This is a genomic window from Streptomyces albicerus (genome assembly GCF_008905045.1).
Taxonomy (GTDB): domain Bacteria; phylum Actinomycetota; class Actinomycetes; order Streptomycetales; family Streptomycetaceae; genus Streptomyces; species Streptomyces albicerus.
The window spans coordinates 56,896-140,575 of the sequence record NZ_VWMY01000029.1 but is presented as its reverse complement, the minus strand read 5'-3'; the positions used below and the strand labels follow the sequence as shown (position 1 = coordinate 140,575).

Genomic DNA, 83,680 nt, shown 5'->3' with positions numbered 1-83,680 from the left:
TGAGGAGCGGGGGTTCGGGGGCTGGCCCCCGACGGGGTCTGGGGCGGAGCCCCAGAAGGATGGGACGGGTAGGGGCGGCGGGGGCGAGAAAAGATCCTGGACGCGTCAGCCTGTCACGTCAGGAAGTCTCGGCCGATCCGCTCCCCCACGTCCTCCAGGATCGGCCCCGCCTCGGCGATGCAGCGAGCCACATCGGGCTCGATCTCCGTCAGGGCGTAGGCGCGGCGGATGCCGGCCCTGCCGAGGGCCTCCGGAGGAAGCGCGAGACGGCCGCAGACGGCGATGACCTCCTTGTTGGCGGCACGGGCGGCGGCGGCGACGCCGGCGGGGGCCTTGCCGTGGAGGGTCTGCTCGTCGAGGGAGCCTTCGCCGGTGATGACCAACGTCGCGCGTTCGAGGGCGGGGGCGAAACCCAGGACGTCGAGCATGACCTCGATGCCGGGACGGAAGCTCGCGTCCAAGCCCACGAGAGCCCCGTATCCGATACCGCCGGCGGCACCCGCACCGGGCGCGACGGCGTGTTCCGCCGCCCTGTCCCCGATCGCCTTCTCCAGGACGGCGGAGAAATGCGCGAGCCCCGCGTCGAGCACCGCCACATCGTCGGGAGAGGCCCCCTTCTGGGGCCCGTACACCGCCGCCGCCCCCTTGGGCCCGGTCAGCGGATTGTCCACGTCACTCGCGAGGACGACGTCGACGGAGGCGAGCCGGGGGTCGAGACCGGACAGGTCGGCCGTGGAGAGCTCCCCCAGGGAGCCGCCCCCGGGAGGCACCGGCTCCCCGTCCTCGTCGAGGAACCGCGCCCCGAGCGCGGCCAGCATCCCGGCCCCGCCGTCCGTGGTCGCACTGCCGCCGACACCGAACACGATCGTCCGCGCCCCGGCGTCCAGCGCGGCCCGCAGCAGTTCCCCGGACCCGTACGTGGACGACGTGAGCGGCGCGAAGGCCCCGGCCGGCAGCCGTTGCAACCCGCTGGCCTCGGCCATCTCCACCACCGCGGTGTCACCGCGGAGCGCGAACGCGGCGGTGACCTCGTCCCCGAGTGGCCCGGCGACCCGTACCTCACGCCGTTCGAACCCGGCGGCGACCGCCGCGTCGACCGTGCCGTCACCGCCGTCGGCGACCGGCAGCGCCTCGACCTCGACGCGCGGCGCGACCCGGTGCAGTCCGGCCGTCACCCGCTCGGCCACCTGCACGGCCGTGAGGGAGCCCTTGAACTTGTCCGCGGCGATGAGCACCCGCTGGGTCCGGTTCCGGGTCCGATTCACTGCAGCGTCCGCCACCTTGCATTCCCCTTGCTCTTCAGGCCTTGCACACGTCAAGGCAGTCGCGCCGCTGCGACCCTAACCGGAGGAGGGTGCCGCTGCCCAGGGCGGTTCTCACGTCCCGGACAGCGGCGGCCGGACGGCGGCGGGTCAGCCCGCGTCGGCCCCGCGGGAGTCGTACAGCTGGTGCGTCAGCGTCCCGCTGCCCCCGAACGGCACGCTGATGTGCTCCAGCACGTCCTCCAGCGCATCGACATCGCCCGTCCGCACACCCACGTCGCCGGTGCTCACCAGAGGCTCGGCGGGCGCCGCGTGGGCGGGGGCCGCACCGGTGGCCAGCAGGGCGGTGAAGGCGGCGGCCGCCAGGACGGTCGTACGCCGCAACGACCGGCTCAACGACCGGTTCGTCGACCTCGTGGGACTCACAACCCGCTTCATGGGACTCCTTAAGCGCAATACGAATAAAACCTGACGACCGTCTCATGTGGTGCGGTGACGGATGTACGTAAAGCGGGCAGGAACGGCAGGAATTCGGTACACCGGGTGTATGACCCCTGTGGGCGTTGACGACCTTGAGGACCGCGTCCTCGGCGGCTGGCTGGGCCGGATCGCCGGCAACATGCTCGGCAAACCGGTCGAGCAGGGCGACCACTGGACGCGGGACCGCATCGACCGCTACCTGCGGCAGGCCGAAGCGCTGCCGCTCACCGACTACCTGCCGGAGCCGGTCGGCCCGAGTGACGAGTTCGTACTGCGCCCGGAGTGGCGTGAGTGCGTACGCGGCCGGATCCACGGCAGCTGCCGGGACGACGACGTGGATTACGCGATCCTCGGCCTGCATCTCCTGGAGACGCACGGTTTCGACTTCAGTACGGAGCAGGTGGGCGACCTGTGGCTGCTGCGGCTGCCGTATCTGCAGACGTTCACGGCGGAGCGCGCCGCGTACCGGAACCTCGCGAACGGGCTCAAGCCGCCGCTCACGGCGACCTACGACAATCCGTACCAGGAGTGGATCGGCGCCCTCATCCGCGCCGACATCCACGGTTGGACCAGCCCGGGCCTGCCCCGCCGCGCGGCCTCCCTCGCCCGCCGCGACGCCGTGCTGTCGCACACCGGGAACGGGGTGTACGGGGCGATGTGGGCGGCGGCGCTGGTGGCCGCCGCGTTCACCGCGCCGACCGTACGGGACGCCCTGGACACCGCGCTCACCGTGATCCCGGGCAGCAGCCGCCTGGCGCGCACGGTACGTCGGGTACAGACGCTCCACGCGACCCGGCTGAGCTGGGAGGACACACTCAACACAGTCGCGGAGGAGACGGCGGGGCTCGGCTGGATCCACACGATCCCGAACGCCGCCGTCCTCACGGCCGGGCTCCTGTACGGCGACGGCGACTTCACCCGCACCATCACCCTCACGGTCCGCGCCGGCCTGGACACCGACTCGAACGGCGCGACCGCGGGTTCCGTCGCGGGCGTCCTCAACGGAGCCGCCGCGATCCCCCCGCAGTGGAAGGACCCGCTGGAGGACACCGTGCACAGCGCGGTGTTCGGCTTCGACGGGGTACGGATCAGCGAACTGGCCGAGCGCACGGTGCGGTTGGCGGAGCAGGAGGACTCGCGGGCCGGGGCGGTGACCTCGTAAGGATTACTCCCCGGTGACCTTGCCGGGCTGCCCTGCCGGCCTCGTTAGGCTGCCCCAATGACGACTCCTGACTACGCCACGTACATCGCGGGCCTCCCCCGTGTCCTCGTCGGCGCCGCCGCGCTCTTCCGTGACGCCGAGGGCCGGGTGCTGCTCGTCGAGCCCAACTACCGCGAGGGCTGGGCGCTGCCCGGCGGAACTGTCGAGTCCGACGCCGGCGAGACGCCGCGGCAGGGCGCCCACCGGGAGACGCTGGAGGAGATCGGCCTCGACCTGGAGGTCGGCCGGCTGCTCGCGGTGGACTGGGTGCCAGGAGCCGCGCGGCCGCCGATCGTGGCGTACCTGTACGACGGCGGAGTCCTGAAGGAGGAGCAGTTCAAGTCGATCCGCCTCCAGGAGGAGGAACTGCTGTCCTGGCGACTCGTACCGCGCGGGGAACTCACCGAGTACATGTCGGGCTCGCTGTGCCGCCGCGTGCTCGCCGCGCTGGACGTGCTCGCGGAGGGCACGGGGGCGGCGGAGCTGGAGAACGGGCACCGGGCCGGCTGATCCGGCCCCGGACGCGGCGCCCGGCCCGGGCTCGGGCTCGGGCTCGGGCTCCGGATCGGGCTCCGGATCGGGCTCCGGATCGGGCTCCGGATCGCTAACAACCCTGGCCCGCAATATCTGTTCGCCGCTCCACACCCCGCGACCTACCCTCGGGGCATGAACAAGCCCCTCGTCGCCATCCTCAGTGGCGCAGGTATCTCCACCGACTCCGGGATCCCCGACTATCGCGGTCCGAACGGGTTGTGGCGGCGGGATCCTGAAGCGCAGCGGCTCGTGACGTACGAGTTCTACATGAGCGATCCGGAAATCCGGCGCCAGTCCTGGCAGATGCGCCGGAAGAACCGCACGCTCCGGGCGGAGCCGAACGCCGCGCACCGGGCGGTGGCCGAGCTGGAGCGGGCCGGGGTGCCGGTCAGAGTGATCACGCAGAACGTGGACGGGCTGCACCAGCTGGCCGGGCTGTCCGACCGCAAGGTGCTCGAACTGCACGGCAGCGCACGGAGCGTGGTGTGCACGAAGTGCCATGCGCGGGGGCCGATGGAGGACGCCCTCGCCCGGGTCGAGGCCGGGGAGGAGGATCCGCCGTGCCTGGAGTGCGGCGGGATCCTGAAGTCGGCGACCGTCATGTTCGGCGAGCGGCTCGACCCCATGGTGCTCGGCGAGGCGCTCGCGATCACCAAGGCCTGCCAGGTGTTCATCGCCGTCGGCACCAGCCTCCAGGTCCACCCCGCCGCAGGCCTCACCGGGGTCGCCGCCGACCACGGCGCGCGGCTCGTCATCGTCAACGCCGAGCCGACCCCGTACGACGACCGCGCCGACGACATCATCCGGCAGCCCATCGGCACCGCCCTGCCCGAACTGCTGAGCAGACTCGGCAGCGCCCCCTAAGGGGCACGGGGAACTGCGCGCCCAGCCACAACGGACCCGCAGATGACGCCCGCACTGGCCCTCCAGCGGAGCGCGCGGGCGGTCAGCCGTTGACCGCGAAGACCGTGCCGCTGTCGTTGCCCACGTAGACCGTGCCGCCGGTCGCCGCGGGTGAGGAGCGGACGTCCGCGCCGGTCGGATACGTCCACAGCCGTTTGCCCGTGTCCGTGCGTACGGCATAGAGGTTGCCGTTCTTGCTGCCGACGTACACGGCGTCGCCGAGGACGGTCGGGGAGGAGTAGACGACATCGCCGATGGTGAACTTCCACTTCTCCTTCCCGGTCAGGGCGTCGACGGCATACAGATTGCCGTCGTCGCTCCCCACGTAGACGACTCCGCCGGACACCACCGGTGAGGAGCCGACGCCGCCCCGGGTGGCGAAGGTCCAGCGGAGTTCCCCGGTGTCGCAGTTGACGGCGTAGAGGTTGCCGTCGTAGCTGCCCACATAGACGACGCGGTCGGAGATCGCCGGTGAGGACTTGACGTCGCCGTCCGTCTCGAAGGCCCAGCGGCGTTCCCCGGTCGCCACGTCGATGCCGTAGAGCCGGGAGTCCTCGCTGCCCACATAGACCTTGCTCCACGCCACCATCGGCGAGGAGCGGATCCGGCCCTCGGCGGCGAACGTCCACTTCCGGTCGCCGGAACGGGCATCCACGGCGTACAGCCGGCCGTCGTCACTGCCCGCGTAGACCACTCCCCCGGCGACAACCGGCGAGGAGTTGACCTCTCCGCCCGCGCTGAACTGCCACCGCTGCTCGCCGGTCTTCACATCGACGGCATAGAGGTGGTAGTCGGCGCTGCCGAAGTAGGCGATGCCGCCGGCCACGGCCGGACAGGTGTAGACGCCGTTGCCGGTGCCGAACTGCCAGCGCGGCTTTCCGGTCCCGGCGTCCAGGGCGTACATGTTCCCGTCCTTGCTGCCGGCGTACACCAGCCCGCCCGCGGCGAGGAGGGCGGGCGCCACGGGGCCTCCGGTGCTGTAGGTCCATCTCCGGCTTCCCGGGGCCGGGTCGGTGCCCGCCTTCAAAGGGTCGTTGCCCGAGTCCTTGCCGGGGTCCTTGTCGCCGCGGCCCAGCATGTAGGTGCCCACGCCTACGGCGGCGACGGTGCCCGCTCCGGCGAGCGCGATCAGCACCCGGCGACGGGTCGGCGTATCGGCGTCGCGGTCGCCTTCGCCTTCGCCGCCCGGCCCGGAAAGCGTTCCGCTGCCCGAGGGCCCGGGTGACGGATGCGGTCGCAGCTGCGCGTCGGTCAGGGTGCGCGGACCGCCCGGTGGTACGGGTACGGGGCCGGGGGTGCTCGCGCCGGAGTACCGCGGGCCCTCGGGTGCGGCGGCAGTCGGTGACCGAGGCATCTCGCGTGCGGCGGCGGTTTCTCCGAGGGGCTCAGGCCGCGCAGGGAGGCGGGGGTCCACCGCGACGCCGGCTTGCGCGGCCCGCCGGCCCGCCTCCGGCGGCGGGGCTTCGCCGGCCGCCTCGGCGCGCCGCACCGAGGCGGCCACCGGCGCGGGCAGCCAGGCCCCGCCGTGGAAGGCGAGGGTGACCGTGTCCTCGCCGTACGCCGCTCCGGGCGAGGGCAGGATGCGGCCGGCGAACTCGGCGAGCAGCTCCGCGACAGTGGGCCGACGTGCCGGATCCTTGTCGAGACAGCGGGCGAGGAGCGCGCGCAGACCTTCGGGGACGGTGGACAGGCCGGGCTCGTCATGGACCACGCGATAGCCGATGCCGACCGACGCACCGGACCCGAAGGGGCCCTCGCCGGTGGCGGCGAACACGAGTACCCCACCCAGGGCGAACACATCGGCGGGCGCACCGGCACGGCCGCCCGTCAGCTGCTCGGGCGACATGAACGCGGGGGTGCCGACGACGACTCCGCTGCGGGTCAGCGAGCTCGATCCGGCGGTGATCGCGATCCCGAAGTCGATCACCTTGGGTCCGTCGGGAGCCAGCAGCACATTGGAGGGCTTCAGATCCCGGTGGACGAGGCCGGCGGCATGGATGGCCTGGAGTGCCTCGCTCAGGCCGGCGCCCAGGGCGAGCACCGAGGACTCGGGCAGCGGTCCGTGCCGCGCGATGGTGTCGCCGAGCGAGATGCCCGCGACATGGACGGTGGCGAGCCACGGCGGGTCTCCGTACGGATCCGCGTCGACGACCGCGGCCGTGAACGCCCCGCTCACGGAGCGGGCGGCGGCCGCCTCCCGGGCGAACCGCTGCCGGAACTCGGGGTCGTCGGTCAGTTCGGGCCGGATGGTCTTGACCGCGACGGCCCGGCCGCCCGGTGACCGCCCCAGGTAGACGCGTCCCATCCCGCCGGATCCGAGGCGACCCATGATGCGGTACGGCCCCACCTGCCGCGGGTCACTGTTCTCCAACGGCTGTGCCATGGGCTCCCCCTGCCCCCGCCGGAGGGCTCGTCGCTCCCCGGATGCCTGTCCTGCCCCATGATGTCCGCCGGATTCGGAATCCGCACCTCACTGTGCGATCGGACGCAGACTGCGAGGGCGGGGGTTCCCGTCGCTGACCTTCCTAGGGACCGTGCGGCACCGGGCCAGCGCGGCGGTCCCGACGCTCTCGGACGGCGTTCAGCCAGTCGTCCGTCGCCGTTCCCGGCGTACTCAGCTCCACTCCGTTCACCCGACCGTTCCAGACTTCCGCGTCGAACACGCCCTCCTTGACGCCGACTTCGGAAGCGACAAGCACCGGCAGTGCCAGAGCTACCGCCATCCCGGCCTCCAACTGCAGCCAGGGAGAAGTCCACCAACTGGACGAGAGCGCCTCCTCCTTGGTGTCCGGCCGCCAGACGGCGTTTCGTGCGTCAAGTTGCCTGAATCCGAGCAGCACGACACCGTCGACATGCGAAAGCAGTTGGGGCAGTGTGTGCCATGGATCTTCACCATGGCCGTCCCGCCCCAAACGGATGACCTGGAACGATTGTCCCTCAAGCCAGACCACCCATTGCTCCAGCTTCGTCTGCTGATCCAGGGTGAGGATGGACGGTGCCCCGAGGAAGATGCGGGAGAGGTCTGTCTCGTTCATTTTCATTCGGGTTCTTCGCTAACTACTATTCCACTCGAGTCCAACACTCCGGCTATGTTCTCGGGAACGTCGGAGGCCCCCGAAAAAAGGGCGCCGCCGAGTTGGGCGCCATCGAAGTTGGCGCCGGCTAATTGCGCCTCTCGAAAATCGGCACCGGTCAGGACGGCATTGGCCAGGACGGCGTTCACGAGCTTCGCGCGATAGAAGACTGCACCAGATGCGGTGACTCCCCGCAAAGAGGCGCCCGTGAGATCGGCTTCGAAGAGATCGGCATTCGTGAGATCGACAATCTTTTTGTCGCCCTCCCTGTGTCCAAGGTAGGCGCGCGTCAAGTTGCATCCTTGCAAGTCGGCTCGAGAGAGGGACGGCGCATATCGTAAGCCGTCGGCGAGCACCTTCTGGATCTGACCCGATTCAGAATCCCGGAGCAGTCCGGCAATCACGGCGACTGCCTCATTCGCGTAGGGCGTCCGACCCGCGCCCTGCTCAGAATTATTGTCGAAGAATCGACGCATCAGGATTGCCGCGGCCATCTGTTGGGTCTTGTTGTCCGACGCCAGAGATTCCACCACTTCTCTGAACGCCGTCCCGACCGCTGCGGACCTGTCCCGTTTCCGCTGGAAGTTCAGCACCCCGAGAACACTGACGCCAACGGTGGCGAAAGTTCCGACGATTCCGGTCCAGACCTGCACGTCACTTGCCGCCATATCACCCCTATTGTCAAATTCGTGTTCCGCCAGACATCTCGAAAGAATACCGACTCCTCGAGGCGGTAGCATAGGCGAGTCCTGTGCGGCGCTGAAAGCAGCAGGCAAATGCGCCCGGCCCCCTGCCTTCCCGGTGTCCGCCCCGGTAGCTTGATCGCGACCCGAGGTCGTGGTCAGAACAGCGCCGCTCCCCGCTCTCCCCGCTCGAAGTCCAGCAGTCGCTGCTTGCGCTCGAGGCCGCCGCCGTAGCCCGTCAGGCTGCCGTCCGCGCCGACCACTCGGTGGCAGGGCACGATGATCCCCAGTGGGTTCTTGCCGTTGGCGAGGCCCACCGCGCGGGACGCCTTGGGATTGCCGAGGGCGTCGGCGAGTTCGCCGTACGAACGGGTCTCGCCGTACGGGATCTTGCGGAGCTGTTCCCAGACGGAGCGCTGGAACGGGGTGCCGTCCAGCCGAAGTCGGACGGAGAACTCCTTCAACTCGCCTGCGAAATAGGCTCGTAGCTCTTCGATCGCCTCGCCGAAGGGCGTGTCGTCCGGTTCGCCGAACGTCTCCTCGGGTGGGCGATGGCGCTGGTCGGTCATGTAGAGCCCGGACAGCACGCCGTCGGTGGCGACGAGGGTGAGCGGGCCGTACGGGCTGTCGATGACGGTGTGCTGCTTCGGGGTGGTCAACGGGGCTCCTCTGGAAGGAAGTTGATCGGGTGGTCGCCTGTCGCCCACAGGTACTGGACGGCGTACGCGCGCCAGGGCCGCCAGTCCGCCGCGCGTGCCGTGAGTGCGGCGGGCGTGGACGGCAGGCCCAGCTCCCGGGCTGCGTACCGCACTCCGAGGTCGGTGGGCAGGAAGGCGTCGGGGTCGCCGAGGGCGCGCATGGCGATGGCCTCGACGGTCCACGGCCCGAACCCGGGGAGTGCGAGGAGCCGGGCCCGGCTCTCCGCCCAGTCGCTCTCGACGCCCAAGTGGAGGGTGCCGTCGGCGAGTTGGCGTACGAGCGTGGTGAGGGTGGTGCGGCGGGTGGCCGGCATGGCGAGAGCCTCGGGGTCGAGTGCGGCCAGTGCCTCGGCGGACGGGAAGAGGTGCGTGAGGCCGCCCTCGGGGTCGTCGACCGCCTCGCCGTGCGCGGTGACCAGGCGCGCCGCGTGCGTGCGGGCCGCGGCCGTGGACACCTGCTGGCCCAGCACGGCCCGTACGGCGAACTCGGCCTCGTCGACCGTGCGCGGCACCCGGCGGCCCGGTGCCTTGTCGACGAGCGGGGCCAGCAGCGGGTCCGTGCGCAGCTGGTCGTCGACCGCGACCGGGTCGGCGTCCAGGTCGAGCATGCGGCGGCAGCGGCTGATGGCGACGGTCAGGTCACGCATGTCGCTGAGAGTGAGCCGGCAGCCGATGTGGTCGGACGTCGGGGTGAGCGCGACGACGCCGTGGCCATAGGGCAGGCGCAGGGTGCGCCGGTACGCGCCGCCGCGCCACTCCTCCACACCGGGTACGGCGGTGGCGACGAGGTGACCGAAGAGATTGTCGGGGTTCAGCGGGGCCCGGAAGGGCAGTCGGAGGTTCAACACCCCTGGTGTGCCTGACGAGTTGGCCCGGTTCCTGGGCACCCGGGTGCGCAGTTCGCTCGGCGAGAGGGCGAAGACCTCGCGGACGGTGTCGTTGAACGTGCGGATGGAGGAGAAGCCCGCCGCGAAGGCGATCTCGGCCATCGGGATCGGAGTCGTCTCGATGAGGAGGCGGGCGGTCTGGGCGCGCTGGGCGCGGGCCAGGGCGAGCGGTCCGGCGCCCAGTTCGGCGAAGAGCTGGCGTTCGATCTGCCGGGTGCTGTAGCCGAGGCGCGTCGCGAGCCCGGACACGCCCTCGCGGTCCACGATGCCGTCGCTGATCAGCCGCATCGCGCGGGCCACGAGGTCGGCGCGCTGGTTCCACTCGGGCGAGCCCGGGCTGGTGTCGGGGCGGCAGCGCTTGCAGGCCCGGAATCCGGCCTGCTGGCAGGCGGCGGCGCTCGGGTAGAACGTCATGTTCTCCGGCTTCGGCGGCACGACGGGGCAGCTCGGCCTGCAGTAGATCCGCGTGGTCAGGACCGCCGTGAAGAACCATCCGTCGAATCGGGCGTCCTTCGACTGGACGGCGCGCACGCAGCGCTCGGTGTCGGTGTGCATCCCGTTCTGCATGCCTTCCAGCATCGGCCATGGTCATGGCGGTGGCTGGCGAGAATCCGACATCTACCTGAGCGCTCCGCTGGAAGAACGCCGATGCACCTGCGGGCCGGTGGGGGCTGATCGCGCAGTTCCCCGCGCCCCTTACGGGGCGCGGTACCGCCCCGGACTTCACCAAGGGCCGTTCAGGGCCCGTCTCCCGGCCTGCTGCTACGTTCCGGATCGTGACCGGTGGGACTTCGGAAGAGCCGGACCGCCGCCCGGCGCCCGGGCCGCCGGACGGGCCGGGCCGCCACGCGTGGCCCCTGTACGCGGCCGGGTTCACCACCGCGTTCGGCGCGCACGGCATCGCCGCCAACCTGGGCGGTTACAGCGACGACGCGGTGACCTCGCTGCTGGTCCTGGGCGGGCTGCTCGCCCTCTACGACGGCGCGGAGGTGCTGCTGAAGCCGGTGTTCGGCACCCTCGCCGACCGGATCGGGGCACGGCCGGTGATGATCGGCGGGCTGGTCGGCTTCGCGCTCGCCTCGGCCGCGTACGTCGCCGCCGACAGCCCGGGCTGGCTGTGGGCCGCCCGCCTCGGCCAGGGCGCCGCCGCCTCGGCCTTCTCCCCCGCCGCGTCCGCGCTGGTGGCCCGGCTCCATCCGGCGGCGAAGCACGGCCGGGCCTTCGGCAGCTACGGCTTCCACAAGTCCCTCGGCTACACGCTCGGCCCGCTGCTCGGCGGCCTGCTGGTGTGGCTGGGCGGGCTGCGGCTGCTGTTCGCCGTGCTGGCGGTACTCGGGGCGGCCGTCGCGTGCTGGGCACTGGCCGCCGTGCCACGCGTACCGCCGCTGCCGCGCGACCGGCAGACGGTCCTGGACCTGGCCCGCCGGCTGACCGACCCCGCGTTCCTTCGTCCGACCGGAGCCCTGGCCGCAGCCACCGCCGCGCTCTCCGTCGGTGTCGGTTTCCTGCCCGTCTCCGGTGCGGCGGCCGGGCTCGGCACGGTGGCGACCGGGGCCGCGGTGTCGGTGCTCGCGCTGTGCGCGGCTCTCGTCCAGCCGCGGGCCGGGCGGGCGCTCGATTCCGGGCGCCTGACCGCGCGTACCGGAATCGCCGCCGGACTGGCCACCACGGCCGTCGGGCTGGCCTGCGCGATGCTGCCCGGCCTGCTCGGGGTGCTGCTCGGCGCGGCCCTGATCGGGGTCGGCACGGGCCTGATCACCCCGCTCGGCTTCGCCGCCCTCGCCGCGTCGACGCCCCGGGAGCGGCTCGGCCAGACCATGGGCGCGGCCGAGGTGGGCCGCGAACTAGGCGACGCGGGCGGCCCGTTGCTCGTCGGCGCGGTGGCGACGGCGGCCACGCTCACGTACGGGTACGGGGTGCTGGCCGTGCTCCTGGCCGTCGCCGTGGTGGCGACGGGCGGACGGCAGACCCCTGCGCGCGCCGAGCCGGGCGCCTGAGGCCTTGCCGACCGACCGGCCGGAAGTTCGGGCGAGAGGCATCACCGGCCGTGCTCCACCCGGTCCAGGGTGCCGATCCACTCGCGAACCGCGGACGCCGTCGTACGGGCGTGCTCCTGGAGGAGGGTCAGATGGTTGCCCGGGACGTCCACGAACTCGTGCGGCAGCGGCCAGGAGGTCCGCCAGTCGGCCGCTTCCGGGTACGGGTACGGGTACGGATCCGGGCCCGCCGCCGTCCGGGCCATCTCCGGGATCGGTTGCTCGGCTCGGCTGCTGGCCGCGGCCGCGGCCAGACGAGGTCGACGTGGTCACGTTCACCGTTGAATTCGGTCAGCTCGGCGCCGAAGTCCGTGCACACGTCCCGCATGATCTCCTCGCAGCGGACCAGGATCTGGTCGGTGAAGGGGCCGCGCCGGCATTTCGGGGTGAAGACCAAGTGGGCCTGAAGGGTGTAGACAACTGTTCTCCCCCTCCTCAGATCGGGGTTTGGTCCGAGGGCGCGCAGCCGTACGACGACCGGATGCTGTCCTGGCAGCACGATCGGCTCCGGGTCTCGATCTGGACGGTGGCAGGACGCGTCAAGGACGTGGCGTTCACCGCCTCCCCCGAGCAGCTGACCTTCCTGTCCCGGTACCGGCAGGGCGAGTCCGACCTGCTCTGCCGCGACGGCATGTGGTTTCTGCTGGCCACCTGCGAGGTCCCCGAAGTGCCGCTGAACACCGATCCGGTGGACTTCCTCGGCATTGATCTCGGCATCGTGAACATCGCCACCACCTCGGACGGCGAGATCATGGCCGGACGCGAACTCAACCGCGTCCGCGTCCGGGAACGCAGGCTCCGGGCCAAGCTGCAGAAGAAGAACACCCCGTCCGCCAAGCGCCGATTGAAGAAACGGCGCCGCAAGGAAGCCCGTAGGACCAAGGACATCAACCACAAGATCGCGAAACATGTGGTGGCCGAGGCAGAACGCACCGGTCGCGGAATCGCCCTGGAGGATCTGACAGGCATCCGCGAGCGGGTACGGCTTCACAAGCCCCAACGGGCCACCCTGCACTCTTGGGCGTTCCACCAGCTCGGAGAGTTCATCGCGTACAAGGCCCGCAAGGCAGGGGTAGCGGTGGTGCACGTCGATCCGGCGTACACGTCCCGCACCTGCGCCGAATGCGGGCACGCAGACAAGGCGAACCGGGTCTCCCAGGCCCGGTTCGCATGCCGGACCTGCGGATTCGTTGATCACACAGACCGGAACGGCTCCCGTAACATCCGGGCTCGCGCCTGGGAGTTGTGGCGACGCGGGGCTCGGTCAACGGCCCCTGCCCCGCCCCGGCAGCACCGCCGGAGTGGGTCTGGACGCAAACGCAGCGTCACCGCCACTGACGCCCGTTGTGCAAGCCCGGCGTTAGCACCGGGTAGTTGACCAACTCCGACAGCGGCCGGATCAGTTCGTCGTCGTGCACCATGCCCCTCACCCGTACGGTCCCCAAGCCGCTTGTCCCGCAGCTGAGTTGAGACTATGCCGACCCGAACACGGGATCGAACGGATCGGGGACCGGACGGTGGGTGTGTCGCTGCTACCCGGAGAACTCCCCTGCCGTGGGCCGGCGTGAGGCCGCCATCGCCTTGTCGACGTCGGTCAGGGGGCGGAGCCGGTAGGTGTAGGAGTAGTCGCGGTCGGCGAACAGCTTGAACTCGTCGTGCGTGTGCGCGCCCCAGCTGTTGTCGCCGCCCACGCCCATCTGCCGGTGGTTCAGCCTCAGTACGACCTCGTCGCGCGGAGTGAGCTGGTAGTCGTGGCGCGCCCCGACCGACAGGTCCTCGGGTGTGAAGTGCGAGGCGCTGACCTCGAGGAGCGGCTCACCGGAGACGAGCAGTCCGGCACCGCCGCGGTCGGTCAGGGCGGCCCAGCGGACGTCGGTCTTGTTGCCGTTCTCCTGCGGGCGGATGTAGGGGGTCCACTGCCCGGAGACGGTTCCGGAGTACCGGCCGACATCGGTGCCGCTGTTGCGGTCCCAGTGGTTCTCCTCTGGGCCCCGGCCGTAGTAGTGCAGGCGCTCCAGACGGCCCGGCAGGAACAGCAGGGTGCCGACCTCCGGGATGTAGGGCAGGGTCGCCGCGCCCGGGTGCAGGGTGTTGTCGACCTTGATCTCGCCGTTGCCGAAGACCGTGTACGTGGTGGTGTACGTCGACTCGACGGTGGTGGGCAGCGTGCCGCTGACCTTGATCTCGACGGCCCTGTCGCGCAGGGTGCGCACGGCCACGTCCGTCACCTTGCGGCGGGCACCGGCGTCGCGCCAGGTCTGGTTGCGGATGTGCTGACTGTTGCCCCTGTCGTTGTCGGTGGGCGCGCGCCAGAAGTTCGGTGCGGGTCCTGAGGTGATGAGCCGGGTGCCGCGGGACTCGTACGACGTGATGACGCCGCTGTCCTTGGCGATGGTCACGGAGAAGCCCCTGCCCTTCACCGTGACGGACTTGTCGCCGACGTCGTGGCGCAGCGTCGGGACGCTCTCCAGCGGTACGGGTTTCACGGCCGGGCTGATCGCGTCGACGGCGAGCTGCTGCTTGGCCACCTCGAAGCCGGCCTTCGCCCACTTCGTGGGTTCCTTTGTGGTGAAGGACAGGTGCAGGAAGTACTCCGTGCCGGGCGCCGGGTCGCCCGGCAGCTTGACGGGCACGGTGACGTCCTTGCTGCTGAGCGGTGGAACGTCCAGCTGGGCGCGGCTCAGCTTCCCTCGCCGCACGACCTCACCGTCGGCGACGAGAGCCCAACTGCCGTCGAAATCACGGAGGTTGGTGAACAGGTACTCGTTGGTGAGGGTGACCGCGGCTCCGGCGGTGAGGGAGTCGCCGGACGCCGGGGCGGCGTTGATCGCCTGGTAGACCTGTTTGACCTCCGCGGCCTTGCCGGTGTGTCCGCGGTCGGCGGTGACGATGCCGTCCGCGACGAAGTTCCCGTCGTTGGGGTTGTCGCCCCAGTCGCCGCCGTACGCGAAGAACGTGCGCTCCTTGGGCCGTTTCTCGGTGACCTTGACGGTGGCCGCGTCGAACCAGAACCGCACTCCGTCGTCGCCGGGGCCGCGCCCGTCCGACGCGAGCTCGGTCGCGGAGAGGGCGCGGGCGTAGACGCGCGCCCGCCGGATCGTGCCGCTGAACTCCCGGGTCGGGTTGTCCACGTCGGTGGCGAGCGCGAGCGGTGCGGTGTTGCTGTCGGGCCGCCGGGTGGTGGTCCGGGTGGCCCTCGCCTCGCCGTCGACGTAGAGCGTCAGCGTGCCGGCCTCCGCGTCGAAGACGCCCGCGATGTGGTGCTCCTTGCCGGTCCAGCCGTCCGGCAGCGCCCAGGTCGCGGTGACCCACTGGCCGCCGCCGTGGATGAAGAACTCCAGGTTCTTGTTGGTCTGCTTCAGGGCGTACTGGGTGTCGCCCTTGGCGATGAGGGGCTGGTGGTAGCCGGTCACGCGCGGGGTGACCCAGGCCTCCAGCGTCAGGGAGCCGGTGATGTCGAGGCCGGCGTCGCGGGCGAAGACGGTGCTGCCGGACACGCCCTTCTCTCGGTCGAAGGTCGCGCTGCCCGCCTGGATCTCCCCGCGTACCGAGCCGGGTCCGGCCTCGGTGAACAGCACGCGCTTCGGGGTCTGCTCGCTCAGGGACTGGTCGACGAAGTCCCAGATCCAGCCGCCCTGCAGCACGTCGTGGCGGCGGATGATGTCCCAGTACTTCTTGAAGTTGCCGTTCGAGTTCCCCATCGCGTGGGAGTACTCGATCATGACGTACGGCCGGGTGTCGGCGGTGTCCTTGGCGCGGGCCTCGACGCGCGCGGGAGTCTCGTACATCTCCGAGCGGATGTCGCTGATCCCCGGGCGGTCGTCGCCCTCGTACTGGATGACGCGGGTCGGGTCGTAGGAGCGGATCCAGTCGTGCATGGCGACGAAGGTGCTGCCGCCGCCGGCCTCGTTGCCGAGCGACCAGATGACGACGGAGGCGTGGTTCTTGTCGCGGTGGACCATGTTCTTCGCGCGGGCCACGCACGCCTTGGTCCAGTCGGCGTGGTCGCCCGGGTACTCGTCGCGGATGCCGTGGGTCTCGAGGTTGGTCTCGTCCACGAGGTACAGGCCGTACTCGTCGGCGAGTTCGTACCAGAGCGGGTTGTTGGGGTAGTGCGAGGTGCGGACGGTGTTCATGTTCATCCGCTTGACGATCTCGATGTCCTCGACCATGTCCGCGCGGGTGAGCGCGGTGCCGCGGTCGGGGTGCATCTCGTGCCGGTTCGTGCCGCGGAAGGACACGGGCTTTCCGTTGATGCGCATCAGCCCGTCCTTGAGCGCGAACTCCCGGAGACCGACCCGGTGCGAGAGGGTCTCGACGACCTTGCCCGCCGGATCGCGCAGCCGCAGTACGGCCGTGTAGAGGTTCGGGTCCTCGGCCGACCACAGCTTCGGCGCGGGCACGGCCTTGGCGGCCCGCACGGTCACGTCCTCGCCTGCCGGGGCGGAGCCGAGGTCGACGGACTGGTGCAGTGGACGGGACCAGACGGCGTGTCCGCGCGCGTCGTAGAGCTGGGTCTCGACGGAGTACGCCCCTGATCCGCCGCCGCCTTTGCCATCTCTGCCATCTCTGCCACCTCCGTAGTCGCGCACGCTCGCGGTGACCGACAGCTCGGCGGCCGTGTAGCCGTCGCTCAGCGGGGTGTCCAGCTTGAAGTCGCGCAGGTGCACGGCCGGGGTGGAGTACAGATAGACCGGGCGGAAGATGCCGCTCAGCCGGATCATGTCCTGGTCCTCCAGCCAGTCGCCGTCGGAGTAGCGGTACACCTCCACCGCGATCTGGTTGGTGCCGGGCTTGAGGTGCGGGGTGATGTCGTACTCGGCGGGGACGTACGAGTCCTCGTGGTAGCCCGCCAACTCGCCGTTGATCCATACGTAGTGGGCGGACTTCACGCCCTCGAAGTGCAGGAAGGTCCGCCGCCCCGACCAGTTCCGGGGAACCGTGAAGGTCCGTCTGTACTGGCCGACGGGGTTGTACCGGGTCGGCGCGGCCGGGGGCTGCGCCTCCTCCCCCAGGCCGTTGGGACCCCACCACGGGTAGGTGATGTTGATGTAGATCGGGAAGTCGTAGCCGTGCAGCTGCCAGGCCGAGGGGACCGGGATGGTGTCCCAGGAGCTGTCGTCGACGTCGGTGCGGTAGAAGTCGGTGTCCCGGTCGTCGGGGCGGTCGACGTAGGCGAACTTCCACTTCCCGTCGAGGCTCTGTCGGTACGGCGAGCGCGTGCGGTCACCGGCCAGCGCCTGTCTGACGTCGGCGTACGGCATCAGCGTGGTGTGCGGTGGCTCGGTGCCCAGCTGGAAGACGTCGATGGCGCCGTTCCACTCCGGGGAGCCGTCCACCGCCTCGCGCCGGCCGGCCACGAACGCCGCGGCGGGCGGCACGGAGGCGGACAGGGCGAGCGCACCGAGGACGGCGGCGCCGCCTTCAAGAAGTCGACGGCGGCTGACGGGCGACATGTGCGGAAGCGGGTGCGGGTGCGGCATGGCTGTGGCCTTCCTCGGTACGACAGTGGGGTGCACGAACTGAGGGAGCGTCAGATCTTGTCGAATGCTGTTGGCATACGGAAGTTGATGTCAGGCCAGAACACGACTGCTGAGGACAAAGGCACCTACTGAGCCAAAGAAACCCTAGGACCCGAACACAATCGGAGCAATGATGCTGTCGGACTCTGTGTGATCGTGAGGGTGACGGCCTCGCGCAGGTCCCGTCGGTGGACCTGCGCGGCAAACGCCTCGTATCAGCCAACCTGCGCCGTGAGCGCCTCGTATCAGCCGACCTGCTCCACGAGCGCCCCGTATCAGCCGACCTGCGCCGCGAACGCCTCGTACGCCCGCTCGTCGAAGAGGACGAACCTGACCTCGGTGACCGCCGTTTCGGTATCGCGCACCGTCCCGACCGCGATGCGGGCGGCGTCCTCCATCGGCCAGCCGTAGATACCGGCGGAGACGGCCGGGAACGCGACGGTCCGCGCGCCGAGCTCGTCGGCGACTCGCAGTGATTCCCGGTAGCAGGAGGCCAGCAGCTCCGAGCGGTCTTCGCTCTGGCTGAAGACGGGGCCGACGGTGTGGATCACCCAGCGGGCGTCCAGCTTGCCCGCGGTGGTGGCGATGGCCTGACCGGTCGGCAGGCCCTTGCCGTAGTGGGAGGCGCGGAGTTTGCGGCACTCGGCGAGGATCTCGGGACCCCCGCGGCGGTGGATGGCGCCGTCCACGCCTCCGCCGCCCAGCAGGGAGGAGTTCGCGGCGTTGACGATCGCGTCCACGCTCTGCTGTGTGATGTCGCCCTGGACGAGCTCGATGGCCGTCATGACTGGCGCAGCCTCCTCCACACGGCCTTGGCCGCGTTGTGCCCCGACATTCCGTGGACGCCGGGCCCCGGCGGGGTGGCCGAGGAGCAGATGAACACCGCCGGATGCGGGGTGCTGTACGGGAACAGGGACAGCTTGGGCCGCAGCATCAGCTGCAGGCCGGAGGCCGCGCCGCAGGCGATGTCACCGCCCACGTAGTTGGCGTTGCGGACGGCGAGTTCCGGCGGGCCCGCCGTGGCGCGGGCCAGGACGCGGTCCCGGAAACCGGGTGCGAACCGCTCCAGCTGGCGCTCGATGGCGTCCGTGAGATCCCCGGTCCAGCCGTTCGGAACGTGGCCGTACGCCCAGAACACGTGCTTGCCGTCGGGTGCCCGGGTCGGGTCGACGACGCTGGGCTGCACGGTGATCAGGAACGGCGCGTCGGGGGCCCGGCCCTCCCGGGACGCCGCTCGCAGGGCGGTCCCGATTTCCTTGCTGCTGGCGCCGACCTGCACCGTGCCGGCGGTGCGCGGCTCCTTCGCGGTCCACGGCACCGGTCCGTCGAGGGCGTAGTCGATCTTGAAGACGCCTGCCCCGTACCGGTACCGCTCGTAGTACCGCCCGAAGCCCGCGATCCGGCTCAGCGCGGCAGGCGAGGTGTCGAAGACGTACGCGCGCGCGGGCGGCAGGTCGTCGAGACGCTTGACCTCGTAGTCGGTGTGGACGCTGCCGCCTAGGTCCTTGAGGTACGCGGTGAGCGCGTCGGAGATCGACTGGGAGCCGCCGCGGGCGACGGGCCAGCCGCGGGCGTGCGCGGCCAGCGCGAAGACGAGGCCGACGGCACCGGTCGCGAGCCCGCCCAGCGGAGCCATGACGTGCGCGACCAGTCCGGCGAACAGGGCCTTGGCCCGCTCGTCGCGGAACCTGCGCATCAGCCACGTCGAGGGCGGCAGGCCGACCAGTCCGAAGCGGGCGAGGGTGACCGGGTCGCGGGGCAGCGCGGTGAGCGGCAGCGACATGAAGTCCCGCGCCAGGGTGTCCCATTTGTAGGTGAAGGGCTCGACGAGCCTGCGGTACGCGCCCGCGTCGCGCGGTCCGAACGAGGCCGCCGTCTCGGCCACGGAGCGCGACAGCACAGCCGCCGTGCCGTCCAGGAAGGGGTGTGCCATGGGCAGTTCGGGCTGGAGCCACTCCAGGCCGTACCGCCCGAGGGGCATCGCCTTGAACGCGGGTGAGTTGATGCCCAGGGGATGCGCCGCCGAACACGGGTCGTGCCGGAAGCCGGGCAGGGTCAGCTCCTCGGTGCGGGCGCCCCCACCGACCGTGTCGCGCGCCTCGAAGACGGCCACGGAGAAGCCGCGGCGGGCCAGCTCCACGGCAGCCGTCAGTCCGTTCGGCCCCGCACCCACCACGACGGCATCGAGCATCGACGGCACCTTCGGACTCCTTTGTCAGCCGATGGCCACTGGGGATCAGGATATGCCGGGCCTCCTACAGCCCCGCCTCAGCCCCGCCGCGCCACGGGTCAGGCTCCGCCCGACAGCAGTCCCACCACACGGCGGGCCGTGGCCGCGTCCCGCGCCGCCGTGAACGGCAGCGCGTTGCCGCCGGTTATCCGGAACGGCTCTCCGGCGAGCGTCAGATGCGCGCCGCCCGCCTCCTCGACGAGCAGGATCCCCGCCGCGTGGTCCCAGGCTGCTTCCCAGCTGAACGCCGTGGCGTCCAACTCGCCCCGGGCGACGGCAAGATACTCCAGCCCGGCCGAACCGCACGCGCGCGGGCCGACACCCTCGGTCCAAAGGCCGAGGAGCGCGCGCTTCTGGTCGTCCGTCGTGTAGTCAGGGTGCGAGTGGGCCACTTCAAGGTCGCGGCCGGGGGTGGGCGAGCCGGCGCGGAGGGGTTCGCCGTCGAGAAGGGCGCCCCGGCCCCGGACGGCGACGGCGAGTTGGTCACGGGCCGGTGCGTACGTCCATGACGCCAGCAGGACCCCGCCCTGCGCGAGCGCGACCAGTGTGCAGAAGCCGGGGTCGCCGTGGACGAACTGGCGGGTGCCGTCGACCGGGTCGACGATCCAGACCGGCGCCTCGCCCTTGAGCGCCTCGTACGTCACCGGGTTGGCGTGGACCGCCTCCTCGCCCACCACGACCGAGCCGGGCAGCAGCTTGACGAGCGCCTCGGTGAGGTACTCCTCGGCCTTGCGGTCGGCGTCCGTGACCAGGTCGTGCGGGCCGCTCTTCTCGTCGATCTCGTGCGCCGCGAGCTGCCGGAAGCGCGGCATGATCTCGGCGGCGGCCGCCTTGCGGACGGCCTCTTCTACGTCGGTGGTGCGGTGGGCGAGAAACTCGTCGATGGTTTCGATGTCTCCGATCATGACTCCATGAGAGCACGCGCCACTGACAATCCCCACCCGGCCGGTGCATCACGGGTGGAATCACCATGAACAACCGGGGTTCGGAGATCAGCGCCAGGACGTCAGTGCCGCGAGACCGACGCCGAGAGGGCCGACGCCAGGTGGGCACCGGGAGGTCGGCGTCACCGGGTCAGCGCGGCGCGGGCCAGCGGGGCGCGGGTCAGCGCCCGACCGCGTACCCCTGCATTCCGCGCGGATTCGCCGCCGCCGACAGCACGCCGGTCCGCGGGTCGCGCGCCACCGCGCACAGCCGTCCCTCGGACCAGGCCTCGCCGACGATCACGTCGTGGCCTCGGCGGCGCAGTTCCTCGACGACGTCCGGCTCCGTGCGGGACTCGACGGTGACGCTGCCGGGGCGCATGCCGCGCGGGTAGAACGAGCCGGGGAAGCTGTCGTTGTGCCAGTTCGGCGCGTCGATGGCGCCCTGGAGGTCCAGGCCGCCGCGTACCTCCGCGCGCAGGGCGACGGCCAGGAAGAAGTGCAGCTGCCACTGGTCCTGCTGGTCGCCGCCGGGCGTGCCGAACGCCATGACCGGCACGCCGTCCCGCAGCGCGAGCGAGGGTGTGAGCGTCGTACGCGGACGGCGGCCCGGCGTGAGGGAGTTGGGCAGTCCCTCCTCCAGCCAGGCCATCTGGAGCCGGGTGCCGAGCGGGAATCCCAGCTCGGGCACGACCGGGTTGGACTGCAGCCAGCCGCCGCTGGGTGTGGCGGCGACCATGTTGCCCCAGCGGTCGACGATGTCCAGGTGGCAGGTGTCGCCCCGGGTACCGCCGTCCGCCGAGACATCCGGCTCTCCGGGCACGGGGGACGTCGGCCGCTTGGCGACGGTCGGCTCCCCCGCCCCCGGTACCCCGAGCGCGTCGAACCCGGCCTCCCCAGCGGCCACCACGCGCGCGTGCCCGCTGAGCCGCGGGATCCGGCCTCCGGGGCTGCCCGGCCGCAGCTCGTAGGAGGCCTTCTCGCCGACCAGGGCCCGGCGCGCGGCGTTGTACTCCTCCGACAGCAGCTCCCGCAGGGGCACCTCGTCCGCGTCCCCGTACCAGGCCTCCCGGTCGGCCATCGCGAGCTTGCAGCCCTCGATCAGCAGGTGCACGTACTCGGCGGAGCCGTACCGCGGCAGCTCCGGCGGCAGCAGGGCCAGCTGCTGGAGGAGCGCCGGGCCCTGGCTCCAGGGACCGGCCTTGCACAGGGTCCAGCCCCGCCAGTCGTATGTGGCCGGGGCTTCGTAGGACGCGGACCAGGCGGCCAGGTCGGCGGCCGTCAGCGTGCCGGCGTGACGTTCGCCGCTGGTGTCCGTCGTGGGCCGGCCCGCCTGCCGTACCAGTGCCTCGGCGATGAAGCCCTCGCGCCAGATCCGCCGCGCGGCCTCGATCTGCGCGATCCGGTCCTCACCCGCCTGGGCGGCCTCCGAGATCAGCCGCTTCCAGGTCGCGGCCAGCGCGGGATTCCGGAACAGCTCGCCCGGTGTCGGGGGCCGCCCGCCCGGCAGGTACACGTCGGCCGACGACGTCCACTCGGTCTCGAAGAGCTCCCGTACCGTCTCGACGGTCTCGCCGACGCGCACCATGGGCGCGTGCCCGTCCTCGGCGTACCCGATGGCGTACTTCAGGACATCCGCGAGGGACTTCGTGCCGTGGTCGCGCAGGAGCAGCATCCACGCGTCGAAGGCGCCCGGTACGGCGGCCGCGAGGGGCCCGGTACCGGGTACGAGATCCAAACCGAGTGCCCTGTAGTGGGCGATCGTGGCTCCGGCCGGTGCCACGCCCTGCCCGCACAGCACCCGTACCTGCCCGCCCGCGGGGGCGAGGATGATCGGCACCTCGCCGGCGGGCCCGTTGAGGTGCGGCTCAACGACGTGCAGCACGAAACCCGCGGCGACGGCGGCGTCGTACGCGTTGCCGCCGTCCTCCAGCACGGCCATCGCCGACTGCGAGGCGAGCCAGTGCGTGGAGGACACCATCCCGAAGGTGCCCTGGAGAGTGGGGCGGGTCGTGAACACGGGGAACTCCTCACTACGGGGCGGCCGTCGGCCGATCGTACGCAGGCTCCCGCTCTCCCGGCTCCGAGGGCTGCCAGGCCGTCGTCCCCAGGATGTTCTCCGGGCCTATGTCGAGGGGGTGGGGCGGGCGTACCGTCACGGTGTCCTGCCCCTTCTCCGGGGCGACCCGGAGGTACACGCCGTCCTCGGCGTGCATCCGCCAGTACAGGGACGCGTGTGCGGTCTCGCCCGGGTCGAGGGTCAGCGGTCGAGGGCCGGGGTCCTCCGGTGCCATGGACACCTCGTCGGTGCCTTCGACGGTCCGTACGCCCGGGAAGGGGTCGCCCGAAGCGTCGAGGACGGTGATGTCGGGGTAGCCGTTCAACTTGTACGGGCGGTCACCGCAGTTGGTGACGTCGAGCCCCATGGCGCGCAGGCCCATGGCCGCGTCCCCTGCGTCGGCCCGGAAGCGCAGGCCGGACGGCGGGCAGTCCTCGGCCTGCTGGTCGGGTACGGCTGGAGACGGCCTGGGGGTCGCGGACGGGGGCGGGGGCGGCACTATCGCCAGGGTCTGCGTCGGTGTGGGCTTGCGTTCGGGGTTGCTTTCACGGTCCAGTTCGGCGGAGAGCCCGCACCCGCTCGCACCCAGCACGAGCAGCAGCACCAGCGGGCCGGCGAGGGCGGCGCTGCGGACGGGCCTCGGGCGTATCGCGATCACGCGCCGATCATCACACGAGAGCTCGACGGAAGCCGTCACTCCGCCCCACCGCGTGCCGACATTCCGCCACTCTTCGTGCCGTCACTCCGCCCGCTCCCGTGCCGTGACCAGCCCCGACTCGTAAGCGAACACGACCAGTTGGGCACGGTCGCGCGCGGCGAGTTTGGTCATCGCGCGGCTGATGTGGGTCTTGGCCGTGAAGGGGCTGATGACCATGTGGGCGGCGATCTCCTCGTTGGTGAGACCGCGGGCGGCGAGCGCGGTGACCTCGCGCTCGCGGCGGGTGAGGCATTCCAGGCCGGGTGCGCTGGCCCGGTCCGGTGGCCTGGACACGAACTCGCCGATCAGCGTGCGCGTGACGGACGGCGACAGCAGTGCCTCGCCGCGCGCGACGACCTCGATGGCCTGGAGCAGGTCGGCGGGCTCGGTGTCCTTCAGCAGGAACCCGCTGGCACCGGCCCGCAGCGCCTCGAAGACGTACTCGTCCAGGCCGTAGTTGGTCAGAATCACCACGCGCACGCCCGCCAGTTCGGGGTCGGCGGCGATGCGGCGGGTCGCCTCGATGCCTGTCATCACCGGCATCTGGACGTCGACGAGGGCGATGTCCGGGACGTGCGCGCGCACCAGCTCCAGGCCCTGCGCCCCGTCGGCGGCCTCGCCGACCACCTCGATGCCGTCCTCAGCGTCCAGGAGGGCCCGGAACCCGGCGCGCATGAGGGCCTGGTCGTCGATCAGCGCGACCCGGATCACACGTGCTCCAGCGGCAGTCGGGCCCGTACCGAGAAGCCGCCTTCCGCGCGCGGGCCGACGTACAGCGAGCCACCGAGCGCCGTGACGCGTTCGCGCATACCGGTGAGCCCGGTGCCCTCGGCGGTCGGCCGGGACGGGTCGGCGGTGCCGTCGTCGTCCACGCATATCGCCAACTCGCCCTCGCCGTACCGTAGTTGGACCGCCACCTTGGCGGGTCCTGCGTGCCTGGCGGCGTTCGTGAGGGCCTCCTGGACGATGCGGTACGCGGCACGGTCCACGGTCGCCGCCAGCGGACGCTCGTGGCCGGAGACGGTCAGGTCCACCGCGAGGCCTGCCGCGCGGGCGCGCTCCACGAGGAGGGCCGGGGTGCCGGTCGGCTCGTCGGTGCGCAACACCTCCAGGGTGGCGCGCAGTTCGCGCATGGCCTCGCCGCCGGCCTCCTGGATGGCGAGCAGGGCCGGGGGTATCTCCTCGCCGCGCTTGCGCGCGAGGTGGACGGCGACGCCCGCCTGGAGCTTGACGATCGAGATGCTGTGGGTGAGCGAGTCGTGCAACTCCCGCGCGATCCGCAGGCGTTCCTCGCCCGCCCGGCGCAGGGCGGCTTCCTCGCGGGTGCGTTCGGCCTCCAGGGCGCGCTGTTCGGTCTGGCGCAGATACGCCTGCCAGTTGCGTCCGGCGAGGCCGGTGACGACCGCGCACAGGAACCAGCCCGCGAGCAGGGCGGTCCGCTCGACCGTGTCCTGTGTCGTGGGGCCCGTCGCGAGATATCCCCCGAGGAACACGGCACTCGCGACCGCGCCCACGCCTCGATGCCCCGCCTGGGCCGCCGTGTGGACGGCGGCCACCACCGGGAGGGCCGACAAGGGGCTGGGGTGGGCGTGCAGCACATAGCCGGTCAGGGCGGCCGTGGTGACGGCGAGGACCGCGCGGGGTGCCTTGCGGTACGCGGCCAGCGCGAGCGAACCGGCCACCATCAGCACGTAGTCGACCGCCGCGGTGTCCTCGTCGAAGGCCGCCGCGGACACGACGACGGCGCCGATCACGATGGCGAGCGCCGCGTCGGCGAGCCGCCTGAGTGTGGCCTGGTCCCCGTGCATGTCCGTACGGTAGACCGCCGCACCGACAGAGGCGTCAGCCCTGTGGACGGCCCCACGACTACTCCCGGCGCAGTAGTCCGTCGTGCGAGGCGGTCGCGTCGGCGCACCGCCAACTGCCTTCGGCCGTACGACGCCCGGAGGCACCCGCGGGAGCCAGTGTTCTTCTCATGACTTCACCCTTCCGCTACACCGAGCCCATCCCGCCCAAGGCCGCCACCGGCCGCACCGCCGCCGTCTACGCGCAGCTCGCCGAGGACTTCGGCATCGAGGACGCCTCCCCCTTCGTCGCCCTCTCCTCCGCCCCCGAACTCCTCGCCCCCGCCTGGGCCTTGCTGCGTGAGTCCCTGATCGCGGGCGAAGGCAGCCGCACCGGCAAGGAGTTGGCCGCCGTGGGAGTGTCGCGCGCCAACAAATGCCCGTTCTGCGTGGACGCGCACACCATGCTGCTGCACGCCACCGGCGACCACGCCCTCGCGGAACGCCTGGCGCACGGGAAACCCCCGGAGAACGAGGAGCACGCGCGCGTGCTCGCCTGGGGCGAGGCGACCCGCACCCCTGGCAGCGCGGACGTCGCGACGCTCCCCTTCCCAGCCGAGCACACACCCGGGTATGTGGGGACCGCCCTCTCCTTCCACTTCATCAACCGGATCGTCTCGTCCCTCGTGACCGAGAACTTGCTACCGGGCAACGCCCAGCGTTTCAGGGTGGTCCGCAGCCTGGGCGGCCGTTCGCTGGCGAGGACCGTACGCCGCCGCGTCGCCCCGGGCGCGAGCCTCGCCCTCCTCGACGACCCGGGCCGCGGCCCGTCCTGGGCGGCGGGCACGACGGTCGGCCCGGCGTACGCGGCGCTGCGGACGGCGGCCACGGCAGGCGCCGGCCTGCTGACCGACGCCGACCAGGCCCTCGTACGGGAGGTCGTCGCGGCGTGGGACGGCACGCATCAGCCGCTGGTGTGGGACGCCCTGCCGGACCGCGAGGACCGGCCCGGAGCCCGGCTGGCGATGCTGGCCGCGCTGGCTCCGTACCGCATCACGGACGAGGACGTGGCGGCCTGGAAGAAGCCGCCGTACACGGATCACTGTCTGGTGCATCTCATCGCGTACGGCGCGTTCGCCGCCGTCGACCGCATCGAGCGCGCCCTGCCGCTTCGCGTCCACGAGGAGACCGCGTGACCGAGACCGGCAACTCCCGCCAGTCGCAGGCCTGGAACGGCCCCCTCGGCCACCACTGGGCCGCCCACCAGGAGCGCTACGACGCGATGCTGTCCCGCGTCAACGACGCACTGTTCGAGGGTGCGGCGATCAAGCCGGGCGACCGTGTCCTGGACGTCGGCTGCGGCGCCGGCGCGACGACCCGGATCGCGGCCCGGCTGACCGCCCACGGACACGCCGTCGGCGTCGACATCTCGGCGCCGCTCCTCGACAGGGCCCGTGCGAGCACCGCCGCCGAAGGCATCACGAACGCCGCGTACGAACACGCGGACGCGCAGCTGCGCCGCTTCCCGCCCGCCGGATACGACGTGGTCATCAGCCGGGGCGGAGTGATGTTCTTCGCCGACCACACGGCCGCCTTCCGGAATCTCGCGCGGGCGCTGCGCCCCGGGGGACGGCTCGCGTTCATCTGTCCGCAGCCGGCCGGTCCTGACTCCGAGGAGGCGCGGGCGTTCAGCCTCCTCGGCAAGCTCCTCGGGGAGGAGGCACCCGACCCGGACAGGGCCGCCGCCCACATCGCGATGGCCTCTTTGTCCGACCCTGATCGCATTCGTGAAGTGCTCCGGGGCTACGACGACATCGACGTGGCCCCGGTGACCGTCGAGACCGTGTGGGGCCAGGACGCCGCCGACGCCGTCGACTTCATCCTCTCCCGTACGCCGGGGCGTACGGTCTCCGACGCCACGCGGGCGGCGCTGGAGGACACCCTGCGCCCGTACGACACCGGCAGCGGGGTGCGCCTGCGGGCCGGCGTCTGGCGTGTGACGGCGACGCGGCCCTGAGGCTGAGGGGATCACGGGCCGTCAGGAGTGAGTCACTGTCACCGCGCGGGCACGGAGCGAGTTCGCACTTCCGCCCCACAGAGAGTCATGTGACACTGGCGTCCCGTCCGCAGTGCGGACTCCTCCGCACCATCCCCCACGAGAAGTGCGCCAGTGCGTTCCCTTCCTCTCGCTCTCACCGTGCGTCTGCTGCCTGTTGTCGTGCTCGCCTCGGCCGGTTGGGCGCTGTCGTCCGGGCCGTTCGCCGCGACTCCGACCGCGGAGAAGAAACCCGCCGCCGCCGGGGAGTCCCCGTCCGCGCCGTCGACCGCCGCGGCGAGCCGCACGTACCGCAGCGCGCCCGCGCCCTGCGGGGGCGTGACGAAGAAGACGGTGACCTCGCTGGTGCCGGGCGCCAAGACGGCCGGCAAGGAGATCCCCTCGACCGACGAGTCGCTGCGCCGCACCTGCTCCTGGAACGCGCTCAAGGGCTTCGACTACCGCTGGCTCGACGTTTCGTACGAAATCAAGAAATCCGACCAGACGGCCGAAGCCGCCTACAAGCAGCGCACGACGGAGAAGAGCGGCGGAGGGGCAGTGCCCGGTCTCGGGGACGCCGCCTACTCGGTGGTGAACCTCACCACCGAGGACAAGCAGCAGACGCGCGAAGGCTCGGTGTTCGTCCGCGCGTCCAACGCCCTAGTGGTCATCACGTACAACGGCAGTGACTTCGAGTCGAAGAAGGCGCCCAGTACGGACGAGATCAACAAGGGCGCCATCAAGGCCGCCAAGGAGGCGATGGCCGCGCTGGAGGCCGCTCAGTAGAGCCGGCCTCCAGCGCGCCCCGCCGTCGTCAGACGACCGCCTTGTCCGCGGGTTCCTCCCGCACCTCCCGCTCCTGCCGTCCGAGCGGCGCCATCAGGGCGACGTACAGGATGAGCGACGAGGCGAGGCCGATCGCCCATCCGTAGTCGGCGAGGGGCTTGAGGAACGGGATGAGTCCGTCGACCGGGAACGGGCCGAGCTTCTCGCCTTTCGCGTCGACGTTCGAGTACGAGCCGCCGACGGCCAGGACACCGCCGACCGCGAAGGCCAGCACCGCCCGCCAGTTCCAGCCGTTCGTGTACCAGTAGCGTCCGCCGGCCGTGTAGAGGTCGGCGAGGTGCAGGACCGTACGGCGGATGATCCAGTAGTCGGCGATCAGGATGCCCGCGACCGTGCCGAGCAGACCGCCGACCACTCCGAGCCAGGTGAAGATGTAGAACTCGGGGGTGGAGATCAGCTTCCACGGGAAGATCAGGATGCCGATGACACCCGTGATCAGCGCGCCCGTACGGAAGTTGATGAACTTCGGGGCCAGGTTGGACAGGTCGTAGGCCGGGGAGACCACGTTCGCCGCGATGTTCACGGAGACCGTGGCGATCAGCACGATGAAGAGCGCGAAGAGCAGACCGAACGTGTTGTCCGTCTTGGCCGCGAGGGCCACCGGGTCCCAGATCGCCTCGCCGTAGACGACCTCGGAGCCGGAGGTGACCAGCACGGCGAGGACCGCGAAGAGCGTCATCGTCGTGGGCAGGCCCAGGGACTGGCCCCAGGTCTGCGCCTTCTGGCTTGCGCCGAACCGCGTGAAGTCGGGGATGTTGAGGGACAGGGTCGCCCAGAAGCCGATCATGCCCATCAGGGACGGGAAGAAGACCGGCCAGAAGTCGGCGCCCCAGCCGAGCTTCGAGGGCTGGTCGAGCAGCGCGCCGAAGCCGTCAGCCTTGATGGCGATCCAGATGAGCAGCACGAACGCGCCGACGATCACGACGGGCGCGGCCCAGTTCTCGAAGTGCCGCAGGAAGTCCATGCCGCGGTAGATGATCGCGATCTGCAGGGCCCAGAAGAGGATGAAGCAGAGCCACAGCGGCCACGGGTTGCCCGCGATCTTCCCCGCGTTCTCCCACTCGCCGCCGGTCAGTTTGGAGCCCAGGGCGAAGATGCCGCTGCCGCCGATCCAGGTCTGGATGCCGAACCAGCCGCAGGCCACGGCCGCCCGGATCAGCGCCGGGATGTTGGCTCCCCGGAGACCGAAGGAGGCGCGGGCGAGTACGGGGAAGGGGATGCCGTACTTGGGTCCCGCGTGCCCGGTGGCCAGCATCGGCAGCAGCACGATGATGTTGGCCAGCGCGATCGTGAAGACGGCCTGCTTCCAGTCCATGCCGAGGGCGACCAGGCCGGAGGCCAGGGTCCAGCTGGGGATGCAGTGGGCCATGGAGATCCACAGGGCCGCGAAGTTGTACGTCGTCCACTTGCGCTCGGAGACCGGGACGGGACGCAGGTCCTCGTTGGCGAAGGGACTGTCGGCGGGGAAGGCCCCCGGGCTGAGTTCGATCCGGCCGTCGGCGTCGGCGGACTGGGATATCGGCGGCCCCGTGGGGACGGTTTCGGTCATGGGCAGGCCAATCAATGAGGCGGGACGGGAGAGGCCGTGCGGGTGGCGCCGTGGGGGAGGTGGTGCGGTGGTGCGGTCCCCTTCCCGGGGAGGTGGGAAGGGGACGACTTGAGTGGATGAAGCAGATGGAGCAGGTGGAGCGGGTTGATGGATGGGTTGACCATCAACACCTGAAACCGGTCATCAACCGTTGACGGCAGGAATGACCGTTGATCCATACGCTTCGATGACCGCCTCTTGAGCGTCATGCATGTCGTACAGAGCGAACTGGTCGACGCCCAGCGCACGCAGGGCGTTCAACTTCTCGATGTGCTGCTCGACCGTGCCGATCAGGCAGAACCGGTCAACGATCTCGTCGGGCACGAACTGGGTGTCGGGGTTGCCGCTGCGTCCGTGGTGCGAGTAGTCGTAGCCCTCGCGGGCCTTGATGTAGTCGGTGAGCTCGTCGGGCACGGCGGCGGAGTGCTCGCCGTACTTGGAGACGAGGTCGGCGACGTGGTTGCCGACCATGCCGCCGAACCAGCGGCACTGCTCACGCGCGTGGGCGAGCGCCTCGGGCGAGTCGTCCTCGGTGATGTACGCGGGCGCGGCCACGCAGATCTTGACGTCGTCGGGGTCGCGGCCGGCGGCGACGGCCGCGTCCTTCACGGCCTTGACCATGTACTCGGTCAGATACAGATCGGCGAGCTGGAGGATGAAGCCGTCCGCCTCCTCGCCCGTCATCTTCAGGGCCTTGGGACCGTACGCGGCCATCCAGACCGGGAGTTCGGCGCCCGGCTGGATCCACGGGAACTTGATCACCGTACCGCCGAGGTCCGCCTCGTCACCACGCCCCAGCGCGCGGATCACCTTCATGGCCTCGCTGATCCGCGCGAGCGTGTTCGGCTTGCGCCCGGCCACGCGCATCGCCGAGTCGCCGCGCCCGATGCCGCACACCGTGCGGTTGCCGAACATGTCGTTGAGCGTGGCGAAGGTCGAGGCGGTGACCTCCCAGGTGCGGGTGCCCGGGTTGGTGACCATCGGGCCGACCTTCAGCTTCGACGTGTTGGAGAGGATCTGGCTGTAGATCACGAACGGCTCCTGCCAGAGCACGGCGGAGTCGAAGGTCCAGCCGTACGTGAAGCCGTTGCGCTCGGCCCGCTTCATCAGGCTGATGACGCGGGAGGCGGGCGGGTCGGTCTGCAGGACGAGTCCGAAGTCCATGGTGCGCCACTCCTAGTTCAGGTACTGACAGGTGGAGCGGGGGGTGTAGACGCCGTGCCCGGCGCGGCCCGTGAACTCCCGCTCGGTGATGACGGGTTCGCCCCGCGACAGAACCGTCTCGACGCGGCCGGTGGTCCGCTTGCCCTCGTACGCCGAGTAGTCGACGTTCATGTGGTGGGTCTCGGCGGACATGACCTGCTCGGCGCCCGGGTCGTAGATGACGACGTCCGCGTCGGCGCCCGGCGCGATCGTCCCCTTCTTCGGGTACAGGCCGAACATCCGGGCCGGAGTGGCGCAGGCGATCTCGATCCAGCGGCGGCGCGAGATGTGTCCGTCGACGACGGCCTGGTGGAGCAGGTCCATGCGGTTCTCGACGCCCGGCAGACCGTTGGGGATCTTCGAGAAGTCGCCCCGGCCCAGCTCCTTCTGACCGACGAAGCAGAAGGGGCAGTGGTCGGTGGAGACCACCTGGAGGTCGTTGGTGCGCAGGCCACGCCACAGGTACTTCTGGTGTTCCTTCGGGCGAAGTGGCGTACTGCATACGTACTTCGAGCCCTCGAAGTCGGGCTCCGCGAGGTTGTCCGTGGACAGGAACAGATACTGCGGGCAGGTCTCGCCGAAGACGTTCAGGCCCTCGTCGCGCGCCCGTGCCAGCTCGGCGACTGCCTCCTGCGCCGAGACGTGCACGACGTACAGCGGGGCGCCCGCGACCTGGGCGAGCTTGATGGCGCGGTGGGTGGCCTCGGCCTCGAGGAGAGCCTTGCGGACCTCGCCGTGATACCTGGGATCGGTCTCACCGCGGGCCAGTGCCTGCTCCACCAGCACGTCGATCGCGATGCCGTTCTCCGCGTGCATCATGATCAGGCCGCCGTTCTCGGCGGAGCGCTGCATGGCGCGCAGGATCTGGCCGTCGTCGCTGTAGAAGACGCCGGGGTAGGCCATGAACTGCTTGAAGGAGGTGACGCCCTCCTCGACCAGCAGGTCCATCTCCTTGAGCGTGTCCTGGTTGACGTCGGAGACGATCATGTGGAAGGCGTAGTCGATGGCGCACTTGCCGTCGGCCTTGGCGTTCCAGGCGTCGAGCCCCTCGCGCAGGGAGTGGCCGACGCTCTGCACCGCGAAGTCGATGATCGTGGTCGTGCCGCCCCAGGCCGCGGCCCGGGTGCCCGTCTCGAAGGAGTCGGAGGCGAAGGTGCCGCCGAACGGCAGCTCCATATGGGTGTGGGCGTCGACGCCGCCCGGGATCACGTACTTGCCGGTGGCGTCGATGGTCCGCTCGGCCGTCCAGGCCTCGGCGGCGGGGGTGCCGCTCGCGGCGAGGGCGGCGATGCGGCCGTCCTCTACGAGGACGTCCGCGTGGAGTTCGTCGGACGCGGTGATGACTAGGCCACCGCGGATGACGGTACGGCTGCTCATGGTTCCTCTCCTGTCGTGGGCACCCCGGTGGAATGCGGTCCGGAACGTGCGGGTGCGTCGTGGCTGGTCGCGCAGTTCCCCGCGCCCCTTACGGGGCACGGGTCGCCGGTGTCCCCGACTGAGCCCCGATCGGAGCCCCGGTCAGGGAGCCGTCAGCGGCTCGTACGCGTCCGGGCGGCGGTCGCGGTAGAACTGCCAGCGGTCGCGGACCTCGCGGAGCTTGGCCATGTCCAGGTCGCGGACGACGAGTTCGGTCTCCTTGTCGCTCGCCACCTCGCCGACGAACTGCGCCTCCGGGTCCACGAAGTACGAGGTCCCGTAGAAATCGTTGGGGCCCAGCTCCTCCACGCCCACGCGGTTGATCGCGCCCACGAAGTACTCGTTGGCGACGGCCGAGGCCGGCTGCTCCAACTGCCAGAGATAGGCGGAGAGTCCGCGTGAGGTGGCCGACGGATTGAAGACGATCTCGGCCCCGGCGAGGCCGAGCGCGCGCCAGCCCTCCGGGAAGTGCCGGTCGTAGCAGATGTAGACGCCGATCCTGCCGACGGCGGTGTCGAAGATCGGCCAACCGCCGTTGCCGGGGCGGAAGTAGAACTTCTCCCAGAAGCCCTCGACCTGCGGGATGTGGGTCTTGCGGTACTTGCCGAGGTACGAGCCGTCGGCGTCGATCACCGCCGCGGTGTTGTAGAGGACGCCGGGCTGCTCCTCCTCGTACATCGGCAGGACGAGGACGATGCCCAGTTCCCTGGCGAGCGCCTGGAAGCGCTGGACGATCGGGCCCTCGGGGATCTGTTCCGCGTACTCGTAGAACGCCTTGTCCTGGACCTGGCAGAAGTAGGGCCCGTAGAACAGCTCCTGGAAACACAGGACCTGAGCACCCTGTGCGGCCGCGTCGCGGGCCGCCTGCTCGTGGACCTGGATCATCGATTCCTTGTCGCCCGTCCACGCGGTCTGGAAGACGGCGGCGCGGATCACTCTGCTCATCGGGACCTCCGGTCGCTCGGTGTGCGGCGAGCTTAGGAAGGCTGGAGAGCTGGATTGAGTTGCAGAGTGTCACGTCTACAGGCGCGTGGCGTTCCACGGTGTCACCCTTGCTTCGACCCATGTTTCACCACCGTTTTCGCAGGTCTTCCCATGTTTCAGTGCTGTTGCGCGTCGTGTGCGAGGAGGGCGATGTGCACGGACGCGGCCTGCTCGAAGTCGTCGAGGTCGACCCCGAGCCGGGCCTCTATCGCCTCCAGCCGCCGGTACAGCGCGGGCCGTGAGACGTGGTGGAGCTGCGCGGTACGCGACTTGTTGCGGCCGGTGGCGAGATAGGTGCGCAACACCGGCAGCAGGTCCGACTCCCCGTCGGCCCCGCACAGCAGCCCGTCCAGTTCCCGTTCAGCGAAGGACTGGACGTGCGGATCGTCCCGCAGCAGCCGGATCAGCCCGCGCAGGTGTACGTCCCGCAGCCGCACCACGACCGGCAGGTCGAGGTCGGTGGGGCTCTCGGCGACGGCGTCGGCCACGTGCTGGGCCTCGCGCAGCCCGGCGGGGACGTCGTCCCACCCGGTCCGCGCGTCCGCGGCGGCGACGACCGATTTCCCCGCCCCCGCCTTGCCGCCGCCCGATTCCGTACGCAGCCGGGTGGCGAAGTGCGCGGCGAGCGCCTCCGCGTCCTGGTCCCTGGCCAGGCTCAGCAGCACGGCAGTGGCCCCGTCCGCGAGCTCGGCGACGAGCCCTGGCAGACCCAACAGGCGCAGTACACGGTCGAGTTGGGCCGCCTCTCCGTCCCGTACGACCAAGGGTACGAACGTCCGGCGGTTGACGGGCAGCCCGGCCGCCCGGGCCCGGGGCAGGAGCTGCCGGGCCGGTACGACTCCGGAGACGAGGTCGGTGAGCAGGCCCTGCGCGGACTGCTCCTCCCAGGAGTGCGCGGAGCCGCCGCCGAGCATGCGGTGCAGGATCAGGGCCTCGGCGGCGCGGTCGGCGAGCAGCCGCCCGGTGGCCGCGTCACCGCGGTAGCCGCACAGGACTATGCGGCCCCAGCGCTCGCCGCGTCCGCCCAGCTCGGCACGGATCCAGCCGTCGCCCTCGCTGCCGCCGGCCTGCCGCGCGATGCGCTCCCAGTCGCGCAGCACGTCGTCGACCGCGGACCGCTCCCCCGCCGTGGCGAGGACGCGGTGGGCGAGGTTGGTGACGACGACGGGGCACGCGCTGTGCGAGGCGATCTCGTCGAGCATCCGCTGCAGCGGGGCGCCCGCCGTGATGAGCCCGGTCAGCGCCGTCCGTACGGACTCCGAGAGGCTGACGGCCGCGAACTTCCGTCGTACGAGCCTGGATTGGACCTCTTCGGTCAAGTCCGCGAAGGGGAACGGACGATGGAGCACCACCATCGGCAGCCCACACCGCTCGGCCGCCCGGCGCATCACGTCCGGCGGTGTGGGGAAGGCCCGGCCGAGTCCGAGGACGACGGCAGAGGCCTCCGCGCGGTGCAGTGAGCGGATGTACTCGGCCTGGGCCTCCGGGTCGCCGGCGAGCAGCACACCGGTGGTGAGGACCATCTCGCCGCCGCTGAGCATCACGCCGACGTCGGCGGCCTCGGCGACGTGCACCCAGCGCACGAGCCGGTCCAGCTGGCTCGCGCCGGCCACCACCTCGGGCTCTCCGGCGAGCACCCGCTCCAGGCTGAGGACCTGGCGGACCGACAGGGCGGGTTCCAAGGCGGTGGGCATGATTCCCCTTTTTGTGGCTCGGTTCGCCTCCGGGGCGCAGAAGCCTGTGTCGAGAGGCCGATCGTGCTCGACCCTCCTTCGTCGGGCGCTCCGCGCGATCGGCCTCTCGACACAGGCGCGCCCCTTCAGCTCACTCGCCCTGCGGCTGGACACTCCTCAGCGCCCGCTCGAGGATCGCGGCGCCCTCCTCGGCCTCCGCGACGGTGAGCGTCAGTGGTGGGGCGATGCGCAGGACGCTGGTGTTGTGACCGCCGCCCTTGCCGATCAACAGTCCTTCCTGGCGGGCCGCTTCGAGCACGGCGGCAGCCGCTTTCAGGTCGGCTTGGTCCGTGCCGGGCCTCACCAGCTCGACGCCGATCATGAGGCCCCGGCCGCGGACCTCCCGTACGCCCGGCAGCTGCGCGGCGATGGCCCGCAGCCGCTCGATGAGCAGTCCGCCGACGCGGCGGGCGTTGCCCTGGAGATCGTGTTCCAGGAGGTACGTGAGGTTGGCGAGGCCCGCGGCCATGGTGATCTGGGTGCCGCCGAAGGTGGAGATGGAGTTGGAGTCGAGGCAGTTCATGATCTCGGCGCGGGCCACGACCCCGCCGATGGACATGCCGTTGCCGATGCCCTTGGCGAAGGTCAGCATGTCCGGGGGTCCTGAGGCGCCGTGTGCCTGCCAGCCCCAGAAGTTGTCGCCGGTCCTGCCCCAGCCGGTCTGCACCTCGTCGGCGATCCACAGGATGCCGCGCTCCTGGAGGACCTCGCGGAACGCCGCGTACAGGCCGTCCGGCGGTGCGGTGAAGCCGCCGACGCCCTGGATCGGTTCGGCGATCAGGGCCGCGGGCGCGCGGACGTGGCCGAGCAGGTCCTCCAGGTCGGCGACGCAGGCCGCGATGAAGTCGGCGTCGTCGAGATCGGCGTACGGGCCGCGGGTGCGGACGCCGCCGTGCACGTACAGCGTCTGGAGGGGCGAGAGGCTGGTCGGCGACCAGCCCTTGTTGCCGGTGATGCCGACCGCGCTGAACGAGCGGCCGTGGTAGCTGTTGCGCATCGCCAGGATCTGGTTGCTGCGGCGGTACGCGGTGGCGAGGAGGAGGGCGGTGTCGTTGGCCTCCGTGCCGGAGGTCGTGAAGAACACCCGCGCGTCCGGGATGCCCGACAGCTTGGCGATCCGCTCGGCCAGGTCGACCATCGGCCGGTTGAGGTACAGCGTGGACGAGTGGATGATCCGCCCGGCCTGCTCGCTGACGGCCTTCGTCACCTCGGGCAGGGCGTGCGCGGTCATCGTGGTGAGGATGCCGCCGAAGAAGTCGAGGTACTTGTTGCCCTCGGCGTCCCAGACGTGCCGGCCCTCGCCGTGGGTGAGCTCGAGGGGGTCCTCGTAGTAGAGGGCGAGCCAGTCGGGGAGCACGGCCCGGTGGCGCTGGTACAGGTCCTTGGTCACGGCTGCACCAGCCCTTCGTACGCGTCCGGACGGCGGTCCCGGTAGAAGGCCCACTGCTGGCGGACCTCCTCGATCAGGTCGAAGTCGAGGTCACGGACGATGAGTTCCTCGGTCTTGTCGCTCGCGGTCTCGCCGACGAACTGGCCGCGCGGGTCGACGAAGTACGACGTCCCGTAGAAGTCGTTGTCGCCGTACTCCTCCTCGCCGACCCGGTTGATCGCGGCGATGAAGTACTCGTTGGCGACCGCGGCGGCCGGCTGCTCCAGCTGCCAGAGATGGGCGGAGAGGCCCCGGGATGTCGCCGACGGGTTGTAGACGAGTTGCGCGCCGTTCAGACCGAGCTGACGCCAGCCCTCCGGGAAGTGGCGGTCGTAGCAGATGTATACGCCGACCTTGCCGACCGCGGTGTCGAAGACGGGCCAGCCGAGGTTGCCCGGTTTGAAGTAGTACTTCTCCCAGAAGCCCTTGACCTGGGGGATGTGGTGTTTGCGGTACTTGCCGAGGTACGTGCCGTCGGCGTCGATCACCGCGGCGGTGTTGAAGTAGAAGCCGGACTGTTCGACCTCGAAGACCGGGACGACGACGACCATGCCGGTTTCCCGGGCCAGTTCCTGCATACGGGTGACTGTGGGGCCGTCCGGTACGGGCTCCGCCCAGCGGTAGTGCTCCGGCTCCTGGACCTGGCAGAAGTAGGGGGCGTTGAAGACTTCCTGGAATCCGATGATCTTCGCGCCCTGACGGGCCGCCTCGCGGGCGTGCTCCTCGTGCTTGGCGACCATGGATGCGGTGTCGCCGGTCCAGGTGGCCTGGACCAGAGCGGCGCGTACGACGTTGGCCATGAGCTGCTCCTTCGACGGGACGTCAGAGAGCCTCTACGCCCGTAGATGGCGGTCGTAGAGCCCCGAAAGTAAGCCTCGGCGCTGCGCTGGGCAAGACCATCGTCGTTAACCGGGGGAGTCGATCATGTTTCCTACCTCCTGTGGGTTAGTGGGAGGTGGGGTGGGTGATGGTCAGTGGGCGAGTGCGCGAACCTTCCCGTGCCCCTGTCACCTCAAGCCGTGTAGCCCGCCACCCTGAGGGCGTGGACCAGGTCCCAGTGGCGTTGCTCTGAGACGTGGCGGGCCGCTTCGAGGAGGAGGGGGGCCAGGCGGGGTGGGTCGGCGTCGACGCTGCGGACGGCTTCTTCGGGGGTGCGGATGCGGACGTATGCGTCGAGCAGGGCACGGACCTCGCGGTGGCGGCCCTCCTCGACGAGGCCCAGAATGGCCTCGCCGATCTCCGGGGCGGGGCGTACGACACCCTGGCGCAGCATCTGCTGGCCGTCCGCCGTGCGGCCGGCGGCCACGAGCGCGTCGGCCGCGGCGACCAACCGGTCGGCGGGCAGGGAGGCCGCCTCCCACAGGAGGGTGGCCCAGTCGGCACCGAGACCCGCGCGGTGGAGTTCGGCGGCGAGGAGCGGAAAGCGGGCAGCGGGCCAGTACGCGGCCTCGACGAGCACGGCGTGCGCCTCGCCGCTGCGGCCCTCGCGGCGCAGCCGGACGAGCGACTTGACGGTCTCGACGGTGCCCCGCCGGGCCTCGTCGTCCAGGGGCTCGCGCCGCTTCTTCGGCCGCTCGGCCTCCTGGGGGACCCCGGCGAAACGGGCCCCGCGCAGGGTGCGGTCCGCGGTGGGCGGAACGGGCATCGCCGGGACAGCGGTGGCGGCGTCCTCTTCCATCATCCCGGCGAAACGGGCGCTGCCTCGGGCGCGGCGCTTGGAGCGTTGCTTGGAAGCCCGGGTCTCGGGGGGCGGCGCTTCAGCCTCCGGAACGGCCTCAGGAACTGCAGGAGCCTCCTGGACGGCGGGCGAGGCGGTGGCCATGGGCTGCGAGAAGGCGTCGTGGGCCGGAGCCGAGCCCTGCCCGGCACTGCGCTCCGCGGACGCGTCGCGCCAGAGGTCCGGCCAGTCGTCCTCGTCCGGTGCGGACCGCTGCGCGCCCACACGCTCGCCGGTGCCACGGCCGGCCTGCGGTTCCTCGACCCGGAACACTCCCCCGTCGTCGCCCGGCGGGATGGTCAGGGGCCCCTGCCCGTGTCCGCCCATCGTGCGCCGGTCCAACTCGTCCATCCGCGCACGGAGTTCGGCGCAGCGGGCCGTCGCGCGGTCGTGGTCGTCGCGGGCCCAGGCCAGGTCGAGGCGGATGGAGTCCGCTGCCTCCTGGGTGGCGGCCATACGGAGCGACCGGCCCAGCTCCGAAAGCCGTTCGGCGGCGTAGCGCTGTTCGCGGAGCATGACGTCGAGGCGGTCACTGAGGGCGTCGCGGCCGCCGGGCCGTGCGTCGTACGCGGCGAGGGCGGCGCCGTGCAGCGCCCGCGCCCGCTCGGACTCCTGGGCGGCGGCCCGTTCGCCGTACTCAGTGGCGAGGTCATGGAGGATCGCCTCCACGACGTCCCAGGGCGGTACCTCGGAGCCGTCCAGGCAGGCCCGCATCCCGTCGGGATCGCGCTGCCAGAACACACCGCACCAGCCGCCGCCCTGGTTGAGCCTGGACAGCAGGCCATCGAGATACTGCGCGAACTCCCGCACCTGGCCCGGGAGTTGTTCCACCGCCATTACGTTCACCCCACGCCAGACTGGAGTACTCCGGTCCGATAGAAAACACCGTTCGTGTTACGGAACCGCTACGACGAGTTTTCGACCCGGACGCAGTGTGCGGTCACCCACTCGGAACGTGACGTGAGCCGCGCGCAAATGACGGGGTGTCACCCCCGCATCACGCCGCGGCGAGCGTGCACGTGCCCGCGATCTCGTCCATCGAGAGGCCCAGGACCCGCGCCAGCGCCGCGACCGTGAAGAAGGCCGGGGTCGGGGCGCGGCCGGTCTCGATCTTGCGGAGGGTCTCGGCGGAGAGGCCGGCGCTCGCGGCGACCTCCGCCATGCTGCGGCGGCCACGGGCCTCACGCAGCAGCCGCCCGAGCCGCTCGCCGCGTTCTCGTTCTTCGGGGGTCAGCGGGGTTCGTACCATGCCGCCACCCTAGTACCGTCGACCGTTACTTGAATAGGCACCGCGAGCGTCGACCGGTATAGTAATTGGCATGGTGGAACTGAAGACGGACACGTCGATCGACGCGATGTACGAAGCGGGCCAAGTCGTGGCCCGTGCGCTCACGGCGGTGCGGGAGGCCGCCGACGTGGGCGTTTCGCTCCTGGAGCTGGACGAGGTCGCACATCAGGTCCTGCGGGACGCGGGCGCCGGCTCCCCGTTCCTCGGCTACCGGCCCTCCTTCGCTCCCGTCCCGTTCCCGGCCGTGCTCTGCGCCTCCGTGAACGACGCGATCGTGCACGGCATCCCGACCGGCTACCGGCTGCGCGACGGCGACCTGCTCTCCGCCGACTTCGGCGCCGAACTGGGCGGCTGGGCAGGCGACTCGGCGCTCAGCTTCGTCGTGGGCCGGCCCCGCCCCGACGACCTGCGCCTCGTCGAGACCGCCGAGCGCGCCCTGGCGGCGGGCATCGAGGCGGCCGTCGTCGGCAACCGCATCGGCGACATCGCACACGCCATCGGCACGGTGTGCCGCACGGCGGGCTACGGCATTCCGGACGGCTTCGGCGGCCACGGCATCGGCCGCCGCATGCACGAGGACCCTCCGGTCCCGAACGAGGGCCGCCCCGGCCGGGGCCTCCCCCTCCGCCACGGCATGGTCCTCGCCATCGAGCCCATGCTCATCGGCGGCGGCACCGACGGCTACCACGCCGCCCCCGACGGCTGGACCCTCCGCACGAACGACGGCACCCGCGCGGCCCACGCGGAACACACGGTGGCCATCACGGACGCCGGGCCCCGCATCCTGACGGCGCGCTAGACCGGCGCGCAGACCGCCGACTCGGGGCCGACCCGTTTACGGCGCCGGCCGCACCACCATCGCCGAACCGCCGCCCCGGCGTACGGTCTCAGCCGCCGCCAGCCACTTGCCGTTCGGGAGGCGTTGGACGCCCGTCGCCGCGCCGATCTCCGGGTTCTGGCGGAAGCCGTGGCCGAGGGACTCCAGCTGGGTCCTCAACGGGCTGTTCCAGAGGCCCGGTTCGAGTTCGGTGGTCGTCTGGTTGCGCTGGCTGGCGCGCGGAGCGGCGATCGCGTCGACCAGCGGGAGACCCCGGTCGAGGAAGCCCGTCAGCGTCTGGAGCACCGTCGTGACGATCGTCGCCCCGCCGGGCGAGCCCAGCGCCACCACCGGCTTGGCGTGCCGGTCGAGCACGATGGTCGGCGAGATCGACGAGCGCGGACGCTTGCCCGGTCCCGGCAGGTTCGGGTCGTGCACGGCCGGGTTCGCCGGGGCGAAGGAGAAGTCCGTCAGCTCGTTGTTGAGGATGAAACCGCGGTCCGGAACGGTGATGCCGCTGCCGCCGGTCTGCTCGATCGTGAGGGTGTACGCGACGACGTTGCCCCACTTGTCGGCCGCCGTCAGATGGGTCGTGTTCTCGCCCTCGTACGTCGTCGGCGCGGCCGTACCGCCGGTCGAGCACGCCGCCGGGTTGCGCGGGTCGCCGGGCGCCAGCGGGCTCGTCAGCACCGCGTCGTCCTTGATGAGGCACTCACGCGAGTCGGCGTACTTCTGCGAGAGCAGTTCCTTCGTCGGTACGTCCTCGAAGGCCGGGTCGCCCACCCAGCGCCCCCGGTCCGCGAAGGCGATCCGGCTCGCCTCGATGTAACGGTGCAGGTACTCGACGTCCGTGGCCTTCGAAAGGTCGGTGTTCTCAAGGATGTTGAGGGCCTCGCCGACCGTGGTACCGCCGGAGGAGGAGGGTGCGATCGAGTAGACGTTCAGCCCGCGGTACGCCGTCTTCGTGGGCGCCTGCCGCTTCGCCTCGTACTTCGCCAGGTCCTTGAGCGACAGCTCCCCGGGACGGGCGTTGTAGCCCGAACCCGGGTCCACCGGCGGCTTGATCACCGTGTCGACGATGTCCTGGGCCAGCTTGCCGCGATAGAGAGCACCAACACCCTTGCGGCCCAACTCCTCGTACGTGCGGGCCAGGTCGGGGTTCTTGAACGTCGAGCCGACGACGGGGAGTTGGCCACCCGGCAGGAACAGCTCGGCGGTGTCCGGGAAGTTCTTGAACCGCGCCTGGTTGGACTCCGTCTGCGAGCGGAACGTGGCGTCCACGGTGAACCCGTCCCGCGCGAGCCGCTCCGCGGGCTTCAGCAGCGACCCGAGCCGCTGACTGCCCCAACTGTGCAGCGCCGTCTGCCAGGTTGCGGGCGTGCCGGGTGTGCCCACGCCCAGGCCGCTGGTCACCGCGTCGGCGAACGGGATCGGCTGCCCGTTCTCCAGGAAGAGCCCCGAGTCGGCCGTCAACGGTGCCGTCTCACGGCCGTCGATCGTGTGCACCGTACGGGACTTGGCGTCGTAGTAGACGAAGTAGCCGCCTCCGCCGATGCCCGACGAGTAGGGCTCGGTGACACCGAGCGCGGCTGCCGTGGCAACGGCGGCGTCCACCGCGTTGCCGCCCTTGCGGAGGATCTCGATACCGGCGGCCGAGGCATCCGCGTCGACACTCGCGACGGCCCCGCCGTAGCCGACGGCGACCGGCACCTTCTCCGCCGGGCCGGAACCAGAACCGGAGCCCGTCCCGGCCCCCGACGACGGTGGCGCCGCCGCACCCACCGACACCACCGCGGCCGAAACCGCCAACACAGCCAGACTCCGCGCGACCGAGCGCCCCATCCGTACCTCCAGGCAGTTTCATGGCTCGGTTCGCCTCCGGGGCGCCAAAGCCTGTGTCGAGGGGCCGACCATGCTCAGCCCTCCGGGCCTCCGCGTGCTCGGCCCCTCGACACAGGCGCGCCCCTTCGGCTCACTCGCCGGACCGTCCGCGCAGCGTAACCGCCTCGCCATGGCCGCGACAGGTCCCACTCGAACACTGATGCGCGCGCCCGCTAGCATGCGCGCCCATGAATGACGACGTGCGCAACATCGTCCTCGGCGTGATCGTGGCGGGCATCGGTGCCTCGCTGGGCTGGATCGCGCGGACCTATCTGTGGAAGCGGAAGCTCCGTCGCAAGCAGGTCTTCTTCGGACTGCCCGACAACTCCGAGTCACTGCTCGTGGTCAACCGCGAGGCGGGCGGCCCCGACCTGACGGTGACGCGCCACGACGTGTTCGCGCTGCTCGAACTCTCGGCGCTCATCAAGGACTGCGGCGCGCACGCGCAGGTCGTCGCGCATGACGCGGCCCAGCAGGGCTTCGGGGAGCGCACGGAGTTCTGCGTCGGCCATCCGGCCGTGAACCGCCGCATGGCGGCCCACCTGGCGTCCCTGCTCCCCGGTATACGCGTGAACACCGATCCCGAGCCCGGCCCGGACCGGGGCGCCTTCCAGATCGGCAGCGAACAGTACCGACTGGAGCCGGGCCGCTCCGAGTACGTCGCCCTCGCCCGCCTGACCGCGGACCAGGGGCGTACGGCCCGCCCGGTATTCCTCTTCTGCGGACAGCGCGCGATCACCACGCAGGCCGCGACGCGCTACCTGGCCCGCAGTCACGAACGACTCGCCCGCAAGCACGGCAACAACACCTTCGTCCTGCTCCTGAAGGTCGTGAACTCGCAGGCCTACGGTCCGGACGTGGTCGAGCTCGTCGCCGACGTGACACGGATGGCACAGACCCCTCTGCCGACAGAGGTTGCGCGCAAAACACACCGCGCCTCCTAGGTTTCAACGCATTTCAACAATCGTTACTGGCGCGTAACTTACCGACGGGTTACTTGCGGTAAGGGAACGAGGTTACCGTCGGGTCACTTTGACACTTACACGAGTGAGGAGTGACCCGTGGGACACGCGCGCAAGGCCCTGCGTACCACCGCCGTAGGTGCTGTCTCGGCGACCCTGATCGCCGGCACGGCCCTCGGAGTCGCCCCCGCCGCGCAGGCGGCACCCTCCGGTATCCGGTTCGTCGACATCGCCGGCGACGGCGGCACGGTCCTCAAGGGCAACGTCGTCATGCCCTCGAACGCCGACGGTTCCCGCACGTACCCGCTCATCGTGCTGCCCACGAGCTGGGGCCTGCCCCAGGTCGAGTATCTCGCCCAGGCCCAGAAGCTGGCCGACTCCGGCTATGTCGTTGTCAGTTACAACGTCCGCGGCTTCTGGCAGTCCGGCGGAGAGATAGAAGTCGCAGGGCCTCCCGACATAGCCGACGCCTCCAAGGTGATCGACTGGGCCCTCGCCAACACCCCCTCCGACGCCCGCAACGTCGGCATGGCCGGTGTCTCGTACGGCGCCGGCATCAGCCTGCTCGCCGCCGCGCACGACAAGCGCGTCAAGGCCGTCGCGTCGCTCAGCGGCTGGGCCGACCTCATCGACTCGATCTACTCCGGCCGCACCCAGCACTCCCAGGCCGCCGCCCTGCTGGACGGCGCGGGCCGGATCACCGGCCGCCCCAGCGCCGAACTCCAGCAGATCTTCAAGGACTTCTTCGCCTCCAACCTCGCCAAGGAGCAGGAGCTCATCGCCTGGGGGAAGAAACGTTCCCCCGCGACCTACATCGATCAGCTCAACAAGAACGGCGCGGCCATCCTGCTCGCCAACGGCTGGGGCGACACGATCTTCCCGCCGAACCAATACGCCAAGTTCTACGAGCAGTTGACGGTCCCGAAGAGGCTGGAGTACCGGCCGGGCGACCACGCCACCGCCGAGGTGACCGGTCTGTTCGGGCTCCCCAACGACGTGTGGAAGGACACCAGCCGCTGGTTCGACCACTACCTCAAGGGCGTGGACAACGGGATCGACCGCGAGCAGCCGGTGCAGCTCAAGTCCCGTTCCACGGGCGGCTACGAGGGCTATCCGGACTGGAAGTCGGTCGGCGCGACGCGGAAGAAGATCGCCCTCGGGGGCTCCAGCACGATCCGCGCGAACGTCAACTCGGGTGCGGACGGCGGGATCATCTTCCTCTCCAGCATCCTCGACCAGCTCGCCCAGCTGCCGCCGGTCGCGTCGATCCCACTGCTGCCACGCCGGTACGCGGCGGTCTGGCAGTCGGAGAAGTACGCGAGCGCCCAACAGGTGCGCGGCACCGCGAAATTGCACACCACTCTCACAAGTACCAAGGAGAGCGGCACCCTCGTCGCGTACCTCTACGACGTGGGCCCGCTCGGCCTCGGCAAGCTGGTCAGCAACGCGCCGTACACCTTCCACGGGCAGACGCCCGGCAAGCCGTTCGGCGTCGACCTGGAGCTGTTCTCCACGGCCTACGACGTCCCGGCAGGGCATCGTCTCGCCCTGGTCGTCGACACGGTCGACCCGCTCTACATCGAGCACAACCCGACCGGCGCGCAGCTGACCTTCTCCTCGCCCACGGCCGACCCGTCGTACGTGTCGGTACCGCTGCGCGAGCAGTGATCTCCGGCTGCTGCCGGGCGGGCCATTGCCCCTCGCTACCGCGCGCCCGGCAGCAGCGTCCCTGGTTCGGCCGCGGCGACATCCACGGCCCCTGTCACTTCGGGAATGAACGGCAAATCGTAGTCGAGGTTCATCGCGGTCGGCTTCCCGGCCTTGCGGAACTCCTCACCGGGGCAACGGGCCTGGCGGATCATCGGTCGCACTCCCCCGCTCAGTGTTTGAGAATCTTGGAGAGGAAGTCCTTGGCACGGTCGCTGCTCGGGGTGGTGAAGAACTCGTCGGGAGTGCGGTCCTCGATGATGCGGCCGTCGGACATGAAGACGACACGGTTGGCGGCGGAGCGCGCGAAGCCCATCTCGTGGGTGACGACGACCATGGTCATGCCCTCGCGCGCGAGCTGCTGCATGACTTCCAGGACCTCGTTGATCATCTCCGGGTCGAGCGCCGAGGTCGGCTCGTCGAAGAGGAGTGCCTTGGGGTCCATGGCGAGGGCGCGGGCGATGGCCACGCGCTGCTGCTGACCGCCGGAGAGCTGCGCCGGGTACTTCGGCGCCTGATCGGCGAGACCCACCCGGTCGAGGAGTTCGCGTGAGCGCTTGTCGGCCTGTTCCTTCTTGCGGCCGCGGACCTTGACCTGCGCCAGCGAGACGTTCTGCAGGACCGTCTTGTGCGCGAAGAGGTTGAACGACTGGAAAACCATCCCGATCTCGGCTCGGAGCTTCGCGAGGTCCTTGCCCTCCTCCGGCAACGGCTGCCCGTCGAGCTTGATCGTCCCGGACTCGACCGCCTCCAGCCGGTTGATCGCCCTGCACAGAGTTGACTTGCCCGACCCGGACGGGCCGATCACCACGACCACCTCCCCCTTGCCGACGGTGAGGTTGATGTCCTGAAGGACATGCAGCTCCCCGAAGTGCTTGTTCACGTCATGCAGCTCGATCAACGGATCGAAAGCCATGCCCAGCCCTACCCACTCTCAGCTGTGTCGCGATTGCCGCAAACTATCCAGACAAGAGTGGAGCTAATACGCGACACGCACTTTTCGGTCATTAGCCGTATTTAATCCGCCAGTCCAGGCCACGGCATCACCCCTCCGCGACCTCGGCGTACAGCTGCGAGAGTTCCGGGACACCGCTGGCCGCCCAGTCCTGCCCGGACGCGACCACATCGATCTCACGGCCCGACGTCAGCCGCACCACCGGCTGGCCATTGGGCCAGATCTCCCAGAAGGCCCCGGGAACCGTACGCACGATGACCGTGCCGAGGTAGAGGCCCGCGTCGTTGCCCAGCCAGTGCAGGCTCTCCTCGTCGTCGCGCCAGCGCGGCAGCAGCTGGTCGAGTGCCTCCAACGAGGCGGCGGAGTCGTCGAGTTCGACCCCCGCTCGTTGCGCCTGGGAGCGCAGCAGTTCGCACTCGGAGAGCAGTTCGGCCACCCCCTCGCGGTCGCTCTCGCTGTCCGAGAAGACCGCGACGCCTCTGGCGGGGCCCCGCTTCTTGCGCCAGTTGCCCACGAAAGGGATGTTCATACTCCCAGCCTGTCATCCGTATCGCCCGGCGCACCACATGGCGCGCGGAACGCCTGTTCCCAGGGAGTTCGTGCGGAGTTCGCGCCCGGATCATTGACGCGTCCCTGTCGCCTCTTTAGCTTCACGGTGCATCTGTCACCTCGTCCGTGAGCCGTGCCTGGGGCGGTTCGTGAGTCGTTCGTCAGTCGTTCGTCCGTGGCTCGTGAGTGCTTCGTGAGTGGGAGGGGTCGTTGTGCGCCGACGTATCTGGGGCAGGGTCGTCGCTCTCGCTCTGCTCTCGGTGGCGGTGACGGTTCCGGCGGAGGCCTCGTCGCCCGCCGTGGAGCGGCCGGTGCCGCTGGAGCAGCTCTTCGACAACACGGCCGTCAGCGACGACGCGCGGCCCGGCGAGGCGGACTTCGACGGCTCTGGCGGCTCCCTGTCGGCGCAGGACCTGGCCGCCGCGGGCTGGACGCCTGGGCGCTCACTGACGGTCCAGGGCGCCCGGCTGACCTGGCCCCGCCGGGCGGCGGGCGAGCCCGACAACGTACGCGCCGACGGCCAGTCCGTACGGGTCAGCGGCCGCGGCGACGCCCTCGCCTTCCTGGTGGCGGGCACGGGCGGCGGCGGAGACGCAGGGGCGGGCGTGGTGCGGTACGCGAACGGCTCGCGCTCCTCGTACCGACTGACCGCGCCGGACTGGCGTCGCGGCCCGCTCGCCACCAAGGCCGTGGCGCTGCCGCACGTCAACACGCCCAGTGGCCAACTCGCCGAGAAGGCACGGCTGTACGTGGTGACCGTGCCACTCGCCCGAGGGCGCGAGGTGTCCTCGGTCGAGCTGCCGCGCAACAATGACCTGCATGTGTTCGCGCTGTCGGTACGCGCCGACACCCGTGGCTGGACCGGGAGTTGGGCCGCGTCGACCTCCGGTTACACGGCAGCCGGGCCATGGACCGACCGGACGCTGCGGCTCGTGGTGCACACCTCGGCCGGCGGACCGCGCGTACGGATCCGGCTCGACAACACCTTCGCGGCCGCGCCCGTACGGATCGGCAGCGCGACGGTGGCGGTTCAGGCGTCCGGCGCGAGCCCGCGGAGCGCACCCGTGCCGCTGTCGTTCCGGGGCGCGGCCGGCACCGAAATCCCTGCGGGAGCACAGGCGTTCAGCGATCCGCTGACCTTCGACGTGCCCGCGGACACGAATCTGCTGGTGAGCTTCCATCTGCCGGGGACGGTGACGGCGGCGCCCGTGCACAGCATGGCGCTCCAGCAGTCGTACGTCAGCGGGCCGGGCGACCATGCCGCGGACGCCGCCCCGGACGCGTACACCTCGACGATCACCAACTGGCCGCTGCTGACCGGTGTCGACGTGGGCGGCGGGCCCGGGTCCGTCGTGCTGCTCGGCGACTCGATCACGGACGGCGACAAGTCGACACTGAACGCGAACCGGCGCTGGCCCAATGTGCTCGCGGCGCGGCTGCTGAACCAGAGTGTGGTCCCGCACTATGGGGTGCTCAACCATGGCATCTCGGCGAACCGTGTGGTCACCGATCGCTACCCCGGCGACGGTGTCTCCACCGACACGGGTGGGGTGAGCTCGCTGCACCGCTTCGACCGGGACGTCCTCGCCCAGACGTCGGCGCGTACGGCCGTCGTCTTCCAGGGGATCAACGACGTCCGCTGGGGGGCGAGCGCGGAGCAGGTCGTCACCGGGCTGCGGGAGATCGCGGACCGGGCGCATGCCCGCGGGCTGCGGGTGCTGGCGGCGACGATCGTGCCTTGCGAGGGCGAGGCGCGGTGCACGGTGGCGGTTGACGCGCAGCGATCAGCCGTGAACTCGTGGATCCGGTCCAGCTCGACGTTCGACGGTGTGCTGGACTTCGACGCGGTGTTGCGGGACCCGGCGCGTCCGGCGCGGATGCTGCCCGTGTACGACAGTGGGGATCATCTGCATCCGGGCGATGCGGGGCTCGCTGCGCTGGCTGAGTCGGTGGATTTGAGGTTGCTGTAGGCGGCATGGGGCTTCGCGTTGAGGTCGTGCCTCGGCTGCGAGTCCGTCGTGGCTGGGCGCGCAGTTCCCCGCGCCCCTGAAGGGGCGTGGCTGGACGCCCAGGTCGGCCACGAACGGGGACCGGTCAGACGTCCAGGTCCACCACGAACGGGGCGCGGCTAGACGTCCAGGTCGACCACTACCGGGGCGTGGTCCGATGCGCCCTTGCCCTTGCGTTCCTCTCGGTCCACGTATGCGTCGGTGACGGCCTTTGCGAAGGGCTCGTTGCCGTAGACGAGGTCGATGCGCATGCCGCGGTTCTTGGGGAAGCAGAGCTGGCGGTAGTCCCAGTAGGTGTACGGGTGTTCGTACTTGAGGGGGCGCGGGACCACGTCCGCGAGGCCGGCCTCGCGGAGGGAGGCGAGGGCGGCGCGCTCGGCCGGGGTGACGTGGGTGGCGCCTTCGAAGACGGCCACGTCATAGACGTCGTCGTCCGTCGGTGCCACGTTGTAGTCGCCCATCACCGCGAACGGGCGGCTGCCGGCGGCGTCGCCCGCGACCGTCGCCTTCAGGGCCTCGATCCACTGGAGCTTGTACGCGTAGTGGGGGTGGTCCACCTCGCGGCCGTTCGGCACGTACACCGACCAGACGCGGACCGGGCCGCAGGTCGCGGAGACCGCTCGGGGCTCCTGGACGCCGTCGTAGCCGGGGTCGCCGGGCAGGCCCCTGACGATGTCTTCGAGGCCTACTCGGGATACCACCGCCACGCCGTTCCACCGGCCCGTGGCGTGTACCGCCGACTCGTAGCCCAGCTCGCGGAGCTCGTCGGACGGGAACTGCTCGGCGGTGGTCTTGGTCTCCTGTATGCACAGCACGTCCGTGCCGCTGCTCTCCAGCCACGCCAGCAGCCTTGGGAGACGGGCGGTGATCGAGTTCACGTTCCAGGTGGCGATGCGCATGTCCCACAACTTACCGGGCGGGTCTGACACTCACAGGACCGTGGTCTCGCCCGGTGCCATCCGTAGGTGCTCGGAGCCGCCCAGTGCGCCGATCTGGCGGTCGTAGATGGGGCGCGCGAGGTCCGTGAGCAGGGCGTCGTGAATGTCGTACGCGCGCTGCGGCTTGACCTCGCGGACGTAGTCGATGACCTCGGAGATCTTGCTCCAGGGGGCCATGACGGGGAGCATCAGCGTCTCGACCGGGTGCTCGGGGACGGTGAGGGCGTCGCCGGGATGGAAGACGCGGCCGCCGTCGACGAGGTAGCCGACGTTCGTGATGCGCGGGATGTCCGGGTGGATCACGGCGTGCAGTTCGCCGTGCACCTGCACGTCGAAGCCCGCGGCGGTGAACGTGTCGCCGTGGCCGACGGTGTGCACGCGGCCCGGGAACGCCGCCGAGATCCGGTCGGCGACGGACTTCAGGGTCCAGATCTCCGCGCCCGGGTTGGCCTCGAGACCGGACCGCAGCCGCTCCTCGTCGAAGTGGTCGGGGTGCTCGTGCGTGACCAGGATCACGTCCGCGCCGACCGCGGCATCCTCCTCGCTGAAGCCGCCCGGGTCGATGACGAGCGTGCGGCCGTCCTTCTCCAGGCGGACACAGGAGTGCGACTTCTTTGTGAGCTTCATGGTTCCCATCCTGCCTCCGAGGGCCGGTGCCGGCTCGCTCTTGGGACCGGCCTCGCTCCTGGGATCTCACTCCTGGGGTGTGGTCTCCTCGCGAATGACCTGCTGGGCCACCTTGAAGGCGCTGTTGGCGGCCGGTACGCCGCAGTAGACGGCCGCCTGGAGGAGCACCTCCTTGATCTCGGCCGGGGTGAGGCCGTTGCGGAGGGCGGCCCGGGTGTGGAAGGCGAGTTCGTCGAGGTGGCCGCCCGCGACCAGGGCCGTGAGCGTGACACAGCTGCGCGAACGCCGGTCGAGGCCGGGACGGTCCCAGATCTCGCCCCACGCGTACCGGGTGATGAACTCCTGGAAATCCCCGGAGAACTCGTCGGCCTGCGCCAGCGCCCGGTCCACATGCGCGTCGCCGAGCACCTCGCGGCGGACCTTGATGCCCGCGTCGTACGGGTCCGGTCTGCCCAGCACCGCCTCGGGCTGCGCGGCCGGGGCGATCTCGGCGACGGGCGACATCTGCGGCGGCGCGGCCAGGGCCGGGTTCACCGGCGGCGCCACGATCGCCATCTGGCCGGTGGTGGAGTCGTAGGCCGGCTGCTGCCAGGCGGTGGAGAAGTGCCGTACGAGCAGGTCCGTGACCGCGGCGGGCTGCTCGACGGGGACCAGGTGCGAGGCGCCGGGCACGACCGCGAGGCGGGCGTCCGGTATCCCGGCGACCAGGGTGCGGGCCTCGGCGGGGCCGGTGACCTGGTCCTCCGAGCCGACCAGGACGAGGGTCGGGACGCCGATCCGGCCGAGTTCGGCGCGGATGTCGAACGAGGCGAGCGCCTCGCACGCGGCGATGTAGCAGCCCGGGTCCGTGGTGCGCACCATCTGTACGGCCCACTCGGTGATCGCGGGCTGCGCGGCGGCGAACCCGCCGGTGAACCAGCGCTCCGGGGACGTCCGCGCGATGGGGTCCAGGCCGTTGGTCCGTACGATCACGCCGCGCTGGCGGAACTCGTCGGCCGTGCCGAAGCGCGGGGAGGCGGCGATCAGGGTGAGCGAGGCGAGGCGGTCCGGGCGGCGCAGCGCCAGCTCCGCGCCGACCGCGCCGCCGAGCGCGCAGCCCGCGTAGCCGAACCGCTGGACGCCGAGCCCGTCGAGCGTCGCGAGCAGCCGCTCGGCGAGGTCGGTGACGGAACCGGCCGGGTGCGCGGGCGCGCCGCCGTGGCCGGGCAGGTCGAAGCGGAAGACCCGCCATTGCTTCGCCAGCTCCGGAACCTGCCGGTCCCACATGTGCCAGGTCGTACCGAGCGAGGGGCCGAGGATGAGCACTGGGGCGTCTTCCGGGCCGTCGAAGCGGTACTGGAGGGCTGGGGACTTCATCTCACTCACCGCTCCACGCTAACTTCCGCACCTGTGACCACGGAAACGGGCCCGATTTGTCCACGTGGCCTGCACGGAGCCGCCACATGTGATGGAGCGACACATGGCACGCCCTGGGGCCGCTGTGTGGGTGCGAGCCATATGCCTTCACAGGTCGGTCGGGGAGCCCAGGCCCGTGAGGGCGCCGACCGGGTCGAGGTCGGGGGTGCCCCGGGGCCACCAGTCGTCGTGGCCCGGTTCCGACTCGTAGGCGTACCAGAGGCCGTCGTGGCCCAGGCGGAGCTGTATGTGGCCGCGGGGGTGGGTGAGGTGGTTGCGCCAGGGGCGGAAGGCGGGGAAGTCGGCGGCCAGGAGGAGCGGGCGGGCCCGGTCGAAACGGCCCGCCGGCGGGTCCCAGGGCTCTTCGAGGACCGCGAGCCCTTCCAGTCCGCCCTGTCGCCAGGCGGCGACCGCGCGCGCCAGGTCGGCCGGGGTGCGGCCGGCGGCAGTGGCGAGGGACGCGTAGAGAGCGCGGGTGGTGGCGGTGAGGCCGGAGCCGGGGCGGGTGGCCGCGAGGCGGACGGCGTCCTGCCAGAGCGTCAGCTCCGCGACAGGATCACGGCCCGTTGTGAGCAGCGCGTGCGCGCGGGCGGCCGCGTCGGTGGCCAGCTGGTCCAGCGCGAACGGGTCCGGGCCGCCGGGAGACGCCGGGTAGACCGGGGGCTGCCCGGGGTGTGCGGGCGGCGGCAACGGGGCCGGGAGGGGCGGCAGTGCACGGGGCGCGAGGGCGTCGCGGGCGCGTACGCCGGGGAGTGCCGGTTCCTGGGCCGCGCGGGCCGAACGCGCGGCCAGTGCGGCGTTGCGCCGGGACAGCGCGTCCAGCAACTCGCGTTCGCCCCGGCCGCGCAACAGGAGGAGGACGAAGGGGTCTTCGTCCAGCAGTCGGGCCGTCTGGTAGCAGAGGGCGGCCGCATGCTTGCAGGGGTGGCCGGAGTCGGGGCAGCTGCAGTGCGGTACGAGGTCGCCGGGGCCGGGGAGCAGGTCCACTCCGCTGTCGGCGAGTGACTGGGGCAGGTCCTTGTCGAGCAACGCCGCGATGTGCCCCGGGCGTTCGGCGGCGGCGTCGAGGAACCGCTCCCAGTCGTCGTCCGCGAGCGTCCGCATCCGGATCTGCACCCGGTACGGCCGCGGGCGGCTTCCGTGCACGTACGCGAGCACGAGCCCGGGCGTGACGGTGATGGCGTCCACGTGCCCCTCCCCCGCGTACACCTTCCCTCGGCCGAGCCGTGCCGAGTCCAACGCCATCTCCTCCAACGCGGCCACCCACGCATTCCCCCACCACGTCTCGGCGAACGTGTCGGTGCCGTACGGCCGCACCGGGAGTGCGGGGAAGGTGCGCCGCAGCTCACCGTCACGGCCCGGGGCGGCCATGGAGCGGGCGGGCGGCGTGACGCTGCGTGGAGATGGAGCGGGGTGGGGTGCGGGCTCAGGTGCGGGGTGGGGTGCGGGGTGGGGTGCAGGTGCAGGGGTGGTGCTGGGGTTGGGCTCGGCTTGAGCGGCGTGGCCTGCTCGGGCCATGGCGACCCGCACGGCGTCAGCGATCGAACCGCCGCCCTCCTCCACCGCGGAGGCGGGCGCGGGCGCGGGGGCGGGCTCGAGGGGTGGCGGGTGGTCTTCGCCGGCGGAGGCCGGTGCGGTGCCGGGCGCCATGGAGGCGGTGTCCGTGGGCCGTGTTCCGGCCGACATCGGCCGACCCGCGGGCCGGGCCTCGGGGCCGGGAGCCGCCGGGGATGACGTGGTGCTCGACGCGGCGTCGGGTCGCGCCGGTCGGGCTTCGGCCTCCCTTTCCATCCGGGCCGACAGCTCGAACGTGTCGCCCAACCGGTCGGCCGCCTCCTGTACTTGGGCCGCCGCGCGGCGGTTCGCCGTGGTCGGACGCCTCTCGCGGGCGGTGGGCTCGGCGCCGCCCCGCCGCTTCCGGCCCTCAACTCCCTTTGCCTGAGCTGCAGTTCGTTCCCGCTCCGCCTGGGTCCGCGCGGCACGCAACGCCTCACGGGCCACGTCACCGGGGCGGGCGGCGCCGGAAGCCGCGTCGGGCCGGCCGACCACAGGCGACGCGGGGGTCGGCGCTGAGATCTCCGTACGGTCGTCATCGTCGTCGATCTCTGTACCGTCATCGTCCGGCGTTGCCTGCGCGTCCTCCGTCCGCGCGGCGCCACCGGTGCGGCCTGCCGCACGTCGTAGTGCCTCGCGCGCGACATCACCTGGCCGGGGCCCGTGCGGGGCGGCGCCGCCCTCGCCTGCTCCCCTTGATCCGCGGGGCGTTGCCGATCGCGAGTCCGGCGCGTCGGAACGCCGCTCGGCCGACCCGGCGGCCGGCGCCTCGGTGTCACCCCGCCGAGCCGCCCGCAGGGCACGCCGGGCAACGTCGGCGGGCCGGGGCTCGCCGGCCGAGGACGTCTCACCTGCCGGGGACGCCGCCTCGGTGCCCAAGGGGCCGGCCCCCGATCCCGGCTGATCCGTCGAAGACATCACGTCGACCTCCTGAGCGACACCAGGTCGGACAGTTCGCGGTCGGTGAGTTCGGTCAACGAAGCCTCGCCGGAGCCGAGGATCGCGTCGGCCAGGGCTCGTTTGGAGGCGAGCATCTCGGCGATGCGGTCCTCGACTGTGCCCTCCGTGATGAGGCGGTGGACCTGGACGGGCTGGGTCTGGCCGATGCGGTAGGCGCGGTCGGTGGCCTGTTCCTCCACGGCGGGGTTCCACCAGCGGTCGAAGTGGATGACATGGCCCGCGCGCGTGAGGTTGAGGCCCGTGCCGGCCGCTCTGAGGGACAGGACCAGGATCGGCGTCGCACCGCTCTGGAATCGGTCCACCATGTGTTCGCGCTCCGCCACCGGCGTACCTCCGTGGAGGAGTTCGACGGGGACCGCGCGCGCCGCGAGGTGATGCGTGATCAGCCGGGCCATCCCCACGTACTGCGTGAAGACGAGCGCCGAACCGTCCTCGGCGAGCAGCGTGTCCAACAGCTCGTCGAGAAGGGCCAGTTTGCCGGAACGGGCAACCTGGCGGGCGGCCTCTCCGCCGCTGGGGCGTCCGCCTGTGTCCTCCTTCAGATAGAGCCCCGGGTGGTCGCAGATCTGCTTGAGCGAGGTGAGGAGCTTCAGGACCAGGCCGCGCCGGGCGATGCCGTCGGTGGTCTCGATGGTGAGCATCGACTCGCGGACCACTGCCTCGTAGAGCGAGGCCTGTTCGCGGGTGAGGGGAACCGGGTGGTCCGTCTCCGTCTTGGGCGGGAGCTCGGGGACGATGCCCGGGTCGGACTTCTTGCGGCGGAGGAGGAAGGGCCGGATCAGCCGGGCGAGGCGGGTCACGGCCTCCTCGTCCTCGCCGTTCTCCACCGCGCGCGCGTGCCGGGCGCGGAACGACTTCAGCGGGCCGAGCAGTCCGGGGGTCGTCCAGTCGAGCAGGGCCCAGAGTTCGGAGAGGTTGTTCTCCACGGGGGTGCCGCTCAGCGCGACCCTGGCCGGTGCGGTGATCGTCCGCAGGGCCTTGGCCGTCGCCGAGTACGGGTTCTTGACGTGCTGGGCCTCGTCCGCGACGACCATGCCCCACCGCTGCTGGGCGAGCCGCGGTGCCGTCGACCGCATCGTCCCGTACGTGGTGAGGACGAAGCCGCCGGCCGTGTCCTCCAGGTCCCCCAGCGATCGACCGGGCCCGTGGTAGCGGCGCACGGGCACGCCGGGGGCGAACCGCTCGATCTCCCGCTGCCAGTTGCCGAGCAGCGAGGCGGGGCAGACGACGAGGGTCGGTTCGGTGCGCGCCCGCTTCAGGTGGAGGGCGATGACGGTGATGGTCTTGCCGAGCCCCATGTCGTCGGCGAGGCACCCGCCGAGGCCGAGCGAGGTCATGAGGTCGAGCCAGGCCAGTCCACGGAGTTGGTAGTCGCGGAGGGTCGCCCGCAGGCCGGCGGGCGGATCGGCGGGGCGCAGTCCGGCCGTCAGCCGGTCGCGCAGCACGGCCAGCGCTCCGACCGGCACCGCCTCGACCGTCTCGCCGTCGACCTCCGCGCTGCCGGTGAGCGCCACGGAGAGGGCGTCGACCGGGTCGAGCAGGCCCAGTTCGCGCTTGCGGGCCTTGCGGACGAGGGCCGGGTCGACGAGCACCCACTGGTCCCGCAGCCGTACGACAGGGCGGTGCGCCTCGGCGAGCGCGTCCATCTCCGCTTCGGTGAGCGGGTCCCCGCCCAGCGCCAACTGCCAGCGGAACTGGAGCAGTTCCTCGCTCTCGAAGAAGCCCGTGCCGTCCGTGGCCGAGCCCGGCGCGGGACGTACGACCGCCGCCGCGCTCAGGTCCTGGGCAAGGTCACGGGGCCAGTGCACGGCGACCCCGGCGGCGCCGAGTCGGGTCGCCGCGACGCCGAGCAGGTCCGACAACTCGTCCTCGGACAGCGCCAGTACGTCCGGCACGTCCTGCCCGGACAGCCGGTCCAGGGGCGGCCAGACGCGGGCCGCACGGCGCACGGCCAGGGCCGCGTCGACGCGGGCGCGCGGTCCGAACGTCGCGTCGGCGGCGCCCGCCCACAGGGCCGCCGCGTCGACGACGAGGGTGGGGTCGGCGAGGCTGTGCACCTGGACGACCGCCGCGCCGGCCCGCCGCGCCCCCTCGCTGTCGTCGAAGAGCTCGTACGCGGACAGGTCCAGGCGCAGCGAGATCCGCACGCCCGCGTCCATGCCCGCGGCGACCTCCGCGGCCCAGTCCTGGGCGCCCGCCAGCCGCTGGGGTCCGCTCGCGGCGAAGGGCTTCCCGAGGGCGTACGGCGCGGCCGCGGTGCGCGGCAGGGTGTCGGCGACCGCGTCCAGGAAGGCACGCGTCAGCCCTTCCGGTTCGGGCAGCTGGAGCGGTCCGCGGCCCGGCAGCGGTACGGCGTGTCCCTCGTACGGGAGGGCCGTGGCCACCGCCCTCAGGTGGGCGATGTCGTCCGGGTCCAGAGGTCCGGCACGCCACGCGTCGTATCCGTCGGGTGTCAGGCCGGGCAGCAGGCGTCCGCGCGCGACGAGCCGCAGCGCGTGCAGAGCGGCGGCGCCCCAGCACGCCGTGGCGGGATGCGCGGCGGGGTCCCGCCTGGCCCGTACGAGCAAGGGCAGGGCGCCGATGAGCGGCAGGGTCAGCGCGGGCGCCGATCCCCGCCGGACTCCGGTGCCGTGCCGCCGTACGACGGTGAGCTCCGTCTGATCACCGGCCGGCAGCGGCCCGCCGTCCGGATCCCAGAAGGCGACCATCCCGTCACGCGGCAGCGTGGCGGGCAGGAAGACGGCGGCGAGCCGCACCGGCACGGGGTCGCCTCCGGTGGCGGACACGGAGGCGTGCGGGACTGCGGATTTCGGTGCCGCCCAGCCCATGGAGGCGACCTGCGCTTTCGGTGCCTCCGCGGTGGCCGACGCGGTCGGCGGCACGCCGCCGACGACGGACCCCGTCCCCTCGCCCATGCGTCCAGCCACCTCCCTCGCCCCGGTCGGATCACCCGTCTTCGACTCTACGGGCCGGGTCTGACAACGCGGCTCGGTGGTGGGACGGGAAGGTCAGGGCGTCGTTCTGGAGACCACGTAGACCATGGGGTGGCCGGGCTTCGACCAGTTCACGACGATGTTCTGCGTGGGTGCCGGGTTCTTCTGGGCGTGCCTGAGGCCCGACCAGGGGCCGGGGCCGGTGAACTTCCAGCGGACGACCCGCTGGTCGCGGGCGCTGATGGCGATGTCGTCCTTCTTCAAGGCGTCACTGCTGGTGCCGATGGTCTTGAGGAAGTTGTCGAGGCCCTCGTTGCTGGTGAGGAACTGGACGTACAGACGGCTGGTCTTCCAGTTGTTCGTCTCGTAGTAGGCGACTTGCTCCGAGGACCCGGGGATGGGCACCCGGTAGAGGCGGCGCTGGACCCGGGAGGGCCACTCCTCGGTGAGACCTCTCGCCGAGTACTTCTCCTCCTTGTCCTTGCCACTGTCGCGGCTCTGATTGGCGGAGATCACCAGGTAGCCGGCCGGGACACCGATGAGCAGCACGATGATCAGCAGCGTCAGGGCGCGGCGGCGGATCATGTGGCCGCGGTCCTCGGGCGGCCGCGGCGGCTCGTCCGGGGGAGATGCCTGGCGCGGGAGTGAGGCCGTCACAGGGTCTCCCTGGTCGAGCGGCGCGACTCCACGTAGCGCTCGTACCGCTCGTAGCGCTCCACCCGGCGCCGGTTGGCGCGCCGGAAGCGGCGGGCGACGAGTCGGGCGAGGTCGGCGGCGCCGACCATGCCGGCCTCGGGGCCGAGCTGGGCGCGGGCGATCCGGGCCTCGGGGCGGTAGCCGCGGCCGGTCAGGTGCCGTCGGAAGGCGTCCCGCGCGGGGCCGATCAGCAGGTCGTCGGCCGCGCTGACGCCGCCGCCGATGACGAAGCAGGACGGGTCGAGGGCCGCCGCGAGGTTGGCGATGCCGACGCCGAGCCACTGGCCGATGTCCTGGAGGAGCTCGATGCACATCGCGTCGCCCTCGCGGGCCAGCTCGGTGATCACCGGACCGGTGATCTCGGCGACGTTGCCCTTGACGTGCTCGATGATCCCGTACGCCACCGGGGAGTCGGCGGCGGCGAGCTCACGGGCCTCGCGGACCAGCGCGTTGCCGGAGCTGTACTGCTCCCAGCAGCCGCGGTTGCCGCAGGGGCAGCGGTGCCCGCCGGGCACGACCTGCATATGGCCGAACTCTCCGGCGACGCCGAACTTGCCGCGCTTGACCTGCCCGTCCTCCAGGATGGCGCCGCCGATGCCGGTGCCGAGTGTGATCATGACGAGGTGGTCCTCGCCGCGGCCCGCGCCGAAGCGCCACTCCGCCCAGGCGGCGGCGTTGGCGTCGTTGTCCACCAGGACCGGGACGGCGAGACGGCCGGAGATACGGTCCCGGAGGGGCTCGTTGCGCCACGACAGGTGGGGCGCGAACAGGATGCGGTTGCGGTCGGCGTCGACCCAGCCCGCCGCGCCGATGCCGACCGCGTGCACGTCGTGCCGGTCGGAGAGGTCCAGGACCAGCTCGACGATGGTGTCCTCGACGACCTTGGGACTCTTGGACTTGTCCGGGGTCTCGGTGCGGACCTTCTCCAGGATGTTGCCGTCCGCGTCGACGACGCCCGCCATCACCTTCGTACCGCCGATGTCGATGCCGACCGTGGGAACGCGCGGCGCCGTCAGGTGTGAACGGCGCTCGCGTGTGCCCACGGTGCGCAGGACGGTGGCCCGGCGGGAGCCGATGGGGGCGCCCGCGGCTCTGGCGGAGCCGAGCGCCCTGGGGAGTGCGAGGTCGCGGTAGGTGCTCATCGCGCCGATTCTGCCGCACGCTGCCGCTGGGCTGCACGGCGGAGCCCCTTCGCTGCGCTCGGGGCGGCCCTGGAAAGTTGCGGACCGTTTATCGGCTGCGGGTCCGTCGTGGCTGATCGCGCAGTTCCCCGCGCCCCTTATGGGGCGCCTCGGTGTGCGGTGTTTCCCAGCTCGTGACGAAGATCATCGAGGTCGTTGCCTGCCGCCATTTGGCGGGTCGGTTCGTCCAGGGTGTTGAGACCGTGGCGAGCCGGCGCCTCAAGGTCGTACGAGCAGCTGGAACTCGAAGGAGTAGCGCGAGGCGCGGTATGTGTGGGTGCCGAACTCGACCGCGCGGCCCGTGTCGTCGAAGGTGGTGCGCTGCATGGTGAGGAGGGGGGCGCCCTCGGGCTCGCCGAGGCGTTCGGCCTCCACGGCCGTCGCGGCGCGGGCGCCGACGGACTGGCGGGCGCTGTGCAGGGTGATGCCCGCGGCGCGCATCAGCCGGTACAGGCCGGTGGCCTCCAGCTGTGAGCTGTCCAGGTCGAGGAGGCCCGGGGGCAGGTAGTTGCAGAGGTACGCCATCGGCTCGCCGTGGGCCAGGCGCAACCGCTCCACGCGGTGTACGTCGCTGTCCTCGGGCACCGAGAGGGCGGCAGCCACCTCGGCCGTCGCCGGGACGACGGTGTTGACGAGGACCCGGGTCGCCGGGCGCTGCCCTGCCGCCTCCAGGTCGTCGTAGAGGCTGCTCAGCTCCAGCGGGCGCTTGACCTGGCTGTGCACGACCTGGGTGCCGACGCCGCGGCGGCGTACGAGGAGGCCCTTGTCCACGAGTGACTGGATGGCCTGGCGGACCGTGGGGCGGGACAGGCCGAGGCGTCCGGCCAGCTCGATCTCGTTGCCCAGAAGGCTGCCCGGAGTCAGGGCGCCGTGCTCGATCGCCGCTTCGAGCTGCTGGGCCAACTGGAAGTACAGCGGCACCGGACTGTTCCGGTCGACGCTGAGCTGAAGCGGCACGGTCGGGTCCACGTCTGGTTTGGGCACGGGCCGAGCGTAGCTCCGGTGAATGATGACGGGAAGTTGTGAAGTTCGATTGTCCGGACAAAGCGTTGACAGGGTGGAGGGTCCGCCCTCAGTTTGGTCCCATGCGCATCGGACTCATCGGGACGGGTCGTATCGGTACATTTCATGCGACCGCCCTCAGTCGGCACCGCGAGGTCGGCGGCTCTCTCATCGTCACGGACGCGGACACCGCGCGGGCGCGTCGGCTCGCGGACCGCCTGGGCGCCACGGCGGCGCCCGGCGTGGACGAGATCTTCACCTGGGGTGTGGACGCCGTGGTCATCACCGCGGCCACCTCGGCTCACGGCGAACTGATCGGTCGGGCAGCACGGGCCGGGATTCCCGTGTTCTGCGAGAAGCCCATAGCGCTCGACCTGCCGGGCACACTCACCGCCATCACCGAGGTCGAGACCGCCGGAACGATCCTGCAGATGGGCTTCCAGCGGCGCTTCGATTCCGGCTACACGGCCGCGCGCGAGGCGGTGCGCTCGGGCCGGCTCGGGCGGCTGCACACCGTGCGCGCGATGACGTCCGACCAGGCGCCGCCGCCGGTCGCGTATCTGCCGCTGTCCGGCGGGCTGTACCGGGACACGCTGGTGCACGACTTCGACATCCTGCGGTGGGTGACGGGGCGCGAGGTCACCGAGGTGTTCGCGATGGGCTCGGACGCCGGGCCCGCGATGTTCCGCGAGGCGGGCGACATCGACACGGCCGCGGCCGTCCTCACCCTGGACGACGGCACCCTCGCCTCGGCGACGGCGACTCGGCTGAACGGCGCCGGGTACGACGTACGCATGGAGCTGGCCGGGGAGCTGGACCAGATCGGGGTCGGGCTGGACGACCGTACGCCGATCGCCTCCACGGAACCGGCGGGGCCGCCCGCCGCGACCAAGCCCTGGACCGGGTTCCTGGAGCGGTTCGGGCCCGCGTACGAGGCGGAGCTGCACGCGTTCGTCGAGGTGGTGCGCGGGGAGCGGGCCAACCCGTGCGACGGGCGGGAGGCACTGCACGCGCTGCGGATCGCGGAGGCGTGCGAACGGTCCCGGCGCGAGCGCCGGTTGGTGTCGCTGGCGGAGATCCCGGGCGGCCGGGACTGACGTGACACCAGGGCGCCCCGGCGGCCGGGGCTGATGTAGGTCAGGGAGCCAGGCGGCCGGGGCTGACCTAGGCCAGGGACCCAGGCGACCGGGGCCCGCGCCTGCGTCAGGGCGCCCAGGCGATCAGCACCACGCCCGGGACACACCCGTACACCCATACCCGCATGCCGCGCCGGGGGCGCCGGCCACGGCGCGCGCCGCCGCCCTGGCCGACCACCCGATTCCCCCACGTCCGCACCGCCTACCAGCGCACCGGCAAGTGCCGGACCCCCCGCATCAGCATCCCCGGCAGCCAGCCGCTCGGGGGGCCGTCGAGGGCCAGGTCGGGGCAGCGGTCCAGCAGTGTGCGGAGGGCGACGCTTGCCTCGGCGCGGGCGAGCGGCGCGCCCAGGCAGTAGTGGATGCCGTGCCCGAAGCCGACGTGGCCGCGGGCGTCGCGGCGGATGTCGAAGCGGTCCGGGTCGGGATAGCGGCGGGCGTCGCGGTCCGCGGCGGTGAGGCCGATCATCACCGCCTCACCCGCCTCGACGGTCGTGCCGCCTATGTCGAGCGGCTCGGCGGCGTACCGGAACGTCGCGTTCTCCACCGGTCCCTCGTAGCGCAGCATCTCCTCGATCGCGCCGTCGATGAGGGTCATGTCGGCCCGCAGCGCGGCGAGTTGGGCGGGGTGGGTGAGCAGCGCGTGCACCCCGCCCGCGATGAGGTTGACCGTCGTCTCGTGCCCCGCGATGAGCAACACGAACGCCATGCCGCGCAGTTCCTCGGGCGAGAGCCGGTCGCCGTCCTCGGCGGTGGTGCGGATCAGTGAGCTGAGCAGGTCGTCGGCGGGTGGGGAGCACCGCTTGTCCTCGATCAAGTCCGTGAGGTACGCGGCGAGTTGGACGAAGGCCGCGTACTCGCTCTCCTGGTTCGTGGGTGCCACGGCCTCGGTCGAGATGGCACGGAACGCGGCCCGGTCCAGCTCGGGTACGCCGAGCAGCTCGCAGATGACCGTGAGCGGCAAGGGGTACGCGAACGAGTCGACGAGGTCGGCGCGACCGAGCGGGAGCACCGCGTCCAGCAGGTCGTTCGTGATCTGCTGGATGCGCGGGCGCAGCGCCTCGACACGGCGCGGGGTGAACTCCCGGGAGACGAGCCCGCGCAGCCGGGTGTGCTCCGGCGGGTCCGCGGTCAGCAGATACGTACCGATCAGGCCCTCGTCGAGGAACGAGAGCCCGATCTTCTTCCCGTCCTTGGACAGCCGCGGGTCCGCGAGCGCCGCCCGCGCCTCCTCGTACCCGACGACGAGCCATGTCTCGTGGTGGTCGACCGGCGGCGGCAGCCGCACCCGGTGCACCGGTCCGAGCGCGCGCAGCTTCGCGTACACGGGATGCGGGTCCTCGGTGAATCCCGGTCCGAACTCCCCGAGATCGATCAGTGCCGTCATGACGTTCCCCTCCGCCCCGTCCCCCGTCCCCATCCCCCTGACAACGCGTGTGCCCAGCCGCTAGTGCCCGGCCGCTAGTGTCTGTCCGGCATGATCCGCCGGACAGGCACTAGTGGCCTTCCCCCTCCAAGAGCCCGGCGTCGTACGTCAACAGGGCGATCTGCACACGGTTGTTGAGGTCGAGCTTGGCGAGGATGCGGGAGACGTGCGTCTTGACGGTGGCGATGCTCATGAACAGTTCGGTCGCGATCTCGGCGTTCGAACGGCCCTGGCCGACGGCGACGGCGACCTCGCGTTCGCGGTCGTTGAGCGCGGCGACGCGCGTGCGGGCGCTCGTGCGCCGGGTGCCGAGGGCGCTGCCCGCGGCGTGCGCCATCAACTGCCGGGTGACGGTGGGCGAGAGGACGGGATCGCCGGCCGCGACGCGGCGTACCGCGTCGAGGATCTCCGCGGGCGGGGTGTCCTTGAGGACGAAGCCGGCCGCGCCTGCGCGGAGCGCCCGCAGGACCTGGTCGTCGGCGTGGAAGGTGGTGAGGACGATGACCTGCGGGGCGTCCTTGCGGCTCCTGAGCCGTTCGGTGGCGGCGAGACCGTCCACGGTCGGCATCCGGATGTCCATGAGCACGACATCGGGGCGTGTGCGGTCGACGAGCGCCTCGACCTCGACGCCGTCGGCGGCCTCGCCCACGATCTCGAGGTCGTCGGCGCCGCCCATCATGAAGGAGAGACCGGCCCTGACCAGCGGGTCGTCGTCGACAAGGAGCAGACGGATCGGAGTCATGGGCCTACCGTAATGACACCTGTCCACCGGGCCGCGCGCTTTTCCGCCGCGTCATCCGCGGAACGCGGCGGGAAAGTGACCCTGGCCGAGTCGCGCACGGGGCCCTGACCTCAGGCGCACGCGGCTCACGCTCCGACGTGTGTAGGCGAGCTCAACCCCAGGGCAGCCATGCGCGGACCTCGAATCCGCCGTCCTCGTCGGGGCCGTGCTCGAGGTGTCCGCCCGCGAGCGTGGCCCGTTCGGTGAGGCCGATGAGGCCTTGGCCGGAGCCGGGGACGTGGGGGACGTCGCCGGGCGGCGGCGGGTTGCGTACGGAGATGGTGAGGCCGTCGCCCGGTGCCCCTGACACGGTGACCGTGGCCTCCGCGCCGGGGGCGTGCTTGCGGGCGTTGGTCAGGCCCTCCTGGGCGATGCGGTACGCGGTACGGCCGACGGAGGCGGGGACGGTGGCGGCATCTGCGTCGGCGACGCGGTTGTCGAGCGTGACCTTCATGTCGGCCTCGCGGCTCTCGGAGACCAGCCCTTCCAGTGCGGCGAGCGTCGGCTGCGGCCGCCCGCTCTCGTCGGCGCCGTCGCCGGACGCCCGGAGTACGCCGATGATCTCCCGCAGGTCCTGCAGGGCTTCGTGGGCGCTTTCCCGGATCACCCCGGCGGCCCGCGACACCTCCGCCCGAGGCGCGTCCGGCCGGATCTCCAGCGCTCCGGCGTGCACGCTGAGCAGGGTCAGCCGATGGGCCAGGACATCGTGCATCTCGCGCGCGATCGCCTCCCGGGCCAGCCGCTGAGCCTGCTCGGCCCGCAGCTCCGCCTCGGTCTCCGCCCGTCGCGCCCGGTCCCGCAGGCTCAGCATGAGCTGACGCTTGGACCGCACGAACATGCCCCAGCCGGCCAGAGCGACGGTCAGCAGCCCGCCGAGGGCGACGGACACGATGTACGACAGGTCGGAATCGGGACGCACCCAGTAGTAGACGGGCAACAGCACGATGGAGACGCCGCCCAACCAGGCGACGTACTTGAAGGGCCGGTGCACGGCGAGCGTGAACAGGGCGACGATGGCCGCTCCGCCCGCGGTGTTCGAGACGAAGCCGACCAGGAGCATCGCCACAGCGAGGCCGACCGGCCAGCGCCGCCGCAGCCAGACGGCCGCGCAGGCGAACGCGCCGAGCCACTGGTCGACGACTTCGAGCGCGTACGGCGTGTTCGGCTCCTTGGGCAACGCGTCCGCGCCGAGCAGCCCGATGGCGATGGCCACCAGGAAACAGCTGAAGTCGACGACCCAGTCGCGGGCGGTGCGCTTCGGGCGTCCCTTCGGGCCGACGTTGTCCGGGTCGAGCTCCGCGGTGATGGCCGACGGCAGAAACCACCGGCGCCCTGGCAGGGGCGGGGGCTTCGGCAGCGGCGGAGTACTCACAGCCGACAAATCTACGCATCGATGCCCGCGCGCACCGCCTCTCGCACCTGATCATCTACCAAAGTCGGAGCGCGGCAGACTTTGGACGCAGCCCCGCCGGTCCCATCCCGCACTTCAGTCGGGCATACCTCGCCCCGCGGCCGATGGCGTGGGGGGTCCGCGGGGCGAGGATCCTTGTATGAAGCAGTTACTGGAGATTCTCGGTGTGATCGCCCTCATTCAGGGCGTGGCCGGCCTGGTGTACGAGTTCACCGGCTGGCTGCGCGGCTGGGGCCTCGTACAACGGCTGGACTTCTTCGACGGCCGCGAGATCTACGCGAGCATCGGGCTGCTGGTGCTGTCGATCGCGCTGTTCGCGGCCGCCGAGAGCCAGAAGTCCGGATGAGCGTCAGCAGCTGTAGTTGACCAGCTTGAACGAGGCGTAGTGGTCGGAGGTGTAGTAGTCCTCCTGCTGTTCCTCACCGGTGACGATGCGACGCGCACCGCGCGTGGACGAGCCGGGCGTCTTCACCGTGTACTCGTGGTAGTACCCGGTGCTCTGGGAGGGCAGGATGCCCTCCCGGTTCTGGAAGACGGTGCCGTCCTGGGGGTAGGGGAACGGACCGCCCGACTCGATGAGGTCGAGCGTGTCGTGCGCCTGGGACGGCAGCGAGCCGTAGCAGATGCTGCCCACGGCGGCCGGCGCCGCGTTCGCGGGAACCGTGGCGGCGCCGCCGATGAACAGGGCGGACGTGAGGGCGACCAGAGCGCCGATGCGAGTGGTGCGTGGGGGGAATCTCATGCCCTTAGCATGACGCGCGTAGACCATGGCATGTCAATGTCAAGGACAGTGATTTCGTCCCGCAAGTCGGATGAATTTTCCGGGCGTTAACCTGCGGCACGGCGCGTTCGCACAGTCCCCGCGGGCCGTCGCGTCCGACCCGCGTGGTCCGTTCCAGTGGTCCGTTCCACGAGCCCTGCGGGGACTCTTCCGGGAGCCCTACGCGGACTGCTCCGGGAGTTCGAACGCGCCGTACTCCGGGCGTCCTGCCAGGTCGTACGTGTGGATGGCGACGCCCGTGCTCGTGACGCGCGCCCCGACGTGCTTGAACGCGGTCGGTACGGCGCCCTCGGCGAAGAGCCGGCGGCCCGTGCCCAGTACGACGGGGAAGGACAGCAGGTGCACGGTGTCGATGAGGCCGAGCGCCAGGAGGGACTGGGCGAGGGCGCCACTGCCGTGGATCTGGAGCTCACCTTCGGTGTTCTCCTTGAGGGCCGTGACCTCCTTGGCGAGGTCGCCGCTGATCACCGTGGTGCCGGCCCATTCCGGCTTCGTGAGGCTCGACGAGGCGACGTACTTGGGCAGGGCGTTGAGCTTCCCCGCGACGGGGTCGGCCGGGTCGGTGACCTTGGGCCAGAACCCGGCGAAGATCTCGTACGTGCGGCGGCCGAGCAGAAATGCGCCCGCGCGGCCGAAGACCTCGGTGATGAACTGCCCGAAGTCCTCGTCGTTGTACGGGTAACTCCAGCCGCCGTGCTCGAAGCCGTCGCGGCGGTCCTCGTCGGGGGCGCCCGGGGCCTGGTAGACGCCGTCGAGGGTGACGAAAGAGGTGAGAGTGAGCTTGGCCATGGCGTGTGACTTCTTTCGAACGACTGCTTTCGAATGACTTATTCCGAAAGTGGGGGTGTCCTGTCATCAGCTCAGACCCTCTCGGCACCCGCAACTCATCGGTCGCCGCAGGTGGAACTGTTCCGCGTGCGTCGAGAACAGCCCGTCGGCCGGGCTCTGGCCGAGCCCTGGCCGAGCCCTGGCCGAGCCCTGCTTGTCGCCGCCCCGGGTCTTCTTGCGCGCGTTGGCAACGCTCTCCACCCCGTAATGGATGCCCTCCTCGGAGGCCTCTCCAGGAACGAAGCCCCCGCCACCGCTGCGGCCGGCCTTCCGCCATGGAAGGCAGTGGGCGTGGGCGGTGGACTCGGCCGCCACGAAGGCGTCCTTCTCCGCGAACCACGCGCGCGCGTGCCGGTCGACCTGTGTGGCCGTGCCGGGCCCATTGCCTGGCGCGGCATGCCGCCCATGCCGCCGCCCGTGCCGTCTGAGGCCGGCCTCCGCTGCCCGGAGGGCCGGAGGCCGGAGGGCAGCCCGGTGACCTCGGTGTCCGTTCGCCGCCAGCACTCCGGGGACCGGGCCGCTGGGATGGACCCATGACCTCACAAGCAGGCGTGAACGGAACAGCGGACGGAACAGCGAACGGAACAGTGGCCCTGGTGACCGGCGGCAGCCGTGGCATCGGCGCGGCGACGGCCGTGCGGCTCGCCCGGGAGGGCGCGGATGTGGCGTTCACCTATGTGCGCGACAAGGAGGCCGCGGACGATGTCGTGGGCCGGATCCAGGCGCTGGGGCGGCGGGCGCTCGCCCTCCGCGCGGACTCCGCCGACGCGGAGGAGGCGGCGGCCGCCGTGAGCCGCGCGGCGGAGGGGCTCGGAGGGCTCGACGTCCTGGTCAACAACGCGGGCGTCGGACTGCTCGGCCCACTGGACTCCTTCTCCCTCGCCGACATCGACCGGGTCCTCGCCGTGAACGTACGAGGCGTCTTTCTCGCCTCCCAGGCGGCGGCCTCCCGTATGGGGCGCGGCGGCCGGATCATCACCATCGGTACGTGCATGACGCAGCGCGTGCCCGGTCCTGGCGGCACCCTGTACGCCACCGGCAAGTCGGCCCTCGTCGGGCTGACGAAGGCCCTCGCGCGGGAGTTGGGTGAGCGTGGGATCACGGCGAACATCGTCCACCCTGGGCCGATCGACACCGACATGAATCCGGCCGACGGGCCGTATGCGGCGGGGCAGGCGGCGATGACGGCGGTGGGGCGGTTCGGGACGGTCGATGAGGTGGCGTCGGTGGTGGCGTATTTGGCGGGGGTTGAGGCGGCGTACGTGACGGGGGCGGAGTTCTCGGTGGACGGGGGGCATGCGGCCTGACGCCGTGCGGAGGGGTTTCGCCCCCGCCGCCCCTACCCATTCCCGTCCCCTGGGGCTCCGCCCCAGACCCCGTCGGGGGCCGGCCCCCGAACCCCCGCTCCTCAAACGCCGGAGAGGCTGATTTTCAGCGGGGGTCTGGGGGAAAACCCCCTCCTCAGCCCCCGAGCTCCTGATGCCGCGCAGCCAACCGCCCCGCCCCCTCCTCCGTCAGGGATCCGAACAGCCGCAGACGGGAGATGCCTCCGTCCGGGAAGATGTCCACGCGCGCGTGCGTGCCGACGGCCGGGGACGGCAGGACGAACCGGTGGTTCGTGTCGGGCTGGAGGCGGGTCCGGGGAAGGACCTCCGTCCACTCGCCGTCGGAGCCGTCGCGGACGGACACCGACGCCCACCCCGCCGAGTTGCCCTTCAGATACGCCGTGTCGATCTCGATCGCCCGGACCTCGGACCGCTCGACGAGCCGGTAGCGAATCCAGTCGTTGCCCTGGTCCCGCCGCCGCCGCGTCTCCCACCCGTCGTCCATCTTCCGGGAGCGGCCGGGCTGAATGGTGTTGGTGGCGGGCGAGTAGAAGAGATTGGACGCGTCCTCGACCTGCCCGCCGTTCTCGAGGGCGACGACGTCGAAGGTGCCGAGGACGGACAGCCACTTCGGGTCCGGCACGACCTCGCCGTACACACGGAGGCGCGCGATGCCGCCGTCGGGGTGCTGGTTGACGCGGAGGTGGGTGATGCGCTGCTCGGCGTCGACGGCGAAGCCGTTGGCCGCGTGGCCGCCGACCGCCGTACGGGGTACGAGAGTTGTCCACTTCACGTCGTCCGCGAGGAGCTCCTCCGGGGAGGGGGACCCGGGCACCGAGGTTCCCTCGACCGACACCGCCTGCGGGTAGTTGCCGCGGAAGTGGGCGGTGTCGACGACGATGCCGCGTACGACACCGGGCGCGCCGAGGCGGACGAGCGCCCAGTCGTGGTCGTCGGCCGTGGGCCACGGATGTTCGGCGGAGACACCGCGCCGGCGCCGCGTCTCCCAGCCGTCCATGATCTTGCCCTTGTGCCCGAAGTGCTCGGGGTCGAACTCGGCCCGCCCGGGCAGGAGCAGGTTCTCGCGCTGGGCGAAGAACTCGTCGTTGGCGGCGATGACCCCGGCGCCGAGCTGCCGGTCGGCGAGGTTGGCGTACTGGGTGAAGGGGAAGTCGGCGCTGCGGTGGTCCGCGTACGGGTCGCCGCCTCCGTACGGGTTCGCGTCGCCGGTGAAGCGGGCCACGGGGGATGGGTGCTGCGCCGTCACGGTGATCAGGTCTGCCTTTCGGGGGTCGGCCGCTGCGGGTGCGGGGCGTTCATGAACTTCGGGTACGAACTACGGCTGCCGGAAAAGGAGTTGCCCCCTCGGCTCCGCGAACTCGCCCTCGGCCACGATGCGTTCGCCGCGCAGCCAGGTGGATTTGACGACACCGTGCAGGGTCCGGCCCGCGTACGCGGTGACCCGGTTGCGGTGCTGGAGCGCGGCGGGGTCGACGGTGAAGGTCTCGTCGGGCGCGAGGACCGCGAAGTCGGCGTCATGGCCGGCCACGATGGCGCCCTTGCGGTCGTCGAGACCGACCAGCCGCGCCGTGCGCGAGGACATCCAGCGGACCACGTCCTCCAGTCCGTACCCGCGTTTGCGGGCCTCGGTCCAGACGGCGGACAGGCTGAGCTGGAGTCCGGAGATGCCGCCCCACGCGGTCGCGAAGTCGTCGGTCTTCAGGTCGGCCGTCGACGGGGAGTGGTCGGTGACCACGCAGTCGATCGTGCCGTCGGCCAGCGCCTGCCACAGCAGATCCTGGTTGGCGGCCTCGCGGATGGGCGGGCAGCACTTGAACTCGCTTGCGCCGTCCGGGACTTCCTCGGCCGTCAGGGTCAGATAGTGGGGGCACGTCTCCACCGTGATACGTACGCCCTCGGCCTTGGCGGCGGCGATGAGCGGCAGTGCGTCGCTCGACGACAGGTGCAGCACGTGGACGCGCGCTTGTAGGCGCTTGGCCTGTGCGATGAGGTTCGCGATGGCGGTGTCCTCGGCGTCGCGCGGCCGTGAGGCGAGGAAGTCGGCATACTTCTGGCCGCTCTTCTGAGGAGCCGCCGCGAGGTGGTGCGGGTCCTCGGCGTGCACGATCAGCAGCCCGCCGAATCCGGCGATCTCCGCCAGGGACTGGGCGAGTTGATCCTGGTCCAGTTCGGGGAACTCGTCGACGCCGGAGGGCGACAGGAACGCCTTGAAGCCGAAGACGCCGGCGTCGTGCAGCGGCCGCAGGTCCTTGACGTTGTCGGGCAGCGCGCCGCCCCAGAAGCCGACGTCGATGTGCGCCTTGGACCGGGCGACGTCCTTCTTGGTACGAAGGTGGTCGACCGTCGTGGTCGGCGGAAGGGAGTTGAGGGGCATGTCGACCAGCGTCGTGATGCCGCCGGCCGCCGCGGCGCGTGTGGCGGTCCAGAAGCCCTCCCACTCCGTGCGGCCCGGATCGTTGACGTGCACGTGGGTGTCGACCAGGCCGGGCAGCAGGACGTCGTCGCCGAAGTCCTCCAGCCGGGCCCCGGCGGGCACCTCGGCTTCGTGCGCGAGCACGGCCGTGATCCTCCCGGCGGCGACGGCGACCGAGGCGGCGCGCGTCCCTTCGGGAGTGATGACGCGCGTCGAGCGCAGGATCAATTCGACCAATCCGTCGTCGGACACCCGGACCCCTCTCTATGCCGCACGTTTCCTTCCGCCGTTTACTTCCACGTAACGGAATTCAACGTTCTGTTGAAGGAGTCTTCACTCCCCACTCCACGCCGTCAAGAGTCGACTTCTCCACTGTGCGCGCCACACGGACTCTCTCTGGACGTTTCCACAAAGCGGAATTACACTTCCACCAAGCAGAACGTAACCACACCGAGCCGTGCAGTCAACCAACCGCCGGGTAGGCTTCCCGTCTGCCCGCCTGAAAGGACCGCCCGTGCCGACGTCCAGCGCCAGCGCCACCGACGCCAAGCCAGCTGCCGCCAGCGGTGGCGTCCAGTCCCTCGAGCGCGCCTTCGACCTGCTGGAGAGGATGGCGGACGCGGGCGGCGAGGTCGGCCTGAGCGAGCTCTCCGCGAGCAGCGGGCTGCCGCTGCCCACCATCCACCGTCTGATGCGCACGCTCGTGGCCTGCGGTTACGTACGCCAGCAGACCAATCGGCGGTACGCGCTCGGCCCGCGGCTGATCCGCCTCGGCGAGTCCGCGTCCCGGCTGCTCGGCACCTGGGCCCGCCCCTATCTGGCGCGCCTGGTCGAGGAGACCGGCGAGACGGCGAACATGGCACTGCTCGACGGCGACGAGATCGTGTACGTGGCGCAGGTGCCGTCCAAGCACTCGATGCGGATGTTCACCGAGGTGGGCCGCCGGGTGCTGCCGCACTCCACGGGCGTCGGCAAGGCCCTGCTCGCGCACGTCCCGGCCGACGAGGTGCGCGCGCTCCTGTCCCGTACGGGCATGCCCGCCGCGACGGAGAAGACGATCACGACGCCCGACGAGTTCCTCACCGCGCTCGAAGAGGTACGGCGCGCCGGGTACGCGGTGGACGACAACGAGCAGGAGATCGGCGTGCGCTGCCTCGCCGTCTCCGTGCCCAACTCCCCCACCGCCGCGGCGATTTCGATCTCAGGTCCGGCCGGACGCGTCACGGAGACGGCGACGGAGCGGATCGTGCCCGTGCTCCAGCAGGTCGCGGTGGAGTTGTCGGAGGCGCTGGCGAGTTCGGGCCCGGCTGCCTGAGCGCACTCAACTGACGGGCCAACTCACCACCGTCGCAAGGGAGTTGTCCGGCCGCGCCCTCAGCGCCGCGGCGGCTCCCCGAAGAGCTCCACCGCGCTGCGCACGTCCGCGAGTCCCGAGGCCAGCGCGCTGACCGAGCCGATGGAGCCGGCTATCAGAAGCAGCGAGCGGCGCAGGCGGGGAACCTCCGGCATACCGCTGACGGCCATCGCGGCGAGCGCCGCGAGCTCGTCCTCGGCGATACCGCGATCCGGGAACTCGGCCGGGTGCGCGGCGAGTTCGCGGCGCAGCCTGGACACCGCGGTCCGCAACTCCGCCACCCTCGGATCCTCGTCGCTGCCGGTCACTGGCCTCTGTCCCAAGCTCCGCAACACAGCTCTCCCCCCTCGCACGCCTTTGTGCGCAAGACTTCCGCTCCCGCCCAACATCCCGTGGCGCTGGTCGGGCGCCGGGGACGCGGGCCAGTAAACGCCACCCGGCGCGGTGGGCGCCACTCCGAGGACCGAAATTCAGTCCGCGGACACCATGAGGCCCGAACCGGTTCCCGGGCACGTCCGCGCCGGGTCCGGTATGCAGGGGGCATGACGCAGAACAACGAGCAGGTCGCCGGGCTGCTGCTGGCCGCCGGCGGAGGGCGGCGCCTCGGTGGACGCCCCAAGGCACTCCTGACCCACCGGGGGCGCCCTCTCGTCGAACACGCGATCGGAGTACTGAGGGCGGGCGGCTGCTCCCGGATCCATGTGGTCCTCGGCGCGGAGGCCGACACCGTGCGCGAGCGGGCCGTGCTGCCCGGCTGTGTACTCGTGGACAACCTCGACTGGGCGCAGGGCATGGGCTCGTCGCTGCGGGCCGGCCTGGAGTCGCTGGCCGGTACGGGCGTCCGGGGCGCGCTGGTGGCACTGGTCGACCAGCCGGGGATCGGGCCGGAGGCCGTGGGGCGCGTACTCGCCGCGTACGTGTCGGAGGAGTCGCTCGCGGCAGCCTCGTACGACGGGGAGAGGGGGCATCCGGTGCTCTTCGGCGCCGGTCACTGGGCGGGGATCGCCGCGACTGCGACCGGGGACCGGGGGGCACGCGCCTACCTGAAGGCCCACCAGGACGAGGTCGTGCTCGTCGAGTGCGGGGACGTGGCGCAGCCGTACGACATCGACACGGAAGGCGACCTGGTCCACCTTGAGTGAACGGGGTGGCACTGAGCGCCACCTTCCCTCGACTCAGAGAATCTCGACGTCAACAGATCATTGAACTTCCACCATGAGGAAACTACTATCCACTGTTCAGAAGCGCCTGACCGCCCTCAAGGCGCTGTCAGCCGCATCTGGGCCCCCTGGCACCCAGTGCCGCGGTGTACTCACGTCAGCTCGCTGAAGGAAGTGACAGTTCATGTCCGCACCAGCGCCGTCCCCGCTGGCCATCGTCGACGCCGAGCCCCTGCCGCGGCAGGACGAGGTCCTCACCGACGCGGCCCTCGCCTTCGTGGCCGAGCTGCACCGCCGGTTCACGCCCCGGCGTGACGAGCTCCTCGCCCGCCGTGCCGAGCGCCGCGCCGAGATCGCCCGCACCTCCACACTCGACTTCCTCCCGGAGACGGCCGCCATCCGCGCCGACGACTCCTGGAAGGTGGCGCCGTCGCCCGAGGCCCTGAACGACCGCCGGGTCGAGATCACCGGCCCCACCGACCGCAAGATGACCATCAACGCCCTCAACTCCGGCGCGAAGGTCTGGCTCGCGGACTTCGAGGACGCCTCGGCGCCCACCTGGGAGAACGTGGTCCTCGGCCAGCTGAACCTCACCGACGCGTACACCCGGAACATCGACTTCACGGACGAGCGCACCGGCAAGTCGTACGCCCTCAAGGCCCCGGAGCAGCTGGCGACGGTCGTGATGCGCCCCCGCGGCTGGCACCTGAACGAGCGGCACCTCGTCGACGCCGACGGCACTCCGGTCCCCGGCGCGCTCGTCGACTTCGGACTGTACTTCTTCCACAACGCCCAGCGTCTGCTCGACCTCGGCAAGGGCCCGTACTTCTACCTCCCCAAGACGGAGTCGCACCTGGAGGCCCGCCTCTGGAACGAGGTGTTCGTCTTCGCGCAGGACTACGTCGGCATCCCCCAGGGCACCATCCGCGCCACGGTCCTCATCGAGACGATCACGGCGGCGTACGAGATGGAGGAGATCCTGTACGAACTCCGCGACCACGCCTCGGGGTTGAACGCGGGCCGCTGGGACTATCTCTTCTCCATCGTCAAGAACTTCCGTGACGGCGGGCAGAAGTTCGTCCTGCCGGACCGCAACGCGGTGACGATGACCGCCCCGTTCATGCGCGCGTACACCGAACTGCTCGTCCGCACCTGCCACAAGCGCGGTGCGCACGCGATCGGCGGCATGGCGGCGTTCATCCCGTCCCGGCGTGACGAAGAGGTCAACAAGGTCGCCTTCGAGAAGGTCAAGGCCGACAAGGACCGCGAGGCGGGCGACGGCTTCGACGGCTCCTGGGTCGCGCACCCGGATCTGGTCCCGATCGCGATGGCCTCCTTCGACGCGGTCCTCGGCGACAGGCCGAACCAGAAGGACCGTCTCCGCGAGGACGTCGACGTCAAGGCCGCCGATCTCATCGCCATCGACTCCCTCCACGCCAGGCCCACGTACGACGGACTGGTCAACGCCGTCCAGGTCGGCATCCGCTACATCGAGGCCTGGCTGCGCGGGCTCGGCGCCGTCGCGATCTTCAACCTCATGGAAGACGCGGCCACCGCCGAGATCTCGCGCTCGCAGATTTGGCAGTGGATCAATGCGGGCGTCGAGTTCGAGAACGGCGAGAAGGCCACACCGGAGCTGGCCCGCAAGGTCGCCGCCGAGGAACTCGCCGACATCCGCGCCGAGATCGGCGAGGAGGCCTTCGCGGCCGGCAACTGGCAGCAGGCCCACGACCTGCTGCTGAAGGTCGCCCTCGACGAGGACTACGCGGACTTCCTGACACTGCCGGCGTACGAGCAGCTGGCCGGCTGAGCGGTCACTTCGTCGGCTGAGCGGTCACTGCGTCGGCCGAGCCGCCGAGGTCCTACTTCTCCGAGTGGCCCAGGGACTTTTCCGGGGCCACTCGGTCGCGTACGAGGCGCTTCACGGCCGTCGGCTCGGGGAAGCCCTGCTCTCGGCGGTCCCAGATCACCTCGTCGTCGACCCGTACGACGAAGACGCCGCCGGTGCCCGGCTTGAGCGCGAGCTCCGTCAGCTCCTGCTCGAAGGTGGTGAGGAGTTCCTGTGCGAGCCAGGCGGCCCGGGGGAGCCAGCGGCACTGGGTGCAGTACTCGATCTGGACGCGGTGCAGGGCCGCCGGGGAGTTCGGGGAAGTCGGAGCGGTCACGGGGTCAGGGCTTCCTTTCGAGGTGCACGGACCAGTCCTGCTCGGCCGCGGGCTTGCCGTGCAGGTCGGGGACCCGCTTCAGCCAGTTCGGCCGGCCTTCCTGGGTCTTCGCCGCACGGTGTGCGTCCTCGGCGGCGAGCTGTTCACGGTTGGGGAAGTCCGTGGGGAGCCAGGCCGCGGAGGCCTTCACACGCGCGCGAAGGTAGGCGACGTACGCCTCGCGGGCCTCGTCGGGCGTCGCGAAGCCGGGCTCGTCGGCGAGCCAGGCGTCCGGCACCTCCCCCGTGATCTCGCGCAGGAGCTCCTCGGTCACCCGGGGAGCGAGCTCGGCGTCCGCCGCCCGGGTGTCCGGGGTGTACCCGCCGAGCGCGTGCCGCCGGAAGTCGTACGCCTTCTCCGGTGCCGACGCGTCCCAGCGGTGGTGGAAGACGAGGGCCGCACCGTGGTCGATCAGCCACAGCCGCGGGGGCGCGACGCCGAGCGTGGGCCAGATCATCAGGTTCGAGCTGTGCGTCGTGCGGTCCACGTTGACCGTGAGGGCGTCCAGCCAGATGATCCGGCCCGCCTCCAGCGGATCGACGGCGAACGTCTCCGCGACCTCCGGCGTGAAGTCATGGGCGCCCGACAGATAGTCCATGCCGAGGTTGAGCCCGGCGCTGGCGCGCAGCAGGTCCTGGACCTCCTGGTGGGGCTCGTGCTCGGCGACCGCCGGGTCGAAGTGCACCAGCACCAGCTCGGGGAACCGCAGCCCGAGTGCCCGCGCGAGCTCCCCCACGATCACCTCGGCGACCAGCGCCTTGCGCCCCTGCGCCGAGCCCGTGAACTTCACGACGTACGTCCCCAGGTCATCGGCCTCGACGACGCCGGGCACGGAGCCGCCCGCCCTCAGCGGGGTCACGTATCGATCGGCGGTCACTTCGCGCAGCACACCGGCCACTGTAATTCAGCCGCTCGCGCGGCTGACCGGTATTTTCTGCCCGCCGCCCCCGCGGGCACGATCACGGATCCTCGGATACAGCACGGGTTCACGCTCGCTCCCGTTCCGACTTCGGCGTGGACGCGCCGGCGGCGCTGGAGGCGGCCGGGGCGGCACGACCGCCTAGGAGACGGCGCCGGCCGTCTCCCGGAGCGGGTTGGCCAGCGGCAGATACCGTGCGTCCGCTCCGTCCGCGCCCGTCCACCGCAGCAGGAGATTCGTCTTTCCGGGGAGGGTGGGTGAGGTGAGGAGACCGGCGGCTTCGGGGATCTCGTGGCGCGTCAGCTCTCGCCGGGCGGCGGGCCACGGGTCGAAGCCGGGGTGGCGTTCCGTCAGTGCGGCCGCGATCTCGGTCAGGTTGTTCACGATCAGGGTGTACACCAACCGTTCCCAGCCCGCCGCCCGTGACACGTCCGACAGGAGTTTCACGCCCTCCGCGTCCCGGAACAGGGCCTGGACGGGCAGCCCTGCGGCGTCCACCGCCACCACCGTGTTCTGAAGGTGCGCCTCCAGGACGACACCGTGCCGTGCGAAGACCTCCAGGGCCGGCGGCACGACCTGACGCAGGTACGCCGTCCACCACGCCGCCGGGTCGGCGAGGGTGTCGAGCGGGCTGCCCTCGAAGCCCTCGGCCAGGGCGGCGGCCAGGAACGGGGTCGCGCCGGGGAGGACATGGCCGTGGAGACCGTCACGGACGAGGACGGCCAGTTCCTCGAAGGCGAAGTCGGCCGTGCGGTAGCCGCGGTCGCTCAGCCAGGCGGCGGACCCCCGCCCACCCGGACCGGCGGGCGCCGCCGCACCGTCCCGCAGCGCCGCGAAGGCGGATGTCACCGCCTCGTCCGTGCGGCGGAGCTTGAGCAGGTCGTCGCGCCACAGACGGCGGATGTCGTTCGTAATGCGCACGTCGAGGCTGAACTTGAGGAACAGGTCGTCCTCAGCGGCGTACACCGTGCGAATGGCGGCCGTGGGCAGGACGGCGTGCACGGTGTGGCCCAGCAGCACCAGGCGGCCGTCCGCGAAGGCCTCGCCCAGGCCCTGGCCGACCAGGTCGAGCTGCCAGGGATGGGCGGGCAGCAGCCGGTAGCCGGGCGGGGCCTCGCCCAGTGTGTCGAGCGCCGCTGTGTCGCCCTCCTCGACGACCGTGTCCTCGCGCAACCCGAGCAGGGTCAGTGGGAAGCGGGCGTACGCCTCGGGCGCGTACGGCAGCCAGCCGGCGACGGGGCCGCCGCCGCGGGCCTTGGGCGCGGGGTGGTAGGGGTGCCCGATGATCAGGGACTGTTCGGAGCGCAGGTACGGGTCGTCCGGCCGAGTCGCGTGGGCGCGGGCGGTGAGCAGTGCGGCCACCGCGTCCCGGCTGTCGAGCATCTCGCCGGGCAGTTCGGAGTTGGCTACGCCGGTGTGGTCGCGCAGCTCTTCCGCCGTGAGTTTGACCAGCTCGGCGTGGGTGAGCCGGTGCCAGGCGCCGTCGGCGCACACCTCGGGCCCGGCGGGCCTGCGTCCGTCGCGGACCCGCAGCAGCCGCCCGCTCGCCCGCAGGCGGTGGACGCCCGGCTCCCCGGCCTCCCCCGGGAGACGGGCGGGGTCCGCCACCTCCCGCAGGAGACAGTTGAGCAACGGCGCGGCCGCGTACGCGTCGGCGCGCTCGGAGATCTCGTCCCTGAGGCCCACCGGGTCCATCGGGTCCATGGGGTCCACGCGATTCATTCGTTCCCTACGGTGCACTGGTGATCAGTATGTCCGTCGTTCCGTGACGCCGGACTCCCGACGTCAGACTCCACGATGCGTACCCGCCCTCCAAGGAGCCCCACCGTGCAGCGACCCTCCACCACCGAGACCGAGCTTGCCATCGGGCTCGACGGCGCTCGGCCCGAACTGTCGGCGTCGTACACGGCTGAACTTCCGGGCGCGCGGGCGGCCGTCCTGACCCGGTTGTGGCGTGCGCTCGCGCATGAGCCGCTCCCGTGGGTCGAGCGCCGCGAGCCGGTACGTGACGGCCTCGTCCTCCGGCTCGCGGACGGCCGCCGGCTGCACGGCCCGCCCGCCGATCCGTTCGCGACCGCCGCGTACGTCACCGAGGTACACCTCGACGGCCGGCCGTACGACCATCCGGCACAGCTGATGACGGCGCTCGCCGTCCCGCACGGTGCGGACTTCGCCGCCGAACTCGACCACAGTGTGGCCTCGTTGGCGATGTCGCGGGCCGATCAGCCGAAGCCCGAGCGGGTACCGACGGTGAGCTGGGAGTGGGAGCAACGGGTGGTGGACGGGCACCCGTTCCACCCCAACTGCCGTTCCCGGCCCGGATTCTCGGTGGCCGAGCAGCTCGCGTACGGGCCCGAGCACCGGCCGGTGGTGCACCTGGGCCTGGTCGCCGTGGACGACTCTGTCGTACGCGGCGAGTGGCCGAAGTGGCTGCGGGACGGTGACCGCGTGCTGATCCCGGTGCACCCCTGGCAGGCGGCACACGTGCTCGACGTGCGGAGTCAGGAGGGGCCGAGCGCCCACCCGTTGATGTCGTTGCGCACCCTCGCCCTGCCCGACGGCCCGCATGTCAAGACCGCGTTGAGCGCCCGGCTGACGTCGTCCGTGCGGGACATCTCCGTCTACTCGATCGAGACGTCCGCGACGGTGTCGGCGTTCGTGGAGTCGGTCGCCGCCCGCACCGACGGTCTGTTGCACATCACCCGCACCCTGGGCGCGGCCACCGCCGGTTCCCCCGATCTGGCAGCGGTGCTGCGCGAGTCCCCGGACGCATACGCGGCCCCGGAGAGCGGCGAACGCGTGGTCCCGGTGGCCGCTCTCGCCGCGACCGGTCTGCCGGAATCCCCCGCCTGGATGGCCGAGTTCACCCGGCTCGCCCTCACCGTCTGTCTGCGGCTGCTCGACCTGGGTGTGGCCCTGGAGGCGCACGGCCAGAACCTCTTGGTGGTGCTCTCGGCCACGGATGCCCCGCTCCGCCTGGTCTACCGCGACCTCGCCGACATCCGCGTCAGCCCGGACCGGCTGGCCCGCCACGGCCTGTCGGTCCCCTCCCTGACCGGCCGTATCGTCACCGACGACGTGACTACGTTGCGCCGCAAGGTCTTCGGTTCGCTGGTCGCGGGCGCGCTGGCCGCGACGGCGGGTTCGGCGCCCGCCCTGCGCGCGGCGCTCTCCACCGCCGTGCGTGATCTGCCGCGCGGTGCGGATCTCATGACCCTTGTGACGGAGCCGCTCCCGAGCAAGGCACTGACGCTGATGCGCCTTTCGCCCGACCGGCGGGGGGACATCTGGGCCGCCCTCCCCAACCCCCTGTCGGACCCGAAGTGACGGCCGCCGACCCGAATGAGTGTCAACTTCCCCCGAAACCAAAGAAGTTCAACCACGCATCCGCCGTCACAACGGTAGACATGCATGATCAAGGGGCACATGAGAGGTAGGCAGAGTGTGGGGGAGCAGGGCATGCACGACACCCAGGGCATCGACGAGCTGATGGTTCCCATCCGTCCGGACCAGCTCGATTCGGGTGCGGTAATAGCCCAGTCGCTGGACAACCAGTGGGTCAGCGCACGGCTGATGAAGGAGATGATCAAGAGCGGCAAGTCCCTGCGCCAGGTGGAGCAGCAGCGCGACACGGAGGTCCGTGCCGAGTATTTCCGCAGCCTGATCAACGCCCAGCAGGTCGTGGTCAACCGGGCGTACTTCTACAACAACCGCGCGATCAGCCGGGACTTGGTCGAAGGGGAAGGCGCCCGGGCCGCACACCGGAAACTGCTCGCGTCCGGCGCTCTCGTGCCCTATCTGCTGGCGGAGCGCCACCCGACCGAACAGCCCGCCGCCCATCTGCACGTGGACGACATCGGCTTCGCGGCGTGGCGGGACACCTTCGAGGAGATGTCCGCCGCGGACCGCGTCCGGTGTGTCCGAATGTCGTGGGACGACCAGGAGAACCGGGACCGGACACGGGCCAAGCTGTATCGGCCGTTCGCCGCGAAGGTCCAGGGCCTGACCGCCCTGGACCTCGACCTGCTCGCGTCCCAGGTCGGCGTGGCACGCAAGGACATCACGGCCTTCCGGCAACGGCTCGGCGAACTCGTCTCCTTCAGCAACGGGCTGAGCGTCAGGGGCGAGCCGGTCGTACGCAACGTCCTGTACGAGGAGTTCGTGTGCGCGCCGGGCAGCAACGTCGTGGACGGGCAGTACGACCGCAACAAGCCGTTCGCCGGTCCGATCAAGCAGCTTCTGGACCTCCTCTACAGCGTCAACCTCGCTGACGGACTGGGCCGTTACCCCCTTACTCCGCAGGGCAGCCTGCGGCGGGTGGTACTCCAGGAGGAACGGGAGATGCGCGCCGGCTCACAGGTCGTCAGCGATCCGGAAGCGCTGTGCCTGTTCCTGCAGAGGCAGGCCTTCGGCATCGTCCAGGACCACCTCACCCCGTCCGCCGTCGACGGGCTGACCCTCGGAGACATCTGGACACTGCGCCAGAGCGCGTCCTGGAACGCGTACGTGGAGGCGTTCAGCTCGCTGTCCGCGGACCCGCTCGCGTTCCACGACACCGTGGGGCTGGTCTTCGACCGCTATGTGCAGCTGAACAAGCGGATCGTGGAACTCGCGGCGGCGCGCCGGCAGGGCGCCCAGGCGAACCGGTGGTTCCCGGTCATCGAGGTGGTCGTCACCCTCGGAGGTTCCGTGTTCACGGCGGTTACCGGCGACCAGGCCTGGGAAGTGATCGGAAGCGTCGCTCCCATCGCGGCCGGGGCAGTGGGCGGCTCCGTGCAACTGGTGCTGCGCAACAGGCTGGAAGGGGTACGAGAGCAGAAGTTCGCCCGTGAGATCGCCAGGGTCCGGCTCGACAGCGAACACGAGTGGGCGCGGTTCCACGATCTGGTCGCCGGTCTGAGCGGCTACCGGGAGGAGGCCGCGCCGCCCCCGCAGGCCACGGCTTCCACGACAACCCGGGACAGTGACGAGATATTTGACTGGTGACCACCACCATGCGAGGCGCCCCATGACAGCGGGCGAAGGCTCCGCGCGAGCGTACGAGGCTTTCCGGAGATCTCGTCCGGAGCTGTTCCGGAACGAGGCGGGCGGTTTCGAGATCGTGTCCGGCGCCGCCGCGATCCGGGCCGCCCGCCGCCAGGCTCGCGTGCGCGCAGCGGAACGGCTGGCGCGGGGCAGCCGGGCGCGGTACTGGTGGGCGCGGCTCCTGGGCGTCGTGCGGCGCGAGCGGGTCGGTGTGGTGTCGGCCGACCCGTTCCTGTACCACCTGCGGGATCCGGTGCGCTTCCCGGACGGAACGCCGGGCCTTTACAACCGAATCGTGCCACCGCCGGACGCGACACCCGGCATCGTCGTCCTGCCGCTGCTGGGCCCCGAGAACAGGGTCGTGCTGATCGAGCACTACCGGCATGCCACTCGGGAGTGGCACTGGGAAGCGGTGCGGGGCTTCGGAGAGCCGGGGGCGAGCGGCGACGACAATGTCGCACGGGAGCTGGGCGAGGAGTTGGGCGCCCGCCCCGGCGAGACCATTCCCCTCGGCGAAGTCCATCCGGACACGGGCCTGCTGGCCCACCGCGTGGAGTTGTTCGCGGCACGCGTCGGCTCCCTCGGCGAACCGCAGACGAGCGAGGGAATCCGCAGCGCGATCACCGTGTCGATCGCCGAGGCGGAGGAGATGGTCGGGAAAGGGGCCATCACGGACGGCTTCACGATTGCCCTGCTCTACCGGGCCCGCCTGGCGGGACTGTTCGACACGGGAACGGGACGGCAGGAACACGAAGCCACTTGACGGCGAGTGTGTTCCACGGTCGCCTCACCTCCCGTTTTGGAGGTCGACGCCTTGATCAATAAGATCCGGCGATGATCACAAGACAACGGCTGGCGGTGGGCGCATGCGCCCTGCTCGCCGCCCTGACGGCCGGGATCGCCCTCCCGGCCGGAGCCTTCGCCGGCGAACCCACGGGGGACGACGCGCCCAAGGTCGACCTCGTCCTCGATGTCAGCGGTTCGATGCGGGCCCGGGACATCGACGGCCAGACGCGGATGGCGGCGGCGAAGCAGGCCTTCAACGAGGTCCTCGACGCGACCCCCGAGGAGGTCCAGCTCGGCATACGGACGCTCGGCGCCAACTACCCCGGCGACGACCGTAAGACGGGCTGCAAGGACACCGAACAGCTCTACCCCGTCGGGCCGTTGGACCGCACCGAGGCAAAGACCGCGGTCGCGACCCTCTCACCCACCGGCTGGACCCCGATCGGCCCCGCGCTCCTCAAGGCGGCCGACGACCTCGAAGGCGGCGAAGGCTCCCGCCGTATCGTCCTCATCAGCGACGGCGAGGACACCTGCGCCCCGCTGGACCCGTGCGAGGTGGCCCGGGAGATCGCCGCCAAGGGGATCGGCCTCACCATCGACACGCTCGGTCTGGTGCCGAACATCAAGATGCGACAGCAGCTGAGCTGCATCGCTGAGGCGACCGGCGGAACGTACACCTCGGTGGAGCACACCGAGGAACTCACCGACAAGGTCAACCAGTTGGTCGACCGGGCCGCCGATCCGGTGGTGACTCCGGTCGCCGTGGACGGTGCCGACGCGTGCGCGCAGGCGCCCACCCTCAAGTCCGGGCTCTACACCGACCGCGAGGAGTTCGGGCAGCACCGCTGGTACCGCGTGGACGTGGCGCCGGGCTCCGAGCTGCGTGCCTCGGTGAGCGTCGCGGCCGACCGCCGGGTCAACCCGGACTACGGGGTGTTGCTGCGGGCGGTGACCGCGAGCGGCCGCGAGATCGTGCGCGGCGAGTCGACCGGCACCGGCCGGACCGACGTCATGTCGGCCGGTCTGCGCTATCCCAAGGCGGAAAGCGAGGACGGGGACAAGGACTCCGGCGACGGATCCGCGGCCGAGGTCGTGTGTCTCCAGGTCGCCAACTCCTTCTCGGCGGCGTCCGGCGTCAAGACCACACCCGGTCTGCCGCTCGAACTGACCGTCGATGTCGTCGACGGCCCTGACACGTCGAGCGACGTGGCGTCGTTCGGCCTCGGCCGCGGCTGGTGGCTGCTAGGTGCCCTGGTGCTCACCGGCTTCCTCGCGGGTGTGCTGTGGGGCTGGATCTCGCGCTGGCGGATCGCGGTCTGGAGGACCAACTGATGCGTATCACCCGTGTGTTGAGTGCCGCCCGTGTACTGAGTACTGCACGCGCGGGAAGCGCCGCCCGTGTGGTGGGTGCGGCCCTCCTGATGCTGGGGGTCGCGGTGTCCCCCGCGGCCGCCGACTCCTCCCCCTCCGCGAGCCCGTCGGACGAAGACTCCGCGCCCACCTCGGCCGGTACGTCCTTCCGTACGGCGACCGAGGTCGACCAGGGCCGGCGGGCGACCGCGAACGCGTCCACGGGCGACTACCTGTACTGGTCGTTCCCGGCCGACGCGGGACAGCGGCCCACCGTGAACGCGACGGTGAAGCTGCCGGATGCGCACGCCTCCGCGACCTGGCAGATCGACGTGTACGACGGGCTGCGGCGCCGGCAGGCGTGCCAGTACGGGGCGCAGACACGGACGGCGGCCGAGGACGCGGCCTCCGTGAACCTGTCCTGCACATTGCGTACGGTCCGCGCCTGGTCGGAGCCGTGGGCCAATGATCCGCTGCCGGGCACGTACTACATCCGGCTGACCACCGTCGGCCTCAAGTCGGCCGACCTCGGGCTGCCGGTGAGCGCCGAGGTCAAGGTCGACTCGAAGGACGTCGGCGGGGCGGCCGCGGTGGACGGCTCGCTTGCCGAGCCGCTGGTTCCGGGTGTCGCCGTTGCGGCCAAGGAGAGTGACGAGGACTCCGATACCTCCGTCGCCGCGCTGTCCAGCATCGAGCCCGACGACGGCTGGGCCTCCGGCTGGTGGTCCGATCGTTGGGTGTGGACCGCGATGGGCGGCGTACTGGCGGCGCTTGCGGGGGTTGGCGGGTACTCGCTGACGCGGGGGTGGCCTACGCGGCCCACGCGGGTTCCACCGGGCGCGTAACGCTCCGCGGGACGGGCCTATTGCACGCTGCGGGTCCGTTGTGGCTGGTCGCGCCCACGCGGCGGAGCCGCACATCGATGCAGCCCCGCGCCCCTTTCGGGGCGTCGGGGAACCCCCGCGTCAGGCCTCCCGCAACGCCTTTGCCAGCGGTCCCTCCCCCGCCACGGCGATACGTCCGTCCCGTATCGCGTCCAGCAGCATCAGGTCCCCCCGGCCGAGCGCCGTGCACGACTCGGCGTCGAGCGAGAGCCGGGCGTCGGGTTCCTCGGGCGCGGGCCCCTCCCCGTAGACCGGCCCGTCCTGGGCACCGAGCCGCACGTAGAACTCCCCTTCGTCCAGCCGCACTTGGACGACACCGTCACCAAGTCCCGCCAGGCAGCGCAGCAACGGCAGCGCGAACCAGTGCGCGCGCACCGCGTCGGTGGGCCGCCGCTCCGTCAGCAGGGCCGCGCCCCACTCGCCGAGGGCCTGCAGCACGGGCAGCAACTCGCGTCCGCGGCCGGTGAGTTCGTACACGTACGCCGCTCCGGGCGGCGG

The 83,680-nt window shown here is 71.1% G+C and carries 72 protein-coding genes and 2 pseudogenes (1 of these 74 cut by a window edge); 23 read left to right on the top strand and 51 right to left on the bottom strand.

The window, feature by feature from the left end:
• Window positions 1-113: 113 nt before the first annotated feature.
• The gene (locus GAS53_RS26585; RefSeq protein ID WP_151480227.1) at window positions 114-1,280 is read right to left on the bottom strand and encodes a glycerate kinase; all 1,167 of its coding nucleotides are present in this window, start codon (window positions 1,278-1,280) and stop codon (window positions 114-116) included.
• 132 nt (window positions 1,281-1,412) lie between these two features.
• Window positions 1,413-1,700 (bottom strand): hypothetical protein, encoded by a 288-nt coding sequence (locus tag GAS53_RS26580; protein ID WP_151480226.1) that lies wholly within the window; start codon window positions 1,698-1,700, stop codon window positions 1,413-1,415.
• 109 nt (window positions 1,701-1,809) lie between these two features.
• Between GAS53_RS26580 and GAS53_RS26575 the strand changes: the two genes are divergently transcribed.
• The 3 genes from GAS53_RS26575 to GAS53_RS26565 all read left to right on the top strand — a co-directional run bounded on the left by GAS53_RS26575 (window position 1,810) and on the right by GAS53_RS26565 (window position 4,341).
• On the top strand, window positions 1,810-2,904 hold the full coding sequence (locus GAS53_RS26575) for an ADP-ribosylglycohydrolase family protein (protein WP_151480225.1): 1,095 nt from the start codon (window positions 1,810-1,812) through the stop codon (window positions 2,902-2,904).
• Window positions 2,905-2,961: 57 nt separating this feature from the next.
• Window positions 2,962-3,453, top strand: coding sequence for an NUDIX domain-containing protein (locus GAS53_RS26570; protein WP_151480224.1), 492 nt, complete (start codon window positions 2,962-2,964; stop codon window positions 3,451-3,453).
• A 156-nt stretch (window positions 3,454-3,609) separates the two neighbouring features.
• Window positions 3,610-4,341, top strand: a complete 732-nt coding sequence (locus GAS53_RS26565) for an SIR2 family NAD-dependent protein deacylase (protein WP_151480223.1) — start codon at window positions 3,610-3,612, stop codon at window positions 4,339-4,341.
• Between the two features lie 82 nt (window positions 4,342-4,423).
• On the opposite strand, the gene GAS53_RS26560 is transcribed toward GAS53_RS26565, so the two are convergent.
• The 5 genes from GAS53_RS26560 to GAS53_RS26540 all read right to left on the bottom strand — a co-directional run bounded on the left by GAS53_RS26560 (window position 4,424) and on the right by GAS53_RS26540 (window position 10,289).
• Window positions 4,424-6,763 carry an outer membrane protein assembly factor BamB family protein gene (locus GAS53_RS26560; RefSeq protein WP_151480222.1) on the bottom strand — a complete coding sequence of 780 codons (2,340 nt, stop codon included), beginning with the start codon at window positions 6,761-6,763 and terminating at the stop codon, window positions 4,424-4,426.
• Window positions 6,764-6,905: 142 nt separating this feature from the next.
• Window positions 6,906-7,415 (bottom strand): hypothetical protein, encoded by a 510-nt coding sequence (locus GAS53_RS26555; protein ID WP_151480221.1) that lies wholly within the window; start codon window positions 7,413-7,415, stop codon window positions 6,906-6,908.
• Window positions 7,416-7,417: 2 nt separating this feature from the next.
• Window positions 7,418-8,122, bottom strand: a complete 705-nt coding sequence (locus GAS53_RS26550; protein ID WP_192583289.1) for a pentapeptide repeat-containing protein — start codon at window positions 8,120-8,122, stop codon at window positions 7,418-7,420.
• 173 nt (window positions 8,123-8,295) lie between these two features.
• Window positions 8,296-8,796 (bottom strand): methylated-DNA--[protein]-cysteine S-methyltransferase, encoded by a 501-nt coding sequence (locus GAS53_RS26545; RefSeq protein ID WP_151480219.1) that lies wholly within the window; start codon window positions 8,794-8,796, stop codon window positions 8,296-8,298.
• The gene (locus GAS53_RS26540) at window positions 8,793-10,289 is read right to left on the bottom strand and encodes an AlkA N-terminal domain-containing protein (protein WP_318722858.1); all 1,497 of its coding nucleotides are present in this window, start codon (window positions 10,287-10,289) and stop codon (window positions 8,793-8,795) included. Before GAS53_RS26540 ends, GAS53_RS26545 begins: the two co-directional genes overlap by 4 nt.
• A 290-nt stretch (window positions 10,290-10,579) precedes the next feature.
• Here GAS53_RS26540 and GAS53_RS26535 point away from each other — a divergent pair, with 290 nt between their 5' ends.
• Window positions 10,580-11,719, top strand: a complete 1,140-nt coding sequence (locus tag GAS53_RS26535; RefSeq protein WP_225859095.1) for an MFS transporter — start codon at window positions 10,580-10,582, stop codon at window positions 11,717-11,719.
• Between the two features lie 41 nt (window positions 11,720-11,760).
• Here GAS53_RS26535 and GAS53_RS55325 read toward each other — a convergent pair whose 3' ends face one another.
• Together GAS53_RS55325 and GAS53_RS26530 are read right to left on the bottom strand one after the other, a co-directional pair.
• Window positions 11,761-11,964, bottom strand: coding sequence for a hypothetical protein (locus tag GAS53_RS55325; RefSeq protein WP_192583293.1), 204 nt, complete (start codon window positions 11,962-11,964; stop codon window positions 11,761-11,763).
• Between the two features lie 74 nt (window positions 11,965-12,038).
• Window positions 12,039-12,257, bottom strand: a pseudogene (locus tag GAS53_RS26530) (transposase); the annotation flags it as partial.
• Here GAS53_RS26530 and GAS53_RS26525 point away from each other — a divergent pair.
• Window positions 12,213-13,136, top strand: a pseudogene (locus GAS53_RS26525) (RNA-guided endonuclease InsQ/TnpB family protein); the annotation flags it as partial. The pseudogenes GAS53_RS26530 and GAS53_RS26525 overlap by 45 nt on opposite strands.
• Window positions 13,137-13,290: 154 nt before the next feature.
• On the opposite strand, the gene GAS53_RS26520 reads toward GAS53_RS26525, so the two are convergent.
• The 8 genes from GAS53_RS26520 to GAS53_RS26485 form a co-directional block, all read right to left on the bottom strand.
• Window positions 13,291-17,241 carry a glycoside hydrolase family 2 TIM barrel-domain containing protein gene (locus GAS53_RS26520; RefSeq protein WP_151480217.1) on the bottom strand — a complete coding sequence of 1,317 codons (3,951 nt, stop codon included), beginning with the start codon at window positions 17,239-17,241 and terminating at the stop codon, window positions 13,291-13,293.
• 314 nt (window positions 17,242-17,555) lie between these two features.
• Window positions 17,556-18,065: an O-acetyl-ADP-ribose deacetylase gene (locus GAS53_RS26515; protein ID WP_151480216.1), complete on the bottom strand. Its 510-nt coding sequence runs from the start codon at window positions 18,063-18,065 to the stop codon at window positions 17,556-17,558.
• The gene (locus tag GAS53_RS26510) at window positions 18,062-19,471 is read right to left on the bottom strand and encodes a phytoene desaturase family protein (protein WP_151480241.1); all 1,410 of its coding nucleotides are present in this window, start codon (window positions 19,469-19,471) and stop codon (window positions 18,062-18,064) included. Before GAS53_RS26510 ends, GAS53_RS26515 begins: the two co-directional genes overlap by 4 nt.
• A gap of 98 nt (window positions 19,472-19,569) precedes the next feature.
• Entirely contained in the window at window positions 19,570-20,415 is an 846-nt protein-coding gene (locus GAS53_RS26505; protein WP_151480215.1) for an inositol monophosphatase family protein, read from the bottom strand.
• A gap of 199 nt (window positions 20,416-20,614) precedes the next feature.
• Window positions 20,615-22,453, bottom strand: coding sequence for a gamma-glutamyltransferase family protein (locus GAS53_RS26500; protein ID WP_225859092.1), 1,839 nt, complete (start codon window positions 22,451-22,453; stop codon window positions 20,615-20,617).
• A gap of 13 nt (window positions 22,454-22,466) precedes the next feature.
• Window positions 22,467-23,150: a DUF4232 domain-containing protein gene (locus tag GAS53_RS26495; protein WP_192583288.1), complete on the bottom strand. Its 684-nt coding sequence runs from the start codon at window positions 23,148-23,150 to the stop codon at window positions 22,467-22,469.
• 81 nt (window positions 23,151-23,231) lie between these two features.
• On the bottom strand, window positions 23,232-23,900 hold the full coding sequence (locus GAS53_RS26490; RefSeq protein ID WP_151480213.1) for a response regulator: 669 nt from the start codon (window positions 23,898-23,900) through the stop codon (window positions 23,232-23,234).
• The gene (locus GAS53_RS26485; RefSeq protein WP_151480212.1) at window positions 23,897-24,997 is read right to left on the bottom strand and encodes a sensor histidine kinase; all 1,101 of its coding nucleotides are present in this window, start codon (window positions 24,995-24,997) and stop codon (window positions 23,897-23,899) included. Before GAS53_RS26485 ends, GAS53_RS26490 begins: the two co-directional genes overlap by 4 nt.
• 167 nt (window positions 24,998-25,164) lie before the next feature.
• Here GAS53_RS26485 and GAS53_RS26480 point away from each other — a divergent pair, with 167 nt between their 5' ends.
• From GAS53_RS26480 to GAS53_RS26470, 3 genes are all read left to right on the top strand, one after another.
• A complete protein-coding gene (locus GAS53_RS26480) occupies window positions 25,165-26,169 on the top strand; it encodes a carboxymuconolactone decarboxylase family protein (protein WP_151480211.1) in 1,005 nt (334 codons plus the stop codon).
• Complete coding sequence (locus tag GAS53_RS26475) at window positions 26,166-26,990, top strand: class I SAM-dependent methyltransferase (RefSeq protein ID WP_192583287.1); 825 nt, start codon at window positions 26,166-26,168, stop codon at window positions 26,988-26,990. Before GAS53_RS26480 ends, GAS53_RS26475 begins: the two co-directional genes overlap by 4 nt.
• A gap of 153 nt (window positions 26,991-27,143) precedes the next feature.
• Window positions 27,144-27,794 (top strand): hypothetical protein, encoded by a 651-nt coding sequence (locus GAS53_RS26470; RefSeq protein WP_151480210.1) that lies wholly within the window; start codon window positions 27,144-27,146, stop codon window positions 27,792-27,794.
• Window positions 27,795-27,822: 28 nt separating this feature from the next.
• On the opposite strand, the gene GAS53_RS26465 is transcribed toward GAS53_RS26470, so the two are convergent.
• The 9 genes from GAS53_RS26465 to GAS53_RS26425 all read right to left on the bottom strand — a co-directional run bounded on the left by GAS53_RS26465 (window position 27,823) and on the right by GAS53_RS26425 (window position 39,173).
• Complete coding sequence (locus tag GAS53_RS26465) at window positions 27,823-29,403, bottom strand: NCS1 family nucleobase:cation symporter-1 (protein WP_151480209.1); 1,581 nt, start codon at window positions 29,401-29,403, stop codon at window positions 27,823-27,825.
• A 183-nt stretch (window positions 29,404-29,586) separates the two neighbouring features.
• Entirely contained in the window at window positions 29,587-30,606 is a 1,020-nt protein-coding gene (locus GAS53_RS26460) for a TIGR03842 family LLM class F420-dependent oxidoreductase (protein WP_151480208.1), read from the bottom strand.
• Window positions 30,607-30,618: 12 nt separating this feature from the next.
• Window positions 30,619-32,022 carry a dihydropyrimidinase gene (gene hydA, locus GAS53_RS26455; protein ID WP_151480207.1) on the bottom strand — a complete coding sequence of 468 codons (1,404 nt, stop codon included), beginning with the start codon at window positions 32,020-32,022 and terminating at the stop codon, window positions 30,619-30,621.
• A 141-nt stretch (window positions 32,023-32,163) separates the two neighbouring features.
• Window positions 32,164-33,006 (bottom strand): nitrilase-related carbon-nitrogen hydrolase, encoded by an 843-nt coding sequence (locus GAS53_RS26450; protein WP_151480206.1) that lies wholly within the window; start codon window positions 33,004-33,006, stop codon window positions 32,164-32,166.
• Between the two features lie 155 nt (window positions 33,007-33,161).
• A complete protein-coding gene (locus GAS53_RS26445) occupies window positions 33,162-34,739 on the bottom strand; it encodes a PucR family transcriptional regulator (RefSeq protein WP_151480205.1) in 1,578 nt (525 codons plus the stop codon).
• 130 nt (window positions 34,740-34,869) lie between these two features.
• Entirely contained in the window at window positions 34,870-36,168 is a 1,299-nt protein-coding gene (locus GAS53_RS26440; RefSeq protein ID WP_151480204.1) for an aspartate aminotransferase family protein, read from the bottom strand.
• Window positions 36,165-37,007, bottom strand: a complete 843-nt coding sequence (locus GAS53_RS26435) for a nitrilase-related carbon-nitrogen hydrolase (RefSeq protein ID WP_151480203.1) — start codon at window positions 37,005-37,007, stop codon at window positions 36,165-36,167. The genes GAS53_RS26440 and GAS53_RS26435 overlap by 4 nt, the downstream gene beginning before the upstream one ends.
• A gap of 212 nt (window positions 37,008-37,219) precedes the next feature.
• Entirely contained in the window at window positions 37,220-38,761 is a 1,542-nt protein-coding gene (locus GAS53_RS26430) for a hypothetical protein (RefSeq protein WP_151480202.1), read from the bottom strand.
• A gap of 160 nt (window positions 38,762-38,921) precedes the next feature.
• On the bottom strand, window positions 38,922-39,173 hold the full coding sequence (locus tag GAS53_RS26425) for a helix-turn-helix domain-containing protein (protein WP_151480201.1): 252 nt from the start codon (window positions 39,171-39,173) through the stop codon (window positions 38,922-38,924).
• A gap of 70 nt (window positions 39,174-39,243) precedes the next feature.
• On the opposite strand from GAS53_RS26425, the gene map reads away from it, so the two are divergent.
• The gene (gene map / locus GAS53_RS26420; protein ID WP_151480200.1) at window positions 39,244-40,011 is read left to right on the top strand and encodes a type I methionyl aminopeptidase; all 768 of its coding nucleotides are present in this window, start codon (window positions 39,244-39,246) and stop codon (window positions 40,009-40,011) included.
• 36 nt (window positions 40,012-40,047) lie between these two features.
• Here map and ggt read toward each other — a convergent pair whose 3' ends face one another.
• On the bottom strand, window positions 40,048-41,871 hold the full coding sequence (gene ggt, locus GAS53_RS26415) for a gamma-glutamyltransferase (RefSeq protein WP_151480199.1): 1,824 nt from the start codon (window positions 41,869-41,871) through the stop codon (window positions 40,048-40,050).
• A gap of 227 nt (window positions 41,872-42,098) precedes the next feature.
• Between ggt and GAS53_RS26410 the strand changes: the two genes are divergently transcribed.
• Together GAS53_RS26410 and GAS53_RS26405 are read left to right on the top strand one after the other, a co-directional pair.
• The gene (locus tag GAS53_RS26410; RefSeq protein ID WP_151480198.1) at window positions 42,099-42,854 is read left to right on the top strand and encodes a hypothetical protein; all 756 of its coding nucleotides are present in this window, start codon (window positions 42,099-42,101) and stop codon (window positions 42,852-42,854) included.
• 117 nt (window positions 42,855-42,971) lie between these two features.
• On the top strand, window positions 42,972-44,540 hold the full coding sequence (locus tag GAS53_RS26405; protein ID WP_151480197.1) for an alpha/beta fold hydrolase: 1,569 nt from the start codon (window positions 42,972-42,974) through the stop codon (window positions 44,538-44,540).
• Window positions 44,541-44,575: 35 nt separating this feature from the next.
• On the opposite strand, the gene GAS53_RS55320 is transcribed toward GAS53_RS26405, so the two are convergent.
• From GAS53_RS55320 to GAS53_RS26395, 3 genes are all read right to left on the bottom strand, one after another.
• Window positions 44,576-44,734, bottom strand: a complete 159-nt coding sequence (locus GAS53_RS55320) for a hypothetical protein (RefSeq protein WP_192583286.1) — start codon at window positions 44,732-44,734, stop codon at window positions 44,576-44,578.
• A 17-nt stretch (window positions 44,735-44,751) separates the two neighbouring features.
• Entirely contained in the window at window positions 44,752-45,495 is a 744-nt protein-coding gene (locus tag GAS53_RS26400) for an amino acid ABC transporter ATP-binding protein (RefSeq protein ID WP_151480196.1), read from the bottom strand.
• A 127-nt stretch (window positions 45,496-45,622) separates the two neighbouring features.
• Window positions 45,623-46,063 carry a DUF6278 family protein gene (locus tag GAS53_RS26395; protein ID WP_151480195.1) on the bottom strand — a complete coding sequence of 147 codons (441 nt, stop codon included), beginning with the start codon at window positions 46,061-46,063 and terminating at the stop codon, window positions 45,623-45,625.
• Window positions 46,064-46,295: 232 nt separating this feature from the next.
• On the opposite strand from GAS53_RS26395, the gene GAS53_RS26390 reads away from it, so the two are divergent.
• Window positions 46,296-48,053, top strand: a complete 1,758-nt coding sequence (locus GAS53_RS26390) for an SGNH/GDSL hydrolase family protein (protein WP_151480194.1) — start codon at window positions 46,296-46,298, stop codon at window positions 48,051-48,053.
• A 158-nt stretch (window positions 48,054-48,211) separates the two neighbouring features.
• Here the strand turns inward: GAS53_RS26390 and GAS53_RS26385 are convergent, their stop codons facing one another.
• From GAS53_RS26385 to GAS53_RS26350, 8 genes are all read right to left on the bottom strand, one after another.
• Window positions 48,212-48,991, bottom strand: coding sequence for an exodeoxyribonuclease III (locus GAS53_RS26385; RefSeq protein WP_151480193.1), 780 nt, complete (start codon window positions 48,989-48,991; stop codon window positions 48,212-48,214).
• Between the two features lie 30 nt (window positions 48,992-49,021).
• On the bottom strand, window positions 49,022-49,657 hold the full coding sequence (locus tag GAS53_RS26380; protein ID WP_151480192.1) for an MBL fold metallo-hydrolase: 636 nt from the start codon (window positions 49,655-49,657) through the stop codon (window positions 49,022-49,024).
• A gap of 66 nt (window positions 49,658-49,723) precedes the next feature.
• A complete protein-coding gene (pcaDC, locus tag GAS53_RS26375; protein ID WP_192583291.1) occupies window positions 49,724-51,013 on the bottom strand; it encodes a bifunctional 3-oxoadipate enol-lactonase/4-carboxymuconolactone decarboxylase PcaDC in 1,290 nt (429 codons plus the stop codon).
• A 147-nt stretch (window positions 51,014-51,160) separates the two neighbouring features.
• Window positions 51,161-53,524 (bottom strand): SWIM zinc finger family protein, encoded by a 2,364-nt coding sequence (locus GAS53_RS26370; RefSeq protein WP_151480190.1) that lies wholly within the window; start codon window positions 53,522-53,524, stop codon window positions 51,161-51,163.
• Complete coding sequence (locus GAS53_RS26365) at window positions 53,524-56,481, bottom strand: DEAD/DEAH box helicase (protein ID WP_404829291.1); 2,958 nt, start codon at window positions 56,479-56,481, stop codon at window positions 53,524-53,526. The genes GAS53_RS26370 and GAS53_RS26365 overlap by 1 nt, the downstream gene beginning before the upstream one ends.
• Window positions 56,482-56,574: 93 nt before the next feature.
• The gene (locus GAS53_RS26360) at window positions 56,575-57,156 is read right to left on the bottom strand and encodes a sugar kinase (RefSeq protein WP_151480189.1); all 582 of its coding nucleotides are present in this window, start codon (window positions 57,154-57,156) and stop codon (window positions 56,575-56,577) included.
• Window positions 57,153-58,337, bottom strand: a complete 1,185-nt coding sequence (locus tag GAS53_RS26355; RefSeq protein ID WP_151480188.1) for an ROK family glucokinase — start codon at window positions 58,335-58,337, stop codon at window positions 57,153-57,155. The genes GAS53_RS26360 and GAS53_RS26355 overlap by 4 nt, the downstream gene beginning before the upstream one ends.
• A 258-nt stretch (window positions 58,338-58,595) precedes the next feature.
• Window positions 58,596-59,333, bottom strand: a complete 738-nt coding sequence (locus tag GAS53_RS26350) for a GntR family transcriptional regulator (protein WP_151480237.1) — start codon at window positions 59,331-59,333, stop codon at window positions 58,596-58,598.
• 128 nt (window positions 59,334-59,461) lie between these two features.
• Here GAS53_RS26350 and GAS53_RS26345 point away from each other — a divergent pair, with 128 nt between their 5' ends.
• Entirely contained in the window at window positions 59,462-60,475 is a 1,014-nt protein-coding gene (locus GAS53_RS26345) for a Gfo/Idh/MocA family protein (RefSeq protein ID WP_151480187.1), read from the top strand.
• A 241-nt stretch (window positions 60,476-60,716) separates the two neighbouring features.
• Here the strand turns inward: GAS53_RS26345 and GAS53_RS26340 are convergent, their stop codons facing one another.
• The 3 genes from GAS53_RS26340 to GAS53_RS26330 form a co-directional block, all read right to left on the bottom strand.
• Window positions 60,717-61,901: a cytochrome P450 family protein gene (locus tag GAS53_RS26340; RefSeq protein ID WP_151480186.1), complete on the bottom strand. Its 1,185-nt coding sequence runs from the start codon at window positions 61,899-61,901 to the stop codon at window positions 60,717-60,719.
• A gap of 109 nt (window positions 61,902-62,010) precedes the next feature.
• On the bottom strand, window positions 62,011-62,682 hold the full coding sequence (locus GAS53_RS26335) for a response regulator (protein ID WP_151480185.1): 672 nt from the start codon (window positions 62,680-62,682) through the stop codon (window positions 62,011-62,013).
• A 151-nt stretch (window positions 62,683-62,833) separates the two neighbouring features.
• The gene (locus GAS53_RS26330) at window positions 62,834-64,102 is read right to left on the bottom strand and encodes a sensor histidine kinase (protein WP_151480184.1); all 1,269 of its coding nucleotides are present in this window, start codon (window positions 64,100-64,102) and stop codon (window positions 62,834-62,836) included.
• Between the two features lie 169 nt (window positions 64,103-64,271).
• Between GAS53_RS26330 and GAS53_RS26325 the strand changes: the two genes are divergently transcribed.
• The gene (locus tag GAS53_RS26325) at window positions 64,272-64,478 is read left to right on the top strand and encodes a hypothetical protein (RefSeq protein ID WP_151480183.1); all 207 of its coding nucleotides are present in this window, start codon (window positions 64,272-64,274) and stop codon (window positions 64,476-64,478) included.
• Between the two features lie 3 nt (window positions 64,479-64,481).
• Here the strand turns inward: GAS53_RS26325 and GAS53_RS26320 are convergent, their stop codons facing one another.
• The 3 genes from GAS53_RS26320 to GAS53_RS26310 form a co-directional block, all read right to left on the bottom strand.
• Complete coding sequence (locus GAS53_RS26320) at window positions 64,482-64,874, bottom strand: ribonuclease domain-containing protein (RefSeq protein ID WP_151480182.1); 393 nt, start codon at window positions 64,872-64,874, stop codon at window positions 64,482-64,484.
• A 198-nt stretch (window positions 64,875-65,072) separates the two neighbouring features.
• A complete protein-coding gene (locus GAS53_RS26315) occupies window positions 65,073-65,702 on the bottom strand; it encodes a dihydrofolate reductase family protein (RefSeq protein WP_151480181.1) in 630 nt (209 codons plus the stop codon).
• Between the two features lie 66 nt (window positions 65,703-65,768).
• A complete protein-coding gene (locus tag GAS53_RS26310; protein ID WP_151480180.1) occupies window positions 65,769-66,056 on the bottom strand; it encodes a hypothetical protein in 288 nt (95 codons plus the stop codon).
• A 218-nt stretch (window positions 66,057-66,274) separates the two neighbouring features.
• On the opposite strand from GAS53_RS26310, the gene GAS53_RS26305 reads away from it, so the two are divergent.
• A complete protein-coding gene (locus GAS53_RS26305) occupies window positions 66,275-67,048 on the top strand; it encodes an SDR family oxidoreductase (RefSeq protein ID WP_151480179.1) in 774 nt (257 codons plus the stop codon).
• Between the two features lie 154 nt (window positions 67,049-67,202).
• Here GAS53_RS26305 and alc read toward each other — a convergent pair whose 3' ends face one another.
• The gene (gene alc, locus GAS53_RS26300; RefSeq protein ID WP_404829290.1) at window positions 67,203-68,309 is read right to left on the bottom strand and encodes an allantoicase; all 1,107 of its coding nucleotides are present in this window, start codon (window positions 68,307-68,309) and stop codon (window positions 67,203-67,205) included.
• Window positions 68,310-68,402: 93 nt separating this feature from the next.
• A complete protein-coding gene (allB, locus tag GAS53_RS26295; protein ID WP_192583284.1) occupies window positions 68,403-69,752 on the bottom strand; it encodes an allantoinase AllB in 1,350 nt (449 codons plus the stop codon).
• A gap of 262 nt (window positions 69,753-70,014) precedes the next feature.
• Between allB and GAS53_RS26290 the strand changes: the two genes are divergently transcribed.
• A complete protein-coding gene (locus tag GAS53_RS26290) occupies window positions 70,015-70,815 on the top strand; it encodes an IclR family transcriptional regulator (RefSeq protein WP_151480177.1) in 801 nt (266 codons plus the stop codon).
• Between the two features lie 59 nt (window positions 70,816-70,874).
• On the opposite strand, the gene GAS53_RS26285 is transcribed toward GAS53_RS26290, so the two are convergent.
• Window positions 70,875-71,189 (bottom strand): DUF5955 family protein, encoded by a 315-nt coding sequence (locus GAS53_RS26285; RefSeq protein WP_151480176.1) that lies wholly within the window; start codon window positions 71,187-71,189, stop codon window positions 70,875-70,877.
• A 207-nt stretch (window positions 71,190-71,396) separates the two neighbouring features.
• On the opposite strand from GAS53_RS26285, the gene GAS53_RS26280 reads away from it, so the two are divergent.
• Entirely contained in the window at window positions 71,397-71,996 is a 600-nt protein-coding gene (locus GAS53_RS26280) for a nucleotidyltransferase family protein (protein ID WP_151480175.1), read from the top strand.
• Between the two features lie 202 nt (window positions 71,997-72,198).
• A complete protein-coding gene (gene aceB, locus GAS53_RS26275) occupies window positions 72,199-73,824 on the top strand; it encodes a malate synthase A (protein WP_151480174.1) in 1,626 nt (541 codons plus the stop codon).
• Window positions 73,825-73,876: 52 nt separating this feature from the next.
• On the opposite strand, the gene GAS53_RS26270 is transcribed toward aceB, so the two are convergent.
• The 3 genes from GAS53_RS26270 to GAS53_RS26260 form a co-directional block, all read right to left on the bottom strand.
• The gene (locus GAS53_RS26270) at window positions 73,877-74,179 is read right to left on the bottom strand and encodes a SelT/SelW/SelH family protein (RefSeq protein WP_151480173.1); all 303 of its coding nucleotides are present in this window, start codon (window positions 74,177-74,179) and stop codon (window positions 73,877-73,879) included.
• A 4-nt stretch (window positions 74,180-74,183) separates the two neighbouring features.
• The gene (locus GAS53_RS26265; protein WP_151480172.1) at window positions 74,184-75,107 is read right to left on the bottom strand and encodes a HipA family kinase; all 924 of its coding nucleotides are present in this window, start codon (window positions 75,105-75,107) and stop codon (window positions 74,184-74,186) included.
• A gap of 171 nt (window positions 75,108-75,278) precedes the next feature.
• Complete coding sequence (locus tag GAS53_RS26260) at window positions 75,279-76,859, bottom strand: IucA/IucC family protein (RefSeq protein WP_404829289.1); 1,581 nt, start codon at window positions 76,857-76,859, stop codon at window positions 75,279-75,281.
• 105 nt (window positions 76,860-76,964) lie between these two features.
• Here GAS53_RS26260 and GAS53_RS26255 point away from each other — a divergent pair, with 105 nt between their 5' ends.
• From GAS53_RS26255 to GAS53_RS26235, 5 genes are all read left to right on the top strand, one after another.
• Entirely contained in the window at window positions 76,965-78,464 is a 1,500-nt protein-coding gene (locus GAS53_RS26255; protein WP_225859091.1) for an IucA/IucC family protein, read from the top strand.
• Between the two features lie 132 nt (window positions 78,465-78,596).
• Window positions 78,597-80,123 carry a hypothetical protein gene (locus tag GAS53_RS26250; protein ID WP_151480170.1) on the top strand — a complete coding sequence of 509 codons (1,527 nt, stop codon included), beginning with the start codon at window positions 78,597-78,599 and terminating at the stop codon, window positions 80,121-80,123.
• A gap of 22 nt (window positions 80,124-80,145) precedes the next feature.
• On the top strand, window positions 80,146-80,925 hold the full coding sequence (locus GAS53_RS26245; RefSeq protein WP_151480169.1) for an NUDIX hydrolase: 780 nt from the start codon (window positions 80,146-80,148) through the stop codon (window positions 80,923-80,925).
• Window positions 80,926-80,996: 71 nt separating this feature from the next.
• The gene (locus GAS53_RS26240) at window positions 80,997-82,280 is read left to right on the top strand and encodes a VWA domain-containing protein (RefSeq protein WP_151480168.1); all 1,284 of its coding nucleotides are present in this window, start codon (window positions 80,997-80,999) and stop codon (window positions 82,278-82,280) included.
• Window positions 82,280-83,143, top strand: coding sequence for a hypothetical protein (locus GAS53_RS26235; protein WP_225859090.1), 864 nt, complete (start codon window positions 82,280-82,282; stop codon window positions 83,141-83,143). Before GAS53_RS26240 ends, GAS53_RS26235 begins: the two co-directional genes overlap by 1 nt.
• Window positions 83,144-83,263: 120 nt before the next feature.
• Here the strand turns inward: GAS53_RS26235 and GAS53_RS26230 are convergent, their stop codons facing one another.
• On the bottom strand, window positions 83,264-83,680 hold the 3' portion of the coding sequence (locus GAS53_RS26230) for a winged helix-turn-helix transcriptional regulator (protein WP_151480166.1). 216 nt of this gene lie beyond the right edge of the window; the window shows 417 of its 633 coding nt (coding positions 217-633); its start codon lies beyond the right edge, outside the window; its stop codon occupies window positions 83,264-83,266.

Coding starts and splice junctions, on each gene's coding strand:
- GAS53_RS26580 (WP_151480226.1), bottom strand. CDS start 1,700: ATGAAGCGGGTTGTGAGTCCCACGAGGTCGACGAACCGGTCGTTGAGC.
- GAS53_RS26575 (WP_151480225.1), top strand. CDS start 1,810: ATGACCCCTGTGGGCGTTGACGACCTTGAGGACCGCGTCCTCGGCGGC.
- GAS53_RS26570 (WP_151480224.1), top strand. CDS start 2,962: ATGACGACTCCTGACTACGCCACGTACATCGCGGGCCTCCCCCGTGTC.
- GAS53_RS26565 (WP_151480223.1), top strand. CDS start 3,610: ATGAACAAGCCCCTCGTCGCCATCCTCAGTGGCGCAGGTATCTCCACC.
- GAS53_RS26560 (WP_151480222.1), bottom strand. CDS start 6,763: ATGGCACAGCCGTTGGAGAACAGTGACCCGCGGCAGGTGGGGCCGTAC.
- GAS53_RS26555 (WP_151480221.1), bottom strand. CDS start 7,415: ATGAACGAGACAGACCTCTCCCGCATCTTCCTCGGGGCACCGTCCATC.
- GAS53_RS26550 (WP_192583289.1), bottom strand. CDS start 8,122: ATGGCGGCAAGTGACGTGCAGGTCTGGACCGGAATCGTCGGAACTTTC.
- GAS53_RS26540 (WP_318722858.1), bottom strand. CDS start 10,289: ATGCAGAACGGGATGCACACCGACACCGAGCGCTGCGTGCGCGCCGTC.
- GAS53_RS55325 (WP_192583293.1), bottom strand. CDS start 11,964: ATGGCCCGGACGGCGGCGGGCCCGGATCCGTACCCGTACCCGTACCCG.
- GAS53_RS26520 (WP_151480217.1), bottom strand. CDS start 17,241: ATGCCGCACCCGCACCCGCTTCCGCACATGTCGCCCGTCAGCCGCCGT.
- GAS53_RS26515 (WP_151480216.1), bottom strand. CDS start 18,065: ATGACGGCCATCGAGCTCGTCCAGGGCGACATCACACAGCAGAGCGTG.
- GAS53_RS26510 (WP_151480241.1), bottom strand. CDS start 19,471: ATGCTCGATGCCGTCGTGGTGGGTGCGGGGCCGAACGGACTGACGGCT.
- GAS53_RS26505 (WP_151480215.1), bottom strand. CDS start 20,415: ATGATCGGAGACATCGAAACCATCGACGAGTTTCTCGCCCACCGCACC.
- GAS53_RS26485 (WP_151480212.1), bottom strand. CDS start 24,997: ATGCACGGGGACCAGGCCACACTCAGGCGGCTCGCCGACGCGGCGCTC.
- GAS53_RS26480 (WP_151480211.1), top strand. CDS start 25,165: ATGACTTCACCCTTCCGCTACACCGAGCCCATCCCGCCCAAGGCCGCC.
- GAS53_RS26465 (WP_151480209.1), bottom strand. CDS start 29,403: ATGACCGAAACCGTCCCCACGGGGCCGCCGATATCCCAGTCCGCCGAC.
- GAS53_RS26460 (WP_151480208.1), bottom strand. CDS start 30,606: ATGGACTTCGGACTCGTCCTGCAGACCGACCCGCCCGCCTCCCGCGTC.
- hydA (WP_151480207.1), bottom strand. CDS start 32,022: ATGAGCAGCCGTACCGTCATCCGCGGTGGCCTAGTCATCACCGCGTCC.
- GAS53_RS26450 (WP_151480206.1), bottom strand. CDS start 33,006: ATGAGCAGAGTGATCCGCGCCGCCGTCTTCCAGACCGCGTGGACGGGC.
- GAS53_RS26445 (WP_151480205.1), bottom strand. CDS start 34,739: ATGCCCACCGCCTTGGAACCCGCCCTGTCGGTCCGCCAGGTCCTCAGC.
- GAS53_RS26435 (WP_151480203.1), bottom strand. CDS start 37,007: ATGGCCAACGTCGTACGCGCCGCTCTGGTCCAGGCCACCTGGACCGGC.
- GAS53_RS26430 (WP_151480202.1), bottom strand. CDS start 38,761: ATGGCGGTGGAACAACTCCCGGGCCAGGTGCGGGAGTTCGCGCAGTAT.
- GAS53_RS26425 (WP_151480201.1), bottom strand. CDS start 39,173: ATGGTACGAACCCCGCTGACCCCCGAAGAACGAGAACGCGGCGAGCGG.
- map (WP_151480200.1), top strand. CDS start 39,244: ATGGTGGAACTGAAGACGGACACGTCGATCGACGCGATGTACGAAGCG.
- ggt (WP_151480199.1), bottom strand. CDS start 41,871: ATGGGGCGCTCGGTCGCGCGGAGTCTGGCTGTGTTGGCGGTTTCGGCC.
- GAS53_RS26410 (WP_151480198.1), top strand. CDS start 42,099: ATGAATGACGACGTGCGCAACATCGTCCTCGGCGTGATCGTGGCGGGC.
- GAS53_RS55320 (WP_192583286.1), bottom strand. CDS start 44,734: ATGATCCGCCAGGCCCGTTGCCCCGGTGAGGAGTTCCGCAAGGCCGGG.
- GAS53_RS26400 (WP_151480196.1), bottom strand. CDS start 45,495: ATGGCTTTCGATCCGTTGATCGAGCTGCATGACGTGAACAAGCACTTC.
- GAS53_RS26395 (WP_151480195.1), bottom strand. CDS start 46,063: ATGAACATCCCTTTCGTGGGCAACTGGCGCAAGAAGCGGGGCCCCGCC.
- GAS53_RS26385 (WP_151480193.1), bottom strand. CDS start 48,991: ATGCGCATCGCCACCTGGAACGTGAACTCGATCACCGCCCGTCTCCCA.
- GAS53_RS26380 (WP_151480192.1), bottom strand. CDS start 49,657: ATGAAGCTCACAAAGAAGTCGCACTCCTGTGTCCGCCTGGAGAAGGAC.
- pcaDC (WP_192583291.1), bottom strand. CDS start 51,013: ATGAAGTCCCCAGCCCTCCAGTACCGCTTCGACGGCCCGGAAGACGCC.
- GAS53_RS26370 (WP_151480190.1), bottom strand. CDS start 53,524: ATGTCTTCGACGGATCAGCCGGGATCGGGGGCCGGCCCCTTGGGCACC.
- GAS53_RS26365 (WP_404829291.1), bottom strand. CDS start 56,481: ATGGGCGAGGGGACGGGGTCCGTCGTCGGCGGCGTGCCGCCGACCGCG.
- GAS53_RS26355 (WP_151480188.1), bottom strand. CDS start 58,337: ATGAGCACCTACCGCGACCTCGCACTCCCCAGGGCGCTCGGCTCCGCC.
- GAS53_RS26345 (WP_151480187.1), top strand. CDS start 59,462: ATGCGCATCGGACTCATCGGGACGGGTCGTATCGGTACATTTCATGCG.
- GAS53_RS26340 (WP_151480186.1), bottom strand. CDS start 61,901: ATGACGGCACTGATCGATCTCGGGGAGTTCGGACCGGGATTCACCGAG.
- GAS53_RS26335 (WP_151480185.1), bottom strand. CDS start 62,682: ATGACTCCGATCCGTCTGCTCCTTGTCGACGACGACCCGCTGGTCAGG.
- GAS53_RS26325 (WP_151480183.1), top strand. CDS start 64,272: ATGAAGCAGTTACTGGAGATTCTCGGTGTGATCGCCCTCATTCAGGGC.
- GAS53_RS26320 (WP_151480182.1), bottom strand. CDS start 64,874: ATGAGATTCCCCCCACGCACCACTCGCATCGGCGCTCTGGTCGCCCTC.
- GAS53_RS26315 (WP_151480181.1), bottom strand. CDS start 65,702: ATGGCCAAGCTCACTCTCACCTCTTTCGTCACCCTCGACGGCGTCTAC.
- GAS53_RS26305 (WP_151480179.1), top strand. CDS start 66,275: ATGACCTCACAAGCAGGCGTGAACGGAACAGCGGACGGAACAGCGAAC.
- GAS53_RS26280 (WP_151480175.1), top strand. CDS start 71,397: ATGACGCAGAACAACGAGCAGGTCGCCGGGCTGCTGCTGGCCGCCGGC.
- aceB (WP_151480174.1), top strand. CDS start 72,199: ATGTCCGCACCAGCGCCGTCCCCGCTGGCCATCGTCGACGCCGAGCCC.
- GAS53_RS26260 (WP_404829289.1), bottom strand. CDS start 76,859: ATGAATCGCGTGGACCCCATGGACCCGATGGACCCGGTGGGCCTCAGG.
- GAS53_RS26250 (WP_151480170.1), top strand. CDS start 78,597: ATGCACGACACCCAGGGCATCGACGAGCTGATGGTTCCCATCCGTCCG.
- GAS53_RS26245 (WP_151480169.1), top strand. CDS start 80,146: ATGACAGCGGGCGAAGGCTCCGCGCGAGCGTACGAGGCTTTCCGGAGA.
- GAS53_RS26240 (WP_151480168.1), top strand. CDS start 80,997: ATGATCACAAGACAACGGCTGGCGGTGGGCGCATGCGCCCTGCTCGCC.
- GAS53_RS26235 (WP_225859090.1), top strand. CDS start 82,280: ATGCGTATCACCCGTGTGTTGAGTGCCGCCCGTGTACTGAGTACTGCA.